General features: G+C 50.8%; 106 protein-coding genes and 1 pseudogene (1 of these 107 running past the window's edge). 72 read left to right on the top strand and 35 right to left on the bottom strand.

Annotation, left to right across the window (positions count from 1 at the left end; genetic code table 11):
* The 5 genes from C0K55_RS11685 to gntU form a co-directional block, all read left to right on the top strand.
* Window positions 1-277: the 3' portion of an oxidoreductase gene (locus C0K55_RS11685; protein WP_105266725.1), read on the top strand. 761 nt of this gene lie to the left of the window's left edge; the window shows 277 of its 1,038 coding nt (coding positions 762-1,038); the start codon falls outside the window, past its left edge; the stop codon is at window positions 275-277.
* Window positions 278-398: 121 nt separating this feature from the next.
* Complete coding sequence (yhhW, locus tag C0K55_RS11680; protein WP_016249303.1) at window positions 399-1,094, top strand: quercetin 2,3-dioxygenase; 696 nt, start codon at window positions 399-401, stop codon at window positions 1,092-1,094.
* Between the two features lie 93 nt (window positions 1,095-1,187).
* Window positions 1,188-2,183 carry a gluconate operon transcriptional repressor GntR gene (gene gntR / locus C0K55_RS11675; RefSeq protein WP_000730265.1) on the top strand — a complete coding sequence of 332 codons (996 nt, stop codon included), beginning with the start codon at window positions 1,188-1,190 and terminating at the stop codon, window positions 2,181-2,183.
* A 138-nt stretch (window positions 2,184-2,321) separates the two neighbouring features.
* Window positions 2,322-2,849 (top strand): gluconokinase, encoded by a 528-nt coding sequence (gene gntK, locus C0K55_RS11670; RefSeq protein ID WP_000108330.1) that lies wholly within the window; start codon window positions 2,322-2,324, stop codon window positions 2,847-2,849.
* A gap of 3 nt (window positions 2,850-2,852) precedes the next feature.
* Entirely contained in the window at window positions 2,853-4,193 is a 1,341-nt protein-coding gene (gntU, locus tag C0K55_RS11665) for a gluconate transporter (RefSeq protein WP_000210103.1), read from the top strand.
* A gap of 285 nt (window positions 4,194-4,478) precedes the next feature.
* Here gntU and yhgN read toward each other — a convergent pair whose 3' ends face one another.
* Window positions 4,479-5,072, bottom strand: coding sequence for an NAAT family transporter YhgN (yhgN, locus tag C0K55_RS11660; RefSeq protein WP_001002535.1), 594 nt, complete (start codon window positions 5,070-5,072; stop codon window positions 4,479-4,481).
* 192 nt (window positions 5,073-5,264) lie between these two features.
* Here yhgN and asd point away from each other — a divergent pair, with 192 nt between their 5' ends.
* The 16 genes and pseudogenes from asd to C0K55_RS11580 all read left to right on the top strand — a co-directional run bounded on the left by asd (window position 5,265) and on the right by C0K55_RS11580 (window position 26,181).
* Complete coding sequence (gene asd, locus C0K55_RS11655; RefSeq protein WP_001517255.1) at window positions 5,265-6,368, top strand: aspartate-semialdehyde dehydrogenase; 1,104 nt, start codon at window positions 5,265-5,267, stop codon at window positions 6,366-6,368.
* 271 nt (window positions 6,369-6,639) lie between these two features.
* Entirely contained in the window at window positions 6,640-8,826 is a 2,187-nt protein-coding gene (gene glgB, locus C0K55_RS11650; protein WP_000116221.1) for a 1,4-alpha-glucan branching enzyme, read from the top strand.
* Window positions 8,823-10,796, top strand: a complete 1,974-nt coding sequence (gene glgX, locus C0K55_RS11645; RefSeq protein ID WP_000192558.1) for a glycogen debranching protein GlgX — start codon at window positions 8,823-8,825, stop codon at window positions 10,794-10,796. The genes glgB and glgX overlap by 4 nt, the downstream gene beginning before the upstream one ends.
* A gap of 17 nt (window positions 10,797-10,813) precedes the next feature.
* Window positions 10,814-12,109: a glucose-1-phosphate adenylyltransferase gene (gene glgC, locus C0K55_RS11640; RefSeq protein ID WP_000624233.1), complete on the top strand. Its 1,296-nt coding sequence runs from the start codon at window positions 10,814-10,816 to the stop codon at window positions 12,107-12,109.
* Window positions 12,109-13,542 carry a glycogen synthase GlgA gene (gene glgA, locus C0K55_RS11635; protein WP_001197632.1) on the top strand — a complete coding sequence of 478 codons (1,434 nt, stop codon included), beginning with the start codon at window positions 12,109-12,111 and terminating at the stop codon, window positions 13,540-13,542. The genes glgC and glgA overlap by 1 nt, the downstream gene beginning before the upstream one ends.
* A gap of 18 nt (window positions 13,543-13,560) precedes the next feature.
* Window positions 13,561-16,008 (top strand): glycogen phosphorylase, encoded by a 2,448-nt coding sequence (glgP, locus tag C0K55_RS11630; RefSeq protein ID WP_000993434.1) that lies wholly within the window; start codon window positions 13,561-13,563, stop codon window positions 16,006-16,008.
* Window positions 16,009-16,491: 483 nt separating this feature from the next.
* Complete coding sequence (locus C0K55_RS11625) at window positions 16,492-17,196, top strand: fimbrial protein (protein ID WP_000671320.1); 705 nt, start codon at window positions 16,492-16,494, stop codon at window positions 17,194-17,196.
* Window positions 17,197-17,317: 121 nt separating this feature from the next.
* Window positions 17,318-18,070 (top strand): fimbria/pilus periplasmic chaperone, encoded by a 753-nt coding sequence (locus tag C0K55_RS11620; protein WP_105266389.1) that lies wholly within the window; start codon window positions 17,318-17,320, stop codon window positions 18,068-18,070.
* Window positions 18,071-18,111: 41 nt separating this feature from the next.
* Window positions 18,112-20,703 (top strand): fimbrial biogenesis usher protein, encoded by a 2,592-nt coding sequence (locus tag C0K55_RS11615; protein ID WP_105224499.1) that lies wholly within the window; start codon window positions 18,112-18,114, stop codon window positions 20,701-20,703.
* Between the two features lie 47 nt (window positions 20,704-20,750).
* Entirely contained in the window at window positions 20,751-21,266 is a 516-nt protein-coding gene (locus tag C0K55_RS11610) for a fimbrial protein (RefSeq protein WP_072274845.1), read from the top strand.
* Between the two features lie 7 nt (window positions 21,267-21,273).
* On the top strand, window positions 21,274-21,798 hold the full coding sequence (locus C0K55_RS11605; RefSeq protein ID WP_000199134.1) for a fimbrial protein: 525 nt from the start codon (window positions 21,274-21,276) through the stop codon (window positions 21,796-21,798).
* A pseudogene (locus tag C0K55_RS11600) lies at window positions 21,764-22,547 on the top strand (fimbrial biogenesis chaperone). Before C0K55_RS11605 ends, C0K55_RS11600 begins: the two are co-directional and overlap by 35 nt.
* A 13-nt stretch (window positions 22,548-22,560) precedes the next feature.
* Complete coding sequence (locus tag C0K55_RS11595) at window positions 22,561-23,691, top strand: fimbrial protein (RefSeq protein ID WP_123058146.1); 1,131 nt, start codon at window positions 22,561-22,563, stop codon at window positions 23,689-23,691.
* 81 nt (window positions 23,692-23,772) lie between these two features.
* A complete protein-coding gene (locus C0K55_RS11590) occupies window positions 23,773-25,287 on the top strand; it encodes a PstS family phosphate ABC transporter substrate-binding protein (RefSeq protein ID WP_123058145.1) in 1,515 nt (504 codons plus the stop codon).
* A 21-nt stretch (window positions 25,288-25,308) separates the two neighbouring features.
* Window positions 25,309-25,713, top strand: coding sequence for a hypothetical protein (locus C0K55_RS11585; RefSeq protein ID WP_105266386.1), 405 nt, complete (start codon window positions 25,309-25,311; stop codon window positions 25,711-25,713).
* A 3-nt stretch (window positions 25,714-25,716) separates the two neighbouring features.
* Window positions 25,717-26,181, top strand: a complete 465-nt coding sequence (locus C0K55_RS11580) for a hypothetical protein (RefSeq protein WP_105266385.1) — start codon at window positions 25,717-25,719, stop codon at window positions 26,179-26,181.
* Between the two features lie 337 nt (window positions 26,182-26,518).
* Here the strand turns inward: C0K55_RS11580 and glpD are convergent, their stop codons facing one another.
* A complete protein-coding gene (gene glpD, locus C0K55_RS11575) occupies window positions 26,519-28,024 on the bottom strand; it encodes a glycerol-3-phosphate dehydrogenase (RefSeq protein ID WP_085449348.1) in 1,506 nt (501 codons plus the stop codon).
* A 191-nt stretch (window positions 28,025-28,215) separates the two neighbouring features.
* Between glpD and glpE the strand changes: the two genes are divergently transcribed.
* The 3 genes from glpE to C0K55_RS11560 are packed head-to-tail and all read left to right on the top strand — an operon-like array spanning window position 28,216 to window position 30,192.
* Window positions 28,216-28,542: a thiosulfate sulfurtransferase GlpE gene (glpE, locus tag C0K55_RS11570; RefSeq protein WP_001517242.1), complete on the top strand. Its 327-nt coding sequence runs from the start codon at window positions 28,216-28,218 to the stop codon at window positions 28,540-28,542.
* Window positions 28,543-28,586: 44 nt separating this feature from the next.
* Window positions 28,587-29,417, top strand: coding sequence for a rhomboid family intramembrane serine protease GlpG (glpG, locus tag C0K55_RS11565; RefSeq protein WP_001517241.1), 831 nt, complete (start codon window positions 28,587-28,589; stop codon window positions 29,415-29,417).
* A 16-nt stretch (window positions 29,418-29,433) separates the two neighbouring features.
* Complete coding sequence (locus tag C0K55_RS11560) at window positions 29,434-30,192, top strand: DeoR/GlpR family transcriptional regulator (RefSeq protein WP_000815101.1); 759 nt, start codon at window positions 29,434-29,436, stop codon at window positions 30,190-30,192.
* Here the strand turns inward: C0K55_RS11560 and rtcR are convergent.
* On the bottom strand, window positions 30,174-31,772 hold the full coding sequence (gene rtcR, locus C0K55_RS11555; protein WP_105266384.1) for a DNA-binding transcriptional regulator RtcR: 1,599 nt from the start codon (window positions 31,770-31,772) through the stop codon (window positions 30,174-30,176). The genes C0K55_RS11560 and rtcR overlap by 19 nt on opposite strands.
* Before the next feature lie 188 nt (window positions 31,773-31,960).
* Here rtcR and rtcB point away from each other — a divergent pair, with 188 nt between their 5' ends.
* Together rtcB and rtcA are read left to right on the top strand one after the other, a co-directional pair.
* Window positions 31,961-33,187: an RNA-splicing ligase RtcB gene (gene rtcB / locus C0K55_RS11550; protein ID WP_105266383.1), complete on the top strand. Its 1,227-nt coding sequence runs from the start codon at window positions 31,961-31,963 to the stop codon at window positions 33,185-33,187.
* A gap of 3 nt (window positions 33,188-33,190) precedes the next feature.
* On the top strand, window positions 33,191-34,207 hold the full coding sequence (rtcA, locus tag C0K55_RS11545; protein ID WP_001517239.1) for an RNA 3'-terminal phosphate cyclase: 1,017 nt from the start codon (window positions 33,191-33,193) through the stop codon (window positions 34,205-34,207).
* A gap of 42 nt (window positions 34,208-34,249) precedes the next feature.
* Here the strand turns inward: rtcA and malT are convergent, their stop codons facing one another.
* The gene (gene malT, locus C0K55_RS11540) at window positions 34,250-36,955 is read right to left on the bottom strand and encodes an HTH-type transcriptional regulator MalT (RefSeq protein WP_000907051.1); all 2,706 of its coding nucleotides are present in this window, start codon (window positions 36,953-36,955) and stop codon (window positions 34,250-34,252) included.
* 623 nt (window positions 36,956-37,578) lie between these two features.
* On the opposite strand from malT, the gene malP reads away from it, so the two are divergent.
* Together malP and malQ are read left to right on the top strand one after the other, a co-directional pair.
* Window positions 37,579-39,972 (top strand): maltodextrin phosphorylase, encoded by a 2,394-nt coding sequence (gene malP / locus C0K55_RS11535; protein ID WP_105266382.1) that lies wholly within the window; start codon window positions 37,579-37,581, stop codon window positions 39,970-39,972.
* 9 nt (window positions 39,973-39,981) lie between these two features.
* Window positions 39,982-42,066, top strand: coding sequence for a 4-alpha-glucanotransferase (gene malQ, locus C0K55_RS11530; protein ID WP_000444296.1), 2,085 nt, complete (start codon window positions 39,982-39,984; stop codon window positions 42,064-42,066).
* A gap of 101 nt (window positions 42,067-42,167) precedes the next feature.
* Here the strand turns inward: malQ and gntT are convergent, their stop codons facing one another.
* The 3 genes from gntT to gntX all read right to left on the bottom strand — a co-directional run bounded on the left by gntT (window position 42,168) and on the right by gntX (window position 45,163).
* Window positions 42,168-43,484, bottom strand: a complete 1,317-nt coding sequence (gene gntT / locus C0K55_RS11525) for a gluconate transporter (protein ID WP_001131743.1) — start codon at window positions 43,482-43,484, stop codon at window positions 42,168-42,170.
* 361 nt (window positions 43,485-43,845) lie between these two features.
* Window positions 43,846-44,421 carry a Fe-S biogenesis protein NfuA gene (nfuA, locus tag C0K55_RS11520; protein ID WP_000619389.1) on the bottom strand — a complete coding sequence of 192 codons (576 nt, stop codon included), beginning with the start codon at window positions 44,419-44,421 and terminating at the stop codon, window positions 43,846-43,848.
* Window positions 44,422-44,479: 58 nt separating this feature from the next.
* Complete coding sequence (gene gntX / locus C0K55_RS11515) at window positions 44,480-45,163, bottom strand: DNA utilization protein GntX (protein ID WP_001517237.1); 684 nt, start codon at window positions 45,161-45,163, stop codon at window positions 44,480-44,482.
* A gap of 37 nt (window positions 45,164-45,200) precedes the next feature.
* Here gntX and bioH point away from each other — a divergent pair, with 37 nt between their 5' ends.
* The gene (gene bioH / locus C0K55_RS11510; protein WP_001060066.1) at window positions 45,201-45,971 is read left to right on the top strand and encodes a pimeloyl-ACP methyl ester esterase BioH; all 771 of its coding nucleotides are present in this window, start codon (window positions 45,201-45,203) and stop codon (window positions 45,969-45,971) included.
* An 18-nt stretch (window positions 45,972-45,989) separates the two neighbouring features.
* Here the strand turns inward: bioH and C0K55_RS11505 are convergent, their stop codons facing one another.
* From C0K55_RS11505 to greB, 8 genes are all read right to left on the bottom strand, one after another.
* Entirely contained in the window at window positions 45,990-46,355 is a 366-nt protein-coding gene (locus C0K55_RS11505; RefSeq protein WP_105224506.1) for a type II toxin-antitoxin system PemK/MazF family toxin, read from the bottom strand.
* Window positions 46,349-46,621 carry an AbrB/MazE/SpoVT family DNA-binding domain-containing protein gene (locus C0K55_RS11500; protein ID WP_105266381.1) on the bottom strand — a complete coding sequence of 91 codons (273 nt, stop codon included), beginning with the start codon at window positions 46,619-46,621 and terminating at the stop codon, window positions 46,349-46,351. The genes C0K55_RS11505 and C0K55_RS11500 overlap by 7 nt, the downstream gene beginning before the upstream one ends.
* A gap of 19 nt (window positions 46,622-46,640) precedes the next feature.
* Complete coding sequence (gene rpnA, locus C0K55_RS11495; RefSeq protein ID WP_105266380.1) at window positions 46,641-47,555, bottom strand: recombination-promoting nuclease RpnA; 915 nt, start codon at window positions 47,553-47,555, stop codon at window positions 46,641-46,643.
* A gap of 215 nt (window positions 47,556-47,770) precedes the next feature.
* Window positions 47,771-48,007 (bottom strand): [Fe-S]-dependent transcriptional repressor FeoC, encoded by a 237-nt coding sequence (feoC, locus tag C0K55_RS11485; RefSeq protein WP_000157586.1) that lies wholly within the window; start codon window positions 48,005-48,007, stop codon window positions 47,771-47,773.
* Between the two features lie 10 nt (window positions 48,008-48,017).
* Window positions 48,018-50,339 carry a Fe(2+) transporter permease subunit FeoB gene (gene feoB / locus C0K55_RS11480; RefSeq protein ID WP_105266379.1) on the bottom strand — a complete coding sequence of 774 codons (2,322 nt, stop codon included), beginning with the start codon at window positions 50,337-50,339 and terminating at the stop codon, window positions 48,018-48,020.
* A 16-nt stretch (window positions 50,340-50,355) separates the two neighbouring features.
* Window positions 50,356-50,583 (bottom strand): ferrous iron transporter A, encoded by a 228-nt coding sequence (gene feoA, locus C0K55_RS11475; protein ID WP_001200455.1) that lies wholly within the window; start codon window positions 50,581-50,583, stop codon window positions 50,356-50,358.
* Window positions 50,584-51,281: 698 nt separating this feature from the next.
* Window positions 51,282-53,603, bottom strand: a complete 2,322-nt coding sequence (locus C0K55_RS11465) for a Tex family protein (RefSeq protein WP_000980770.1) — start codon at window positions 53,601-53,603, stop codon at window positions 51,282-51,284.
* Window positions 53,604-53,699: 96 nt separating this feature from the next.
* Window positions 53,700-54,176, bottom strand: coding sequence for a transcription elongation factor GreB (gene greB / locus C0K55_RS11460; protein ID WP_001517234.1), 477 nt, complete (start codon window positions 54,174-54,176; stop codon window positions 53,700-53,702).
* 227 nt (window positions 54,177-54,403) lie between these two features.
* On the opposite strand from greB, the gene ompR reads away from it, so the two are divergent.
* Together ompR and envZ are read left to right on the top strand one after the other, a co-directional pair.
* Window positions 54,404-55,123, top strand: a complete 720-nt coding sequence (gene ompR, locus C0K55_RS11450; RefSeq protein WP_001157751.1) for an osmolarity response regulator transcription factor OmpR — start codon at window positions 54,404-54,406, stop codon at window positions 55,121-55,123.
* On the top strand, window positions 55,120-56,472 hold the full coding sequence (envZ, locus tag C0K55_RS11445; protein WP_001253702.1) for a two-component system sensor histidine kinase EnvZ: 1,353 nt from the start codon (window positions 55,120-55,122) through the stop codon (window positions 56,470-56,472). Before ompR ends, envZ begins: the two co-directional genes overlap by 4 nt.
* Before the next feature lie 90 nt (window positions 56,473-56,562).
* Here the strand turns inward: envZ and C0K55_RS11440 are convergent, their stop codons facing one another.
* Complete coding sequence (locus C0K55_RS11440; RefSeq protein ID WP_016249283.1) at window positions 56,563-56,955, bottom strand: hypothetical protein; 393 nt, start codon at window positions 56,953-56,955, stop codon at window positions 56,563-56,565.
* A gap of 74 nt (window positions 56,956-57,029) precedes the next feature.
* A complete protein-coding gene (gene pckA, locus C0K55_RS11435; RefSeq protein WP_001517232.1) occupies window positions 57,030-58,652 on the bottom strand; it encodes a phosphoenolpyruvate carboxykinase (ATP) in 1,623 nt (540 codons plus the stop codon).
* Window positions 58,653-59,029: 377 nt separating this feature from the next.
* On the opposite strand from pckA, the gene C0K55_RS11430 reads away from it, so the two are divergent.
* Window positions 59,030-60,754 carry a DUF4153 domain-containing protein gene (locus C0K55_RS11430; RefSeq protein WP_105266378.1) on the top strand — a complete coding sequence of 575 codons (1,725 nt, stop codon included), beginning with the start codon at window positions 59,030-59,032 and terminating at the stop codon, window positions 60,752-60,754.
* 149 nt (window positions 60,755-60,903) lie between these two features.
* On the opposite strand, the gene hslO is transcribed toward C0K55_RS11430, so the two are convergent.
* The 4 genes from hslO to igaA form a co-directional block, all read right to left on the bottom strand.
* Window positions 60,904-61,782, bottom strand: a complete 879-nt coding sequence (gene hslO / locus C0K55_RS11425) for an Hsp33 family molecular chaperone HslO (protein WP_001517230.1) — start codon at window positions 61,780-61,782, stop codon at window positions 60,904-60,906.
* Between the two features lie 24 nt (window positions 61,783-61,806).
* On the bottom strand, window positions 61,807-62,208 hold the full coding sequence (gene hslR / locus C0K55_RS11420; RefSeq protein WP_000660493.1) for a ribosome-associated heat shock protein Hsp15: 402 nt from the start codon (window positions 62,206-62,208) through the stop codon (window positions 61,807-61,809).
* 10 nt (window positions 62,209-62,218) lie between these two features.
* A complete protein-coding gene (gene yrfG, locus C0K55_RS11415; protein WP_000547898.1) occupies window positions 62,219-62,887 on the bottom strand; it encodes a GMP/IMP nucleotidase in 669 nt (222 codons plus the stop codon).
* A 63-nt stretch (window positions 62,888-62,950) separates the two neighbouring features.
* Window positions 62,951-65,086 carry an intracellular growth attenuator protein IgaA gene (gene igaA, locus C0K55_RS11410; protein WP_038355348.1) on the bottom strand — a complete coding sequence of 712 codons (2,136 nt, stop codon included), beginning with the start codon at window positions 65,084-65,086 and terminating at the stop codon, window positions 62,951-62,953.
* Between the two features lie 321 nt (window positions 65,087-65,407).
* On the opposite strand from igaA, the gene nudE reads away from it, so the two are divergent.
* On the top strand, window positions 65,408-65,968 hold the full coding sequence (nudE, locus tag C0K55_RS11405) for an ADP compounds hydrolase NudE (protein ID WP_000045743.1): 561 nt from the start codon (window positions 65,408-65,410) through the stop codon (window positions 65,966-65,968).
* Window positions 65,969-66,119: 151 nt separating this feature from the next.
* On the opposite strand, the gene mrcA is transcribed toward nudE, so the two are convergent.
* Complete coding sequence (gene mrcA, locus C0K55_RS11400) at window positions 66,120-68,672, bottom strand: peptidoglycan glycosyltransferase/peptidoglycan DD-transpeptidase MrcA (protein ID WP_016262610.1); 2,553 nt, start codon at window positions 68,670-68,672, stop codon at window positions 66,120-66,122.
* A gap of 119 nt (window positions 68,673-68,791) precedes the next feature.
* On the opposite strand from mrcA, the gene hofM reads away from it, so the two are divergent.
* The 20 genes from hofM (at window position 68,792) to C0K55_RS11295 (ending at window position 86,617) form a co-directional block, all read left to right on the top strand.
* Entirely contained in the window at window positions 68,792-69,571 is a 780-nt protein-coding gene (hofM, locus tag C0K55_RS11395; protein ID WP_105266377.1) for a DNA utilization protein HofM, read from the top strand.
* Complete coding sequence (locus C0K55_RS11390) at window positions 69,571-70,110, top strand: PilN domain-containing protein (protein WP_105224511.1); 540 nt, start codon at window positions 69,571-69,573, stop codon at window positions 70,108-70,110. The genes hofM and C0K55_RS11390 overlap by 1 nt, the downstream gene beginning before the upstream one ends.
* Window positions 70,094-70,534 (top strand): HofO family protein, encoded by a 441-nt coding sequence (locus tag C0K55_RS11385; RefSeq protein WP_001517223.1) that lies wholly within the window; start codon window positions 70,094-70,096, stop codon window positions 70,532-70,534. The genes C0K55_RS11390 and C0K55_RS11385 overlap by 17 nt, the downstream gene beginning before the upstream one ends.
* On the top strand, window positions 70,524-70,931 hold the full coding sequence (locus tag C0K55_RS11380; protein WP_001517222.1) for a DUF2531 family protein: 408 nt from the start codon (window positions 70,524-70,526) through the stop codon (window positions 70,929-70,931). Before C0K55_RS11385 ends, C0K55_RS11380 begins: the two co-directional genes overlap by 11 nt.
* Window positions 70,840-72,081, top strand: a complete 1,242-nt coding sequence (gene hofQ, locus C0K55_RS11375; RefSeq protein ID WP_000815959.1) for a DNA uptake porin HofQ — start codon at window positions 70,840-70,842, stop codon at window positions 72,079-72,081. Before C0K55_RS11380 ends, hofQ begins: the two co-directional genes overlap by 92 nt.
* Window positions 72,082-72,481: 400 nt before the next feature.
* Window positions 72,482-73,003: a shikimate kinase AroK gene (gene aroK, locus C0K55_RS11370; RefSeq protein ID WP_000818619.1), complete on the top strand. Its 522-nt coding sequence runs from the start codon at window positions 72,482-72,484 to the stop codon at window positions 73,001-73,003.
* A gap of 56 nt (window positions 73,004-73,059) precedes the next feature.
* Window positions 73,060-74,148, top strand: a complete 1,089-nt coding sequence (gene aroB / locus C0K55_RS11365; RefSeq protein WP_105266376.1) for a 3-dehydroquinate synthase — start codon at window positions 73,060-73,062, stop codon at window positions 74,146-74,148.
* Window positions 74,149-74,239: 91 nt separating this feature from the next.
* Window positions 74,240-75,538, top strand: coding sequence for a cell division protein DamX (gene damX, locus C0K55_RS11360; RefSeq protein ID WP_105266375.1), 1,299 nt, complete (start codon window positions 74,240-74,242; stop codon window positions 75,536-75,538).
* Between the two features lie 106 nt (window positions 75,539-75,644).
* Window positions 75,645-76,481, top strand: coding sequence for an adenine-specific DNA-methyltransferase (gene dam, locus C0K55_RS11355; RefSeq protein WP_000742158.1), 837 nt, complete (start codon window positions 75,645-75,647; stop codon window positions 76,479-76,481).
* A gap of 17 nt (window positions 76,482-76,498) precedes the next feature.
* Window positions 76,499-77,176, top strand: a complete 678-nt coding sequence (gene rpe, locus C0K55_RS11350; protein ID WP_000816280.1) for a ribulose-phosphate 3-epimerase — start codon at window positions 76,499-76,501, stop codon at window positions 77,174-77,176.
* Window positions 77,169-77,927 carry a phosphoglycolate phosphatase gene (gene gph / locus C0K55_RS11345; protein WP_001517219.1) on the top strand — a complete coding sequence of 253 codons (759 nt, stop codon included), beginning with the start codon at window positions 77,169-77,171 and terminating at the stop codon, window positions 77,925-77,927. Before rpe ends, gph begins: the two co-directional genes overlap by 8 nt.
* Window positions 77,920-78,924 (top strand): tryptophan--tRNA ligase, encoded by a 1,005-nt coding sequence (gene trpS, locus C0K55_RS11340; RefSeq protein ID WP_000165548.1) that lies wholly within the window; start codon window positions 77,920-77,922, stop codon window positions 78,922-78,924. The genes gph and trpS overlap by 8 nt, the downstream gene beginning before the upstream one ends.
* A 282-nt stretch (window positions 78,925-79,206) precedes the next feature.
* Complete coding sequence (gene yhfZ, locus C0K55_RS11330; RefSeq protein WP_105266374.1) at window positions 79,207-80,112, top strand: GntR family transcriptional regulator YhfZ; 906 nt, start codon at window positions 79,207-79,209, stop codon at window positions 80,110-80,112.
* A gap of 16 nt (window positions 80,113-80,128) precedes the next feature.
* Window positions 80,129-80,491 carry a hypothetical protein gene (locus tag C0K55_RS11325; protein WP_000450044.1) on the top strand — a complete coding sequence of 121 codons (363 nt, stop codon included), beginning with the start codon at window positions 80,129-80,131 and terminating at the stop codon, window positions 80,489-80,491.
* 83 nt (window positions 80,492-80,574) lie between these two features.
* Window positions 80,575-81,738, top strand: coding sequence for a YhfX family PLP-dependent enzyme (locus C0K55_RS11320; RefSeq protein ID WP_016249276.1), 1,164 nt, complete (start codon window positions 80,575-80,577; stop codon window positions 81,736-81,738).
* Window positions 81,739-82,965 carry a phosphopentomutase gene (locus C0K55_RS11315; RefSeq protein WP_105266373.1) on the top strand — a complete coding sequence of 409 codons (1,227 nt, stop codon included), beginning with the start codon at window positions 81,739-81,741 and terminating at the stop codon, window positions 82,963-82,965.
* Window positions 82,962-83,840, top strand: coding sequence for a phosphotriesterase-related protein (locus C0K55_RS11310; protein ID WP_105266372.1), 879 nt, complete (start codon window positions 82,962-82,964; stop codon window positions 83,838-83,840). The genes C0K55_RS11315 and C0K55_RS11310 overlap by 4 nt, the downstream gene beginning before the upstream one ends.
* A gap of 10 nt (window positions 83,841-83,850) precedes the next feature.
* Window positions 83,851-84,204: a DUF2620 domain-containing protein gene (locus C0K55_RS11305; protein ID WP_001517214.1), complete on the top strand. Its 354-nt coding sequence runs from the start codon at window positions 83,851-83,853 to the stop codon at window positions 84,202-84,204.
* Window positions 84,205-84,215: 11 nt separating this feature from the next.
* Entirely contained in the window at window positions 84,216-85,520 is a 1,305-nt protein-coding gene (locus C0K55_RS11300; protein WP_000366842.1) for a YhfT family protein, read from the top strand.
* A gap of 11 nt (window positions 85,521-85,531) precedes the next feature.
* Window positions 85,532-86,617, top strand: a complete 1,086-nt coding sequence (locus tag C0K55_RS11295) for an aminotransferase class I/II-fold pyridoxal phosphate-dependent enzyme (protein ID WP_105266371.1) — start codon at window positions 85,532-85,534, stop codon at window positions 86,615-86,617.
* Window positions 86,618-86,725: 108 nt separating this feature from the next.
* On the opposite strand, the gene C0K55_RS11290 is transcribed toward C0K55_RS11295, so the two are convergent.
* From C0K55_RS11290 to tsgA, 6 genes are all read right to left on the bottom strand, one after another.
* A complete protein-coding gene (locus C0K55_RS11290) occupies window positions 86,726-86,893 on the bottom strand; it encodes a YhfL family protein (protein WP_001031834.1) in 168 nt (55 codons plus the stop codon).
* A 276-nt stretch (window positions 86,894-87,169) separates the two neighbouring features.
* Window positions 87,170-88,543, bottom strand: a complete 1,374-nt coding sequence (cysG, locus tag C0K55_RS11285) for a siroheme synthase CysG (protein WP_000349875.1) — start codon at window positions 88,541-88,543, stop codon at window positions 87,170-87,172.
* 17 nt (window positions 88,544-88,560) lie between these two features.
* Complete coding sequence (gene nirC / locus C0K55_RS11280; RefSeq protein WP_000493561.1) at window positions 88,561-89,367, bottom strand: nitrite transporter NirC; 807 nt, start codon at window positions 89,365-89,367, stop codon at window positions 88,561-88,563.
* A gap of 124 nt (window positions 89,368-89,491) precedes the next feature.
* Entirely contained in the window at window positions 89,492-89,818 is a 327-nt protein-coding gene (nirD, locus tag C0K55_RS11275) for a nitrite reductase small subunit NirD (protein ID WP_000084764.1), read from the bottom strand.
* Window positions 89,815-92,358, bottom strand: a complete 2,544-nt coding sequence (nirB, locus tag C0K55_RS11270) for an NADPH-nitrite reductase large subunit (protein WP_000049234.1) — start codon at window positions 92,356-92,358, stop codon at window positions 89,815-89,817. Before nirB ends, nirD begins: the two co-directional genes overlap by 4 nt.
* A gap of 260 nt (window positions 92,359-92,618) precedes the next feature.
* A complete protein-coding gene (gene tsgA, locus C0K55_RS11260) occupies window positions 92,619-93,800 on the bottom strand; it encodes an MFS transporter TsgA (protein WP_000185221.1) in 1,182 nt (393 codons plus the stop codon).
* A gap of 264 nt (window positions 93,801-94,064) precedes the next feature.
* Here tsgA and ppiA point away from each other — a divergent pair, with 264 nt between their 5' ends.
* From ppiA to argD, 5 genes are all read left to right on the top strand, one after another.
* The gene (ppiA, locus tag C0K55_RS11255) at window positions 94,065-94,637 is read left to right on the top strand and encodes a peptidylprolyl isomerase A (protein ID WP_000477213.1); all 573 of its coding nucleotides are present in this window, start codon (window positions 94,065-94,067) and stop codon (window positions 94,635-94,637) included.
* Between the two features lie 104 nt (window positions 94,638-94,741).
* Window positions 94,742-94,909, top strand: a complete 168-nt coding sequence (locus C0K55_RS11250; RefSeq protein ID WP_000736867.1) for a YhfG family protein — start codon at window positions 94,742-94,744, stop codon at window positions 94,907-94,909.
* Window positions 94,899-95,501 carry a putative adenosine monophosphate-protein transferase Fic gene (locus tag C0K55_RS11245; protein ID WP_016249274.1) on the top strand — a complete coding sequence of 201 codons (603 nt, stop codon included), beginning with the start codon at window positions 94,899-94,901 and terminating at the stop codon, window positions 95,499-95,501. Before C0K55_RS11250 ends, C0K55_RS11245 begins: the two co-directional genes overlap by 11 nt.
* Before the next feature lie 31 nt (window positions 95,502-95,532).
* Window positions 95,533-96,096 carry an aminodeoxychorismate synthase component 2 gene (pabA, locus tag C0K55_RS11240; RefSeq protein ID WP_000601889.1) on the top strand — a complete coding sequence of 188 codons (564 nt, stop codon included), beginning with the start codon at window positions 95,533-95,535 and terminating at the stop codon, window positions 96,094-96,096.
* 85 nt (window positions 96,097-96,181) lie between these two features.
* Complete coding sequence (gene argD, locus C0K55_RS11235) at window positions 96,182-97,402, top strand: bifunctional acetylornithine/succinyldiaminopimelate transaminase (RefSeq protein ID WP_000190011.1); 1,221 nt, start codon at window positions 96,182-96,184, stop codon at window positions 97,400-97,402.
* A 109-nt stretch (window positions 97,403-97,511) separates the two neighbouring features.
* Here the strand turns inward: argD and C0K55_RS11230 are convergent, their stop codons facing one another.
* Window positions 97,512-99,602: a YccS/YhfK family putative transporter gene (locus C0K55_RS11230; RefSeq protein ID WP_001517208.1), complete on the bottom strand. Its 2,091-nt coding sequence runs from the start codon at window positions 99,600-99,602 to the stop codon at window positions 97,512-97,514.
* Window positions 99,603-99,652: 50 nt separating this feature from the next.
* A complete protein-coding gene (gene crp, locus C0K55_RS11225; protein ID WP_000242755.1) occupies window positions 99,653-100,285 on the bottom strand; it encodes a cAMP-activated global transcriptional regulator CRP in 633 nt (210 codons plus the stop codon).
* Window positions 100,286-100,586: 301 nt separating this feature from the next.
* Between crp and C0K55_RS11215 the strand changes: the two genes are divergently transcribed.
* Window positions 100,587-100,991: an OsmC family protein gene (locus C0K55_RS11215; protein ID WP_105266762.1), complete on the top strand. Its 405-nt coding sequence runs from the start codon at window positions 100,587-100,589 to the stop codon at window positions 100,989-100,991.
* 54 nt (window positions 100,992-101,045) lie between these two features.
* Here C0K55_RS11215 and C0K55_RS11210 read toward each other — a convergent pair whose 3' ends face one another.
* The 4 genes from C0K55_RS11210 to C0K55_RS11195 are packed head-to-tail and all read right to left on the bottom strand — an operon-like array spanning window position 101,046 to window position 105,116.
* The gene (locus C0K55_RS11210) at window positions 101,046-101,915 is read right to left on the bottom strand and encodes a phosphoribulokinase (protein ID WP_001274686.1); all 870 of its coding nucleotides are present in this window, start codon (window positions 101,913-101,915) and stop codon (window positions 101,046-101,048) included.
* Between the two features lie 53 nt (window positions 101,916-101,968).
* Entirely contained in the window at window positions 101,969-102,187 is a 219-nt protein-coding gene (locus tag C0K55_RS11205; RefSeq protein ID WP_000907082.1) for a YheU family protein, read from the bottom strand.
* Window positions 102,181-103,203, bottom strand: coding sequence for a hydrolase (locus tag C0K55_RS11200; RefSeq protein WP_000079999.1), 1,023 nt, complete (start codon window positions 103,201-103,203; stop codon window positions 102,181-102,183). Before C0K55_RS11200 ends, C0K55_RS11205 begins: the two co-directional genes overlap by 7 nt.
* Window positions 103,203-105,116, bottom strand: a complete 1,914-nt coding sequence (locus tag C0K55_RS11195; protein WP_000634831.1) for an ABC transporter ATP-binding protein — start codon at window positions 105,114-105,116, stop codon at window positions 103,203-103,205. Before C0K55_RS11195 ends, C0K55_RS11200 begins: the two co-directional genes overlap by 1 nt.
* Window positions 105,117-105,245: 129 nt before the next feature.
* Between C0K55_RS11195 and kefG the strand changes: the two genes are divergently transcribed.
* The 4 genes from kefG to slyD all read left to right on the top strand — a co-directional run bounded on the left by kefG (window position 105,246) and on the right by slyD (window position 108,497).
* Window positions 105,246-105,797, top strand: coding sequence for a glutathione-regulated potassium-efflux system ancillary protein KefG (gene kefG / locus C0K55_RS11185; RefSeq protein ID WP_123058157.1), 552 nt, complete (start codon window positions 105,246-105,248; stop codon window positions 105,795-105,797).
* Entirely contained in the window at window positions 105,797-107,602 is a 1,806-nt protein-coding gene (gene kefB, locus C0K55_RS11180) for a glutathione-regulated potassium-efflux system protein KefB (RefSeq protein ID WP_105266760.1), read from the top strand. The genes kefG and kefB overlap by 1 nt, the downstream gene beginning before the upstream one ends.
* Before the next feature lie 9 nt (window positions 107,603-107,611).
* Window positions 107,612-107,812 carry a YheV family putative zinc ribbon protein gene (locus C0K55_RS11175; RefSeq protein ID WP_001007731.1) on the top strand — a complete coding sequence of 67 codons (201 nt, stop codon included), beginning with the start codon at window positions 107,612-107,614 and terminating at the stop codon, window positions 107,810-107,812.
* A gap of 94 nt (window positions 107,813-107,906) precedes the next feature.
* Window positions 107,907-108,497 (top strand): peptidylprolyl isomerase, encoded by a 591-nt coding sequence (slyD, locus tag C0K55_RS11170; protein ID WP_000861334.1) that lies wholly within the window; start codon window positions 107,907-107,909, stop codon window positions 108,495-108,497.
* A 48-nt stretch (window positions 108,498-108,545) separates the two neighbouring features.
* Here the strand turns inward: slyD and C0K55_RS11165 are convergent, their stop codons facing one another.
* Window positions 108,546-108,764: a protein SlyX gene (locus C0K55_RS11165; RefSeq protein WP_001153620.1), complete on the bottom strand. Its 219-nt coding sequence runs from the start codon at window positions 108,762-108,764 to the stop codon at window positions 108,546-108,548.
* A 219-nt stretch (window positions 108,765-108,983) separates the two neighbouring features.
* Here C0K55_RS11165 and fkpA point away from each other — a divergent pair, with 219 nt between their 5' ends.
* The 9 genes from fkpA to C0K55_RS11120 form a co-directional block, all read left to right on the top strand.
* On the top strand, window positions 108,984-109,796 hold the full coding sequence (fkpA, locus tag C0K55_RS11160; protein WP_000838277.1) for an FKBP-type peptidyl-prolyl cis-trans isomerase: 813 nt from the start codon (window positions 108,984-108,986) through the stop codon (window positions 109,794-109,796).
* Between the two features lie 166 nt (window positions 109,797-109,962).
* Window positions 109,963-110,685, top strand: a complete 723-nt coding sequence (locus C0K55_RS11155) for a helix-turn-helix transcriptional regulator (protein WP_000091466.1) — start codon at window positions 109,963-109,965, stop codon at window positions 110,683-110,685.
* Window positions 110,685-111,071, top strand: coding sequence for a sulfurtransferase complex subunit TusD (tusD, locus tag C0K55_RS11150; protein WP_001209699.1), 387 nt, complete (start codon window positions 110,685-110,687; stop codon window positions 111,069-111,071). Before C0K55_RS11155 ends, tusD begins: the two co-directional genes overlap by 1 nt.
* On the top strand, window positions 111,071-111,430 hold the full coding sequence (gene tusC, locus C0K55_RS11145) for a sulfurtransferase complex subunit TusC (protein WP_001517204.1): 360 nt from the start codon (window positions 111,071-111,073) through the stop codon (window positions 111,428-111,430). Before tusD ends, tusC begins: the two co-directional genes overlap by 1 nt.
* A gap of 7 nt (window positions 111,431-111,437) precedes the next feature.
* Window positions 111,438-111,725, top strand: a complete 288-nt coding sequence (gene tusB / locus C0K55_RS11140; protein ID WP_000903393.1) for a sulfurtransferase complex subunit TusB — start codon at window positions 111,438-111,440, stop codon at window positions 111,723-111,725.
* Window positions 111,726-111,850: 125 nt separating this feature from the next.
* Complete coding sequence (gene rpsL / locus C0K55_RS11135) at window positions 111,851-112,225, top strand: 30S ribosomal protein S12 (protein ID WP_000246815.1); 375 nt, start codon at window positions 111,851-111,853, stop codon at window positions 112,223-112,225.
* Window positions 112,226-112,320: 95 nt separating this feature from the next.
* Window positions 112,321-112,791 carry a 30S ribosomal protein S7 gene (rpsG, locus tag C0K55_RS11130; protein WP_001138043.1) on the top strand — a complete coding sequence of 157 codons (471 nt, stop codon included), beginning with the start codon at window positions 112,321-112,323 and terminating at the stop codon, window positions 112,789-112,791.
* A gap of 96 nt (window positions 112,792-112,887) precedes the next feature.
* The gene (gene fusA / locus C0K55_RS11125; protein WP_000124700.1) at window positions 112,888-115,002 is read left to right on the top strand and encodes an elongation factor G; all 2,115 of its coding nucleotides are present in this window, start codon (window positions 112,888-112,890) and stop codon (window positions 115,000-115,002) included.
* Between the two features lie 70 nt (window positions 115,003-115,072).
* Window positions 115,073-115,343, top strand: a 271-nt coding sequence (locus C0K55_RS11120) for a GTP-binding protein (protein ID WP_000031677.1), incomplete at its 3' end; no start/stop codon positions are given.

The raw sequence follows: 115,343 nt of genomic DNA, 5'->3' as shown, positions 1-115,343 counted from the left end.
AACCAGCCTGAAGGCTAATATTATGCCGGGCGAAGCGGGATTCGCGGCGGATGATTCGGTCGGTGTGCTGGAGTATGTCAATGACGAGGGCGTTACGGTAAGAGAGGAAATGAAGCCGGAAGTGGGAGATTACGGACGCGTCTACGATGCGCTGTATCAAACCATTACTACCGGTGCGCCAAATTACGTCAAGGAATCTGAAGTTCTTACTAATCTGGAAATCCTTGAGCGCGGTTTTGAGCAAGCTTCACCCTCCACGGTAACTCTCGCGAAGTAAGTTTTATGCCCCCTCAAATAGTTCAATTTTTTTGAACAGAGGGGTCAATTTTCACCCTCTATCATCCCGGACGGATCGGGTCCACACTAAGCCCATCAAATCATTCAGGGGGCGAATACAAATGATCTACTTACGCAAAGCAAATGAACGTGGCCATGCGAATCATGGCTGGCTGGACTCCTGGCACACTTTCTCTTTTGCCAACTATTACGATCCGAACTTTATGGGCTTCTCCGCGCTGCGTGTGATTAACGACGACGTGATTGAAGCAGGGCAGGGCTTCGGCACTCACCCACATAAAGATATGGAAATTTTGACCTATGTGCTGGAAGGTGCGGTTGAGCATCAGGACAGCATGGGGAACAAAGAACAGGTTCCGGCGGGCGAGTTTCAGATTATGAGTGCGGGTACGGGTATTCGTCACTCAGAGTACAACCCAAGTAGCACCGAGCGTCTGCATCTGTATCAGATCTGGATCATGCCGGAAGAAAACGGCATTACGCCGCGTTATGAACAGCGTCGCTTCGATGCCGTACAGGGCAAACAACTGGTGCTCTCGCCGGATGCGCGTGACGGTTCGTTGAAAGTGCATCAGGATATGGAGCTGTACCGCTGGGCGCTGGTGAAAGATGAACAGTCAATACATCAGATTGCCGCTGAACGCCGCGTCTGGATCCAGGTGGTGAAAGGCAACGTCACCATTAACGGCGTAAAAGCCTCGACCAGCGATGGCCTGGCAATTTGGGATGAGCAGGCGATATCCATCCACGCCGATAGCGACAGTGAAATTCTGCTGTTCGATTTACCGCCAGTCTAAATTTATCTCACAAACCTTCTCGAGGAATCGGGAAGGTTCTGATGCGTCCGTGGTAAACTAAAGGAATCTATCCCTTTTGTACCTTTCAGGACGATGAAAAAGAAAAGACCCGTACTTCAGGATGTGGCTGATCGTGTAGGCGTGACCAAAATGACGGTCAGTCGTTTTTTACGCAACCCGGAGCAAGTCTCCGTCGCCCTGCGCGGCAAGATCGCTGCCGCTCTTGATGAACTGGGTTATATTCCCAATCGCGCACCCGATATCCTCTCAAACGCCACCAGTCGGGCGATTGGCGTCCTGCTACCTTCTCTGACTAACCAGGTTTTTGCCGAAGTGTTACGCGGAATTGAAAGCGTTACCGACGCACACGGTTATCAAACCATGTTGGCTCACTACGGTTATAAACCGGAAATGGAGCAAGAACGCCTCGAATCGATGCTCTCGTGGAATATCGACGGTCTGATCCTCACCGAACGTACCCACACGCCGCGCACATTAAAGATGATTGAAGTGGCTGGTATTCCGGTGGTGGAACTGATGGACAGCCAGTCGCCGTGTCTCGATATCGCCGTCGGATTTAATAACTTTGAAGCGGCACGGCAGATGACCGCCGCTATCATTGCCCGTGGGCATCGTCATGTGGCTTATCTTGGTGCGCGCCTCGATGAACGTACTATCATCAAACAGAAGGGATATGAGCAGGCGATGCTGGATGCCGGCCTGGTGCCGTATAGCGTGATGGTCGAGCAATCCTCTTCTTACTCTTCTGGTATTGAACTGATTCGCCAGGCGCGGCGGGAATATCCGCAGTTAGATGGCGTGTTCTGTACCAACGATGACCTGGCCGTTGGCGCGGCATTTGAATGTCAGCGCCTGGGGCTGAAAATCCCTGATGATATGGCGATCGCCGGTTTCCACGGTCACGATATTGGTCAGGTGATGGAGCCACGGTTGGCGAGCGTGCTGACGCCGCGTGAGCGGATGGGCAGCATTGGCGCTGAGCGCCTGCTGGCGCGTATTCGTGGCGAAGCGGTGACACCGAAAATGTTAGATTTAGGTTTCACCTTGTCACCGGGCGGATCTATTTAAGCTCACAAATTTGAAGTAGCTCACACTTATACACTTAAGGCACGGATGGATATTGCTTCTGTTTTTGTCCGGCCGGACAATGTTACCGATAACAGTTACCCGTAACATTTTTAATTCTTGTACTGTGGGGGCACCACTTTGAGCACGACTAACCATGATCACCACATTTACGTTCTGATGGGCGTATCGGGCAGCGGCAAATCTGCGGTCGCCAGTGAAGTGGCGCATCAACTTCATGCCGCGTTTCTTGATGGCGATTTCCTCCATCCGCGTCGCAATATCGAAAAAATGGCGTCCGGTGAACCGTTGAATGATGATGATCGTAAACCGTGGTTACAGGCGCTGAACGACGCCGCGTTTGCCATGCAGCGTACCAATAAAGTGTCGCTGATCGTCTGTTCCGCACTGAAAAAGCACTATCGCGACCTGCTGCGTGAAGGTAATCCAAATCTCTCTTTCATCTACCTGAAAGGCGATTTTGATGTGATTGAAAGCCGCCTGAAAGCGCGCAAAGGCCATTTCTTTAAAACCCAAATGCTGGTGACGCAGTTTGAAACGCTGCAGGAACCGGGTGCGGACGAAACCGATGTACTGGTGGTAGATATCGATCAGCCGCTGGAAGGTGTTGTGGCAAGCACCATTGAGGTTATTAAAAAAGGCAAATAAGTAGTGACTACATTAACGCTTGTTTTAACAGCAGTAGGGTCTGTTTTACTGCTGCTGTTTTTAGTCATGAAGGCGCGTATGCATGCTTTCCTGGCTTTGATGGTGGTGTCTATGGGGGCAGGCCTTTTTTCCGGTATGCCGCTCGATAAAATCGCAGCGACGATGGAAAAAGGGATGGGAGGCACTCTTGGTTTCCTGGCGGTGGTTGTCGCCCTGGGAGCCATGTTTGGCAAGATCTTACATGAAACCGGCGCAGTCGATCAGATTGCCGTCAAAATGCTCAAATCCTTCGGTCACAGCCGCGCGCATTATGCCATTGGCCTTGCGGGTCTGGTCTGTGCGTTACCATTGTTCTTTGAAGTGGCGATTGTTCTGCTGATTAGCGTTGCATTCTCAATGGCGCGCCACACGGGCACAAACCTGGTAAAGCTGGTTATCCCGCTGTTTGCAGGCGTAGCAGCGGCAGCGGCGTTCTTGCTGCCGGGGCCAGCGCCAATGCTGCTGGCATCGCAGATGAATGCCGACTTTGGCTGGATGATCCTGATTGGCCTGTGTGCGGCAATTCCGGGGATGATTATTGCCGGCCCGCTGTGGGGTAATTTCATCAGCCGTTACGTTGAGCTGCATATTCCTGACGACATCAGTGAACCGCATCTTGGCGAAGGCAAAATGCCGTCCTTCGGATTCAGTTTGTCGCTGATCCTGCTGCCGTTAGTACTGGTTGGGCTGAAAACCATTGCTGCACGTTTTGTGCCAGAAGGGTCAACGGCTTATGAATGGTTTGAGTTTGTTGGCCATCCATTTACCGCGATTCTGGTTGCTTGTCTGGTGGCGATTTATGGTCTGGCGATGCGTCAGGGTATGCCGAAAGACAAAGTGATGGAGATTTGCGGTCACGCGCTGCAACCTGCGGGGATTATTCTGCTGGTGATTGGTGCGGGCGGTGTGTTCAAACAGGTGCTGGTTGACTCTGGCGTAGGTCCGGCGCTGGGCGAAGCGTTAACCGGGATGGGCCTGCCGATTGCGATCACCTGCTTCGTGCTGGCAGCGGCGGTGCGCATCATTCAGGGATCTGCAACCGTTGCCTGTTTAACGGCGGTGGGGCTGGTGATGCCGGTTATTGAACAACTGAATTACTCCGGTGCGCAAATGGCGGCGCTGTCGATTTGTATCGCTGGTGGTTCGATTGTAGTCAGCCATGTTAACGACGCCGGTTTCTGGTTGTTCGGTAAATTTACCGGCGCGACCGAAGCCGAAACGCTGAAAACCTGGACCATGATGGAAACCATTCTTGGTACTGTCGGTGCCATCGTCGGGATGATTGCGTTTCAGTTGTTGAGTTAATTACCTCGACAAATTACTGCGAGCTTGCTCGCAGTAATTCATTTCTCTTTTCCCCTCTCTTCATCTTTTTGATCTCTCTCGCAAAAACACTGGCTCATTATCCATTCTAATCACTGCGTTAACGGACGCAGGAGAAGATGATGGAGAAACACGGAGCTGAATTGCTGTTACAACGGATGTTAAGTAACGCCACCGCTACCTTCAGGGAAGGGCAATGGGAAGCTATAGATGCTGTGGTTAATCAGCGGCGAAAAATGCTGGTTGTGCGCAGCACCTGTTTGAACATTACCCCTTCATCCACATCCGAATACCGTCGAGGAACATCTGGGTTGCCATCATTACCAGAATCAACCCCATCAGGCGTTCCAGTGCGTTTACCCCTTTCTCGCCCAGCAGGCGCAAAAAGAGCGATGACTGTAGCAGGATGACAAATGTGCCGCCCCAGGCCAGCAACAGGGCAATCACCAGATGACCCATCTGATTCGGGTACTGGTGTGACAGCAGCATCAGCGTGGCGAGGATAGTCGGCCCCGCCACCAGTGGAATTGCCAGCGGCACGATAAACGGCTCTTCACCTGCCGGAAGTCCACTACTGTTACCCGAGGCGCTGGGGAAAATCATCTTAATGGCAATCAGAAAAAGAATGATGCCGCCAGAAATAGAGACGGTTTCTGCCCGCAGGTTAAGAAATGCCAGAATTTTCTCGCCCGCAAACAGGAACACTAACATCAGCAATAGCGCGATGAGCAATTCTCGCACCATGATTGCCCGGCGTCTTTTCGGTTCAGTATGTTTTAGTACGGACATAAAAATAGGTAGGTTTCCGAGCGGATCCATAATCAGGATCAATAAAACTGCTGCAGAAATGATTTCATTCATAACTCAAGTTCCCTGATAATTGCGGTGGACTTTCTGCGTGCTGTTAAAGCAGGATAAGTCGCATTACTGATGGCTTCGCTATCATTGATTAATTTCACTTGCGACTTTGGCTGCTTTTTGTATGGTGAAAGATGTGCCATGAGGACACAGGCACATTTATACAGCACACATCTTTGCAGGAAAAAAACGCTTATGAAAAATGTTGGTTTTATCGGCTGGCGCGGTATGGTCGGCTCCGTTCTCATGCAACGCATGGTTGAAGAGCGCGATTTCGACGCCATTCGCCCTGTCTTCTTTTCGACTTCCCAGTCTGGCCAGGCTGCGCCGTCCTTTGGCGGCACCTCCGGCACACTTCAGGATGCTTTTGATCTGGAAGCGCTGAAGGCTCTCGATATCATCGTGACCTGTCAGGGCGGCGATTATACCAACGAAATCTATCCAAAGCTTCGTGAAAGCGGATGGCAAGGTTACTGGATTGACGCAGCATCGTCTCTGCGCATGAAAGATGACGCCATCATCATCCTTGACCCTGTTAATCAGGGCGTCATTACCGACGGATTAAATAAAGGCATCAGGACTTTTGTTGGCGGTAACTGTACTGTCAGCCTGATGTTGATGTCGTTGGGCGGTTTATTCGCTAATAATCTTGTTGATTGGGTTTCCGTTGCGACCTACCAGGCGGCTTCCGGCGGTGGTGCGCGACATATGCGTGAGTTATTAACCCAGATGGGTCAGTTGTATGGCCATGTGGCGGATGAACTTGCGACCCCCTCCTCTGCTATTCTCGAGATCGAACGCAAAGTTACGACGCTAACCCGCAGCGGCGAACTGCCAGTTGATAACTTTGGCGTGCCGCTGGCTGGTAGCCTGATTCCGTGGATCGACAAACAGCTCGATAATGGTCAGAGCCGCGAAGAGTGGAAAGGGCAGGCGGAAACTAACAAGATCCTCAACACATCTTCCGTGATCCCGGTAGATGGCTTATGTGTGCGTGTCGGGGCACTACGCTGCCACAGCCAGGCATTCACCATTAAATTGAAAAAGGATGTATCCATTCCGACCGTGGAAGAACTGCTGGCTGCGCACAATCCGTGGGCGAAAGTAGTACCAAACGATCGTGAAATCACGATGCGTGAGCTAACCCCAGCAGCCGTTACCGGCACGCTGACCACGCCTGTAGGCCGCCTGCGTAAACTGAATATGGGACCAGAATTCCTGTCAGCCTTTACCGTGGGTGATCAGTTGCTGTGGGGGGCCGCGGAGCCGCTGCGTCGGATGCTTCGTCAACTGGCGTAATCTTTATTCATTAAATTTGGGGCGCGATGCCGCCCCTTTTAGTGCGTAATACAGGAGTAAGCGCAGATGTTTCATGATTTACCGGGAGTTAGATAAAGCATTGGCTATTCTTTAAGGGTGGCAGAATACCTGGGTATTCACTGCCTTACCTGAAGGGAGGACGACGCAGAGAGGATGCACAGAGTGCTGCGTCGTTCAGGTCAAAAAAATGTCACAACCAGATGTCAAAAATCAGTTGGATGGGGTGACACAATAAAACAGGAAGACAAGCATGTCCGTTCGTATCGATAGAGACGTGATAAACGCGCTAATTGCAGGCCATTTTGCAGACCCATTTTCCGTACTGGGAATGCATAAAACTACAGCGGGACTGGAAGTCCGTGCCCTTTTACCTGATGCCACCGATGTGTGGGTGATTGAACCAAAAACCGGACGCAAAGTCGCTAAACTGGAGTGTCTCGACTCTCGTGGATTCTTTAGCGGCGTCATACCGCGGCGTAAGAATTTTTTCCGTTATCAGTTGGCTGTTGTCTGGCATGGTCAGCAGAACCTGATTGATGATCCTTACCGTTTTGGTCCTTTAATCCAGGAAATGGATGCCTGGCTGTTATCTGAAGGTACTCACCTGCGCCCATATGAAACCTTAGGCGCGCACGCTGATACTATGGATGGCGTTACCGGCACGCGTTTTTCTGTCTGGGCACCAAATGCCCGACGAGTCTCGGTCGTTGGGCAATTCAACTACTGGGATGGCCGCCGTCACCCAATGCGTCTGCGTAAAGAAAGCGGTATCTGGGAACTGTTTATCCCTGGCGCGCATAACGGTCAGCTCTATAAATACGAGATGATTGATGCTAACGGTAATCTCCGTCTGAAGTCTGATCCCTATGCTTTCGAAGCGCAGATGCGCCCGGAAACCGCTTCCCTTATTTGCGGACTGCCTGAAAAAGTCGTACAGACTGAAGAGCGCAAAAAAGCGAATCAGTTTGATGCGCCAATCTCTATCTATGAAGTTCACCTGGGCTCCTGGCGTCGTCACGCCGACAACAACTTCTGGCTAAGCTATCGCGAACTGGCTGATCAACTGGTGCCTTACGCCAAGTGGATGGGCTTTACCCACCTCGAACTGTTGCCGATTAATGAACATCCGTTCGATGGCAGTTGGGGCTATCAGCCGACGGGTCTGTATGCGCCAACTCGTCGTTTTGGTACTCGTGATGACTTCCGTTATTTCATTGATGCCGCACACGCAGCCGGTTTGAACGTTATTCTCGACTGGGTGCCGGGGCACTTCCCGACTGATGACTTTGCGCTTGCCGAATTTGACGGTACGAACCTGTATGAGCACAGCGATCCGCGTGAAGGCTACCACCAGGACTGGAATACCCTGATCTACAACTATGGACGTCGTGAAGTCAGCAATTTCCTCGTCGGTAACGCGCTGTACTGGGTTGAACGTTTTGGTATTGATGCGCTGCGTGTCGATGCAGTAGCGTCGATGATTTATCGTGATTACAGCCGTAAAGAGGGTGAGTGGATCCCCAACGAGTTTGGTGGACGCGAGAATCTGGAAGCGATTGAGTTCCTGCGCAATACCAACCGTATTATCGGTGAGCAAGTTCCTGGCGCGGTAACGATGGCGGAGGAGTCTACCGACTTCCCGAACGTTTCTCGTCCTCAGGATATTGGCGGCCTGGGCTTCTGGTACAAATGGAACCTGGGCTGGATGCACGACACCCTGGATTACATGAAGCTCGACCCGATTTATCGTCAATACCATCACGATAAACTCACCTTCGGGATGCTCTACAACTACACTGAAAACTTCGTCCTGCCGTTGTCGCACGACGAAGTGGTGCACGGCAAAAAATCGATTCTCGACAGAATGCCGGGTGATGCATGGCAGAAGTTTGCCAATTTGCGCGCCTACTATGCCTGGATGTGGGCGTTTCCGGGCAAAAAACTGCTATTCATGGGTAATGAATTTGCCCAAGGGCGAGAGTGGAACCACGATGCCAGCCTCGACTGGCATCTGCTGGAAGGCGGTGACAACTGGCATCACGGTGTCCAGCGTCTGGTACGCGATCTGAACCACACTTATCGTCATCATAAAGCACTGCATGAGCTGGATTTCGACGCGTATGGCTTTGAATGGCTGGTGGTGGATGACCATGAACGCTCGGTGCTGATTTTTGTTCGCCGCGATAAAGAGGGGAATGAAATTATCGTTGCCAGTAACTTTACGCCGGTGCCGCGCTATGACTATCGCTTTGGCATTAATCAGCCGGGTAAATGGCGTGAAATCCTCAACACTGATTCCATGCACTACCACGGTAGTAATGCCGGCAATGGCGGCGCGGTACACAGCGATGAGATTGCCAGCCACGGTCGTCAGCATTCATTAAGCCTTACACTACCGCCGCTGGCCACTATCTGGCTGGTTCGGGAGGGAGAATGACACAACTTGCCATTGGCAAACCCGCTCCCCTTGGCGCGCATTACGACGGCCAGGGCGTCAACTTTACGCTCTTCTCCGCTCATGCCGAGCGGGTAGAGCTGTGTGTGTTTGACGCCCAGGACGTAGAACATCGGTATGACTTGCCAGGACGAAGTGGCGATATCTGGCACGGTTATCTGCCGGATGCGCGCCCGGGTTTGCGTTATGGTTATCGCGTTCATGGCCCATGGCAACCCGCCATGGGGCATCGCTTTAACCCGGCGAAGTTGTTGATTGATCCTTGCGCGCGGCAGATTGTCGGGGAATTTAAAGATAACCCGCTGCTGCACGCTGGCCATAGTGAACCTGACTATCGCGACAATGCTGCCATTGCGCCGAAATGTGTCGTGGTAGTGGACCACTATGATTGGGAAGATGATGCCCCGCCGTGCACGTCGTGGGGCAGCACTATCATTTATGAAGCCCATGTCAAAGGATTAACCTACTTGCACCCGGAGATCCCGGTAGAGATCCGCGGCACTTATAAAGCCCTGGGGCATCCGGTGATGATCAACTATTTAAAACAGTTGGGCATTACCGCACTGGAGCTGCTGCCGGTGGCGCAATTTGCCAGTGAGCCGCGTTTGCAACGCATGGGGCTAAGCAACTACTGGGGTTACAACCCGGTGGCGCTGTTTGCGCTGCATCCGGCGTATGCCTGCTCGCCAGAAACGGCGCTGGATGAGTTTCGTGATGCAGTCAAAGCCCTGCATAAAGCGGGCATTGAGGTCATTCTCGACATCGTGCTCAACCACAGTGCGGAACTGGATCTCGACGGTCCGGTATTCTCACTGCGCGGGATCGATAACCGTAGCTATTATTGGATAAGAGAAGACGGCGATTATCACAACTGGACCGGCTGTGGCAACACGCTCAACTTGAGCCATCCGGCAGTGGTGGAATACGCCAGCGCCTGTCTACGCTATTGGGTGGAAACCTGTCACGTTGATGGCTTCCGTTTCGATCTCGCAACAGTCATGGGGCGAACGCCGGAGTTTCGTCAGGATGCGCCGCTGTTTATCGCTATCCAGAATTGCCCGGTGCTTTCTCAAGTGAAGCTGATTGCTGAACCGTGGGATATCGCACCCGGCGGCTATCAGGTGGGGAATTTCCCTCCGCTGTTTGCCGAGTGGAACGATCATTTCCGCGATGCCGCCCGCCGTTTCTGGCTGCATTATGATTTACCTCTGGGAGAGTTTGCCGGACGCTTTGCCGCATCCAGTGATGTTTTTAAACGTAATGGCCGTCTGCCGAGTGCTGCGATTAATCTGGTCACAGCACATGACGGTTTTACGCTTCGCGACTGCGTTTGTTTCAACCATAAACACAATGAAGCAAATGGAGAAGAAAATCGCGACGGAACCAACAACAATTACAGTAACAATCATGGTAAAGAAGGATTAGGCGGTACTCTTGATCTGGTTGAACGGCGGCGCGACAGCATTCACGCCCTGTTAACAACGTTGTTGCTCTCCCAGGGTACGCCGATGTTACTGGCCGGTGACGAACATGGTCACAGCCAGCATGGCAATAACAATGCTTACTGTCAGGATAACCAACTAACGTGGTTGGACTGGTCGCAAGCAAGCAGTGGTTTAATCGCGTTTACCGCCGCGTTAATCCATCTGCGCAAGCGCATTCCTGCTTTGGTAGAGGATCGCTGGTGGGAAGAAGGCGACGGCAATGTCCGTTGGCTAAATCGATATGCTCAATCTTTAAGCTCGGATGAGTGGCAGAACGGGCCGAAGCAACTGCAAATTTTGCTTTCGGATCGTTTCTTGATCGCAATAAACGCCACGCTTGAGGTAACAGAGATTGTTTTACCTGCAGGGGAGTGGCATGCCATTCCCCCATTCGCTGGAGAGGATAACCCAGTGATTACGGCTGTCTGGCCGGGACCTGCACACGGATTGTGTGTGTTCCAGAGATGATAAAAAAGGAGTTAGTCATGATTAGTTTAGAGAAGAACGATCACTTAATGTTGGCACGCCAGCTGCCATTGAAGTCTGTTGCCTTGATTCTGGCGGGGGGACGCGGTACTCGCCTGAAGGATTTAACCAATAAGAGAGCAAAGCCTGCCGTACACTTCGGCGGCAAGTTCCGCATTATCGACTTTGCTCTGTCCAACTGCATCAACTCCGGTATCCGCCGTATGGGCGTGATCACCCAGTACCAGTCTCACACCCTGGTGCAGCACATTCAGCGCGGCTGGTCGTTCTTCAATGAAGAAATGAACGAGTTTGTCGATCTGCTGCCAGCGCAGCAGAGAATGAAAGGGGAAAACTGGTATCGCGGTACGGCAGATGCAGTTACCCAAAACCTCGACATTATTCGCCGTTATAAAGCGGAGTATGTAGTAATCCTGGCGGGTGACCATATCTACAAGCAGGACTATTCGCGAATGCTTATCGACCACGTCGAAAAAGGTGCGCGTTGTACCGTTGCTTGTATGCCAGTCCCAATTGAAGAAGCCTCTGCATTTGGTGTTATGGCAGTCGATGAAAACGATAAAATTATCGAATTTGTTGAGAAACCGGCTAACCCGCCGTCAATGCCAAACGATCCGAGCAAATCTTTGGCGAGTATGGGGATCTACGTCTTTGACGCAGACTACCTGTATGAACTGCTGGAAGAAGACGATCGCGATGAAAACTCCAGCCACGACTTTGGTAAAGATTTGATTCCAAAAATTACCGAAGAAGGCCTCGCCTATGCGCATCCATTCCCGCTCTCTTGTGTACAGTCCGACCCGGACGCCGAGCCGTACTGGCGCGATGTGGGGACGCTGGAAGCTTATTGGAAAGCGAACCTCGATCTGGCCTCTGTCGTGCCGGAACTGGATATGTACGATCGCAACTGGCCGATTCGTACCTACAATGAATCATTGCCGCCAGCGAAATTCGTTCAGGATCGCTCCGGTAGCCACGGGATGACCCTTAACTCCCTGGTTTCTGGCGGTTGTGTGATCTCTGGTTCGGTGGTGGTGCAGTCCGTTCTGTTCTCACGCGTTCGCGTGAATTCATTCTGCAACATTGATTCCGCCGTATTGCTACCAGAAGTATGGGTAGGTCGCTCGTGCCGTCTGCGTCGCTGTGTCATTGACCGCGCTTGTGTTATTCCGGAAGGCATGGTGATTGGTGAGGATGCAGAAGAGGATGCACGTCGTTTCTATCGTTCAGAAGAAGGCATCGTGCTGGTTACGCGCGAAATGCTACGGAAGTTAGGGTATAAACAGGAGCGATAATGCAGGTTTTACATGTATGTTCAGAGATGTTCCCGCTGCTTAAAACCGGCGGTCTGGCTGATGTTATTGGGGCATTACCCGCAGCACAAATCGCAGACGGCGTTGACGCTCGCGTACTGTTGCCTGCATTTCCCGATATTCGCCGCGGCGTGACCGATGCAAAGGTGGTATCTCGTCGTGATACCTTTGCCGGGCATTTCACGCTGCTGTTCGGGCATTACAACGGGGTTGGCATTTACCTGATTGATGCGCCACATCTCTACGATCGTCCCGGAAGCCCGTATCACGATACCAACTTATTTGCCTACACCGACAACGTATTGCGTTTTGCACTGCTGGGGTGGGTTGGGGCAGAGATGGCAAGTGGGCTTGACCCATTCTGGCGTCCCGATGTGGTGCATGCGCACGACTGGCATGCAGGCCTTGCGCCTGCGTATCTGGCGGCAAGTGGGCGTCCGGCGAAGTCGGTGTTTACTGTGCACAATCTGGCCTATCAAGGCATGTTTTATGCACATCACATGAATGACATCCAATTGCCATGGTCATTCTTTAATGTTCACGGACTGGAGTTCAACGGGCAAATCTCTTTCCTGAAAGCCGGATTGTATTACGCTGACCACATTACCGCGGTTAGTCCGACCTACGCTCGTGAGATTACTGAACCTCAGTTTGCCTACGGTATGGAAGGTCTGCTCCAGCAACGTCATCGTGAAGGGCGGCTTTCCGGCATACTGAACGGCGTGGACGAGAAAATATGGAGTCCAGAGACGGACTTACTTTTAGCCTCGCGTTACACCCGCGATTCATTGGAGGATAAAGCGGAGAATAAGCGCCAGTTGCAAATCGCAATGGGGCTTAAGGTTGACGATAAAGTGCCGCTTTTTGCAGTGGTGAGCCGTCTGACCAGCCAGAAAGGTCTTGACCTGGTGCTGGAGGCCTTACCGGGCCTTCTGGAACAGGGTGGACAACTGGCGTTACTCGGCGCGGGCGATCCGGTGTTGCAGGAAGGTTTTCTTGCCGCAGCGGCGGAACATCCCGGGCAGGTTGGTGTACAGATTGGTTATCACGAAGCATTTTCGCATCGCATTATGGGCGGCGCGGACGTCATTCTGGTGCCCAGTCGTTTTGAACCGTGCGGCTTAACGCAACTTTATGGATTGAAGTACGGCACGCTGCCGTTAGTGCGGCGTACCGGTGGGCTTGCTGATACGGTTTCTGACTGTTCTCTTGAGAACCTTGCAGATGGCGTCGCCAGTGGGTTTGTCTTTGAAGATAGTAATGCCTGGTCGTTGTTACGGGCTATTCGGCGCGCTTTTGTTCTGTGGTCCCGCCCTTCGCTGTGGCGGTTTGTGCAACGTCAGGCTATGGCAATGGATTTTAGCTGGCAGGTCGCGGCGAAGTCGTACCGTGAGCTTTACTATCGCTTGAAATAGTTTTCAGGAAACGCCTATATGAATGCTCCGTTTACATATTCATCGCCCACGCTTAGCGTAGAAGCTCTTAAGCACTCTATCGCTTATAAGCTGATGTTTACGATTGGAAAGGATCCGGTCGTAGCCAATAAACATGAATGGCTGAACGCAACGTTATTTGCTGTGCGCGATCGTCTCGTGGAGCGCTGGTTACGCTCGAATCGTGCCCAGCTATCGCAAGAAACTCGACAGGTTTACTACCTGTCGATGGAGTTTTTGATTGGCCGAACTCTCTCCAATGCCATGCTGTCGTTAGGTATTTATGACGATGTCCAGGGTGCGCTGGAGTCGATGGGATTAAATCTCGAAGAGTTGATTGATGAGGAAAATGACCCGGGCCTCGGTAACGGCGGCCTGGGGCGTCTGGCGGCCTGCTTCCTGGATTCACTGGCGACTTTAGGGTTGCCGGGACGCGGTTACGGAATCCGTTATGACTACGGTATGTTCAAACAGAACATCGTTAACGGCAGTCAGAAAGAGTCTCCGGACTACTGGCTGGAGTACGGCAATCCGTGGGAATTTAAACGCCACAATACGCGCTACAAAGTGCGTTTTGGCGGTCGTATTCAGCAAGAAGGCAAGAAAACGCGCTGGATTGAAACCGAAGAAATTTTGGCCGTGGCTTACGACCAAATCATCCCAGGTTATGATACTGACGCGACAAACACCTTGCGTCTGTGGAGCGCACAAGCCAGTAGCGAAATTAATCTCGGTAAATTTAATCAGGGCGATTACTTCGCGGCGGTGGAGGACAAAAACCACTCCGAGAACGTTTCCCGCGTGCTTTACCCGGATGATTCCACCTATTCCGGGCGTGAACTGCGTTTGCGTCAGGAGTATTTCCTGGTCTCCTCAACCATTCAGGACATTTTAAGTCGCCATTATCAGTTGCATAAAACCTACGATAATCTGGCGGATAAAATCGCGATTCATCTCAACGACACCCATCCGGTGCTGTCGATTCCTGAGCTGATGCGCCTGCTGATTGATGAGCACAAATTTAGCTGGGACGACGCTTTTGAAGTGTGCTGTGAGGTCTTCTCATACACCAACCACACGCTGATGAGCGAGGCGCTGGAAACCTGGCCGGTCGATATGCTGGGTAAAATTCTGCCGCGTCATTTGCAGATTATCTTTGAGATCAACGACTATTTCCTGAAAACCTTGCAGGAGCAGTATCCGAACGATACCGACTTGTTGGGACGGGCGTCGATCATTGATGAATCTAATGGGCGTCGTGTGCGGATGGCCTGGCTGGCTGTTGTGGTCAGTCACAAAGTTAACGGTGTGTCGGAGTTGCACTCTAATCTGATGGTGCAATCGCTGTTTGCCGACTTTGCGAAAATCTTCCCAGGACGTTTCACCAACGTCACCAACGGTGTGACGCCGCGTCGCTGGCTGGCGGTGGCGAACCCGTCGCTTTCAGCCGTACTGGACGAACACCTGGGGCGTAACTGGCGTACCGACCTGAGCCAATTAAACGAGCTACAACAGCACTGTGATTTCCCGATGGTCAATCATGCTGTTCATCAGGCGAAGCTGGATAACAAAAAGCGTCTGGCGGAGTACATCGCACAACAACTGAATGTGGTGGTGAATCCGAAAGCGCTGTTTGATGTGCAAATCAAACGTATTCACGAATACAAACGTCAATTGATGAATGTGTTACACGTTATCACCCGCTATAACCGTATCAAGGCCGATCCTGATGCGAAATGGGTTCCGCGTGTGAATATTTTTGCCGGTAAGGCAGCATCGGCCTATTACATGGCGAAGCACATTATCCATTTGATCAACGATGTAGCGACGGTGATCAACAACGATCCGCAGATTGGCGACAAGTTGAAAGTGGTGTTTATCCCGAACTACAGCGTCAGCCTGGCGCAGTTGATCATCCCGGCGGCCGATCTTTCCGAACAGATCTCACTGGCAGGGACAGAAGCTTCTGGCACCAGCAACATGAAGTTTGCACTTAACGGTGCGCTGACTATCGGTACGCTGGACGGCGCGAATGTTGAGATGCTGGATCATGTCGGTGCGGACAATATCTTTATCTTTGGTAACACAGCGGAAGAAGTGGAAGAACTGCGTCGTCAGGGCTACAAACCGCGTGAATACTACGAGAAAGATGAAGAACTGCATCAGGTGCTGACGCAAATCGGCAGCGGCGTGTTCAGTCCGGAAGATCCGGGCCGCTACCGCGATCTGGTTGATTCGCTGATCAACTTTGGCGATCACTACCAGGTACTGGCGGATTATCGCAGCTATGTCGATTGCCAGGATAAGGTTGACGAACTTTACGAGCGTCCGGAAGAGTGGACAGCCAAAGCGATGCTGAACATCGCCAATATGGGCTACTTCTCTTCTGATCGAACCATCAAAGAGTACGCCGATCTTATCTGGCATATTGATCCAGTGAGATTGTAATTTCGCAAAGTGATAACTGCCGTGTGTTCCATTTAAAACTATCGTTAATGGACATACGGCATTTTTATATCAGATAAATAATATGTCATGACGATTTACACACAGCATCTATTAATAATAAATTATTAATAAAAAATTTCATCTGAGTACGCATTATATAATAAACACCATAAATAAATAACCAATAAATCATTCGTTATATTTATATATTTCACCACTCCTCAGCTATTCTGTTTAAAATAAAACCCTTTATTTTCAATCTACTGTATGTTTATATAAAGTCACTCATTGCGAGTATGGGATTTTTTAGTTACATTGCTAAACAGCACATATAATATTTTTAAGTCAATCTATCCCTTAATAAAATCCCCCTGGGATTCACCAACGCCAGCTTTGCTCATTTTAATAATGTGACTTGTTAAAGCTGAATGTAATAATAATCGCCAATATTGCTTGGATTCTTTAACAAAAGGAAAGGTATAAATGAAATTCAATCTATCTAATTTATCCGTAGCTTTACTCGCATCAGGTATGCTGATGTCAACTGCGGTAACTGCTGCGCCAGGCGATGCATCACAATTTGGTGGTGCCGATACAGACTGGAGCACCGTTGATTATCCGAAACTTACCGATATGGATGACAACACCGATGCGATGGGCGGAAACATTCGTTTTACTGGTCGCGTGGTTAAAGCAACGTGTAAGATTGCAACAGAATCGAAACAGATTGAAGTGGTACTGCCAGTCGTACCTTCTAACGCTTTCACGGGCATCGATACTGAAGCAACGGGTGCCAGTAACCAGACTAACTTCAACATTAAACTAACCGATTGTAGCAATACGACCAGTCAAAATATTGAATTCCGTTTTACTGGTGCAGCGGACGGTGCCAACCAGACGCTTGCCAATGAAGTGGAAGGGGCTGCTGATGCTGATGGTACTGGCGAAGCGGGAGCAACTGGAGTAGGGATTCGTATTTATTCTAAAAACACGACAACTGATGGCCTGGTTAAACTGAATACACAATCTCCTCAGGGGAGTAGTTCTTCGGCGGCTTACGTGATTCCTGGCGATGCAACAGCCCATGATTTTATCGCTGCATTTACCGCGGGATATGCTCAGAACGGTAGTACCGTTGCACCAGGTCTGGTGAAATCTACGGCAAGTTTCGTCGTGCTGTACGAATAATTACAACAATATAATTTCAGGTTACAGTTATTTGTAGCCTGAAATTAATACTACGTGTTTATTTATAATAAATATACACGAGTTAATAATTGCAGTTAATTTTCATCTACAAGGATGCAGTATGAGATGGATTTCAAAAAATAAATGTTTTGCAAATAGAAACATCAAACCTTCGCTGAAGAGTCAATATGCCATAAGGGTCGGTGCTCTATTTTTACTGTCCGCCATATCTATCAACGCTATTGCAGCGGGTGGTTTCGGTCTTGGTTCTACGCGTCTGGTTTATCCATCTGACAGTCAGCAAATTACGTTAAGTGTGCAGAATGGTGGGTCCAATACCAGCTATTTAATTCAGTCATGGGTGGATGACAATCAAAGCGGTAAGAAAAGTCCAAACTTTGTGGTTACGCCTCCATTATTTATGTTGCCAACCCGAAAAGAAGCATCACTGCGGATAATGTTTATTGGTAAAACACAGTTACCGACTGACCGTGAAACACTATTCTGGATGAACGTGAAAGCGATTCCGCCGACGGATGAGAAGAATACCCAGAAAAACACATTACAACTGGCGTTACAAAACAGGATTAAATTATTTTACCGTCCGACTAACTTACCCGTTCAGGCTGGTAAAGCACGGGATATGCTGCGATTTAAATACGAAGGTAAACAACTGAAAATCATTAACCCTTCTCCCTATTACCTGACGGTGACAGGAATCAGGGTGCAAGGGGCAAAATTACCCAATACGTTTGTTCCCCCAAAAAGCGACATCACAGTATCTTCTCCGGTGACGTTAGCGGGCGAAATTACTTATCAAACTATCAATGATTATGGTGCCACAACGGCCAGGCAAAAGGGAACGATGCAATAAACCTGGAAGATTAAAACGTTAAAGCAACTCAGGTCAGGGACATGAACCTAAAGCTCAAAAAACTCGAACACTGGATGGCAAGGAACAAGCAGATGGGGCAGTGTATACCGCTTCTACTGACACTTTTGCCTGCGTATTCAGTGGCGGGTATGCGCTTTAACCCTGCCTTTCTGTCGGGTGATACTGAAGCTGTTGCTGATTTATCTCGTTTTGAGAAAGGGATGACTTATCTACCTGGTAGTTATGAGGTTGAAATATGGGTCAATGATTCGCCTTTGACATCACGTAAGGTCACTTTCAAAGCTGATGAGCAGAATCAGTTGATTCCCTGTTTTTCGCTCGATGAATTAGTCATTTTAGGAATCAACAAAAGTGCATTGCCGGAGCAGGCGCAAGATGAGGGGAATCATTGTCTCGATTTGCGTATATGGTTTGCAGAAGTTCAATATACACCTGAACTTGATGCGCAACGACTCAAACTGACTTTCCCGCAGGCAATATTAAAGCATGAGGCACGTGGTTATATTCCACCTGAAGAATGGGATAATGGTATCCCGGCAGTTCTTATTAATTATGATTTTTCTGGCAATAGTGATCGTGGCGACTACGTGTCTGATAGCTATTATTTAAATCTGCGTTCAGGTTTAAATTTAGGGGCGTGGCGTTTTCGTGATTACTCTACATGGAGTCGTTCAGGTAATTCACCGGGGAAAATTGCACATGTGAGTAGTACATTACAACGGGTAATTATTCCTTTCAAAAGTGAATTAACACTGGGTGATACCTGGTCTTCATCAGATGTTTTCGACAGCGTGAGTATTCGTGGTGCTAAACTTGAGTCCGACGAAAACATGCTGCCCGATAGCCAAAGTGGTTTTGCCCCTACTGTGCGCGGCATTGCTAAAAGCAATGCTCAGGTAACGATTAAACAAAATGGCTATGTTATTTATCAGACTTATATTCCTCCCGGACCTTTTGAAATCAACGATCTGAACCCTACGTCTTCCGCAGGGGATTTGGAAGTTACGATCAAAGAGTCTGATAATTCCGAAACTATCTATACCATTCCTTACGCCGCTGTTCCCATCCTTCAACGCGAAGGCCATATAAAATATTCCGCGACGGCAGGTAAATATCGTACTAATAGCTACAATCAAAATAATCCATATATCTTTCAGGGCGATTTGATTTGGGGATTACCCTGGGATATTACTGCATATGGAGGAATACAATATTCTGATAATTATCGGGCAATAGCTCTCGGGCTGGGGTTCAACCTTGGTATGTTTGGAGCGACGTCATTCGATTTGACGCAAGCCAATAGCACGCTTGCCGATGGCAGTAAACATCAAGGGAAATCGTACCGTTTTCTATACTCAAAATCATTAGTGCAAACAGGTACGGCTTTTCAGATTATTGGTTATCGTTACTCGACGGAAGGATTTTATTCGTTGAGTGATACCACATATAAACAAATGTCGGGGACAGTTATCGATCCAGATACTCTTAATGAAAAAGACTATGTTTATAACTGGAATGATTTTTACAATTTGCGTTATAACAAAAGAGGAAAGTTTCAGGCAAATATATCGCAACCATTAGGTAAATATGGTTCTATGTATTTGGCGGCAAGTCAGCAAAGTTACTGGAATACGAATAATAAAGATACCTTATATCAGGTCGGCTATAATACGAGCGTGCATGGGGTTTATTTAAATGTTGCTTATAATTATAGCAAATCACCGGGTTCTGATGCTGACAGAATCTTATCCGTCAATGTCTCATTGCCGATCAGCAATTGGCTATCACCAGCCGTTGATGGGCGTAATGCATCAAATTCTATGACTGCGACTTATGGTTACAGTCAGGATAATAGCGGCCATGTGAATCAGTATGCTGGAGTATCAGGCTCACTGCTGGAGCAACATAATCTTAACTATAACATTCAACAAAATTTCGCCAATCAGAATAATGGTGGGAATGGATCGGTAGGTTTAAACTACCGTGGTGCTTATGGTTCACTAAATTCAGGATACAGCTACGATAATAATGGTAACCAGCAATTTAACTATGGTTTAAGTGGTGCCCTGGTTGTTCATGAAAATGGTCTCACGCTAAGCCAGCCGTTAGGTGAAACAAATATACTGATAAAAGCACCTGGGGCAAACAATGTAAATGTGGAACGTGGAACGGGAGTGAAGACAGACTGGCGTGGCTATGCTGTCGTACCTTATGCCACGGAATACCGGCGTAATAATATCTCTTTAGACCCTATGTCTATGAGTATGCATACAGAATTAGATGCTACCAGCATGGAAGTGATACCCAGTAAAGGCGCTTTAGTTCGCGCTGAGTTTAATGCCCATGTCGGTATTCGTGGTTTATTTAATGTTCGCTATCGTAATAAACCTGTTCCATTTGGTGCGACAGCCAGTGTACCCACTGAGGGGACGACTCAGATTACAGGAATAGTTGGCGACAGTGGTCAGGTTTATCTCTCCGGTTTGCCTTTACAAGGCATAATAAATATACAGTGGGGAGACGGTTCTTATCAGCAATGTCAGGCAAGCTATCAATTACCGAAAAGCGAGATAGATAATGCTATTAGCTATGCAAATCTGGAGTGCCGCTAATGAATATATTACAGAAATTTATTTTATTAATTTTTACTTCATTATTCATGGTGGTGGTTTCATGTAATGCACTTGCTAACGATACCGTCGTGGTCACATTTACAGGTCAGTTATTAGCAAAAACATGTGATATTACAACTGGAAGTAAAGACCAGCCAGTAAGCATGGGAACTTATGACGCCAATGATTTTTTAAATGTGGGAGATGTTTCTGGCAGTCATACATTTACGATAAATCTGGAAGGATGTCCAACGGCAACCAGTACTATTTATAGTTCAGGAGTCAGTGCTAATGTGCGGTTTAGCGGGGATACAGACACCATCAATACCACCTTATTACGCCTTACCTCCAGTGCAGATAGTGCAACTGGAGTGGGCGTCGAAATTTTAGATAACGATGATAAAGTTATTGCAATTAATGATGAGTCAGGTTTCAAAGAATTAGTTTTAGATAATAATGGCGATGCCAGTTTAGACTTTAAACTCCGCTATAAGTCAACTCAGCAAAACGTACATGCGGGGCAGGCAAATGCACTGTTGTACTTTGATATAGACTATCAGTGAGGATAATATGACGCGCTATTGTAATTTAATTGCTTTGTTATTCTCTGTGATATCAATATCATCCATTGCTGATGATACAACGCATACAGGTGTTGTACGTATAGAAGGAATAATAACGGCAAAGACTTGCATTGTTGCCGATGAGTCTAAAAATTTCACGGTCAACATGCCAGATGTGCCCAGTTATAGGGTTAGAAATTCAGGAGATGTCACTGAAAAAATTGACTTCTCTATAAAATTAACCCGCTGTGGCAGTGATGTCAGTAATGCCAATATCAAATTTGATGGAACATCAGTAAGTGAAGATACCACCCTGTATAAACTGGATGAGGGATCTGTTGAGGGGTTAGCGCTGGCTATTTTTGATAACAACAGACAAAGTATTAGTAATGGTATAATAAGCACCAGTTATGCTCTTACGCCATTGGTAGATAACACATTGCATTTCTTTGCGGCTTATAAAGCCATAAAAAATGATGTACAACCAGGAGATGCGAATGCATCAGTTTCCTTTATCGTCACTTATGATTAATGTGCTGATATTCTTTTTAATATGTTGCACAAATGCGCAAGCAGGGGTTGTCGTTGGCAGTACCCGTTTTGTTTACCCAGAAAAGCAGTCATCAATATCGGTCGAGCTTAAAAATACTGCCAGTAAAGATATGTTGGTTAAAATTTCCGTGACACCTGATGATGGACGTCAGTTAAAAGGGACAGTGGAATCCCAGCCTTTACTTCCAGATAAGATATTTATTGCGACGCCACCATTATTAGTACTTAAACAAGATAAACATACCAAAATAAGAATTAATCACGTGGGTGGCCAGTTACCTGCAGATCGTGAGAGTTTATTTATACTGAATATTGCAGCGTTACCTGCTCAGGAACCAAACTCACAGATTAAAGATTAAGAACGAAAATCAACTCCAGGTAGCCGTACGCAATAGGATGAAAATATTTTATCGCCCGGAGACATTATCAGGTAATCCACTTGACGCTTATAAACAGTTACGTTGGTCGCGAAACAATGAAACTGTCACCATTTTTAACCCTACCCCCTGGTATGTGACACTCTATAATTTATCTATTGATGGTAAAAGCATAAATGGTGGCATGGTCGCACCATTTAGCCATCGTCAACAGAATTGGTGTTTGCGGCAAGGATATTGTGAGGTTAACTGGCAAACGTTGGATCTTTATAATAATGCCTTACCTGTATGTAACGTGAAATTAAATGTTTTGCAAAATAATGTTATGGGTGCAGTAGCGATACATGGATAACTGGAGAAGCAGAATGTTAACTTATTCCTGGGGAAATATAAAAGTAATTTGTATATTGTTTTTTCTTTTAATCAGTAGTTGCTATAACATCGTGTATGCAGAAGATATGGGACGGGATCGCGCTTTTTGTTATCCTGGAAAGCCTGGTAATAATACTACTCCTGCGACATTTTCTTATAATTTTGGTACTGTTACTGTCTCAGATGTTAATAATAATTCTCCCGGGAAAATATTACCAGTGCAGAACTGGAAAATAGGGACTTATAAAGCGTATTGCAATTCCCTGGATGATTACGAGGTTTATTTTACAGCCACATCTGGCATAGATCCATCAGGTGCGTCTGGTGATCATCAGGGAAGCGATATATTTATCCCCTTGACTCATGAGATATCGGTTTCAACACATATAAAACTCTATAAGAGAAATGAAACAATGACAGATAAGACAGTTCCTTTTGAAAACTATAGCACCAATTATCCAGCAGACAGAAGTAAACCATCGAGTTGGTCATCCGGAACAGAAGGCTATATAAAAATCAGACTTGATAAAAAAATAATATCCGACATCTCAATAAATAACGTGCTGCTGGTTTCTTTGTATGTCAGCCAGTTCCCAACGGAGCACGGACCAGTTCCTGTATTTAATGCTTATATTGGTAACTTAAATATTGAGGTTCCACAAGGTTGCACAATTAATGAGGGCACCAGTTTTACCGTTAATATGCCGGATGTCTGGGCCAGTGAGCTAAGTCGGGCTGGTGCTGGAGTGAAGCCAACGGGCGTTTCCCCGGTTGCAACCACTATTCCGATAAACTGTACAAATAAAGATATTGATGCCGTAATGACGCTGGTTTTTGATGGCAATATTTCATCAACGAGAGATGTTAATGGTCGGCAAAGCATTATTCAGGCGGAGGATAACCCAGACGTTGGCATTATGATTATGGATAGCCAACAGGAGTCCGTAGACTTGAATGAGCTGGCTGCGCATGTTGGCGTGCCATTTAAGTTAGTTGAAAACCGGGCTGCGTCAGCTCAGACGGCAGACGTGACTTTTCTGTCTCTCCCCGTCAGTACCACAGGGCGGCTACCTGCTGCGGGTCGTTATAACGCCCTGGCTATTTTGCGGGTGGAATATCAGTAATGTGTGTGAGTACAGAATCGGATTAGCCCGCTTTTAGCCATCGGTGCAAAATAAAGCGCAGTAACAGCAAGGATGAATAATATGCAAAACGGAAAATGGATTTTGACCTCGCTGGTAATGACTTTTTTCGGCATCCCCATACTGACGCAATTTTTGGCAGCGGTTGTTGCCATGCTGGGGGTCGGACTTACCGCCATTCTTGAGGTTTGCAATTTACTCTTCACGCCAACAATTTACCTTCTGCTTAACATTTTTATGTTGGCGCTGGGCGCGATAATGCTATTTTTCTCGGGGCGAGTATGGGCGGGCGATAGCGCTCCAGAAAAAAGAGAAATAGCCGCCTGGCGACAATGCTTTTTTCTGTTACCGGCACTATTAATCCTGGTTGGCTGGATAATCACGCTACATCTGGCAGATTATCAATTTCGCCAGATGGGAGCAGATTGGTTGGCAAACCTTATGCTTCCCTGGCTGGGCGTTTTGTTAGTCTCATTAGTTGGTGGTGAGTTCTGGTGGATAGTCATAATTCCCGTTGGGGCGCATATCAGTTTTTCGCTGGGATACGCCTGGCCAACCAGACATTCTTTAACCGGCACATCCGGGCTACGTTGCCGTAATTCTCTCCTGTTTATCCTTCTCATGCTTGGTTTTGTCGCTGGTTATCAGGCTTATTTATATAAACAGCTCAATCCCGGCGTTGGTGTACGCGAAAATATTGATACCTGGGCCTGGCAACTCGATAAACTCAATAATCAATTGACGCCACTGCGTGGTAAACCACAAATCCAGTTTACGCAAAACTGGCCGCGACTCGATGGCGCTACGGCAGCGTACCCAATTTATGCCTCTGCATTTTATGCGTTAAGCGTAATACCGGAAGATTTACACACCCGGGAATATTTGGCGAACTCTCGCACGCCGGAGGCGTATAACAAAATCGTTAAGGGAGACGCTGATATTATTTTTGTGGCTCAACCTTCCGGTGGGCAGAAAAAACGTGCAGAGGAATCAGGTGTTACTTTGATGTACACACCTTTTGCTCGCGAAGCATTTGTTTTCATCGTCAATGCGGATAACCCGGTTAATTCCCTGACTGAACAACAAGTGCGTGACATCTTCAGTGGCGCAATTACCAACTGGCGCACGGTTGGCGGTAATGATCAGGAGATCCAGACCTGGCAACGCCCGGAAGACTCGGGTAGTCAGACGGTGATGCAATCACAGGTCATGAAAAATATCCGCATGATCTCTCCGCAGGAAACAGAAGTAGCAAGTGTGATGGAAGGAATGATTAAAGTCGTTGCCGAATACCGTAATACAAACAACGCAATTGGTTACACCTTCCGCTATTACGCCACGCAAATGAATGCTGATAAGAATATAAAATTATTAGCGATTAACGGCATTGCGCCGACTGCGGAAAACATTCGCAACGGCAAATATCCGTACATCGTCGATGCGTTCATGGTGACGCGGGAAAATACAACGTCAGAAACACAAAAACTGGTGGAGTGGTTTTTAACGCCACAAGGGCAGAGCCTGGTAGATGATGTTGGTTATGTGCCGCTGTATAAAACGTTATCAGATATTAAATAATAAAGTAAACAGGGGGCAGATATGGATATGAAGATTTTATTACCTATCAGCAGTTGCTTACTCTTTCTTCCTGAGAGTAATGCTGCCCACCAGAGTATTTCACCGCCTTTCCTGCATTACACATTAGCTTGTGAAAGAGAGCAAATTAACCCCGGAATTAATTTGTCTGAGTATTATTCAGAAAATGAATTTGACTTGTACCAATATTATGCTTTTCGTTGCCCGGATATAGAGAATCAAGTCAGAGGACCATCAGTTTCTGTTTTATTGAGAGTGAGCGTGAAAAGTCCGTTTGAGGACAGGTTAAATATTTCAACATCATATGCAGTTTACCCTGATTATAATATCGATAAATCAATTGACTGGAGTGATGATGGCAACAGGGAGAAATCAACGCTAAACGACTCTGTTAATGTTACTCAATAAAATATGAAACAAAAAATAGAAAAAGCTTTAACGGTTTTGCTTATGATTTACGCCGGATCCGCAGTTGCCGAAGGCAAAGTGAACGATTTATGCCACATAGGTAATCGTGTAGATAAACTAGAGATTACAAATTATCCTCATGATTACGAGTCGCCAGTTTCAATTAATGAGAAGCGGCTGAATGAAATTTATAAATACAAGGTTGAAATCACTCATCTTGACGATAAAGAAAGTAAAAAAATTGCTGAGCTATTACAAATGGATTATGCTGAGCAAGAAGAAAATGTCACTGATGTGAGATGGCGAGTGAATATCACCTCATATCAAAATAAAAAATGTGATATCTATTTTGATGGTTTTGGATTATGTGGAAAAATCAACGGTGAGAATGTCTGCTTCAGGCACAACGAAATGATACGATGGATAGAGTCCCATATTTCTGTGTTTCTACATAGCGTTAATGAATGAACGTTATGAAATAATGAATTTATCAACAAACTCCTGACATTCTCAATAGCCTTGCACAGTTTTTTATTGCACGGATTTTGAATAGATATCATCTAGAGGATAGGTTTATCCTGACAGTTTAAACTGTCCGTTAATAATAAAGGACAACCAAATGGAATTAGTGCGCTTTGTTCATGTCGGATGCGGCGTGAACACCTTATCTGGCCTACAAAACCATGCAAATTCAATATATTGCATAAACCACGTAGGCCTGATAAGCGTAGCGCATCAGGCCGCTTTTGCGTTTGTCATCAGTCTCAGGTCAGATTGAAATCTGACCTGGCCTGCTTACGTTAAATCATGACGCTAGCGATAACCTCTGCTGCGTATACTCCACCAACCACTGACTCATGCGAGATTGTTGTTCTGCATTCAGCCACATGCCTTGTTTCGTGCGACGCCACAGAGCGTCATCGGCGCGGCGGACCCATTCGTGGTCAACCAGATATTTAAGCTCCGCTTCGTAAAACTCATGACCGAAATCTTCCCCGAGATCGTTTATCGCCTCCGCATTGCCGAGCAGCAGTTCGCTGTTGCTGCCGTAAGTACGTGCGTAATGACGTGCCAGCGATTCAGTCAGGAACGGATAGCGGCGGCGCAGGCGGGCTGCGTAGTCGTCGCGGTCGCCTTCGATGGCTCCACCAGGTAATACGCTCTCTTTCGTCCACGCCGGGCCAATACCCTGATAATACGGCGTCAGTTTTTCCAGCGCGTGTTCCGCCAGTTTACGATAGGTCGTCAGCTTGCCGCCAAATACCGACAGCAGCGGTGCTTTGCCGTTTTCATCATGGATATCGAGCGTGTAATCACGAGTGATTGCCTGCGGTGAGTCGGATTCATCATCACACAGCGGACGCACGCCGGAGTAAGTCCAGACGATATCGTCACGGCTTAACTGTTTTTTAAAGTGCGCGTTATACACTTTCAGCAGGTAATTTATTTCGCTCTCTTCAATCTTCACTGCTTTCGGATCGCCTTTGTATTCCACATCGGTGGTACCGATGATGGAAAACTCATCCATCCACGGGATCACGAACACAATACGTTTATCTTCGTTTTGCAGAATGTACGCTTGTTTCTGGGTATGCACACGCGGCACCACAATATGGCTGCCTTTGATCAGGCGAATGCCATAAGGTGAAGGCAGATGCATTCCTTCGTCGAAGAACTGTTTCACCCACGGACCGGTGGCGTTAACCAGGCCGCGAGCCTGCCATGTATATTTTTTGCCGGTATCGATATCTTCCGCTTCCACAATCCACAAACCGTTTTCGCGGCGGGCAGACGTGGCACGAGTACGGGTAAGCACTTCACCGCCTTTACGCACGACCATCTGGGCGTTGGCTAATACCAGACGGGCGTCGTCGACCCAACAGTCGGAATATTCGAATCCGCGCGTAATTTCCGGTTTTAATACTGAATTTGCGCCAAAACGCAAACCGGTTGATCCCGGCAGGCTGGTTCGTTTACCCAAATGATCGTACATAAACAGACCAATGCGGATCATCCACGCGGGACGCAGATGCGGGCGATGCGGCAGGCGAAAACGCATTGGGAAAGCGATATGCGGGGCCATTTTCAGCAACACTTCACGTTCTGCCAGCGCCTCGCTGACCAGACGGAATTCATAGTGTTCAAGGTAACGCAGGCCACCGTGAATGAGTTTTGAACTGGCGGAAGATGTCGCACAAGCGAGATCCTGCGCTTCCAGCATTAGCACGGATAAACCGCGTCCAGCGGCGTCTGCCGCGATACCAGCACCATTGATGCCGCCACCTATCACAATCAGATCTTTGGTTTCCATGCTGCCCTCATTCACTTTCGTTAAAGCTCATAAATGTTCGTTATCGAACATAATAGCAAACAAACGCGCTTTGAGTAACATTGAAAAAACATTTTAGAGTGATATGCATAACATTATGGCGTTTATCTGCCGCTCCGACGTAAACTGTGCGATAAATTTTTGCCCACTTGTTTGTAAAGAAAGAGAGACGCATGGATCAGTTCGAATGTATTAACGTTGCCGACGCGCACCAGAAGTTGCAGGAAAAAGAGGCGGTGCTGGTCGATATTCGCGATCCACAAAGTTTCGCAATGGGGCATGCGGCGCAGGCTTTCCATCTAACCAATGACACGCTGGGTGCGTTCATGCGTGAAAATGACTTCGATACCCCGGTAATGGTGATGTGTTACCACGGTAATAGCAGCAAAGGCGCGGCGCAGTATCTGCTGCAACAGGGTTATGATGTGGTTTACAGTATCGATGGTGGCTTTGAAGCCTGGCAGCGTCAGTTTCCCGCAGAGGTGGCTTACGGCGCGTAACGCTTTATACTGTCCCCTTTTGTGTGGAATAAGCGACAGCAACGATGTTGATGATTACCTCTTTTGCTAACCCCCGCGTGGCGCAGGCATTTGTTGATTACATGGCGACACAGGGCGTTATCCTCACGATTCAACAACATAACCAAAGCGATGTCTGGCTGGCGGATGAATCCCAGGCCGAACGCGTGCGGGCAGAGCTGGCGCGTTTTCTCGAAAACCCGGCAGATCCGCGTTATCTCGCCGCCAGTTGGCAGTCAGGTCATACCGGTAGTGGCCTGCACTATCGCCGTTTTCCTTTCTTTGCCACTTTGCGTGAACGTGCAGGCCCGGTCACCTGGGTAGTGATGATTGCCTGCGTGCTGGTGTTTATCGCCATGCAAATTCTTGGCGATCAGGAAGTGATGTTATGGCTGGCCTGGCCATTCGATCCGACGCTGAAATTTGAGTTCTGGCGCTACTTCACGCATGCGTTAATGCACTTCTCGCTGATGCATATCCTCTTTAACCTGCTCTGGTGGTGGTATCTCGGTGGCGCAGTGGAAAAACGCCTCGGTAGCGGTAAGCTGATAGTCATTACTCTCATCAGCGCCCTGCTAAGCGGCTATGTGCAGCAAAAGTTCAGTGGGCCGTGGTTTGGCGGGCTTTCCGGCGTGGTTTATGCACTGATGGGCTACGTCTGGCTACGCGGCGAGCGCGATCCGCAAAGCGGTATTTACCTGCAACGTGGGTTAATCATCTTTGCGCTGATCTGGATTGTTGCCGGATGGTTTGATTTGTTTGGGATGTCGATGGCGAATGGAGCACACATCGCCGGGTTAGCCGTGGGTTTAGCGATGGCTTTTGTTGATTCGCTCAATGCGCGAAAACGAAAATAATTCCAGGGATTTATAAATGAAACAAACACAACGACACAACGGTATTATCGAACTGGTTAAGCAGCAGGGCTATGTCAGCACCGAAGAGCTGGTAGAGCATTTTTCCGTCAGCCCGCAGACTATTCGCCGTGACCTCAATGAACTGGCGGAACAGAACCTGATCCTGCGCCATCATGGCGGCGCGGCGCTGCCTTCCAGTTCGGTTAACACGCCGTGGCACGATCGCAAAGCTACCCAGACCGAAGAAAAAGAGCGTATCGCCCGTAAAGTGGCCGAGCAGATCCCCAACGGTTCGACGCTGTTTATTGATATCGGCACCACGCCGGAAGCGGTGGCGCACGCGCTGCTCAATCACAGCAATTTGCGCATTGTCACCAACAATCTCAATGTCGCTAATACGCTGATGGTGAAAGAAGATTTCCGCATTATTCTCGCCGGTGGTGAATTGCGTAGCCGCGATGGCGGGATCATTGGCGAAGCGACGCTGGATTTTATCTCTCAGTTCCGCCTCGATTTCGGCATTCTTGGGATCAGCGGCATTGACAGCGACGGCTCGTTACTGGAGTTCGATTACCATGAAGTTCGCACCAAACGCGCCATTATTGAGAACTCGCGCCACGTTATGCTGGTTGTCGATCACTCAAAATTTGGCCGTAATGCGATGGTAAACATGGGCAGCATCAGCATGGTCGATGCCGTTTACACCGACACCATGCCGCCTGCGGGGGTGATGCAGGTGCTGACGGACCATCATATTCAACTGGAACTGTGCTGAGTCAGTACCGATTCCCACGTCAGACCAAAACGCGCCAGGTATTTGCGTAGCCGATCCGCGTCATTAACGCTGGCTCTGCCCTGGCGCGAAACGTCAAAAAGTTCACGTCCAGCGGCGGAAAGCGATTTTGCCTGGCGACAAATGGCAATCACGTTTTCCAGTTGCATTCGGTCGAAGAGATCGATGTTCTCCACCTCTGCGCCCAGCAACGTCGTAAGTGCCGAAGGGCGACTCTCCTGCCAGTTATAGCGCAGACGGCGAATCTCATCTTCCACAGCTTCCAGAGTGATGCGTCCGCTATTGGCAAACGTCGCCATACGCGTAACACTGGCAGAAAGTTCGCGAAAATTACCGCGCCATGTTGCCTGGGGGGATGTCGCAAAAGCCAGCCATGCGCGCCGCGCTTCGGTGTTAAAACGCACGCTATCGCCGGTGAGTGAGGCGTGGCGCTCCACTTCATAATCCAGGTTAGGCTCAATATCCTCCTGACGCTGGCGTAGTCCTGGCAGAGTGAAGGTCCAGAGATTTATCCGCGCATACAGGTCTTCACGAAATCTCCCTTCAGCGACCAACTGGCGCAAATCGCGCACCGTTCCGGCGATAAGCTGAAAATCGCTACTCACCTGGCGATCGCTGCCAAACGGATAAAAAGTTTTCTCTTCAATGGCTTTCAGCAACATGGCTTGTTCATCTGCGCCCAGTTCGCCAATTTCATCAAGAAACAACATGCCGCCGTTGGCGCTGCGTAATAACCCTTCCCGCGCGTCTCTCGCGCCGGTGAACGCACCTTTCACATGACCAAACAGCGCCGACATGGCGGTATCACCGCGCAGCGTGGCGCAGTTCACTTCAACAAACGCGCCGCTAAACTGATGCCGTGCCTGTTTTAATTCGAAGATGCGTCGTGCCAGAAACGACTTGCCCGCGCCGGTCGGGCCATTAAGCAGGATTGGCGCGCGGGATTTAATCGCTACTTTTTCGATCTGTTCAATCATGCGGTTGAAGTGTGGGTTACGCGTGGCGATGCCCGACTTAAGAAAATCGAGCGTTTGCTGGCGTTCTTCGGCAAAGCGGCTGGCGATAGCGTTATAACGGCTTAAATCGAGATCGATAATCGTCACTGCGCCTGCGCTATCCGGCTGTTCTTTCTTACGCGGCGGGGAAGTTTGCGCCAGTCGGGCGGGCAGGTAACGCGCTTCTGCCAGCAAAAACCAGCAAATTTGCGCTACGTGGGTGCCAGTGGTGATGTGAATTAAATAGTCTTCTTTATCAGGTTGAAAAGCGTAACCACGGGCGAAATCATGCAGGCAGGCGTAGACCTCTTCGAAATCCCACGGATTATGGAGTTCCACTTCTACACCTACAACCTGCGTTTCTGGTGAAATGCTGGCGATATCGCGTTTAAGCGTTTCAAACAGCGAGCGTGAGCGGGTGTCGTGTAATAATTCCAGTCGATCAATCACCAATGATTCTTGCTGGCATAAACAGAGTGTCGGCCGCCATTTCGACCAGCGTTGGCTACCGCGCCCGGCATAATCCAGTACGGTTCCGACAAAACCAAAAGCCACTGTTTTACGCATCTTAGATATCCTTATAAAAGACGATATTTCATTATCGGTTAAGTGGCTTTATAGAAAATCTCCGTATACGGACTTTGTACTTTTAATTAAATAAAAACAATTAATTATAGATTTAATCTGCTGATTTAATTTTCTGGCACGACGGTTGCAATTATCAGGACAGCAAACAACGAAACGAGAAAAAGAAAATGAATTACGAATTACTGACCACTGAAAATGCCCCGGTAAAAATGTGGACCAAAGGCGTGCCGGTAGAAGACGATGCGCGCCAGCAACTGATAAATACGGCGAAGATGCCGTTTATTTTCAAGCATATTGCGGTGATGCCCGATGTGCACCTGGGGAAAGGTTCCACCATTGGTAGCGTGATCCCGACCAAAGGGGCGATTATTCCGGCGGCGGTGGGCGTGGATATCGGCTGTGGAATGAACGCACTGCGTACCGCGTTAACGGCGGCAGACTTGCCTGAAAACCTGGCGGAGCTGCGTCAGGCAATTGAAACTGCCGTGCCACACGGGCGTACTACCGGGCGTTGTAAACGTGATAAAGGTGCATGGGAAAATCCGCCTGTCAACGTCGATGTTAAATGGGCCGAGTTGGAAGCCGGTTATCAGTGGTTAACGCAAAAATACTCGCGTTTCCTGAATACCAATAACTATAAACACCTGGGAACGCTGGGAACGGGTAACCACTTTATTGAAATCTGCCTTGATGAGGCGGATCGGGTGTGGATTATGCTGCACTCCGGTTCACGCGGAATTGGTAACGCCATCGGAACTTACTTTATCGACCTGGCGCAAAAAGAGATGCAGGAACAGCTTGAAACGTTGCCGTCACGTGATCTCGCGTACTTCCTTGAAGGAACGGAATATTTTGACGATTACCTGAAAGCAGTGGCCTGGGCGCAGCTTTTTGCCAGCCTCAACCGTGATGCGATGATGGAAAACGTGGTATCGGCGTTGCAGAGCATTACGCATAAAACGGTGAGACAGCCGCAAACGCTGGCAATGGAAGAGATCAACTGCCACCACAACTATGTGCAAAAAGAGCTGCACTTTGGCGAAGAGATCTATGTGACGCGGAAAGGCGCGGTGTCTGCGCGTGCCGGGCAGTACGGAATTATTCCTGGGTCGATGGGGGCGAAAAGCTTTATCGTGCGTGGGCTGGGAAATGAAGAGTCTTTCTGCTCATGCAGCCACGGTGCAGGTCGCGTGATGAGCCGTACCAAAGCGAAAAAACTGTTTAGTGTGGAAGATCAGATCCGTGCTACAGCGCATGTGGAATGCCGTAAAGATGCCGAGGTGATCGACGAAATCCCGATGGCGTATAAGGACATTGATGCAGTAATGGCAGCACAAAGCGATCTGGTGGAAGTCGTCTACACCCTGCGTCAGGTGGTGTGCGTAAAAGGATAAATGATGAAAAGGATGATTGCGCTGGATGGTGCACAGGGCGAAGGCGGCGGGCAGATCCTGCGCTCGGCGTTAAGTCTGTCGATGATAACCGGTAAGCCGTTTACCATCACAGGCATTCGTGCCGGACGGGCGAAACCGGGGCTGTTGCGCCAGCATCTGACCGCGGTAAAGGCGGCGACGGAAATTTGCGGAGCTATAGTAGACGGCGCGGAACTGGGTTCGCAGCGCCTGGTCTTCCGGCCCGGTAATGTGCGTGGCGGCGATTATCGCTTTGCTATCGGTAGTGCCGGAAGCTGCATGTTGGTGCTGCAAACGGTGTTGCCTGCGCTGTGGTTTGCCGATGGACCTTCTCGCGTAGAAGTCAGCGGTGGCACCGAAAACCCGTCGGCGCCGCCCGCGGGTTTTATCTGCCGCGTGCTGGAACCTCTGCTGGCACAAATGGGGATTCATCAGCAAACCACGCTGTTACGCCACGGTTTTTACCCTGCCGGAGGCGGTGTGGTGGTAGCGGAAGTCACGCCCGTGGCATCACTAAACGCGTTACAACTGGGCGAGCGGGGCACCGTTATGCGATTACGCGGCGAAGTATTATTAGCTGGTGTGCCGCGGCATGTCGGAGAACGTGAACTCGTTGCGCTGGCAGCCAGTTTTTCGCTGTATGAGCAGAATATCCATCTCTTGCCGCGTGAGCAGGGACCGGGAAATACCGTCTCGCTAGAAGTGGAAAGCGAAAATATTACCGAACGCTTTTTTGCCGTCGGTGAAAAGCGCGTCAGTGCCGAAGTGGTAGCAGCGCAGTTGGTTAAAGAAGTAAAACGTTACCTGGCAAGTCCGGCGGCAGTAGGTGAATATCTCGCAGATCAACTGGTGTTGCCCATGGCGTTGGCGGGTGCGGGGGCGTTTACGGTCGCGCATCCCTCATGCCATCTGCTGACCAATATCGCGGTGGTGGAACGGTTCTTACCTGTGCGGTTTACTCTGACTGAAACAGACGATGTAACGCGAGTTAGCGTTGAATAATGCAGGGATGTAAGTCGGAGCAGGAATGTTATCCGACCAAACTTACACCCCATATCCCATCATCTTCAGCAGTTTCTGTGCGTGCTGTACCGCAGCCTGACGGTGGGCAACGCCGAGTTTCTGATACAGATTGCGGATATGCGTTTTGATGGTGGTCGCTGCCACTTCCAGTTCGCCCGCAATTTGTTCATTGCTGTAACCGGAGTAAATCAGCCCCAGCACCTGCCATTCGCGTTGGGTCAGCGGACTGGTACGGATAAGTTCCGGCACTTCCGGGTGATTTAGCAGACGTTCGACAAAGGTCTCGTCAAAGTGAGCGAACTTATGCCGGTGATGTTGGTTTATTTCCCGCAAAATACGCTGCGCGCGGTGCTGTTCCAGTTCCGGCAGCGTATTGAGCTGAATCAGTTGGCGTAACTGCTGCGCCATGGCTTCGCCTTCGATGACAAAGTGACTGATAAATCCTGTGCGATTCGCCAGTTTTAATGCGTCCAGCAATACGCGCTGGGCGTCACTTTTCCGCCCTGCCTGCCAGTACAACTGATTGAGTAAAAGCAGGTTGCGGTTCAGGTCGCTCATCAACCGCAGACTGCGGGCGTTTTCGTTGAGTTCCTCGAGGACAATTTCCGCAGGTTCAAACTCGCCCAGCAAGATTTGTGCACGGGCAATGTTGCGCCATTGACCTTGCAGGAAGTGGTTATTGGCAAACTCCGGCTTCGCAGTATGGCGCAACCAGTTTGCTGCGGCGGCTTTATCGCCGGTCATCTGCCAGTAAATAACGCGAACTTTGTTGGCGTTAGAGATCCAGTCGCTGTGATATTTGCCATTCCCCAGCAGGTTTTCCAGGCGGTTAAGTTGGCTACGGGCGTTATCCAGATCGCCACGAGCCAGCGAACATTGAATTAACATTGCCAGACACTGGAGCTGTTGCTGTGGCTGATAAGACGATAAGACTTCAATCCCACTACGCGCCGAGGCTTCGGCTTCATCCAGCCGTGCCCATGCCCATAACAGTTGCGCGCGGATACGTACTAAAAATTCATGCATCGGCAACTGTTCCAGATGCTGTTCGTTAATCAACTGGAACGCTTTTTCCTGCGTTTCCCACGCAGTTTGCAGGAATCCTTGAGCAAACAGAATTTCGCTTTGCTGAATCAGACTCCACAAGGCGTAGTGCCAGACATCGTGCTGACGCGCCATCTGCTCAGTTTGTTGCATTAATGCCAGCGAGCGGGTCAGCTCACCTTTACAGTGCAACACTTCGCCAAGCACAGAGGTCGCAACAATGCGGCTATAGAACCAACCCGGAGGCAGATCTTCCAGAGCCAGTTTTGCCAGTCGTTCGGCTTCTTCCGGATTACCGTCGTTAATGGCCACCTGGGCGCGCAGGGCGTTGAACTCTGCATGCATGGTGCCTTCTCTGATGTCCTGGAGCTCGTGTTCGGCTCGCGCCAGCAGGGTGTTCACTTCGCCGTAGCGATGTTGGCTTTGCATCAACCAGGCCTGCAATAACACCAACTGTGGATTTTCCAGCAGACTATCCCACGGCAGGGCTTTGAGTGACTCTTCCAGCAGCGACAGTTCACTATGGTTGAACAGGCTCCAGGCGTGATTAAGCAAAATATCGCGCAACATCAAAGCATCGCCTGCCGCCAGCGCATGATGAATAGCTTCGCTGGGAAAGCCTTGTGCCATCCAGCTTTCTGCGGCGGCACGGTGGATTTCTGGCAGCTCCGCCGCCAGCTCCCACTGGCAGCGTTGGCGCAGGAAGTTACCAAACAGCGGGTGATAGCAGAACCATTCGCCAGTATCATCCATCCGTTGCAAAAACAGCCCTTGGCGCTCAATTTCTTCAAGACGCATTTGCCCGTTTTCTTCGCCGGTCACGCGGGTGATTAGCGCATCATTCATTGAGCGCAAAATGGCGCTTTTTAGCAGGAAATGGCGTGTCGCCAGATCAACGTTATCTAGCACTTCATCGACCAGATAATCAGAAAGATGGCTGGCATTGATGCCCGCCAGACGGCGCGCTGATTTATGGGCCGAGTGGGTATTTTGCCGCGCAGAGAGCGCGATTAGCTGCAACGCCGTCGCCCAACCGGACACATCATCGCAAATCCGACCGCTTTCGGTCGCTTCAATCGGTGATGACAGACGACAATCAAAAAACTGCTTGGCTTCCTGATGGGTAAACGCCAGTTGCTGGCTGCCAATTTCTAATAGTTGTTCACGTACGCGCAGATTGGCAATGCCCAATTGCGGAAGATTGCGTGACAGCACCACCAGGGTGAGATTTTCTGGTTGATGGCGAATGAAGAAGCGCATGGATTCGTGGATAACCGGATTGGTGATCAGATGGTAATCGTCAATCACCAGGAAAAGTGGGCTATGCCATTCCGCCAGCTCAATGAAAAGCTGGGCAAACAGTGACGTCAGGCTGGCATACTGCCGTTTTTGCGTCATTGTTTCACTGATGACGCAGTGCCCGCTGGTTGCCTGTTGCACAGCGGCAATCAGATAGCTGGCGAAACGTTCTTGCTGGTTATCGCCGTCATCAAGCGAGTACCAGCCCAAATCGTTTTTTCCTGCCGCCCATTGGGATATGAGTGTTGTCTTTCCGTAACCCGCAGGACTTGTGATCAGCACCAGCCTGAAGTTGTTCGCGCCGGAAAGTTTAGCCAGCAGGCGCTCACGAACCACAGTATGGTCGAGTCGAACCGGACGACTTAATTTTGACGGAATCAGCATAGTTAATCACTTCACTGTGGAAATTGAGGAAATATTATTTTTTTTGCGCTTCGTAATTAATAGTTATAAGTTCGGCCAGAAACCTGTGCAATGCAAGCGATGACAATTTTTTATGTGTCTGAATTTGCACTCTGTCACAATTCCAAACGTTTATTAATGCCTCATCTTAAAACAACGCAAATGCAGTGTGGATATTGGATCCTAGGGTGTTTTCCCTTAATCCAAAAGGTTCATTAAAGCAATGAAACCTCCTTAATTCCTGATGAAAGGTCTCTCTGGAAAGATGATCTTAATAAATCTATTAAGAATGAGATGCCCTTTGATGGATATTTCATTGTTGAAACTATTTCGCCGCTTTACTTAATTTATAGAGTTACTTTCCGCTTTTTGATAATACGCAACGGCCATTTCTGACTGTTAATAACCGGTTTTCTGCGCTCTCTGGCACTGAGCTGATACTTTTGCAGTTGATTGCACTACCTTTAAGTGGGCGCGATCACATTTTCTTGCTCATCCCCGTCACTCCTCCCCGCCTAATCCCCCGTAGGATGAGGAAGGTCAACATGGAGCCTGGCAAACTAACGATAACGTTGTGTTTAATATCTAAGAAAACTGGAACTCCTATGTCACAACCCATTTTTAATGAAAAGCAATTTCAGGAAGCCCTGTCACGCCAGTGGCAGCGTTATGGTTTAACTTCAGCGGCTGAGATGACCCCTCACCAATGGTGGCTGGCTGTGAGTGAAGCGTTGGCGGAAATGCTGCGGGCCCAGCCTTTTGCCAAACCGGCGGCGAATCAGCGTCATGTTAACTACATCTCAATGGAGTTTTTGATTGGTCGTCTGACAGGCAACAATCTGTTAAACCTCGGCTGGTATCAGGCTGTTCAGGATTCATTGAAGTCTTATGACATCAACCTGACAGACCTGCTGGAAGAAGAGATCGACCCGGCGTTGGGGAACGGTGGCCTGGGGCGTTTGGCTGCGTGTTTCCTCGACTCAATGGCAACCGTTGGGCAGTCAGCTACTGGCTATGGTCTTAACTACCAGTATGGCCTGTTCCGTCAGTCCTTTGTCGGTGGCAAACAGTCTGAAGCGCCAGACGACTGGCATCGTGGCAACTATCCGTGGTTTAGCCATAACGAAGCGCTGGATGTGCAGGTGGGCATTGGCGGCAAAGTGACGAAAGATGGACGCTGGGAACCGGAATTTACCATTACCGGGCAAGCGTGGGATCTTCCGGTGTTGGGCTACCGTAACGGCGTAGCACAGCCGCTACGTTTGTGGCAGGCGACTCATGCTCATCCGTTCAATCTTACCAAATTTAATGACGGTGATTTCCTGCGTGCTGAACAACAGGGCATCAACGCGGAAAAACTGACTAAAGTTCTCTATCCAAACGACAACCATACCGCCGGTAAAAAATTGCGCCTGATGCAGCAATACTTCCAGTGCGCCTGTTCGATTGCTGACATTCTTCGTCGCCATCATCTGGCGGGGCGTAAACTGCACGAGCTGGCGGATTACGAAGTCATTCAACTTAACGACACACACCCGACTATTGCCATTCCTGAACTGCTGCGTGTGCTGATAGATGAGCACCAAATGAGCTGGGATGACGCCTGGGCAATCACCAGTAAAACCTTCGCTTATACCAACCATACCCTGATGCCAGAAGCACTGGAGTGCTGGGATGAGAAGCTGATTAAAGCGCTGTTGCCACGCCATATGCAGGTAATCAACGAAATCAATAACCGCTTTAAGAAGCTGGTGGAACAAACCTGGCCGGGCGACAAGGCGGTATGGGCGAAACTGGCGGTGGTACATGACAAACAAGTTCGTATGGCCAATATGTGTGTGGTTAGCGGCTTTGCGGTGAATGGCGTGGCGGTGCTGCACTCGGATCTGGTGGTGAAAGATTTGTTCCCGGAATACCACCAGTTGTGGCCGAACAAATTCCATAACGTCACTAATGGTATTACTCCGCGTCGCTGGATCAAACAGTGCAACCCGGCACTGGCGGCGCTGCTGGATAAATCGCTGAAAAAAGAGTGGGCTAACGATCTCGATCAGTTGATTAATCTGGAAAAATTCGCTGATGACGCGAAATTCCGCCAGCAATATCGCGAAATCAAACAGGCGAATAAAGTTCGTCTGGCAGAGTTTGTAAAAGCGCGTACTGGTATTGAAATCAACCCGCAGGCAATTTTCGACGTCCAAATTAAACGTCTGCACGAGTACAAACGGCAACACCTGAATCTGCTGCATATTCTGGCGTTGTACAAAGAGATTCGCGAAAACCCGCAAGCTGACCGCGTACCGCGTGTGTTCCTGTTCGGGGCGAAAGCCGCGCCGGGCTACTATCTGGCGAAGAACATTATTTTTGCGATCAATAAAGTGGCTGAAGTGATCAACAACGATCCAAAAGTGGGTGACAAGCTGAAAGTGGTGTTCCTGCCGGATTACTGTGTCTCGGCGGCGGAAATGCTGATCCCGGCGGCGGATATCTCTGAGCAGATCTCGACTGCTGGGAAAGAGGCTTCTGGCACGGGCAATATGAAACTGGCTCTTAATGGTGCGCTCACTGTCGGTACGCTGGATGGCGCAAATGTCGAAATTGCTGAAAAAGTCGGTGAAGAAAATATCTTTATCTTCGGTCATACCGTGGAGCAGGTTAAGGCATTGAAAGCGAAGGGCTACGATCCGCTCAAATGGCGTAAGAAAGACAAGCAGCTCGATGCAGTATTGAAAGAGCTGGAAAGCGGTAAATACAGCGACGGCGATAAACATGCGTTTGACCAGATGCTGCACAGTATCGGTAAGCAGGGCGGCGATCCATATCTGGTGATGGCGGATTTCGCAGCCTATGTAGAGGCACAAAAGCAGGTAGATGTGCTGTACCGCGACCAGGAAGCCTGGACACGCGCGGCGATCCTCAATACCGCCCGCTGCGGTATGTTTAGCTCGGATCGCTCTATTCGCGATTATCAGGCTCGTATCTGGCAGGCAAAACGCTAAGGAAGCTCGATGGAAAGCAAACGTCTGGATAATGCCGCGCTGGCGGCGGGGATCAGTCCCAATTACATCAATGCCCACGGTAAACCGCAGTCGATTGGCGCCGAAACCAAACGGCGTTTGCTTGACGCGATGCATCGGAGTACCGCCACGAAAGTGGCGGTAACGCCAGTACCCAACGTCATGGTGTATACCTTCGGTAAAAAAATGCCAATGGCGGTGGAGGGCAGCGGCGAATTTAGCTGGCTGCTGACTACCGAAGAAGGAACACAGTACAAAGGCCACGTGAGTGGTGGCAAAGCCTTCAATCTTCCGGCGAAGCTGCCGGAAGGTTATCACACGCTGACGCTTACCCAGGACGAACAGCGCGCCCATTGTCGGGTGATTGTCGCACCGAAACGCTGCTACGAACCGCAGGCATTGTTGAATAAACAAAAACTGTGGGGCGCTTGCGTTCAGCTTTATACCCTGCGATCGGAAAAAAACTGGGGCATCGGTGATTTTGGCGATCTCAAAGCCATGTTGGTGGATGTGGCGAAACGCGGCGGGTCGTTCATTGGCCTGAACCCGATTCATGCGCTCTATCCGGCAAACCCGGAAAGTGCCAGCCCGTATAGCCCGTCTTCTCGCCGCTGGCTGAACGTGATTTATATTGATGTTAACGCCGTTGAAGATTTCCATCTTAGCGAGGAGGCGCAGGCCTGGTGGCACATGCCGACTACGCAACAGGCGCTGCAACAGGCGCGGGATACTGACTGGGTCGATTACTCTACCGTCACCGCACTGAAAATGACCGCACTGCGGATGGCGTGGAAAGTCTTCGCACAACGTGATGATGGACAAATGGTAGCGTTTCGCCAGTTTGTTGCTGAACAGGGCGACAGCCTGTTCTGGCAGGCGGCGTTTGATGCGCTACATGCACAACAAGTAAAAGAAGACGAAATGCGCTGGGGCTGGCCAGCATGGCCCGAGATGTATCAGAACGTAGACTCGCCAGAAGTGCGTCAGTTCTGTGAAGAACATCGTGATGACGTCGATTTTTATCTCTGGCTGCAGTGGCTGGCCTACAGCCAGTTTGCCGCCTGCTGGGAGATAAGCCAGGGCTATGAAATGCCGATTGGCTTGTATCGTGACCTGGCGGTTGGCGTAGCGGAAGGTGGGGCAGAAACCTGGTGTGACCGTGAGTTGTATTGCCTGAAAGCATCGGTTGGCGCACCGCCAGATATCCTTGGCCCGTTAGGGCAAAACTGGGGTTTGCCGCCGATGGACCCGCATATCATCACCGCGCGCGCCTATGAACCGTTTATCGAACTGCTGCGCGCGAACATGCAAAACTGCGGCGCATTGCGAATTGACCATGTGATGTCGATGCTGCGTTTGTGGTGGATACCGTATGGTGAAACGGCGGATCAGGGAGCGTATGTTCACTATCCGGTGGATGATCTGCTCGCTATTCTGGCGCTGGAAAGCAAACGCCATCGCTGCATGGTGATTGGCGAAGATCTCGGCACTGTACCGGTAGAGATTGTCGGTAAGCTGCGCAGTAGCGGGGTTTACTCCTACAAAGTGCTCTATTTCGAAAGTGACCATGAGAAGACGTTCCGCGCACCGAAAGCGTATCCGGAACAGTCGATGGCAGTAGCAGCAACGCACGACCTGCCAACGCTGCGTGGTTACTGGGAGAGCGGGGATTTAACGCTGGGCAAAACGCTGGGGCTGTACCCGGATGAAGTAGTGCTGCGCGGTTTGTATCAGGATCGCGAGCTGGCGAAGCAAGGGCTACTGGATGCGCTGCATAAATATGGTTGTCTGCCAAAACGTGCTGGACATAAGGCATCGCTGATGTCGATGACGCCGATGCTTAATCGTGGTTTGCAGCGGTACATTGCCGACAGTAACAGCGCTCTGTTAGGGCTACAGCCGGAAGACTGGCTGGATATGGCGGAACCGGTGAATATTCCTGGCACCAGTTACCAGTACAAAAACTGGCGGCGCAAGCTGTCTACAACCCTTGAGACGATGTTTTCCGATGATGGCGTGAACAAGTTACTGAAGGATTTGGACAGACGGCGCAGGGCGGCAGGGAAGAAGACGTAGAGTGCGGTTAATGCCGGATGCGACGCTTGATGCGTCTTATCCGGCCTACTCATTAGAGCAGCCGGATAAGACATTCACGCCATATCCGGCAGTCAGTGTTATCAAATCACCATATTCAGCAGCAGGCAGCCTACCAGACCGCACACCGAGATAATGGTTTCCAGCATCGACCAGGACTTGATGGTCTCACCGATAGTCAGGTTAAAGTACTCTTTGAACAGCCAGAAGCCCGGATCGTTCACGTGAGAGAAAATCACACTACCGGAACCAACCGCGATAACCATCAACTCTGGGCTGACGCCAGTTGTTGCAATCAGCGGCGCAGCGATACCGCCCGCAGTAATTGCCGCAACGGTTGCGGAACCCAGCGCGATACGCAGTACGGCGGCAATAGACCAGGCCATCAGCAGCGGGGAAATATTGGTTTCGTGCATCATGGAGGCGATATATTTGTCCACGCCACTGTCTACCAACACCTGCTTGAACGCACCGCCACCACCGATGATTAGCAGCATCATGGCGATGATTTTGATCGAAGAAACCAGCGTGTCGTTAATTTGATCCATTGAGCGACCACGGTTCAGACCAAAGGTGAACATCGCGATTAGTACGGCAATCAGCGTTGCCATTACCGGGTCACCTAAGAACTCTGCTACCGGCAGGAAAGCGTGACCTTTCGGCAGGATCATTTCAGCGATGGCACGCATTGCCATCAGTACAACCGGAACCAGAGAAGTCCAGACGCTGACGCCAAAGCTCGGCATCTCTTCTTCACTAAAGGTTTTCGCGCTGTACAGGCCTTCCGGGATCGGCTTATCAATGCCTTTCAGCACGCGAGCGTAAACCGGACCCGCGAGAATAACGGTCGGGATTGCCAGAATAGTACCGTACAGCAGGGTTTTACCCATATCGGCATTGAAAATGGTTGCAATCGCAGTCGGGCCAGGATGCGGTGGCAGGAAGCCGTGGGTTACGGAAAGCGCAGCGGCCATCGGTACACCAACATACAGCAGCGGGATATTTGCAGCAGCGGCGATGGTAAACACCAGCGGCAGCATCAGTACGAAGCCCACTTCATAGAACAGGGCAAAACCGACGGTAAAACCGGTCAGTACCACTGCCCACTGAATGTGCTTTTTACCAAATTTGGCGATCAGCGTGGTGGCGATACGTTGTGCGCCGCCGCAGTCTGCCAGCATTTTGCCCAGCATTGCGCCAAAACCCATGATCAGGGCAAGGCTACCGAGCGTTCCGCCGACACCGGCTTTGATAGAGCCAATAACTTTATCCAGCGGCATCCCTTGCATTAATCCAACAGCAAGCGCCACCAGGACGAGAGCGATGAAGCCGTTCATTTTGAAGCGGATCATCAGGAGTAATAACAAGATTACACCGATAGCAACAATGACTAATGGCATGATTTACCTGGCCTTTAATTTGTTATGGGTAACGTCAGGTTTCTGACGACAAATCCTGGTTGTCCCAACTGGGAACAGAGATATAACGGCACCACGGCTGATGACTCCTAAAACGAATTAGTGTCGTCAAATGTTATGAGTGTGTTCGGTGCCCATGAGAATGATACGGGTAACATTATGCGCTTGAGAATCACCAGAGCGGGGTAAATTTAAATTATGAGAGGTTGGTCATATTATCGTGGGGAAATGAAGGGATTAGATTTACTGAGGTAATGCCGTGCCAACGCCTGGCACATGTTCAACGTAGCCCGATAAGACGCTTTAGCGTCGCATCGGGCAATCTACAAAAGAGGGGGATAACTTAGTAGTAAGAGTGTTCGCCGCGCTGGTGTTCGGTGAGGTCACGTACACCTTTCAGTTCCGGGAATTCGTTCAGCAACTGCTTTTCGATCCCTTCTTTCAGCGTCACGTCGACCATGGAACAACCGTTACAGCCGCCGCCAAATTGCAGAATGGCATAACCGTCTTCGGTGATTTCCATCAGCGAGACACGACCACCGTGACCGGCAAGCTGCGGGTTAATCTGCGATTGCAGCATATACTCCACGCGCTCCATCAGCGGCGCATCGTCAGCCACTTTACGCATTTTGGCGTTCGGGGCTTTCAGCGTTAGCTGAGAACCCAGTTGGTCGGTAACAAAATCAATCTCTGCATCTTCCAGGTAAGGTGCGCTTAGTTCATCAACATACGCGGTCAGCAGGTCAAATTTCAGGGCGGTATCGGTGGCTTCTACGGCGTCTGGCGGACAATAAGATACACCACATTCAGCGTTAGGCGTGCCAGGGTTAATCACAAATACGCGGATTTGTGTCCCTTCTTCCTGGTTTGCCAGCAGTTTGGCAAAGTGCGCTTGTGCAGCATCGGAAATACGGATCATAGTAATGGCCTAATAGTTGACTATTTTAGTTGGTTATAATACGCCCATCATCGAGGCTCTACAAGGTTCGACAAAGGCACCAGACCTGGACTGTCGCCGCACCATTGCGTAAAAGCAACTGCGCAATCTCTGCGACGGTACTTCCGGTGGTAACGACATCATCCACAATCACCATATGGCGACCTTGCACGGGCAATTCAAGGCGAAAGGCATTTTTCAGGTTGCGCTTGCGCAGCCGGGCACTGAGGAAATGCTGGGTCGCAGTGGCTCTTATACGCGTGACGGCGTCGCTATCCCATTGGCAGTGCAGCCAGCGCGATAAAGGCTGGCACAGCAAATCGCTTTGATTGAATCCCCGACGCCAGTGGCGGCGCTGCCATAACGGAACACTGACGATACGATCCGGCAGTTGTAATCCGGTAGTCCGATGGGCGTGTAAGACTTCTAATAGTAACAGACGTGACAGGCCGCTGGCGATTTCACTACGTCGCAAAAACTTAAGCTGGTGAATGAGCGGGCTTAATGGAGGTGCATAGTTGGCAACAGTGATCAGTCTTTGCCACGGTGGCGGTTTTTTCAGGCAGCGACCGCAGGGAAGATGTGAGTGTGAAGCCGGTAATCCACACTGCGGGCATAACGTTTTATGTGTACGTGCGGCGCGGGAGCAGACAGAACAGATTCCCCAATGACCTAACGCCAGCGGCATTCGGCATAGCCAGCATAATCCCGGTACTGTTAGCATATATTCATCCTTGTGAGTCAAAAGAGAACAATAGCGGATGAATAACATCTGGTGGCAGACCAAAGGTCAGGGGAATGTTCATCTTGTGCTGTTGCACGGATGGGGACTGAATGCCGAAGTGTGGCGTTGCATCGATGAGGAACTCAGCTCGCATTTTACGCTGCATCTTGTTGATCTGCCTGGCTTCGGGCGCAGCCAGGGATATGGCGCGATGTCGCTTTCTGACATGGCGGAATGCGTGCTGCAACGGGCACCGAATAAAGCCATCTGGTTGGGCTGGAGTCTGGGCGGGCTGGTGGCAAGTCAGATTGCGTTAACCCATCCCGAGCGTGTTCAGGCGCTGGTTACCGTAGCTTCGTCACCGTGTTTCAGTGCTCGTGATGAGTGGCCGGGGATAAAACCGGACGTGCTGGCGGGTTTTCAGCAGCAGCTAAGTGAAGATTTTCAGCGTACAGTGGAACGGTTCCTTGCACTACAAACGATGGGCACGGAAACGGCGCGTCAGGATGCGCGAGCGCTGAAGAAAACCGTTCTGGCGTTACCGATGCCGGAGGTTGACGTGCTTAATGGTGGGCTGGAAATTCTGAAAACGGTCGATCTCCGTCAGCCGTTGCAAAGCGTACAAATGCCGTTTTTGCGCTTATATGGCTATCTTGACGGTCTGGTGCCGCGCAAAGTAGTGCCAATGCTGGATGAACTATGGCCTCACAGCAAATCATATATCTTCGCCAAAGCGGCTCATGCGCCGTTTATTTCGCATCCGGATGAGTTTTGTCACCTGCTGGTGGCGTTGAAGCAGAGGGTGTAGGTGGTAAGTAAGGGCAAATTATTGTGGGTCGATTAAATTTACCAGTTTACCGAGTACCTTACTAATCAATGTTTCATCGGCAACGGTATGAAATTTAGCGCCACGGGCAATAAGATCGACAGCTTTTAGCTGGTGACAAAGCACAACGCCATGCAGGTTACCGGTTTGCGTATCATGGGGGAGGACGTTCACCGTCACCCCTGTGGAACGTGCTGCATTTGCCTCTGTTGAAATCGGACAGCACATAGCAACTTTTAAGACATTGTTGAGTTCTTTGTCTGTTACCACAATGCAATAATGTGGACCCCGAAGTTCATGCCCGGCAACCGGAGCAGGGTTAAAATACCAGATCTCACCACGATGTGGCGTCCGTGCCTTTACCATGCTTCATTACCTTTTTTCCCTTCTGCCCATCCTTCTGTCGACTGATTTAGCTCCGTAATTTCGCTTTCATCGATCTGGCTCAACAATTGCGCGACGGTAAGACGCCCACGCGGCTTGTGCTCTGTGGCGCGCAAATTAACGCTATCGCCTTTTTTCTCCACGGTAATCTCTGTGCCCGGTGGCCAGCCAGGATCGGTGGCAAGATCTCGTGGGATAGTAACGATCATGGCTCCTCCTTGTTGCCGTAATCTTTCTGCAATAGTCATTAAACTCTCCTTTGTTTTATCAATGGATAATTTCTTTAAGCTCCTCCATCGTCAGGCTGGTAAATAAGATTATGTCTTCGTGGGGGATACCCGCTTTCAGCATCGTTTGGGCAATATCCAGGGCTTCCAGGCGTCGTCCTTGCTGTACACCTTGTTGTACCCCTTGACGATGTCCCTCCTGCCGCAATCTTTCCGCAATAGTCATTAAACTCTCCTTGTGTTTCGGTGAACGTTTGGCCACATCATCGATAAAATCGTTAAAACGTACCGCATCGCCTGTTTGTAGTATGTAATTAAACAGCCCTTTGATTTGTCTGTCATTAGCGTATCCACTACTTAATAAGCTGGCCATTTGCTCTACCAGTCCCATCAGGTCGCGTTGACGAATATGTTTTTGAATTAACTCCAGCAGCGCCATGCGTCGGTGTTGCATGATTTCATCATCAGGCATGACGGTGACATCAATCAGCGGAAATGCAGAGGCATAAAGCTGCCTTGCCAGGTTGGGATCGGCGAAACAATCCAGCCAACACAGCGAATAGGGATAGGGGCTTTCAATACCATGGTAAAACAACAACGGCACCACCATCGGCAACGTTTTGTATCCGGCATCCAGGTGATTTTGCATTGCGGCAATGGCGTAACGCATCATGCGAAATGCGATCAGTTTGTTTGAGGTGCTTTGATGTTCAATCAGGCAATAGATGTATCCTGGTCCTTGCTCGGTTTTCACCGACCACAGCACGTCAGAGTAGCTTTCACGCAGATCGTCATCAATAAAACAGCTCGACTCCAGCTTGAGGGTTTTCATATCACAGAGCGCGTGAATGGGGGCCGGTAAATGGAACGCAAGAAAATCGCGCGCCGTGTCCGGTTGGCGTAAAAAGAGTTTGAACAGTGCATCGTGTGGGGTGGAACTCTGCTTTTTGCTCATGGCGTTCCTTCACCTGTTGTTTGAATGCCGCGACTCTACGCGCCACTCCACACCTGTGCATTAGCCAGTTTTCATCCCTGCGAGACTCTTTCAGAGGAATTTACGTCGTGCTGCAAGAGTTGCATTTTTATGGAAAGTGGCACGCAAAAAAGCCCGGTAGCAAACGCATACCGGGCTTTTCAAAACAGGTGGTGGAACAATGTTGTGGAACAATGTTAACGCAACGCCCACCACTCACGCAGACAGGCTTTTCCTTCCGGGCAGCTTTTGCAACTGCCGGAGAGGCAGCCGTCAGGTTCTTCCTGAATTCGCACGGCTTTGCCCATACTTTCCAGTTGTTGCAGCATTGCGTTAATCATCGGTTGTGGAGTGTTCAGCGTCTGGCTGATTTGGGCCGCTTCCATACGGCCCCGTAACGCCAGCAAATCACGCACCTGGATGAGCGAAGCCATTGCCGTATCCTTAGTGGCAATCGCCAGAGGTGCTGGCTGCGCAGCAACTGCTTACCGATTTGCGCGTTGCCAGCAGTTCGATATCAACCCGGCTACGCGCGCGACGCAGCAGGCCAATGACCATGATGTTAAACAGGATCACCGCCAGAATGCACACCAGACTGTAGGTTGGGTGCTGGCTGTAGCTGGCAACCTGATAGAACAAGGTGGCGAGCGAGTAAGCGATATTCAGCCCCCACAGGATGGAGAAGCCCATCCAGCCACGGCTTGATTCACGAGCGATGGCGCCCATTACCGAGATGCACGGTACATACAGCAGGACAAAAATCAGATAGCTGTAAGCTGCTGCCGCGCTACCGAATTTTTGATCCATCACGCCCATCGCCCCGGTGCCCATTTCACCGTCGCCTTTGCTGGCTTCAATTGGGTTCATCAGTACGCTAAGGCTAAAGGTGTCTTTCAGACTCTGCCAGGTTTCATCTACCGCGCTGAACAGCTCTTCACCAAGGTTGAATTCCGCCGGATTGAACTCTTCGTCCTGAATATTTTCTGCGGTGTAGAGGGTGTTGAGCGTACCCACCACCACTTCTTTCGCCATGGCACCCGTGAACAGGCCAACCGTTGCCTGCCAGTTATCTTCATGTACACCAATCGGCTTGAAGACCGGGGTTATCACACGGCTGACAGAAGCCAGCGCTGAGTCGTTGATGTTGTCGACGATTTTCCCGCTTAGCGAGAAGCTGTTGAAGGCACTCAGGAAAATACTGACGATGATAATCACTTTACCGGCGCGCAGAACGAAACCTTTCAGACGCTGCCAGGTCTGGATAATCAGGCTCTTAACGTGTGGTACGTGGTATACCGGCAACTCCATGACAAACGGCGTCGCTTCACCGCGCATGATGGTGTATTTGAGCATCAGGCCAGTCAGCACAGCCATCACGATACCCAGCATATACAGTGAGAACACAGCCAGCGCGCCGTTCTGCCCAAAGAACGCAGCCGCAAATACCGCGAAGATTGCCAGACGTGCGCCGCAGGACATAAATGGAGCCATCATGATGGTCATCAGGCGTTCACGCGGTGCATCAAGGGTTCGCGCGCCCATCACCGACGGCACGTTACAACCGAAGCCAACAATCAATGGCACAAAAGATTTACCCGGTAATCCCAACGCCTGCATCAGACGGTCCATCACAAACGCCGCACGCGCCATATATCCGGAGTCTTCCAGGAAGGAGAGGAACAGGTACATCATGCCAATTTGCGGCACCAGTGGCAGAACGGTGTTAATGCCACCACCCAGGCCCTGGGCGAGGAAGATAGTCAGCCAGTCCGGGAAGTGGAGTGTGTAACCAATCCACTGAATACCATGTACAAACAGCGCCACGGAACCGACGTCAAACAGCGGTTGTAGCGCCCCGCCGATATTGATAGCCAGCAGGAACATCAGGTACATCACAAAGAGGAAAATCGGCAGACCAAGGAATCGGTTAAGCACGATTTTATCTACGGCAGTGGTGAAACGGCTGGGTTCTGCCGTCAGGGTGTTGCTCACCACATCACAGATGGCGGCAATACACTGGTAACGCGCATCGGCAATGTGTAGCGCCGGATCGTCCATCTCATTACGCAGACGGGCGAGAGCAGCATCCAGATGCTGCGATGCTTCACCAGCGTAGGCGCGGCTGTAAATATCGCCTTCCAACATTTGCAGACCCAGCCAGCGGCGATGTTTCAGCGGGATGTCGGACGGCATCACTTTCGCCAGTGCGTCGGCTTCATTGATTAGCGGTTGGGCGTAATGCACCAGTTCTACATTCTCGTTGGCTTTGTAGCGGTCAATTGCCAGTTTCAGCGCTTCAATACCACGACCACGAGTGGAGACCAGTGGAACCACCGGGCAGCCAAGACGCGCCGCCAGGGCATCAATTTCAATGCGAATATTTTGCTTCTCGGCAATGTCGAGCATGTTCAGCGCCACGATGCACGGAATACCCAGCTCCAGTAGTTGCAGCGTCAGGTAAAGGTTACGTTCAAGGTTAGACGCATCCACCACGTTAATCAGCAGATCGGCATCGCCGCTTAAAATGTAGTGACAGGCGATTTGCTCATCCAGCGAAGTCTGCGAAGAGATGGTGGTCAGAGAATAAGTGCCGGGCAGATCCACCAGGGTGACCTGATGATCGGTTGTGGTGAACTGACCCTCTTTACGTTCGACGGTAACACCAGCCCAGTTTCCTACACGCTGACGAGCCCCGGTGAGCTGGTTAAATAAAGTTGTCTTGCCAGAATTTGGATTACCAATTAAGCCAATGGTTAATTTTTTCATTGTTATTCTCACCGTATTAACAGGAAACCGCTTCCACTTCTAATAAGGCCAGATCTTTTTTCCGTAATACCAGGCTTACACGACGGGTTTCGATATGAATAGGATCACCGAGTGGAGCGACGCGCACCACATTAAAAGAGGAGCCAGGTAACATGCCAAGAGAAAGCAGCTTCTGACGATATGCCGGGCTAATTTCACGGGAAAAGCCAGTGATTTTCCACGCAGTATCTGGGGTGTATTGCATAGGTGCCTACTTGTTTCTCGCTATACTCGTCATAATTCAAATTGCATGTGCTGCGGCTTCGGTCGCTCACCCCAGTTACTTACTGGGGTAAGTAACTGGGGACTCTCTCACTTGCCGCCTTCCTGCAACTCGAATTATTTAGAGTAAAACTGGTTAACTACCTCATGGGGCGTTTGACAGCGACATGAGACCAGATGATTCGCCAACGAAGGAGAGATTAAATAATCAACAGTACAATGATAATGAGAATGGTTTCTATCAGCAATACTTAAAATGTGTGCGAATGTTGGTTTAGATAATAATTTGCGCCAATGTTGATGTGGCTCAAGGTTATATCTTGGTCAAAATAAAATTCGAGTGACGAATTATTAGGGCAGCTTGATGTTTAATTAAGGTTTCAGTTGTTAATGATGTGATAAATATTAGCGGAATATATTGTGGTTTTGGCTGTGGAATAAAAATACCGGAGCCAGGCAAGTGCACGGACGGTCCCCTCGCCCCATCGGGGAGAGGGCTAGGGAGAGGGGGGAAAGTTGTGCCTGTTTTGACCCGTAAGCGAGTTTGTCAGCAATCTCAAATGCCGGAGATGTTCTCCGGCACTTTTATGTCAGTTAAGGCGTTTATTGCCAGATGCGGCGTGAACGCCTTATCTGGCCTACGAACCCGTGCAAAGCTGAACCGTAGGCCAGTCATAGTGTTTAACGCTTTTTACCCATTGCTGCTGCCAGCGCATCCATCATCGCACTGTTACCGGCAGGCTGCGTTTCACGGCCACGCGGTTTTGCTGCCGGGCGGTTGTTTTGCGGACGATCGTTACCGCCGCCACGACGGACATTGGTTTCACCAGGCTGTTCGTCCAGGCGCATGGTCAGGGCGATACGTTTACGCTGGAGATCCACTTCCAGCACTTTCACCTTCACAATGTCACCCGCTTTCACCACGGTGTGCGGATCTTCCACAAACTTATTCGACAGGGAAGAGATGTGAACCAGACCGTCCTGATGTACGCCGATATCGACAAACGCGCCAAAGTTGGTGACGTTGGTGACTGCACCTTCGAGGATCATACCCGGTTGCAGGTCGTTCATTGTCTCGACGCCATCGGCAAACTGAGCGGTTTTAAATTCCGGACGCGGGTCGCGACCCGGTTTTTCCAGCTCTTTGATAATGTCGGTTACCGTCGGCACACCGAATTTCTCATCGGTAAAGTCAGAGGCTTTCAGGTTACGCAGTTCGCTGCTGTTACCCATCAGATCTTTCAGTGCCTGTTGCGTTGCCGCCAGAATGCGTTCGACCACCGGATAGGCTTCCGGGTGAACGGTAGACGCGTCCAGCGGGTTATCGCCGTGGTTAATACGCAGGAAGCCCGCACACTGCTCGAAGGCTTTAGGCCCTAAACGGCTAACTTTTAACAATTGCTGACGGTTTTTGAATTGCCCATTCTCATCGCGCCAGGCAACGATGTTTTGTGCCATCATGCGCGTCAGACCCGCCACGCGAGTTAACAGCGGAACAGAAGCGGTGTTGAGATCGACGCCAACGGCGTTTACGCAGTCTTCCACCACTGCATCCAGTTTGCGAGCCAGTTGTGTCTGGCTGACGTCATGCTGATACTGACCCACGCCGATGGATTTCGGATCGATTTTCACCAGCTCCGCCAGCGGATCTTGCAAACGACGGGCGATAGATACCGCGCCACGCAGAGAAACATCGAGATCCGGGAACTCCTGTGCTGCCAGTTCGGAAGCAGAGTAAACCGATGCGCCTGCTTCGCTGACGATCACTTTTTGCGCCGTCACTTTCGGGAACTGCTTCTGAACGTCGAGATAGAAACGCTCGGTTTCGCGGGAAGCCGTACCGTTACCAATCGCCACCAGTTCAACGTTATGTTTTTCACACAGAGCAGCAACGGTCATCGCTGCTTTTGCGGCCTGCCCGGTGTGCGGATAAATGGTGTCGGTTGCCACCAGTTTACCGGTCGCATCGACTACCGCTACTTTTACCCCGGTACGCAGACCCGGATCGAGGCCCATCGTCGCACGCAGCCCGGCAGGAGCCGCCATCAGCAGATCATGCAGGTTACGGGCAAAAACGTTGATTGCTTCATCTTCTGCGCGTTCGCGCACGGTGCCCATCAGTTCGGTTTCCAGATGCATCAGCACCTTGATGCGCCAGGTCCAGCTCACCACGCCCTTGCGCCAGCTATCCGCCGGAGCATTGTTCAGGCGCAGGCCGAGGTGATCCATAATGATTTGTTCGCAATAGCTCTCTTTCGGTGGCTCGTCGAACTGCGGATCGGCATTCAGCGAAAGCTGGAGTACGCCTTCATTACGCCCACGGAACATCGCCAGCGCGCGGTGAGAGGGCACCGTTGACAGCGGTTCGTGATGATCGAAATAGTCGCGAAATTTTGCCCCTTCCTCTTCTTTACCGCTCACTACGGTTGAGACCAGATGTGCGTTCTTCCACAGATAATCACGCACTTTCGCCAACAGGGCGGCATCTTCGGCAAAACGTTCCATCAGTATATAGCGCGCGCCGTCCAGCGCGGCTTTGGTATCCGCTACGCCTTTATCAGCATCAACAAATTGCGCAGCGGCAATTTCCGGCGTTTGCGATGGATCGTTCCACAACAGGTCAGCTAACGGCTCAAGACCTGCTTCAATGGCGATTTGCCCACGGGTGCGGCGTTTAGGTTTGTAGGGCAGATAGAGGTCTTCGAGTTCGGTTTTGCTCAAAGTGGCGTTGATGGCATTCGCCAGCTCATCGGTGAGTTTACCTTGCTCAGAAATGGACTTGAGGATCGCCTGACGTCTCTCTTCCAGCTCGCGCAAATATCCCAGACGCGTTTCCAGATTACGCAACTGCGTGTCATCCAGACCGCCGGTGATTTCCTTACGATAACGTGCGATAAACGGCACGGTATTCCCTTCGTCAAGCAGGCGAACGGCGGCTTCAACCTGTTCCGGGCGCGCCTGAATTTCACCCGCAATAATGCGGCAGAACGAATCATTCATCATGGTTTGAGTTCATCTTTTCGGATCAAAAATCAGGGGATAGTTATACGGACTGGCTGGCAAAAATGCCAGCCATCGGCAGGAGGTTAAGACTCTTCCTTACGGTTTCACGTACTCGATGGCATTAACATACCAGCTCGCTTCTCCGGCAGGGGTATTCACCACCGCCAGATCGCCAACCTCTTTTTTCAGCAATGCGCGGGCCATTGGGGAATCAATAGAGATGTAATCTTTACGGCCAAAAATTTCATCGTAGCCGACGATACGAAAACGGTGGGTAACACCATCGTCGTTTTCAATCTCCACCCACGCGCCAAAGAACACTTTGCCTTCCTGCTGCGGGGAATAATCGACGATTTTGAGATTTTCCATGCATTTAGTGAGGTAGCGCACGCGGCGGTCGATTTCACGCAGGCGCTTTTTATTATACTGATAGTCAGCATTTTCGCTGCGGTCGCCCAGACTTGCAGCCCAGGTCACCTTTTTTGTGACCTCGGGGCGTTCTTCACGCCAGAGATAATTGAGCTCTTGTTTGAGTTTTTCATACCCTTCCCGGGTAATCAGGGGCGTTTTCATCTCGTTGATTCCCTTTGTCTGTTTGATAATGCGCACATTGGGTATAACGTGATCATATCAACAGAATCAATAATGTTCCGCCGAATAAATTGTATACTTAAACTGCTGTTTAATATGCTTTGTAACAATTTAGGCTGAAATTTATACCAGATTTAGCTGGTGACGAACGTAAGCTTTTTTAAGAATACACGCTTACAAATTGTTGCGAACCTTTGGGAGTATAAACAATGCAAGAGAACTACAAGATTCTGGTGGTCGATGACGACATGCGCCTGCGCGCGCTGCTGGAGCGTTATCTCACCGAACAAGGCTTCCAGGTTCGAAGCGTCGCTAATGCAGAACAGATGGATCGCCTGCTCACCCGTGAATCTTTCCATCTTATGGTACTGGATTTGATGTTACCTGGTGAAGATGGCTTGTCGATTTGCCGACGTCTTCGTAGCCAGAGTAACCCGATGCCGATCATTATGGTGACGGCGAAAGGGGAAGAAGTTGACCGTATCGTTGGCCTGGAGATTGGCGCTGACGATTACATTCCGAAACCGTTTAACCCACGTGAACTGCTGGCTCGTATTCGTGCGGTACTGCGTCGTCAGGCGAACGAGTTGCCGGGCGCGCCGTCGCAGGAAGAAGCGGTAATTGCTTTCGGTAAGTTCAAACTTAACCTCGGTACGCGCGAAATGTTCCGTGAAGATGAGCCGATGCCGCTCACCAGCGGTGAATTTGCGGTACTGAAGGCGCTGGTCAGTCATCCGCGTGAGCCGCTCTCCCGCGATAAATTGATGAACCTTGCCCGTGGACGTGAATATTCCGCAATGGAACGCTCCATCGACGTGCAGATCTCGCGTCTGCGCCGCATGGTGGAAGAAGATCCGGCGCACCCACGTTACATTCAGACCGTCTGGGGTCTGGGCTACGTCTTCGTGCCGGACGGTTCTAAAGCATGAGGCGATTGCGCTTCTCGCCACGAAGTTCATTTGCCCGCACGTTATTGCTCATCGTCACCTTGCTGTTCGTCAGCCTGGTGACGACTTACCTGGTGGTACTGAACTTCGCGATTTTGCCGAGCCTTCAGCAGTTTAATAAAGTCCTCGCATACGAAGTACGTATGTTGATGACCGACAAACTGCAACTGGAGGACGGCACGCAGTTGGTTGTGCCTCCCGCTTTTCGTCGGGAGATCTACCGTGAGCTGGGGATCTCTCTCTATTCCAACGAAGCTGCCGAAGAGGCCGGGCTGCGTTGGGCGCAACACTATGAATTCTTAAGCCATCAGATGGCGCAGCAACTGGGCGGTCCGACGGAAGTTCGCGTCGAGGTCAACAAAAGCTCGCCTGTCGTCTGGCTGAAAACCTGGCTGTCGCCCAATATCTGGGTGCGTGTGCCGCTGACCGAAATTCATCAGGGTGATTTCTCCCCGCTGTTCCGCTATACGCTGGCGATAATGCTGTTGGCGATAGGCGGCGCGTGGCTGTTTATTCGTATTCAGAACCGACCGTTAGTCGATCTCGAACATGCGGCTTTGCAGGTGGGTAAGGGGATTATTCCTCCGCCGCTGCGTGAATATGGTGCTTCGGAGGTGCGTTCGGTTACCCGTGCCTTCAACCATATGGCGGCTGGCGTCAAGCAACTGGCGGATGACCGCACGTTGTTGATGGCAGGGGTGAGTCATGACCTGCGCACGCCGCTGACGCGTATTCGCCTGGCAACGGAGATGATGAGTGAGCAGGATGGCTACCTGGCGGAATCGATCAACAAGGATATCGAAGAGTGCAATGCCATCATTGAGCAATTTATCGACTATCTACGCACCGGGCAGGAGATGCCGATGGAGTTGGCCGATCTTAATGCCGTGCTTGGTGAGGTGATTGCTGCGGAAAGTGGCTATGAGCGGGAAATTGAAACCGCGCTTGAGCCGGGCAGCATTGAAGTAAAAATGCATCCGCTCTCCATCAAACGCGCAGTGGCAAATATGGTGGTGAACGCCGCCCGTTACGGCAATGGCTGGATTAAAGTCAGTAGCGGTACGGAGCCGAATCGCGCCTGGTTCCAGGTGGAAGATGATGGTCCTGGTATTGAACCAGAGCAGCGTAAGCACTTATTCCAGCCGTTTGTCCGCGGCGACAGCGCGCGCACCATTAGCGGAACGGGGTTAGGGCTGGCAATTGTGCAGCGTATCATCGATAACCATAACGGGATGCTGGAGCTCGGCACCAGCGAGCGAGGCGGGCTTTCCATTCGCGCCTGGTTGCCTGTACCGGTCACGCGAGCGCAGGGCACGACAAAAGAAGGGTAAAAAAATGGGAGGCGATGAGCCTCCCGTTTTTTTCGCTTCTAATACATTATGCTCACAACACGAGAATATAGACTCATCGTGTTGATAAGATTATTCAACTTCCATATTGCTACTTACATTGCAAAAACCAACTTGATGAAGGTGAGCTATTTCACGAACTTTTTTCAATGCGTCATCTGCTACAGACCAGCTAAATGCCATATAGATAATATTTTTTCCAATTGAATAGTCGGTCAAATAAACATCTAATCCTGACTCATCCAGCTTATCGAACTGTTCGTCATCGGGGGCATCCGGCCCATTTAAATTAGGGAAGGTTTGAATCAGAGTTGAGTAAAAATTTCTAAGGGCGGGGCTGCTTATTTCTGAATTATTGTAGTCGTGTTGTTCACTCCACGAAGTTTGCTTCTCATACCATTCCATAAAAACAGCCGGATCTTGTGGGGCTGCACTACGTTCAAACACCATTAAATCGTAGCTCATTGATGCTTCCTTTCTACTATAAAAAATCCCCCGTATCTTGCGAAACGGGGGCTTTTGTCTCTTAACTTAACTGATTACAGCTTCGGGCCAGCAGCGACCAGCGCGGCACCCGCAGGGGTGTCGGTGTATTTATCGAAGTTGTCGATAAACAGTTTCGCCAGCGTTTCAGCTTTTTCCTGCCACTGTTCCGGAGAGGCGTAGGTGTTACGCGGATCGAGGATCTTCGTGTCTACGCCCGGCAGCTCGGTTGGGATCGCCAGGTTAAACATCGGCAGGGTGAAGGTTTCTGCGTTATCCAGCGAACCGTTCAGGATGGCATCGATAATGGCGCGGGTATCTTTAATGGAGATACGTTTGCCAGTGCCGTTCCAGCCGGTGTTAACGAGATATGCCTGCGCACCCGCCGCCTGCATACGTTTCACCAGCACTTCTGCGTACTGAGTCGGGTGCAGCGACAGGAATGCCGCGCCGAAACAGGCAGAGAAGGTTGGCGTCGGTTCGGTGATGCCACGCTCAGTACCGGCCAGTTTGGCGGTGAAGCCTGAGAGGAAGTGGTACTGGGTTTGATCGGCAGTCAGGCGAGAAACCGGCGGCAGTACGCCAAAAGCATCTGCGGTCAGGAAGATCACTTTAGTCGCGTGGCCCGCTTTGGAGACTGGCTTAACGATGTTTTCGATATGATAGATCGGATAAGAAACGCGGGTATTCTCGGTTTTTGAACCATCATCAAAGTCGATAGTGCCATCTTCACGCACGGTGACGTTTTCCAGCAGCGCATCGCGACGGATGGCGTTGTAGATTTCGGGTTCTGCTTCTTTCGACAGCTTGATGGTTTTCGCGTAGCAGCCGCCTTCGAAGTTAAATACGCCGTCATCATCCCAGCCGTGCTCGTCATCGCCAATCAGGCGACGTTTCGGGTCGGTGGAAAGGGTGGTTTTACCGGTGCCGGAAAGGCCGAAGAACACCGCAACATCGCCTTTCTCGCCAACGTTGGCGGAGCAGTGCATGGAGGCAATGCCTTTCAGCGGCAGCAGGTAGTTCATCATTGAGAACATCCCTTTCTTCATTTCGCCGCCGTACCAGGTGCCACCAATCAACTGCATGCGCTCAGTCAGGTTAAACGCAACGAAGTTTTCAGAGTTCAGACCCTGTTCTTTCCACTGCGGGTTGGTGCACTTCGCGCCGTTCATGACGATAAAGTCTGGTTTGAAATCTTCCAGCTCTTCATCACTCGGGCGAATAAACATGTTCTTGACGAAATGCGCCTGCCAGGCCACTTCGGTGATGAAACGCACGGAAAGGCGAGTGTCCGGGTTAGCGCCACAGAAAGCGTCAACGACAAACAGGCGTTTGCCGGAAAGCTGTTTGGTCACCAGGCCTTTCAGATGCTGCCAGGTTTCCGGAGAGAGAGGTTTGTTGTCGTTCTTACCTTTGCCTTTGTCGGCCCACCAGAAGGTATCGCGGGTAGTATCGTCACGGACGATATACTTATCTTTTGGTGAGCGGCCGGTGAAGATCCCGGTATCGACGGCAACAGCACCCAGGTTAGTTAACACCCCGCGCTCATAACCGGTCAGGTTTGGATCAAGCTCTTCCTGATACAACAGATCATAGCTTGGGTTGTAAACGATATCATGTACGTCACTGATACCATAAGCCTCGAGTTCTTGCGGGGTCAAACCATTGTTAACGCGCATTTCACTGCTCCTTAGCCAATATGTATTGCCTGAATAGTAAAGTCTTTTTGGGGGTGTTAACCGCGACAAGGCTCATAGATTTACGTATCTGGAGAAATTCATATTTGACAAAAAACTCCGTGATTCCTGTCACGAAACGGTTGCTATTATCGCAGAAATAGCATTCCCGGTGTGGAAAATGTTCTTAAAAGGTTAAAAATTGGTTTATATGGCAGGGATATTGTGAGCGTAATCGCATTCATTTATGAAACTGATGAAAATTCAATAGATAAAGTATCGATTCACCACGCTAACTTTTTTTGATTATTTTCTGAAAAAAGCAAATTAGTCCTGCCTGGATGCGATAATTAACTCTCCTTTCGAATCTGGATACCAACATGGACAACGTTGAACTTTCACCCGTAACACGCTGGGGAATGGTTGCTACCGGATTACTCCAGGGGCTGGTTTGCTACTTGCTGATAACCTGGCTTGCCGGAAAAAATAACAGTTGGATTGTCTATGGCGTGCCTGCGACCCTGGCGCTTTCATCTGTTTTACTCTTCACCGTGGTGTCCTTCAAACAGAAGCGACTTTGGGGATGGTTGGCGATAGTGTTGATTGCCACTCTCGGGATGAGCGGCTGGCTGAAGTGGCAAATTGATGGCATGAGTCCCTGGAGAGCGGAAAAGGCGCTTTGGGATTTTGGTTGTTATCTGCTGTTGATGGGAGTGATGTTGCTGCCGTGGATACAACAGAGCCTGCGTGTGCACAATGACATTACCCGCTATAGCTATTTTTACCAGTCGGTATGGCATAACGTACTTGTATTATTAGTGATTTTTATCACCAATGGCCTGACGTGGCTGGTGCTTTTACTGTGGAGTGAGTTATTTAAACTTGTTGGCATCACGTTTTTCAAAACGCTCTTTTTTTCAACCGACTGGTTTATTTATCTTACGCTGGGGCTGGTTACTGCGCTGGCGGTGATCCTGGCGCGGACACAGTCACGTTTAATTGACTCAATTCAAAAGTTGTTCACGTTAATTGCCACGGGTTTACTGCCGTTGGTGTCATTGCTGACGCTGCTGTTTATTATCACCCTGCCGTTTGCGGGCCTGAATGCGATTTCTCGCCATATCTCTGCCGCTGGGTTGCTTTTGACGCTGGCCTTTTTGCAACTGCTTTTAATGGCCGTTGTCCGCGATCCGCAAAAAGCATCAATTCCCTGGGCTGGCCCGTTGCGTTACCTGATTAAAACCGCTCTGCTGGTTACGCCGCTGTATGTGCTGATTGCCGCCTGGGCGTTATGGTTGCGGGTTGCTCAGTACGGCTGGACTGCCGAACGCTTGCATGGTGCGCTGGCTGTGGTGGTGTTACTGGTTTGGTCGCTGGGATATTTTGTCAGTATTGTCTGGCGTAAAGGGCAAAATCCCCTTGTTCTTCAGGGTAAAGTGAATCTTGCGGTTTCGTTGCTGGTGCTGGTAATACTGGTATTGCTTAATTCTCCAGTGCTGGACAGTATGCGCATTAGCGTGAACAGTCATATGGCGCGTTATCAGAGCGGCAAAAACACGCCAGACCAGGTGAGTATCTACATGCTCGAACAGAGCGGTCGCTATGGACGTGCGGCGCTCGAGTCGCTGAAAAGCGATGTCGAGTATATGAAAGAGCCGAAACGCAGACGGAGTCTGCTTATGGCGTTTGATGGAGTCCAGCGTCTTCAGCAGCGGATATCGGAAAAAGCATTAGCCGATAATGTATTAATTGCCCCAGGTTCTGGCAAACCGGATGCGACATTCTGGTCGGCAGTGATGAAAAATCTCTATAACGCGATGATATGTATTGAAAAAGACGCCTGTGTACTGGTTGAGCAAGATCTGAATAGTGATGGCAGGGCAGAGGGGATTCTTTTCGCTTTTAATAGTGAAAGATATATTGTTTATGGCTTTGATCCTGACAAGAAAGAATGGCAAGAGCTTACGATGAGTTTACTTCCGCGCGAAATAACGAAAGAAAAATTACTCACTGCTGCGAAGGAGGGAAAACTGGGGACGAAGCCTAAAGCGTGGCGCGATCTTACGGTGGATGGTGAAACGCTGGATTTGAATCTGAATGAGTGACAACGCGCATCTGATTTTTGCCGGATTCGGTGCGAACGCCTTATCTGACCTACAATAACTTGCGATTTATACCGTAGGCCTGATAAGCGCAGCGCATCAGGCTATTAAGACAAAAAATCCGGCAGAGTTGTCTCTGCCGGATTTACTAATTAATGAACCTGCGGGTCTGCCGGAGATGCGTTGTTGCGGATCCCGGCAATATCCATCGCATTGAACACATAGTGGTTACCACAGTAATCACAATGCATGTCAATTTCGCCTTCTTCCGCCAGGATGCTATCTACTTCTTCATCCGGCAGCGTTTTCAGCGCGTCGGCGCAACGTTCACGCGAGCAGGTGCATTTGAACTCAACATCCTGCGGATCGTAAACCGTCACTTCTTCTTCGTGATACAAACGCCACAAAACCTCGTTTGCCGGTAAGGTCAGCAGTTCTTCGGTTTTGATGGTTTCGGTCAGTGTCGCCAGGTGATTGAAGTCATCCTGCTGGGCATTTTGCGCAGGCATCACCTGCAACAGCATGCCGCCAGCGGCAGGCTTACCATCTACTTCGCCGGTGCGAATAAACAGGCGCGTCGGCAACTGTTCAGAACGCATAAAGTAATCTTCCAGGCAAGCTGCCAGGGTATCACCTTCCAGACCAACGACGCCCTGATAGCGTTCGCCTTCGCTCGGCGTAATGGTAATTACCACATAACCGTTACCGACCAGCGTTTTCAGATCGGCATTTTCTGGAATTTCGCCCTGCACGCGTGCGACGCCGCGCATCTGTTGTTTGTTGTTTCCGTTGATGACCGCCAGATTCATCGGGCCGTCGCCTTGTAGTTGCACGGTGATATCACCATCAAACTTCAGTGTAGCGGTCAGCAGGCTGGTTGCGACCAGCAGTTCTGCCAGCACGTTTTTCACCGGCTGCGGATAATCGTGATTCTCAAGGATCTGTTGCAGGGTTTCCGAAACGGTTACCAGTTCGCCGCGCACGGCAAAGTTTTCAAACAGATAGCGATGTAATTGGTCATGTTGCGGCATAATCATCTCTCTTGCAGGTGACAGTTATTCACTGTCGCCGTGTTTAAATCGTAACAGGTCGCGGCGCTCTTTTTTGTCCGGGCGTCGGTCCGGGTGCGGCATGGTTAAGGCATTAAGTTTACGTGCCAGCGCCATTTTTTCGCGTTTCTCTACACTTTCCGCAGTCTCTTCATACAGCAAGACCGCCTCGCTGGCGGGGCGACGCTGCTCAGTAATCGCCTTCACAATTACTGTTCGCTCGTCATTTCCCTGGCGCAGTGTGAGCGTGGCATTCAGTTCGACGACTTTACTCGGCTTGCTGCGCTGCCCGTTGTAATGCACCTTACCGCCTTCAATCATTTCGCGGGCCAGCGCGCGGGTTTTATAAAAACGGGCGGCCCATAGCCATTTATCCAGTCGAACCTCAACAGCAGGTTTTTCTTTCATGGCGTCTCCTTCACATTAGCGAGGGGATCAGGCGGCGGTAGTCATTCAGTGACGGATGGCGCTCATACTGTTTTTCAGCAATCCCTGAGTCGGGATTAGTAACGCCGAGGCAGTAACGAATACCAAATTGCGCGGCAGCGTCGAGAATCGCTTCGCTGTCATCAATAAACAGCGTTCTTTCAGCTTTCAGACCCGTAGCTTCGGCCACCGCATGCCATAACCGCTGATCCTCTTTCGGATAACCAAATGTGTGGGTGGAAAGTAATAAATCAAGGTGTGCGTCCAGACCGGTATGCTCGAGTTTTACCGCCAGATTGTGCGGATGGGCGTTAGTGAGCAAAATTCGCCGCTTGCCGCTGGCTTTCAGAGCTTCAAGAAACGGAATGGTATCTTCACGCAGCACGGCGCGTGGCCCCATTTCGGTGGTCATCGCGCAAATATCCAGGCCCAGTTGCTCACTCCAGTAATCAAGACAGTACCAGTTTAGCGTATGCTGCACGTCGTGATATTGCTGGCGCATATATTCCATCGCTTCTTGTGGCGTGACACCGTTCTGCGCGCCCCAGGTTTCGGGCACCAGCTTTTGCCAGAAATAGTTATCGAAAGCGAGGTCGAGCAGTGTGCCGTCCATATCCAGCAGAACGGTGTCTACGTCCTGCCAGGCAATGTTGATATGCATGGGGGAATCTCCAGAGTGAAGCAATTTGCGCGACAGGGTAGCATAACCTGCCGCGCAAACGTGTTATTCGATGAGGCTTTCTGAAGATGTCAGCAGTTTCGAATTCAGGCAGTTTTCGTAGTATTCCTGAATTTTTAGCATACGGGTACGGTGACGCTGGCATCGCCGCCAGGCCTGCACGCCATTATAGATGGCGCTGCCCAGCATCGTTAGCAACAGCAATGTCGTGCCCAGATAGCGCCACAGTCCGGAGCGATCCGGGATGGGGTGCAGGCCGATATGCTGCGTGCCGTTGGCGTCGGTGAAAATTTTGGTGACGATCCCCTCGGCGTTAAAAGGCGTATGCATCAACATTTGTGCCAGCTTCTGGAAGGCGTTCCACTGCTCTTGTGGCGGATAATCATAAAGCGAAACCGCAGGCCACGGTTGATCGACTAAATCACTGCCTTCGTCGCTGACAATCAGGAATCCTCCCGGTGCCGGGCTATTCAGTGATTGCGCCGCTCGCGCCGTTTCATGAGTGATGAATGGTGCTGTAGAGGTTTCCACCAGGTTATCGAGTGATTCTGCACTCACCGGGCGGAGTAACACATTGACACCGTCGAGTTTTCCGGCGTTGGCGCGTTTTACCAGTGCGTCCCAGTCCTTACTGTTGCCGAGATTTACCAGCGCATTTTTCAACCGTACACAATCATCTTTGGCAGCACAGAGATCAGCCGTCTTCAGCACAATGTCGCCAAAGTCATCAAGCAGTACCATGCCGGATTTCTGAATTGCTGAACGCAATGAGGCGCTGACGCGAGATTCATCATCCGGTTTCGGGTGCAACTGGCGGTTTACTGCCTCGGTCAGTGCCGTGGCCTTGTTGACCAGTTCAGACTCTGGTAATGGCAATGAACGGGCGTCATTCCAGATGATCTGCGAGCAGTCAAATGGCAAAAACGGTGAATTAGTTTTCGCGCTCCAGGTGCCGGAAGTGCGGATATTACACATCCCTGTACCGCTAAGACGTAAGGTATCGCCTACACGTACTCCGGCATCTGCCAGTTGTTTAACGCTGGTGGCCTCAATGGTCTGCGCGCCTTTCATCCAGGAGAGGGTGAATTTCAGCGGCATATCCAGCGGGATCCAGAACAGCAGCATAAACAGCACCAGCAGCGATCCGGCAGCGATAACCGTACTGCGTAGCCAGTGTTGCAGCGGGAAGTTTTTCACTTCGTCATGCAGCGAAAGATAGCGTCCCTGGCGTACCACATGCCGATCAAGGTAGATATCGATATCCGTTTGCTGCCCCAGATCCTGGGCAATATAAGGCTGCCAGTGCGCGGGATAGACCAGGTCGATAATACCGAGCGAGATATTGTTGATTTGTTCCTGATCGTTTTCGCCAAATAATCCCCAACGACGCGGCGTACCACGCAGACAGTGGATCTCCCGCAGGGATGATTTTGCCGGCGGTGCAAATAGTCCCCACAGGCCTGCTCCCAGCAGCAGTAATGCGCCACCAGCCAGCCACGGAACAAAGACATCCGGGGTAATCAGGCAGAAAAAGAACATCAGGAAGGAGGCGACAATCAGTAACGCTTCACGCAGCCCACGCGGGCGACTAAGCGCATACTCTTCGTGCGTTTCTTTGCGAATATTGAGTAATTCAATTTGTTCGCTTTCTTCTCCGCGAATCGACGCCTGCGTTGACGGGACTGGCTGTAACGCATAGCCGCGAGTTTCCTGCATGTATTCTTGCAGCGTATGACCGTTGAGTGAAATAACCAGCGGCAGCGAATCGGTATGGATCAGTTCAACGGTATTTTCATCGTTGATGTACTGCTCCCAGAACGGGGGCAGGTGGACTTCCACCGAATCGAGATAGTAACGCCATTTGTTTGGATCGTCGGTAGAAATGCCATAACGCGTGATGGCGTGCGTCAACATCATGACGTTGTTGCTTTCGGCGTTCAGGGTCAGAGAAACAGGAGCCGTGCTGGCACCCGTTGGGCCGGGAACCTGCAAAACCTGCGTCAGACTGTCGAGATAATTTTCAACGGCGCTACGTTCTTCAGAAGTGAGTTTGCGCGTTTGCGCATCAGCGAAGGCGTTAGCCCAGGACAGTGGACGTCGCCTGGAGCGTACTTTTATCAGCCATCCTGCAAGTAGTGAGCAGGCCAGCAAAGCAGCTAAAAAAATCACAATGGTGCTCATGCTTTCCCCATCTTACTTAATTTGTCAGGTGTGGTTAGTCGCATCCTGGACACAATATAGGATTCTGCGGTTGGCTATCGGCAAGCGTGGAGTTGAACTTGAGCATCATTAAGCGCATCCCAGTAACCGCTGATCATAGCAAACCCTCTGAGGGCGGAATATCAGCAAATTCCTGGACTTATTTCAACCTATTGACTTTTTATTTGATTTGAGAATGATTATTTATTAGGTTACGTAAATGTAAATAACATGCAATTCACATTGCCGAAAGCGTGTCCGATATCGCACAATAACTGCTGATTTCACAGCATAGATTCCACGATGAGCAAATCATTACAAAAACCCACCATTCTGAATGTTGAAACTGTAGCCCGTTCCCGATTGTTTACCGTCGAAAGCGTGGATCTGGAGTTCAGCAACGGCGTGCGGCGTGTTTATGAACGAATGCGTCCAACCAACCGGGAAGCCGTGATGATTGTGCCGATTGTGGACGATCACCTGATTTTGATCCGCGAATACGCAGTGGGAACTGAATCCTACGAGTTAGGATTTTCGAAAGGGTTAATTGACCCCGGTGAAAGTGTCTATGAAGCCGCTAACCGCGAGCTAAAAGAAGAAGTGGGATTTGGTGCGAACGATCTGACTTTCTTGAAGAAGCTCAGCATGGCACCGTCTTACTTTTCCAGCAAAATGAATATCGTGGTGGCGCAGGATCTCTACCCTGAATCGCTGGAAGGCGATGAGCCAGAGCCGCTGCCGCAAGTGCGCTGGCCGCTGGCGCATATGATGGATTTGCTCGAAGACCCTGATTTCAACGAAGCGCGCAATGTCAGTGCGCTGTTCCTGGTACGTGAGTGGTTGAAGGGGCAGGGGCGGTTGTAAATACGTGAGGCTTGCCTGATGCGCTACGTTTATCAGGCCTACGCGGTTCCTGCAATATATTGAGTGTTCACGATTTTGTAGACCAGATAAGGCACTTGTGCCGCATCCGGCAAAAAAAGCCCGACAACATTAACGTTGCCGGGCGTCGTTTTTAGAACAATTCCTGCGCCTCACCATTATCGATAATGGTCGTTCCCACCTCGCGCACCGCCTGCTGTGTAGGCTGCGTACCTTCGATGAAATACTCTTCGCGGCTGTTGCCACCATTAGCCAGTTGCCCGGTGCTGCGATCGATATTCACCGTCACAATGCCTGGTGGCGGTGTCAACGGTTGTTCCGGCACGCCTTCCAGCACGGCTTTCATATAAGCATCCCATGCTGGCTGCGCGCTCTTCGCTCCACCTTCATAACCCGAGATCTGATCTTTAATCGCGCCGGAAGCCGTGGTGTGGCCGAGATTGCGGCGGTGATCGTCAAAGCCAATCCATACCGAGGTCACAACGCCTGGACCGTAACCCGAAAACCACGCATCTTTCGAGCTGTTGGTTGTCCCGGTTTTCCCGCCAATATCATGACGTTGTAAATCACGGCCTGCGCGCCAGCCGGTGCCCTGCCAACCTGGTTCACCAAAGATATTGGTGTTCAGGGCGCTCTTAATCAGGAATGCCAGCGGTGTGCTGATGACGTGCGGTGCGTACTCTGGTGCGCCAGTCTTCGCCACTAATGTCTGATTAGCCTGCTCCAGTTGCGGCATTGGAACGGAAACATTCTGCTGCGAGCGAGAGGTAGCAACATCTTCAACGTCGCTATTTTCCAGCACGTTCGATTTTTGCGTATCACCGTAAATCACCGGAATATCACATTCCGGGCAGGCTACTTTCGGTTTAGCTTCGAAAATCACGCCACCCTGGTCGTTTTCAATTTTGCTGATAAACCAGGGGTCAACTAGGAAGCCACCATTAGCCATCACTGCGTACCCACGCGCCACCTGTAGCGGCGTGAAGGAAGCAGAACCCAGCGCCAGCGATTCAGTGTGGACAATGTTTTGTGCCGGGAAGCCGAAGCGTTGCAAATACTCTGCGGCATAGTCCACGCCCATCGCACGCATCGCTCGTACCATTACCACGTTTTTCGACTGACCCAGCCCCTGGCGTAAACGGATTGGACCGGCATACTGCGGTGGTGAGTTTTTCGGCTGCCAGTCTGAACCCGCGCCTGCATCCCAGCGGGAAATCGGCACATCGTTCAACATACTTGCCAGCGTCAGACCTTTATCCATCGCTGCGGTGTAGAGGAAAGGCTTGATATTCGAACCAACCTGACGCAGCGCCTGGGTGGCGCGGTTAAATTTGCTCTGGTTGAAGTCAAAGCCACCAACCAGCGCCATAACCGCGCCGTTTTGTGGATTGATAGATACCAGCGCTGAGTTCACTTCCGGCACCTGTGCCAGCCACCAGGCATCGCCCATCTGGCGAACCCAGATTTGCTGACCTGTTTGCACAACATCGCTCACTTTACGCGGCGTCGGTCCCTGCTGAGTATCTGAACGATAAGGCCGCGCCCAGCGCACTCCTTCCATTCGCAGCGTTACAGATGTTCCGTCCGCCAGCATTGCTGTCGCTTCCTGCGGGTTGGCGCGGGTGACCGCGGCAGGCAGCAGCGGACCATAGGTCGGCAGCGCCTTCAGCGTATCGGTAATCTTTTTGTCATCCCACGCTGACTCACCTGCTTTCCACAGCACATTGGCTGGGCCGCGATAGCCATGACGCATGTCGTAGTCCAGAACGTTATTACGTACTGCTTGCTGTGCGGCCTGCTGCACTTTGCGGGTAATGGTAGTGTAAATGCGATAACCGTCTTCATAAGCGCTTTCGCCGTAACGGTTATACATCTCCTGGCGTACCATTTCGGTGAGATACGGCGCTGAGAAGGCGATCTCCGGTGCGTGATAGTTGGCGTTAACCGGCTCAGTGCGTGTCTGAGCGTACTGCTGTTGAGTGATATACCCTTCGTCCAACATTCGCGACAGCACGACGTTCCGTCGCGCAACGGCACGATCCATAGAGTAGAGCGGGTTGAAGGTGGAGGGGGCTTTCGGTAGCCCGGCAATCACCGCCATTTCGTTCAGCGTCAATTGATCGACCGTTTTACCGAAATAGACTTGTGCCGCAGCACCGACACCATAGGCGCGGTAACCGAGGTAAATCTTGTTCAGATAAAGCTCGAGGATTTCGTCTTTCGTCAGCAACTGTTCAATACGAATCGCAAGGAAGACTTCCTTAATTTTACGCATCAGCGTGCGTTCTGGACTCAGGAAGAAGTTTCTCGCCAGTTGTTGGGTGATGGTGCTCGCCCCTTGTGATGCGTGGCCGGAGAACAGCGCCACGCTTGCCGCACGGAAGATCCCCACCGGGTCAACACCGTGATGCTCGTAGAAGCGGCTGTCTTCCGTCGCAATAAAGGCTTTCACCATTTCCGGCGGGATTTGATCCAACGTAACCGGAATACGACGTTTTTCACCGTATTGAGCAATTAGCTCGCCATCGGCACTGTAAATCTGCATCGGAATTTGCAGGCGTACATCTTTTAATGTCGCCACATCCGGCAGTTGTGGCTCGATGTAGCGGTAGAGGCCATAAATCGAGCCTGCTCCCAGCAGAATGCAACAGACTGCAAGGATCAATAAATACTTTACGAACTTCACTGGAAATTTCCCATTTAGTTTCATTTGGGCAGTTTATAAACAAACGCGCGGTAGTATAAAGGCAAGCCAGACGCATTGATATACCCGTCAGAGTGACGGGGGATAAGGAGATCATCACAATGGCATTTAAGATCTGGCAAATTGGTTTGCATTTACAACAGCAAGAAGCGGTGGCGGTTGCTATCGTGCGTGACGCTAAAGAATGCTTTTTACAACGCTGGTGGCGCTTGCCGCTGGCAACAGACATTATCAAAGATGGGCGCATTATTGACGCGGAACGGCTGGCCAAAACGTTGTTACCGTGGAGTCGTGAACTGCCGCGCCGTCATCACATTATGTTGGCATTTCCTGCCAGCCGCACGTTACAGAGGGCAATACCGCGTCCGGCGATGTCCCTCGGTGAACGGGAGCAAACGGCCTGGCTGACAGGTACGATGGCCCGCGAGCTGGATATGGAACCGGACTCCCTGCGCTTTGATTACAGCGAAGATTCGCTAAGCCCTGCTTATAACGTGACCGCTGCGCAAAGCAAAGAGCTGGCGACGCTGCTTACCCTGGCAGAAAGATTGCGTGTTCACGTTAGTGCGATTACCCCAGACGCCTGCGCTTTGCAGCGATTCCTGCCTTTTTTACCCTCTCATCAGCGGTGCCTGGCCTGGCGTGATAACGAACAGTGGCTATGGGCGACGCGTTATAGCTGGGGGCGCAAACTGGCGGTAGGGATGACAAGCGCGAATGAGCTGGCGGCGGCGTTAGCTGTTGACCCCGAAAGTGTCGCGATATGTGGTGAAGGTGGGTTTGACCCCTGGGACGCGGTTTCTGTTCGTCAGCCGCCGCTACCGCCGCCTGGTGGAGACTTCGCTATTGCGCTGGGTCTGGCGCTTGGGGAGACGCGCTGATGAATCCGCCAATCAATTTTTTGCCCTGGCGACAGCAACGCCGGACAACCTTTTTTCGCTTCTGGTTGCTGATGTTCGTTGCTCCTTTGCTGTTGGCTGTTGTGATAACGCAAATGCTGCGTCTGACAAGCAACGCCGAAGCTCGCGTAGATGCTGTTTTACTTCAGGCAGAACAGCAAATTGCCCGTGGCTTACAGGTTACTAAGCCGCGTTTGCTGGAGCGCCAACAATTTCGCGAACAGCGTTTGCAACGTCAGCGCCAGCGACAATTTACCCGCGACTGGCAATCTGCACTGGAGTCACTGGCGACGCTTTTACCGGAGCACGCCTGGCTGACCACGATAAGCTGGCAGCAGGGAACGCTGGAGGTAAAGGGACTTACGGCGAACATTACCGCGTTAAATGCGCTGGAAACGTCACTTCGTCAGGATGCTACTTTTCAGCTCAACCAGCGTGGGGCCACGCAGCAGGATGCACAAGGACGCTGGCAATTTGAGTATCGGTTAACAAGGAAAGTTAGCGATGAACACGTTCTTTGACTGGTGGTATGCCACATCACCCCGTATCCGCCTGTTTGGGTGGACGCTCTGGTTGCTGGTGTTATTCACGCTCCTCTTTCTTTCATTGGCACGCCAGGAAGAGAGCGATGCATTAACCCGACTGCGAGCAACGAATCACCAGCAATCCGTCGCACTGTATCGCCTGGTAGATACCACTCTCATCAGCGAAGAAAAGACATTGCCATTTTCGCCGCTGGATTTTCAGTTGCCCGGCGCGCAACTGGTTTACTGGCACCCGTCCGCCCAGGGAGGCGAGTTGGCGTTGAAAACGCTTTGGGAAGCGGTGCCGTCTGCATTTACACGCCTGGCAGAACGCAATGTCAGCGTGAGCCGTTTTTCGTTAAGCGTGGAAGGTGATGAACTTTTGTTCACGCTACAACTGGAGACGCCACATGAGGGGTAAACGCTGGTTGTTGGCGGGTGTTGCATTATGCCTTTTAACGGGGATGCGTGACCCTTTTAAACCGCCGGAGGATATATGCCGGATTAGCGAACTCAGCCAGTGGCGTTATCAGGGAATAATAGGGCGAGGCGACCGCGTTATTGGCGTAATAAAAGATGGCCAAAAGAAATGGCGACGGGTACAGCAAAACGATGTGCTGGAGAATGGCTGGACGATTTTTCAACTGACGCCAGAAACATTAACGCTGAGAACCGGAAAAAACTGCGAACCGCCACAGTGGTTGTGGCAACGGCAAGGAGATAAAAATGAAGCAATGGATAGCCGCGCTACTGCTGATAATCATGATACCCATCGTACAGGCGGCAAAGCCGCAAAAAGTCACGCTGATGGTGGATGATGTTCCGGTAGCTCAGGTTTTACAGGCACTGGCTGAACAGGAAAAGTTAAACCTGGTGGTCTCGCCTGACGTCAACGGTACGGTGTCATTACATCTCACTGACGTTCCCTGGAAGCAGGCACTACAAACCGTAGTGAAAAGCGCCGGGCTGATAACGCGCCAGGAAGGCAACATTCTCTCGGTGCATTCTGTTGCCTGGCAGAATGACAATATCGCCCGTCAGGAGGCTGAACAGGCGCGGGCGCAGGCGAATCTTCCGCTGGAAAATCGCAATATTACTCTGCAATACGCAGATGCCGGAGAGCTGGCGAAAGCAGGGGAGAAGTTGCTTAGCGCCAAAGGCAGTATGACCGTCGATAAACGCACCAATCGCCTTTTGCTACGTGATAACAAAGCTGCGTTAACTGCGCTGGAACAGTGGGTTGCGCAAATGGATTTGCCGGTCGGGCAAGTTGAACTGTCGGCGCACATTGTCACTATTAATAAAAAAAGTTTGCGGGAATTGGGGGTGAAATGGACGCTGGCAGATGCGCAACAAGCTGGTGGCGTTGGGCAAGTGACCGCACTTGGAAGCGATCTTTCCGTGGCGACGGCGACGACGCATATCGGGTTTAACATTGGGCGCATCAACGGGCGTTTACTGGATTTGGAGCTTTCCGCACTCGAACAAAAACAACAACTGGATATTATCGCCAGCCCGCGTCTGCTGGCCTCGCATCTCCAGCCTGCCAGCATTAAACAAGGAAGCGAGATCCCGTATCAGGTTTCCAGCGGTGAAAGCGGCGCGACGTCGGTGGAATTTAAAGAGGCCGTACTGGGAATGGAGGTCACGCCTACAGTGTTACAAAAAGGCCGCATCCGGTTGAAATTACACATCAGCCAGAACGTGCCGGGGCAAGTACTACAACAGGCCGATGGCGAAGTGCTGGCGATTGATAAACAGGAGATCGAAACGCAGGTTGAAGTCAAAAGCGGAGAAACGCTGGCACTGGGCGGCATCTTTACCCGTAAAAATAAATCGGGACAGGATAGCGTACCGCTGCTGGGCGATATCCCCTGGTTCGGGCAATTATTTCGTCATGACGGAAAAGAAGATGAACGACGTGAGTTAGTGGTGTTTATCACGCCACGGTTGGTTTCCAGTGAGTAAATCACCGCAAAAACGGCGATGTTTTTATGCTGAACATGTTTCATCTATTTGACGTGCGCAGGTATTTAGCATACAAGGAGTACCGATTTGAGAGTCGGTGTTCCTTGCTGCCTGCGTTATATGATGGTGATTTATCTTTCACGCGGCATTTTGCTGTCTTTTTTACGCTAATCTTACCCGGTGATTTATCGCCAGAGCGGTGATAGCAAGGCAGTGCACCTGCAACGACCAGATATGCAGAGGGAGGGGCGATTTATTCAGTTGCCAAACCCGCTGGAGTATTGAGATAATTTTCAGTCTGACTCTCGCAATATCTTATGAGGTTTCAGTTCATGTCCTGCGGCGCTCTCTGAGCGAAGCGGGTTTATCATTAACGAATAGTCTTAGTAGTACCGAAAAAATGGCAGAGAAACGCAATATCTTTCTGGTTGGGCCTATGGGTGCCGGAAAAAGCACTATTGGGCGCCAGTTAGCTCAACAACTCAATATGGAATTTTACGATTCCGATCAAGAGATTGAGAAACGAACCGGAGCTGATGTGGGCTGGGTTTTCGATTTAGAAGGCGAAGAAGGCTTCCGCGAACGCGAAGAAAAGGTCATCAATGAGTTGACCGAGAAGCAGGGTATTGTGCTGGCTACTGGCGGCGGCTCTGTGAAATCCCGCGAAACGCGTAACCGTCTTTCCGCACGTGGTGTTGTCGTTTATCTTGAAACGACCATCGAAAAGCAACTTGCGCGCACGCAGCGTGATAAAAAACGCCCGTTGCTGCACGTTGAAACGCCGCCGCGTGAAGTTCTGGAAGCGTTGGCTAATGAACGCAATCCGCTGTATGAAGAGATTGCCGACGTGACCATTCGTACTGATGATCAAAGCGCCAAAGTGGTCGCAAACCAGATTATTCACATGCTGGAAAGCAACTAATTCTGGCTTTATATACACTCGTCTGCGGGTACAGTAATTAAGGTGGATGTCGCGTTATGGAGAGGATAGTCGTTACTCTCGGGGAACGTAGTTACCCAATTACCATCGCATCTGGTTTGTTTAACGAACCAGCTTCATTCTTACCGCTGAAATCGGGCGAGCAGGTGATGTTGGTCACCAACGAAACCCTGGCTCCCTTGTATCTCGATAAGGTTCGCGGCGTACTTGAACAGGCGGGTGTTAACGTTGATAGCGTTATCCTTCCTGACGGCGAGCAGTATAAAAGCCTGGCAGTGCTCGACACCGTTTTTACGGCGTTGTTGCAAAAGCTGCACGGTCGCGATACGACGCTGGTAGCGCTTGGCGGCGGTGTAGTGGGCGATCTTACCGGTTTTGCAGCGGCGAGCTATCAGCGCGGTGTTCGCTTCATTCAAGTCCCGACGACACTGCTGTCGCAGGTGGACTCTTCCGTCGGCGGCAAAACCGCAGTCAACCATCCCCTCGGTAAAAATATGATTGGCGCTTTTTATCAGCCAGCATCCGTGGTGGTGGATCTCGACTGTCTGAAAACGCTCCCCCCGCGAGAGTTAGCTTCGGGGCTGGCGGAAGTCATCAAATACGGCATTATTCTTGACGGTGAGTTTTTCAACTGGCTGGAAGATAATCTGGATGCATTGCTCGGTCTGGATGGTTCGGCAATGGCGTACTGTATTCGTCGTTGTTGCGAGCTGAAAGCAGAAGTTGTTGCTGCCGACGAGCGCGAATCCGGCTTACGTGCTTTACTGAATCTGGGACATACCTTTGGTCATGCCATTGAAGCTGAAATGGGCTATGGCAATTGGTTACACGGCGAAGCGGTTGCTGCAGGTATGGTGATGGCGGCGCGGACGTCGGAACGTCTTGGGCAGTTCAGTTCTGCCGAAACGCAGCGTATTATTACTCTGCTCACGCGGGCTGGGTTACCGGTTAATGGGCCGCGCGAAATGTCCGCGCAGGCATATTTACCGCATATGCTGCGTGACAAGAAAGTCCTTGCGGGAGAAATGCGCTTAATTCTTCCGTTGGCAATTGGTAAAAGCGAAGTTCGCGGCGGCGTATCGCACGAGCTTGTTCTTAATGCTATTGCCGATTGTCAATCAGCGTAACAACAAGAAAGGTCAGGCCGCTTATTAAGTGGTCTATTAGCTTCAGGTTAATTGCAACGTGGTAAGCATTAACCTTTTAGTGGGGTGTTAAATGGATGAATTCAAACCAGAAGACGAGCTGAAACCCGATCCCAGCGATCGTCGTACTGGTCGTTCTCGTCAATCTTCTGAGCGTTCAGAACGTACTGAACGTGGCGAACCGCAGATCAATTTTGATGATATTGAACTTGATGACACTGACGATCGCCGTCCGACTCGTGCGCAAAAAGAGCGCAATGATGAACCGGAAATCGAAGAAGAAATTGATGATTCCGAAGATGAAGCTGTGGATGAAGAGCGCGTAGAGCGTCGTCCGCGTAAGCGTAAAAAAGCAGCCAGCAAACCGGCTTCTCGTCAGTATATGATGATGGGCGTCGGCATTCTGGTTCTGTTGTTGTTGATCATCGGTATCGGTTCTGCGCTAAAAGCCCCCTCGACCTCTTCCAGCGATCAAACTGCGTCTGGTGAGAAGAGTATTGATCTTTCTGGTAATGCGGTCGATCAGGCGAATGGTGTGCAGCCAGCGCCGGGAACCACGTCTGCGCAAAATACCCAGCAGGATGTTTCTCTGCCACCGATCTCTTCTACGCCGACCCAGGGGCAATCCCCGGCGGCAATGGATGGGCAGCAACGTGTTGAAGTGCAGGGCGATCTGAATAACGCGCTGACACAACCACAAAATCAGCAGCAGTTGAACAATGTGGCGGTCAACTCCACGCTGCCGACCGAACCTGCGACTGTAGCCCCAGTTCGCAATGGCAATGCATCGCGTGATACGGCGAAAACGCAAACTGCTGAACGTCCGACCACCACGCGTCCGGCACGTCAGCAGACGGTGATTGAACCGAAGAAACCGCAAGCAACCGTGAAAACGGAACCGAAGCCAGTAGCACAACAGCCGAAGCATACTGAACCGGCTGCGCCAGTGGTGAGCACCAGGGCACCTGCTGCGACTTCTACGCCAGTAGCAACGCCTGCGCCAAAAGCGACCGCCAGCACGGAGCCTGCACAAACGGCATCTCCGGCGCAAACCACGGCAACACCAGCCGCTGGGGCGAAGACCACAGGCAATGTCGGCTCGTTGAAATCGGCACCGTCCAGCCATTACACTCTGCAGCTAAGCAGTTCTTCTAACTACGACAACCTGAACGGTTGGGCGAAGAAAGAGAATCTGAAAAACTACGTTGTCTATGAAACGACGCGTAACAGTCAGCCGTGGTATGTCCTGGTTTCTGGCGTGTACGCTTCGAAAGAAGAAGCGAAAAAAGCGGTATCTACATTGCCAGCCGATGTTCAGGCCAAAAACCCGTGGGCGAAACCGCTGCGTCAGGTACAGGCCGATTTGAAGTAATCAAGGCTATTTCCCGCAATGGTTTACCGTTGCGGGAACTGCCTGAAGCGCTGGATGCTGTCGGAGCTTTCTCCACAGCCGGAGAAGGTGTAATTAGTTAGTCAGCATGAAGAAAAATCGCGCTTTTTTGAAGTGGGCAGGGGGCAAATATCCCCTGCTTGATGATATTAAACGACATTTGCCTAAGGGCGAATGTTTGGTTGAGCCTTTTGTGGGTGCCGGGTCGGTGTTTCTCAACACCGACTTTTCTCGTTATGTCCTTGCTGATATCAATAGCGACCTGATCAGTCTCTACAACATTGTGAAGACGCGTACCGATGAGTACGTACAGGCTGCTCACGAGCTGTTTGTTCCTGAGACAAATTGCGCTGAGGTCTACTATCAGTTCCGCGAAGAGTTCAACAAAAGTCAGGATCCCTTCCGCCGGGCGGTACTGTTTTTATATCTGAATCGCTACGGGTACAACGGTCTGTGCCGTTACAATCTGCGCGGTGAATTTAATGTGCCATTCGGCCGTTACAAAAAACCCTATTTCCCGGAAGCAGAGTTGTATCACTTTGCCGAAAAAGCGCAGAATGCCTTTTTCTATTGTGAGTCTTACGCCGACAGCATGGCGCGCGCGGATGATGCATCCGTCGTTTATTGCGATCCGCCTTATGCACCACTTTCTGCAACCGCCAACTTTACGGCGTATCACACAAATAGTTTTACTCTTGAACAACAAGCGCATCTGGCGGAGATTGCTGAAGGTCTGGTTGATCGCCAGATCCCGGTACTGATTTCCAATCATGATACTGCGCTAACGCGCGAGTGGTATCAGCGCGCAAAATTGCATGTCGTCAAAGTTCGACGCAGTATAAGCAGCAACGGCGGCACACGTAAAAAGGTGGACGAACTGCTGGCTTTGTACAAACCAGGAGTCGTTTCACCCGCGAAAAAATAATTCTCAAGGAGAAGCGGATGAAACAGTATTTGATTGCCCCCTCAATTCTGTCGGCTGATTTTGCCCGCCTGGGTGAAGATACCGCAAAAGCCCTGGCAGCCGGCGCTGATGTCGTGCATTTTGATGTCATGGATAACCACTACGTTCCCAACCTGACGATTGGACCTATGGTGCTGAAATCCTTGCGTAACTACGGCATTACCGCCCCTATTGATGTACATTTGATGGTGAAACCGGTTGATCGCATTGTGCCGGATTTCGCTGCCGCAGGTGCCAGCATCATTACCTTTCATCCTGAAGCCTCAGAGCACGTTGATCGCACGCTGCAACTGATTAAAGAAAATGGCTGTAAAGCGGGTCTGGTGTTCAACCCGGCCACGCCGTTGAGTTATCTGGACTATGTGATGGATAAGCTGGATGTGATCCTGCTGATGTCAGTTAACCCCGGTTTTGGCGGCCAGTCTTTCATTCCGCAAACGTTAGATAAACTACGCGAAGTGCGTCGCCGCATCGACGAGTCTGGTTTCGATATCCGCCTGGAAGTGGATGGCGGAGTGAAGGTTAATAACATTGGCGAAATCGCTGCGGCGGGTGCGGATATGTTCGTCGCTGGTTCGGCCATTTTCGACCAGCCAGACTACAAAAAAGTCATTGATGAAATGCGCAGTGAACTGGCAAAGGTAAGTCATGAATAAGTTTGAAGATATTCGGGGCGTTGCCTTCGATCTCGATGGCACGCTGGTTGACAGTGCTCCCGGTCTTGCTGCCGCGGTAGATATGGCGCTGTACGCGCTGGAGTTACCTGTCGCAGGCGAAGAAAGAGTTATTACCTGGATTGGTAACGGCGCAGATGTTCTGATGGAACGAGCACTGACCTGGGCGCGTCAGGAACGTGCGACCCTGCGTAAAACGATGGGTAAGCCGCCTGTTGATGACGACATCCCATTGCAAGAACAGGTGCGTATTATGCGTAAGCTGTTTGACCGCTACTATGGCGAGGTTGCTGAAGAAGGGACGTTTTTGTTTCCACACGTTGCCGATACGCTCGGTGCGTTGCAGGCCAAAGGCTTGCCGTTAGGTCTGGTCACGAACAAACCGACGCCGTTTGTTGCGCCATTGCTTGAAGCTTTAGATATCGCCAAATACTTTAGCGTGGTCATCGGTGGCGATGACGTACAAAACAAAAAGCCGCATCCGGATCCGCTGTTACTGGTGGCTGAACGTATGGGCATTGCTCCACAACAAATGCTGTTTGTTGGCGACTCTCGCAATGATATTCAGGCGGCAAAAGCGGCCGGTTGTCCTTCTGTTGGCTTAACCTATGGATATAACTACGGCGAGGCTATCGAACTTAGCCAGCCTGATGTAATTTATCAGTCTCTCAATGACCTTCTGCCCGCATTAGGGCTTCCGCAAAGCGAAAATCAGGAATCGAAAAATGACTAAGCCCATCGTTTTTAGTGGCGCACAGCCTTCAGGTGAATTGACCATTGGTAACTACATGGGTGCGCTGCGTCAGTGGGTAAACATGCAGGATGACTACCATTGCATTTACTGTATCGTTGACCAACACGCTATTACCGTGCGCCAGGATGCACAGAAGCTGCGTAAAGCGACGCTGGATACGTTGGCACTGTATCTGGCTTGTGGCATCGATCCTGAGAAAAGCACCATCTTTGTTCAGTCCCACGTACCGGAACACGCACAGTTAGGTTGGGCGCTGAACTGCTATACCTATTTCGGTGAGCTGAGCCGGATGACTCAGTTCAAAGATAAATCTGCACGTTACGCTGAGAATATCAACGCTGGTCTGTTTGACTATCCGGTGCTGATGGCAGCAGATATCCTGCTGTATCAAACCAACCTGGTGCCGGTCGGTGAGGATCAGAAACAGCACCTGGAACTGAGCCGTGATATCGCCCAGCGTTTCAACGCGCTGTATGGCGATATCTTTAAAGTGCCAGAGCCGTATATTCCGAAATCTGGCGCGCGCGTAATGTCTTTGCTGGAGCCGACCAAAAAGATGTCCAAGTCTGACGATAACCGCAATAACGTTATCGGCCTGCTGGAAGATCCGAAATCGGTAGTGAAGAAAATCAAGCGTGCGGTCACTGATTCCGACGAGCCGCCAGTAGTTCGCTACGACGTGCAGAACAAAGCGGGGGTTTCTAACCTGCTGGATATCCTTTCTGCAGTGACTGGCCAGAGCATCCCGGAGCTGGAAAAACAGTTCGAAGGCAAAATGTATGGTCATCTGAAAGGCGAAGTGGCAGAAGCGGTTTCCGGAATGTTGACTGAATTGCAGGAGCGTTATCACCGTTTCCGCAATGACGAAGCCTTCCTGCAACAGGTGATGAAAGACGGCGCAGAAAAAGCCAGCGCACACGCTTCCCGCACGCTGAAAGCGGTTTACGAAGCAATTGGTTTTGTAGCGAAGCCGTAATTCAACATTGTTGGCAAAGTGCGCTTTGTTTATGCCAGATGCGACGTGAACGCCTTATCTGGCCTATAAAATGTTGTAAATTCAACATGTTGAAGGAAAGCGTAGCGCATCATGCAGTTTTGCTTTTATCATCACTCTGAAACCGGGGAAACCCGGTTTTTTTGTCCCTTTTTCGCAGTAATCCGGAAAAATGTGAAGCATCTCGCCGTTTCCATCTCTCGTGGTTGCCACTTATCTTCATTTTAATGAATATATAAATATTCACTTTATTGAAAATTTACTATGCGCCGAACGTTTATCAAAAAAGAAGGTGTCGTCATCACGACGCTGGCCCGTTATTTGTTGGGTGAAAAATGCGGTAATCGCCTGAAAACGATTGATGAGCTGGCAACTGAATGCCGCTCGTCCGTTGGCCTGACGCAGGCCGCGCTAAAAACGCTGGAATCAAGCGGCGCGATACGCATTGAACGTCGCGGGCGTAATGGCAGTTTCCTGGCGGAGATGGATAACAAAGCGCTGTTGAGCCATGTCGATATCAACAATGTAGTCTGTGCGATGCCTCTGCCTTATACCCGTCTGTACGAAGGGTTGGCGAGCGGGTTAAAAGCCCAGTTTGATGGCATTCCTTTTTACTATGCGCATATGCGCGGCGCGGATATTCGCGTGGAGTGTTTGCTTAACGGTGTGTATGACATGGCAGTGGTTTCCCGGCTGGCGGCAGAAAGTTATCTCACACAAAAAGGTTTATGCCTCGCACTGGAGTTGGGGCCGCACACCTACGTTGGCGAGCACCAGTTGATTTGTCGCAAAGGTGAATCCGGTAATGTGCAGCGTGTTGGGCTGGATAGTCGCTCGGCGGATCAGAAAATCATGACCGATGTCTTTTTTGGTGATCGCAGTGTGGAGCGCGTCGATCTCTCCTATCACGAGAGTTTGCAGCGCATTGTCAAAGGTGATGTCGATGCGGTGATCTGGAATGTGGTGGCAGAAAGCGAACTGGCCATGCTTGGATTAGAAGCGACGCCGCTCACAGACGATCCGCGATTTTTGCAGGCCACCGAAGCCGTGATCCTGACGCGAGCTGATGATTGCCCAATGCAACAATTACTGCGTGCGGTTGTTGATAAACACGCCCTGCTTGCCCATCAACAGCGGGTGGTCAGCGGGGAACAGGAACCCAGTTATTAAATAAAAGGCATCTAAAATGGAAACCAGACTCAACCTGCTTTGTGATGCAGGGGTCATAGATAAGGACATCTGTAAAGGCATGATGCAGGTTGTCAAGATTCTGGAAACAGAATGTCATCTGCCCATACGTAGCGAGCAGGGAACGATGGCGATGACGCATATGGCGAGTGCGCTGATGCGCAGCCGTCGCGGTGAACAGATACTGCCGCTGGATGACGAATTACTGACGGAACTGGCGCAATCCAGCCACTGGCCAGCGATCATGCAGTTGCATCGGGTGTTATTGCAGGGATTCGCGTTGGAAGTTAACCCGTGTGAAGAAGGATATCTGCTGGCCAACCTTTATGGATTATGGATGGCCGCTAACGAAGACCTTTGAAGCACATGGCAAATCCACGTCGTACATCTTAAATATTCAAAAAAATGAATATTTGAATTAAGGAACAGAAACGAGGCAACAAGATGTTTTTAGAAGCATTGAAACGCCAGAACCCGGCGCTGATTTCTGCCGCATTAAGCCTGTGGCAGCAGGGCAAGATCGCCCCGGACTGTTGGGTGATCGACGTGGATCAGGTACTGGAAAACGGTAAGCGACTCATTGAGACAGCACGGCTTTACGGTATTGAACTGTATCTGATGACTAAGCAGTTCGGTCGTAACCCGTGGCTGGCGGAAAAGCTGCTGGCGCTGGGCTACAGCGGCATTGTGGCGGTGGACTACAAAGAGGCACGAGTGATGCGTCGCGCCGGTTTGCCGGTGGCGCATCAGGGGCATCTGGTACAAATCCCTTGTCACCAGGTATCTGACACCGTTGAACAGGGAACCGGTGTTATCACTGTGTTTACCCTCGATAAAGCACGGGAAATTTCTGCGGCAGCGGTGAAGGCTGGATGCGTACAGTCTGTGCTGCTCAAAGTTTATAGCGACGATGATTTCCTTTATCCAGGGCAGGAGAGCGGTTTTACCCAAAATACGCTGCATGACATTGTCGCTGAAATCCAAAAACTACCAGGACTACATTTAGCGGGACTTACCCATTTCCCTTGCCTGCTTTGGGATGAAACAAGCGGGAAAGTTTTACCCACGCCGAATCTTCACACGCTGGTACAGGCGCGGGATCAACTGGCTAAATCTGGCACTGCCCTTGAGCAACTAAACGCGCCTTCAGCGACCAGTTGCACTTCGTTGCCGGTGTTAGCGCAATATGGTGTTACCCATGCCGAACCTGGTCATGCGCTGACCGGCACTATTCCGGCAAACCAGCAGGGCGATCAACCCGAACGTATCGCCATGCTTTGGTTAAGTGAAATTTCCCACCACTTCCGTGGCGACAGTTATTGCTATGGCGGTGGTTACTATCGCCGTGGTCATGCACATCACGCTCTTATTTTTACTCCAGAAAATCAAAGCATCACAGAAACACTTCTCAAAACAGTGGATGACAACAGTATCGACTATTACCTGCCGTTGGCTGGTGAGTTTCCGGTAAGTAGCGCGGTGGTGCTCTGTTTTCGTACGCAGATTTTTGTCACCCGTAGCGATGTGGTGTTGGTGTCCGGTATTCAGCGCGGCGCGGCGGAAATTGTTGGTCGCTATGACAGCCTCGGCAACCTTCTGGAGGCGTAAATGGCGCGATTTGTGGTGTTAGTGATCGATAGTTTTGGCGTAGGCGCAATGAAAGATGTTGCGCGGGTACGCCCACAGGATGCCGGGGCGAATACCTGTGGTCACATTCTTAGCCAGTTGCCGCATTTACAGTTGCCGACTCTTGAGAAGCTGGGGCTAATCAATGCATTGGGTTATGCGCCGGGTGATATGCAGCCATCGGATTGCGCAGTCTGGGGCGTAGCAGAACTGCAACATGAAGGTGGCGATACCTTTATGGGGCATCAGGAAATTTTAGGTACGCGCCCCTTGCCGCCGCTGCGGATGCCCTTTCGCGACGTTATTGATCGTGTTGAACGAGCCTTAATGGCTGCGGGCTGGCAGGTCGAACGCCGTGGCGATGCGTTGCAATTTCTGTGGGTAAACCAGGCCGTGGCAGTTGGCGACAATCTCGAAGCGGATTTAGGCCAGGTCTATAACGTTACCGCCAATCTCTCTGCGATACCGTTCGATGAAGTTGTCAAGATTGGTCGTGTGGTGCGTGAGCAGGTACAGGTTGGCAGGGTTATTACTTTTGGCGGCCTGTTGCAGGACAGCCAGCGCATTCTTGATGCCGCAGAAAGCAAGGAAGGGCGTTTTATTGGCATAAATGCACCGCGTTCCGGCGCTTATGACAGCGGTTTCCAGGTTGTACATATGGGCTACGGTGTCGATGAAAAAGTGCAGGTGCCGCAACAACTGCATCAGGTAGGCGTACCTACGGTGCTGGTGGGTAAGGTGGCGGATATCGTCAGCAATCCTCATGGAATGAGCTGGCAAAATTTGGTGGATAGCCAACGGATTATGGATATCACTCTCGACGAATTTAACGCCCATCCGACAGCCTTTATTTGCACCAATATTCAGGAAACCGACCTCGCCGGCCACGCAGAAGACGTCGCACGTTATGCCGAACGTTTGCAGGTCGTTGACCGTAATCTTGCCCTGCTTGTTGAGGCGATGCAGCCGGATGATTGCCTGATCGTCATGGCTGATCACGGTAACGACCCGACTATCGGCCACAGCCACCATACCCGCGAAGTAGTGCCTGTGCTGGTTTATCAGCGTGGATTGGCTGCCACTCGTCTGGGTGTGTATCCCACGCTCTCTGATGTTGGAGCCACGGTATGTGAATTTTTCCGTGCTTCGCCGCCACAAAACGGCAGCTCTTTTTTATCTTCCCTTCGCTTTCAGGGTGACTCTTTATGACCATCGATTCGACCGGCTACACCCTTGCTCATGAGCATCTGCATATTGATCTCTCCGGCTTTAAAAACAACGTGGATTGCCGCCTTGATCAATATGCGTTCATTTGCCAGGAGATGAACGACCTGATGGCGCAGGGCGTTCGTAATGTGATTGAGATGACCAATCGTTACATGGGCCGCAATGCGCAATTTATGCTCGATGTGATGCGTGAGACGGGAATCAACGTGGTGCCTTGTACTGGTTATTACCAGGATGCCTTTTTCCCGGAGCATGTGGCGACCCGCAGCGTGCAGGAGCTGGCGCAAGAGATGGTCGATGAAATTGAACAGGGTATCGATGGCACAGAACTGAAAGCCGGGGGCATCGCGGAGATTGGCTCCAGTGAGGGCAAAATCACGCCGCTGGAAGAGAAAGTTTTCATTGCCGCCGCGTTGGCGCATAACCAGACCGGACGGCCCATTTCCACTCATACATCTTTTAGCACTATGGGGTTGGAACAACTGGCTCTACTGCAATCCCACGGTGTCGATCTTTCGCGGGTCACCCTCGGGCACTGCGATCTTAAAGACAACCTCGACAACATTTTAAAGATGATCGATCTCGGCGCGTATGTGCAGTTCGACACCATTGGCAAGAACAGTTACTACCCGGATGAGAAGCGTATTGCGATGCTTCACGCGCTCCGCGACCGTGGATTGCTTAACCGCGTCATGCTGTCGATGGATATTACTCGTCGTTCCCATTTAAAAGCCAACGGTGGTTATGGCTATGACTTTTTATTTACCACCTTTATTCCGCAGTTGCGCCAGTCAGGATTCAGTCAGGCCGATGTGGATGTGATGTTACGTGAAACTCCCTCTCAATTTTTCCAATAAGGACAGACTCATGAAAAAGATTGGCGTTGCAGGCTTACAGCGTGAGCAGATTAAAAAAACCATTGAAACGACGGCTCCTGGCTGTTTTGAAGTTTTCATTTATAACGACATGGAAGCGGCAATGAAAGTGAAATCCGGGCAACTGGATTACTACATCGGCGCGTGTAATACCGGCGCAGGTGCGGCATTGTCGATTGCTATCGCGGTGATTGGTTATAACAAAAGTTGCACCATTGCCAGGCCTGGTATTAAAGCGAAAGACGAGCATATCGCCAAAATGATCGCTGAAGGAAAGGTGGCGTTTGGGCTTTCCGTTGAGCACGTTGAACACGCGATTCCGATGCTGATTAACCATCTGAAATAAAAGGCACGACTATGGATCTGTATATTCAGATTATCGTGGTGGCGTGCCTGACCGGTATGACATCACTTCTGGCACATCGCTCGGCGGCCGTATTTCATGATGGTATTCGCCCGATCCTGCCACAATTGATTGAAGGCTATATGAACCGTCGCGAGGCGGGGAGTATCGCTTTCGGTTTGAGTATTGGTTTTGTGGCATCGGTGGGGATCTCCTTTACCCTGAAAACCGGCCTGCTCAACGCATGGTTACTTTTTCTTCCTACCGATATCCTCGGCGTACTGGCGATAAACAGCCTGATGGCGTTTGGCCTTGGCGCAATCTGGGGGATACTGATCCTCACCTGCCTGCTGCCGGTAAACCAGTTGCTGACTGCGCTGCCGGTTGATGTTTTAGGTAGTCTGGGGGAATTAAGCTCTCCGGTAGTTTCTGCTTTTGCACTCTTCCCGCTGGTGGCGATTTTCTACCAGTTTGGCTGGAAGCAAAGCCTGATCGCTGCCGCCGTCGTGTTGATGACTCGCGTCGTGGTGGTGCGTTATTTCCCGCATCTTAATCCGGAATCCATCGAAATCTTTATTGGCATGGTAATGCTGCTGGGGATCGCGATAACTCACGACCTGCGTCATCGTGATGAAAATGATATCGATGCCAGCGGATTTTCGGTCTTTGAAGAGCGCACGTCGCGGATTATCAAAAATCTTCCGTATATCGCCATTGTCGGAGCGCTGATCGCTGCTGTTGCCAGTATGAAAATTTTTGCTGGTAGCGAAGTGTCGATCTTCACCCTTGAGAAAGCGTACTCCGCAGGCGTCACGCCGGAGCAATCGCAAACGCTGATCAATCAGGCGGCGCTGGCAGAATTTATGCGCGGGCTGGGTTTTGTGCCGTTGATTGCCACCACTGCGTTAGCCACGGGGGTGTATGCGGTTGCTGGCTTTACCTTTGTCTATGCGGTGGGCTATCTCTCGCCTAATCCGATGGTTGCGGCGGTATTGGGCGCAGTGGTTATTTCGGCGGAAGTTTTGTTGTTACGGTCGATAGGTAAATGGCTGGGGCGCTACCCGTCAGTGCGTAATGCGTCGGATAACATTCGTAACGCCATGAATATGCTGATGGAAGTGGCTCTGTTGGTCGGTTCGATTTTCGCGGCAATCAAAATGGCGGGTTATACCGGATTCTCTATTGCGGTCGCCATTTACTTCCTCAACGAATCTCTGGGGCGTCCGGTACAGAAAATGGCGGCACCTGTGGTGGCAGTGATGATCACCGGCATTCTGCTGAATGTTCTTTACTGGCTTGGCTTGTTTGTTCCGGCTTAAGGAATGCACTTATGAAGACGTTTCCCTTGCAAAGCCTGACTCTTGCTGAAGCACAGCAAAAGCAGTTTGCGCTGGTGGACACGATTTGCCGCTATTTCCCTGGCGGTGAGTTCCTTACCTGTGGTGATTTGGGATTAACGCCGGGGTTGAATCAACCGCGCATTACTCAACGTGTGGAACAGGTACTGGCGGGTGTGTTTCATGCGCAAGCGGCGGCGCTGGTGCAAGGCGCTGGCACTGGGGCGATCCGTGCCGGGCTGGCAGCTTTGCTCAAGCCCGGGCAGCGTCTTCTGGTACATGATGCGCCTGTTTATCCGACTACGCGGGTCATTATTGAGCAGATGGGGCTGACGCTTATTACCGCTGATTTCAATGACCTGTCGGCACTTAAGCAAATCGTCGAAGAGCAACAACCAGATGCAGCACTGGTGCAACATACACGCCAGCAGCCGCAGGATTGCTACATTCTGGCAGATGTGCTGGCAACGTTGCGCCTGGCGGGTGTTCCAGCGTTAACTGATGACAACTATGCGGTGATGAAGGTGGCGCGGATTGGCTGCGAATGCGGGGCGAATGTCTCAACTTTTTCCTGCTTCAAGCTGTTTGGGCCGGAGGGTGTTGGTGCGGTGGTAGGCGATGCTGATGCCATCAACCGTATTCGTGCCACGCTTTACTCCGGAGGCAGCCAGATTCAGGGCGCTCAGGCGCTGGAAGTCTTGCGCGGACTGGTTTTTGCGCCAGTGATGCATGCAGTACAGGCGAGAGTATCTGAAAGGTTGCTGACCTTGCTCAACGGTGGCGCAGTGCCACAAGTTAAAAGCGCCGTCATTGCCAATGCGCAGTCGAAGGTGTTGATTGTGGAGTTCCATCAGCCGATTGCTGCAAGGGTGCTGGAAGAAGCGCAGAAACGCGGTGCATTGCCATATCCAGTTGGTGCGGAGTCGAAATATGAAATTCCGCCGCTCTTTTATCGTCTTTCCGGGACATTTCGTCAGGCGAATCCACAATTAGAACATTGTGCGATTCGTATTAATCCTAATCGTAGTGGTGAGGAGACAGTGCTGCGTATTTTGCGCGAGAGTATTGCCTGTATTTAACTGCTGTGAACGATATTTTTAAAGGCAAGGTAAAAACAAATACACCCTCTGGTAAAAATAGAGGGCGTCAGGTAATTAAAACAGCATTAACCGATCTCTGTTAAGAGATTACTGTGCAGTCGGACCGCAGCCGCCAATGATTTTAGAAATAGAAATTGCCGGATGCAGAAGGTAATCATAAGAGCAGTTTTTGTCACGGTTTTCAATATGACCAGTACATGCAGTTAACGTTGCCAGTACCGCACCTACCAATGCTACTTTAATAAACTTGTTCATTCTCATTCCCTATGTAAAATATATCGAGTAATATTCATTAATTATGTGAATATAAGCAAACAGCTCGTTAGAGACAATACAGGAATATCTATGACACGTCAGTGAGTGGACTATTAATAATTCAATTATATTTGTAAGCCACTGTAACTGTGGGGAGTTGTTAAAAAACAAATTAGTTAAAAAGTTGTTTTATGTCTGCTGAAAATAAAAATTAATATGGTGATTATTGTAAATAAAAAGGCCAGAAATATCCGGCCTTAGATAATTTTTTTTAAATTAATGGTTAGAGAACCAGTTTAATTTATCGCGCAGGCCAACGACCCGACCAATAATAATCAAAGACGGGCTGTTCATTTGCTGCGCAAGTTCACCGAGTTGCGCGAGCGTACCGTCAATCACGCGTTGCGTAACCGCCGTACCGTTTTCGACAATCGCCACCGGCATTTCACCTGGCATTCCGTATTCAATCAGCTTTTGCTGAATGGTCGCGGCCTGATTCAGCCCCATATAGAACACCAGCGTCTGTTTTTCTGCCGCCAGATTCTCCCAGTCCAGCTCGCCACCCGTTTTTAAGTGCCCGGTGATTAAGCGCACGCTCTGGGCGTAATCGCGATGTGTTAGCGGAATACCCGAATAGGCAGAGCAACCAGAAGCTGCGGTAATGCCCGGAACCACCGAGAACGGAATGCCTGCATTGCACAGCGTTTCCAGCTCTTCGCCGCCACGCCCGAAAATAAACGGATCGCCGCCTTTCAGACGCACCACGCGTTTGCCTTTTTGCGCTTCCCGCAACAGGATCTGGTTAATCTCTTCCTGCGGTACGCAGTGGTATCCCGCACGTTTACCGACGAAAACGCGGTCAGCATCGCGGCGTACCAGATTCATAATATCGTCAGAAACCAGACGGTCGTAGACCACCACATCAGCCTGCTGAATTTGTTGCAGGCCTTTCAGCGTCAGTAGCCCGGCATCGCCTGGACCTGCGCCAACCAGCACCACTTCACCACGATGATCGAGCGGCTCATTGATTAACTGTTCGGTCGTTTCAGTAATGGCTTTCTGATCGTTGTTCGCCAGCGACTGCGCCAGACGGTCATTGACGAACAGTTTTTCCCAGAAACGGCGACGCTCACCCATTGTGGCGAACTGCTGTTTCACCCGACCGCGTAACTGTCCGGCATATTTTGCCACCTGACCCAGATGGAGAGGCAGTAGTGATTCGAGTTTTTCGCGCAGCAGGCGCGCCAGGACTGGAGATGTGCCGCCGGAGGAGACCGCTACCATTAGCGGTGAGCGGTCGATAATGGACGGCATAATGAAACTGGCGGCTTTCGGTGCATCTACCACATTACAGAAGATACGACGAGATTCAGCGGCTTCGCTGACGCGCTGGTTAAGCGCATCATCATCAGTAGCCGCAATCGCCAGCCAACAGGTATCGAGAAGGCTTTCATCAAATGGCCCCTCGACGAGGGTTAACATGCCAGCATCTGCCCATGCGGTAAACTGCGGAATAAACGCTAATGCATTCACCGTTAAGCGAGCGCCTGCGTCCAACAGCAACCTGGCTTTGCGTTCCGCGACATCACCGCCGCCGACAATCAGACAGTCGCGATCGCGTAATTGGCAAAATATAGGCAAATGATCCACGTAAAACCCCTTACTGATTAACCTGCAGCCGTTTCAGTTTGATTAAATTTGTCCGCAATCGGACGATTAGCTTTCGGCGTAGCATACCAATAACCCAATCCCATGAATACGGCGCCAGATAAAGTATTACCCAGCGTCACCCACAGCAGGTTATGACCAATGCCCGCCAGAGTGTAGGCTTCGCTATGGTTGCCGAACCAGGAGAGGGCGAACAGCGTCATGTTGGCAACGGAGTGCTCATAGCCGGAGGCGATAAACGCCAGCAGACACCACCAGATAGCGATAAATTTCGCCGCGCCTTCGGTGCGCAGCGCCATCCAGATTGCCAGGCAAACCAGCCAGTTACACAATGCGCCTTTGAAGAACAGTACCATCGCCGGTGCGGTGGTTTTGGCCAGCGCGACAGAATGGACGATGCTGGTATCCACCGGTAGCAGGCTACCGCCGCCCCAGCTATAGAGCATCGCTACGAAGATGGAACCGACCAGATTACCCAGCCAGGTTTGCGGCAGAATTGCCCACATTTGCCCGTGGCTGATGGTGCCTGCTTTCACCCCAAAGGTGAGGAACATGGTGTGTCCGGTGAACAGTTCAGAACCGGCGATAATCACCAGCGTTAAGGCGATACCAAAAGTTGCCCCCATCACCAGCGGACGCACGGACGGATCGAGCAAATTGCCGAGCGTGAAAATCAGGATGATCCCAAGACCCACATAAGCTCCCGCCATTGCGGAGCTGACCCAAAAGCCAAGCGGGTTATTTGCCGACAGGCGTGCGATGCGCGCAGCGTTCGCCGCACACTTATTGATAGTGTCTGTAAACATTTGATTATCCTTAAAAAATAAAAACAAAAAATAAAACAAAGAGTTTAAAAAATGTCCTGCAATATACCGAAGGTTATTACAGGACAATGCAAAAAGGGGAGGCATTGCGCCTCCCGTTAAAACATTAACCGCGCAGTTGTACTACGCCGTCTTTCACTCGTGCTTCGTAATGCTTGACGGAGAACTGTTCGTCCTCCATGCACAAGCCGTCGCTTAAGCGAAAACGCTGTTTTTTCAGCGGGCTGGCTACCCACAGCTCACCCTGATGTTCCGCAATCAGCCCGCGTGACAGTACGCTGGATTCGAAGAACGGATCGATATTGCTGATAGCAAACACCTGGTCGCTGTGATACGGACGGAAAATCGCCACCTGCTCGTCACCTAACAGCGCGCAGACGCCGGTTTCAGGCAGGATGTCATCGATTTTGCAGATGTCTTTCCACTGGCTCATGCGTTGTCCTCCACCAGAGTTACCGGAATACGTTCATACGGCGTTGCCGGACGGTGCTGTTCGCGCTCAGGCACCATCTGCACATTCGGGTCACGCTTGTCGCTGTTGATGAAGTGCTTGAAGCGAGTCTGTGCAGACGGCGTATTGACCGTTTCAGTCCACTCACACACTACAGCTTCACGCAGGCGCGCCATCTCTTCTTCCAGATGTGCGTTCAGACCCAGTTTGTCATCAATGATCACCGCTTTCAGGTAATCGATGCCGCCTTCGAGGTTTTCTAACCACGGTGCGGTACGGGTCAGTTTGTCGGCAGTACGGATGTAGAACATCATGAAGCGGTCGAGATATTTGAGCAGCGTTTCGCGATCGATATCCGCTGCCAGCAGATCCGCATGACGCGGTTTCATGCCGCCGTTACCGCAAACGTACAGGTTCCAGCCTTTTTCAGTGGCGATGATACCTACGTCTTTGCCCTGCGCTTCTGAACATTCACGGGTACAACCAGAGACACCGAACTTGATTTTGTGCGGTGCGCGGATGCCTTTGTAGCGGTTTTCCAGTTCTACGCCGAGGCCGACGCTGTCGCCAACACCGTAGCGGCACCAGGTGCTACCCACGCAGGTTTTCGCCATACGCAGCGCTTTCGCATAGGCATGACCGGTTTCGAATCCCGCTTCAATCAGTTGACGCCAGATCTCCGGCAGATCGTCTTTCTGTGCACCAAACATCGCAATACGTTGGGAGCCGGTGATTTTGGTGTAGAGATTAAATTCACGTGCGATACGACCTACAGCCATCAAACCTTCCGGGGTAATTTCACCGCCCGGAGAACGCGGGATCACCGAATAGGTGCCGTCTTTCTGGATATTAGCGAGGAAGTTATCGTTAGAATCCTGCAACGGAGTATGCTGCGGTTTCAGAATGTATTCGTTCCAGCAGGACGCCAGCAGCGAACCGATGGTGGGTTTACACACTTCACAACCGTAGCCTTTGCCGTGTTTTGCCAGCAGTTCTTCGAAGGTTTTAATGCCTTCAACGCGAATCAAATGGAACAGTTCCTGGCGCGAATATGGGAAGTGTTCGCACAGGTTGTTGTTGACTTCGATGCCCTGTTTCGCCAGTTCGGCGTTCAGCACCTGAGTAACCAACGGAATGCAACCACCGCAGCCTGTACCCGCTTTGGTTTCGGCTTTCAGCGCTGCAACGGTGTGGCAGCCTTTGTTGATGGCAGCAATCAGATCGCCTTTGGTGACGTCGAAGCAGGAGCAGATTTGCGCGCTGTCCGGCAGTTTATCAACACCGATAGACGGTTTACCGCTGCCAGAGTGGGCAGGCAGGATCAGCGAGTCCGGGTTTTCCGGCAGTTCAATGGCGTTCAGTACCAGTTGCAGCAGGTTGCCATAGTCGCTGGTATCGCCCACCAGTACCGCACCGAGCAACGTTTTGTTGTCTTCGCTGACAACCAGACGTTTGTAAATCTCTTTGCTTTCGTCGAGGTAAACATAGCTACGCGCGCCTGGTGTACGACCATGCGCATCGCCAATACCGCCCACGTCTACGCCCAGCAGTTTCAGCTTGGCGCTAAGATCTGCACCTTCAAATGCGTTTTCGCTACCAAGAATGTGGTCAACAGCCACCTGAGCCATTTTGTAGCCCGGTGCTACCAGACCAAACACACGGTTGTTCCAGCTTGCGCATTCACCGATGGCGTAGATATCCGGATCGGAAGTCTGGCAGGAATCGTTAATAACGATACCCCCACGCGGAGCCACGTCCAGGCCACACTGAGTCGCCAGCTTATCGCGCGGACGGATACCGGTAGAGAAGACAATAAAGTCAACTTCCAGCTCGCTACCGTCGGCAAAACGCATGGTTTTACGTGCTTCGACACCTTCCTGCACAATTTCGAGGGTGTTTTTGCTGGTGTGAACGCGCACGCCCATGCTTTCGATTTTGCGACGAAGCTGTTCGCCGCCCATCTGATCAAGCTGTTCCGCCATCAGCATAGGGGCAAATTCGATAACGTGGGTTTCAATGCCTAAGTTTTTCAGCGCGCCAGCGGCTTCCAGGCCTAACAGGCCGCCACCAACAACGGCACCGCGCTTGCTGCGACGGGCGCAGGATTCAATGGCGTTGAGGTCTTCAATGGTGCGATAGACAAAACAGTCCTGGGTATCAGAACCTTTGATCGGCGGGATCCACGGGTAGGAACCGGTCGCCATGATCAGCTTGTCATAATAAACGGTACGTCCGGCGCTGGAGTGGATCACCTTCTCCTGACGGTTGATGGTAATCGCGCGCTCACCGACCAGAACTTTAATGCCGTGTTTCTCATAAAAGCCTTCGCGCACCAGCGACAGCTCTTCGGCAGTGTGGTGAGAGAAGTAAGACGAGAGGTGTACGCGGTCATAAGCGATGCGCGGTTCTTCACAGAAAACGGTAATATCAAAGTTGGCCGCATCAGATTTATCAAGAAGATCTTCGATAAAGCGATGGCCGACCATACCGTTACCGATAATTGCGAGTCTGACTTTGCTCATTTTTGCCTCGATTTCTTTTCTATTACCGCCTACCTTAACGATTCAGCAACCCCACTTATTGATGCAAATCAAATTCACCTTTATATACCTCTTAAGGAGTATATTACTGATTTGTATAAATATTCTTAAGTTACGGAATTGTCTGACATTTCGTGTGTGTGCAAAAAATAGGCAAAATAAGAGAGTTTAAAGATATGAGGATAGGTTGAGGGGAAGAGAGGAAAAAACCGGACGACGAAAGCGCCGCCCGATATTGGCAATTAATGAGAGGTCAGGGTGTTATGCTGACGGTGACGGCTGACAAAACCCAGCAGGAAGCACATCACGAATACCACAGCGTACAGACCATTTGCAGTGAGCAGCGCCGCCTGTGGACCGCTATGCTCTACAATCGGGCCAGTAACCACAAAGGTCAGCATGGTGCCGATGGTTCCGCAGGTGAGGACGAAGTTAACCAGTTTTGGGGACGGCACTTTGGTTTGCTGTGAACCCAGGGTGATGATGGTGGTATAGATCGCGCTGGAGAAGAAGCCCAGAGCGAGAATAGACCACGCCATATGTGCCGGTGTTCCAGTGTTAAAGACATACATCAGAATCGCGGCCAGTCCTGCCAGCACGGTCAGAATACGTTGCAGGTCAAAGAAACGCAGAATAAAGCTGAAGGCCCACATGCCGACCATGTACGACATCCAGAAGTTGCTTACCAGCGTTCCTGCGTCGTTCAGGCTCATGCCCAGACCTTTGGCGTACTCCGGCACCCAGGAGATAAAACCTAACTGACCGAGGATGTAGCACAGCGCCGCAATGGAGAGAAACAGCACGCCAATCCCCCATTTTTCTTTCACTACCGGAACGTCATTTTTTGGCGCATGTTTGCCCAGTGCCGGGAACTCACAGCCGAAGGTCAGAATAAAAATAGCGACGTACACCAGCCCGATGCAGGCATAAACCCAGTACCACTCAATGCTACGTGCCAGCAAAAATGCCGCGATCATCGGGAAAATCATCCCGGCCATACTGAAGAAGGAGTCGGTAAACAGCAAGCGAGAACCGCGCTGACGCCCTTCATACATTTGTGTAACCAGGAACGTACCAATCGACATGGTGATACCACTGACCACCCCGAGGATGAACATCGCCGCTGAGAACAACGCCAGACTGTGGCTGAACATCAAACCAGCAACCGCCAGCACCATCAGGAGAAAGCCAAAACGTAACTGCGTTTTCAGCGGGACGATTTCCATCAGCCAGGCGTTGAGGAAGATAGAGATTAAAATTCCGGCATTGAGGAAGGTGAAGGTGTTACTCATACTGGAAACGGGCAGATGGAAATAATCTGCAATATTCCCCATCACCATCCCGGTGACAATAACCAACGCACCGGTGAGTGCGTAGGAAAGAAAGCTAATCCATGTGAGCTTAATGCGATTGCTGTTAGTCATGATTGGCCTGCGTTGAAAGAGAAAATGGCATAGTGGGTATGCCGCGAGCGGGCGATTTTAGGTGATTTTGTGATCTGATTAAATATCTAATTGCAAACGGTTGCTAATTTGCAATATTTAAAGTGATTCTGATCACGGAATATAAGTGATCATCAGGTTACATATATTTCAAGTACGTAAAATTAGGTAAAGGAATGGCCTTGTCATTGAAGGCTATTTAGAATCTCTTCACTTGCTTTTTTTCTGCTCTGTTAAGGAAATCTCATGTTCAAATCGACCCTGGCAGCTTTTGTAGCTGTTTTCGCTCTTTCTGCTCTCTCACCTGTAGCAATGGCAGCGAAAGGGGACCCGCACGTATTGTTAACAACCTCTGCTGGTAATATCGAACTGGAGCTGGATAGCCAGAAAGCACCGGTATCAGTGCAAAACTTTGTCGATTATGTGAACAGCGGTTTTTATAACAACACCACTTTTCACCGGGTGATCCCGGGCTTTATGATTCAGGGCGGCGGTTTCACCGAGCAGATGCAGCAGAAAAAACCGAATCCGCCGATCAAAAATGAAGCTGATAACGGTCTGCGCAACACGCGCGGCACGATTGCTATGGCGCGTACTGCTGATAAAGACAGCGCAACCAGCCAGTTTTTTATTAACGTTGCCGATAACGCCTTCCTCGACCACGGCCAGCGTGATTTCGGCTACGCCGTCTTTGGTAAAGTGGTAAAAGGGATGGATGTCGCAGACAAGATTTCCCAGGTGCCGACTCATGATGTTGGTCCATACCAGAATGTGCCGTCAAAGCCGGTCGTTATCCTTTCCGCTAAAGTCCTGCCGTAACGATTTCTCGCGCGGGCAATATTGTCCGCGCATCTGCTCTCCCGGCGTAACCTGCATTTGCCGCTTATACTTGTGGCAAACGGACACGTTCAGGGAGGCATCAAGTGAAGAAACTCACCGATAAGCAAAAGTCCCGTCTTTGGGAACTTCAGCGTAATCGTAATTTCCAGGCCAGCCGCCGTCTCGAAGGTGTCGAGAGCCCCTTGGTGACGCTTACTGCCGCTGAGGCTTTGGTGCGCCTTGAAGAGCTAAGGAGGCACTATGAGCGATAAGTTCGGAGAAGGGCGCGACCCGTATCTTTATCCTGGCCTCGACATCATGCGTAACCGACTGGATATCCGCCAACAGCAGCGACTGGAGCAGGCCGCTTACGAAATGACGGCGCTGCGCGCCGCGACCATTGAGCTTGGTCCGCTGATGCGCGGTTTACCCCATTTGCGTGCTATTCATCGCCAGCTTTATCAGGATATTTTCGACTGGGCGGGCCAATTACGCGAAGTTGATATTTATCAAGGAGATACACCATTCTGCCACTTTGCCTATATCGAAAAAGAGGGCAATGCCCTGATGCAGGATCTGGAGGAAGAAGGTTATCTGGTCGGCCTTGAGAAAGAGAAGTTCGTTGAGCGGCTGGCACACTACTATTGTGAAATCAACGTCCTGCACCCATTCCGCGCGGGAAGTGGCCTTGCGCAGCGTATCTTCTTCGAACAACTGGCGATTCATGCTGGCTATCAATTGAGCTGGCAGGGCATCGAAAAAGAGGTGTGGAATCAGGCTAATCAGAGCGGGGCAATGGGCGATCTCTCTGCGCTGAAGACGATATTTAGCAAAGTGGTAAGCGAAGCCGGGGAATCTGAGTAAAATAGCGCGGTTCTTTCGTACCGGAGCCGCCATGATCCTGCTTATTGATAACTACGATTCTTTCACCTGGAACCTCTACCAGTATTTTTGTGAACTGGGGACGGATGTGCTGGTTAAGCGCAACGATGCGTTGACGCTGACGGATATTGACGCCCTTAAACCGCAGAAAATTGTCATATCGCCTGGACCCTGTACGCCAGATGAAGCCGGGATTTCCCTTGAGGTTATTCGTCACTATGCCGGACGGTTGCCGATTCTTGGCGTTTGCCTGGGGCATCAGGCGATGGCGCAGGTTTTCGGCGCTAAAGTGGTACGCGCCGCAAAGGTAATGCACGGCAAAACCTCACCCATTACGCATAACGGCGAAGGCGTATTTCAGGGGCTGGCAAATCCATTAACCGTGACGCGCTACCATTCACTGGTGGTGGACCCCGACTCGCTGCCGGAGTGTTTTGAAGTGACCGCCTGGAGCGAGACCCACGAGATTATGGGGATTCGCCATCGCCAGTGGGATCTCGAAGGGGTGCAATTTCATCCGGAAAGTATTCTTAGCGAACAGGGGCATCAGTTGCTGGCTAATTTCCTGCATCGTTGATTTCTGGTTGCCATTTAATGATTTTTTATGCATATTTTGTGATTATAATTTCATAATGATTTATGCGTAACAGGGTGATCATGAGATGGCAACTGAACAAACAGCAATTACACGCGCGACTTTCGATGAAGTGATTCTGCCGATTTATGCACCGGCAGAGTTTATTCCGGTAAAAGGCCAGGGTAGCCGAATCTGGGATCAACAGGGTAAGGAGTATGTCGATTTCGCGGGGGGGATTGCGGTTACGGCGTTAGGTCATTGCCATCCGGCGCTGGTGGAAGCGTTAAAAACCCAGGGCGAAACCTTGTGGCATATCAGCAACGTTTTCACCAATGAACCAGCATTACGTCTTGGGCGTAAACTGATTGAGGCGACCTTTGCCGAACGAGTGGTGTTTATGAACTCCGGGACGGAAGCCAACGAAACTGCCTTTAAACTGGCACGTCATTACGCTTGTGTGCGCCATAGCCCGTTCAAAACCAAAATTATTGCCTTCCATAACGCCTTTCATGGCCGATCATTGTTTACCGTCTCGGTGGGCGGCCAGCCGAAATATTCTGACGGCTTTGGGCCAAAACCGGCAGACATTATTCATGTTCCCTTTAACGATCTCCACGCGGTGAAAGCAGTGATGGATGATCATACCTGCGCAGTGGTTGTTGAGCCGATTCAGGGCGAGGGCGGCGTGACGGCTGCGACGCCGGAGTTTCTGCAGGGCTTGCGTGAACTGTGCGATCAACATCAGGCATTGCTGGTATTTGATGAAGTGCAGTGTGGGATGGGGCGGACAGGCGATTTATTTGCCTATATGCATTACGGCGTGACGCCGGATATTCTGACCTCCGCCAAAGCGTTAGGCGGTGGTTTCCCGATTAGCACCATGCTGACCACGGCGGAGATTGCGTCTGCGTTTCATCCTGGCTCGCACGGTTCCACCTACGGTGGTAATCCACTAGCCTGTGCGGTCGCTGGGGCGGCGTTTGATATCATCAATACGCCGGTCGTGCTGGAAGGCATTCAGGCGAAACGTCAGCGTTTTGTTGAGCATTTGCAGAAGATAGATCAGCAGTACGATGTGTTTAGCGATATTCGCGGCATGGGGCTGTTGATTGGTGCGGAGTTGAAACCACAATACAAAGGTAAGGCGCGTGATTTCCTTTATGCGGGTGCGGATGCAGGTGTAATGGTGCTGAACGCCGGACCAGATGTGGTGCGTTTTGCGCCGTCGCTGGTGGTGGAAGATGCGGATATCGACGAAGGGATGCAGCGTTTTGCCCGCGCAGTGGCGAAGGTGATTGCGGCGTAAAACGGGAGTAAGCCTGATAAGACGCGGTAAGCGTCGCACCAGGCAAAGGGCGTCGGATACGGCGTATGTGCCTTATCTGACCCTCGATTTTGTTCTGGCGATGAATAAATTACGCCTTCGAATCCCGCAACTTGCGACTCAACCAAATCCCGTGGTGTGGTCGCTGCCGCCAGGCCATTGCTGAAATGGTGTGCATCGTATTCAGATGGCCAATAACGCGTTGTAAATGCTGCTCCAGCGTGCCGGACGCACCTTCGTGTGGCAGCATCTCTGGCGAGTCGATGATATTGGCGTCACCAGAACTACCCGGTTCATCATATTCCAGTCGTTGCTGACAACGCTGAATGGCGATTTCACAAGACTGCAAGTACTCCTGCGCCAGTTCCGGCGGCAATGACCGGTGTTCCCGCGCCAGTGTGGTCATGGCATTGATATGTTCAACAATAAACTGACTATGTGTTACCCACAGTTTCATGTCTGCCAGATAATGGCTGTTAAACGCCGGTTCCTGCATCGCCTGATTCAGCGAGTTATACAGGGTGTTATGCGCCTGATTCACCCGCATTCGCTGCCAGGCAAGTGGCGTGGGTTGCGGATCTTTACTGAGGATCAGACGAATAGCCTCCTGGTAAGTTTCTAAGGCGTCATGGGCGTTCTTGCGCAGTAAACCACTCTGCCACTGCGGCCACAGCCATACCGTGCCACCGAAGGCAATCAGACAGCCGATGATGGTATCAATGAGGCGTGGGATGATGTATTGCTCACCATTCAGCCACAGCAGTTGCAGGGTATACACAGCGGTAATGGTAAAACCGACCGTCGCCCAGCCGTAGTTCTTACGCAATATCAGATAGCTGGCGAGCGTGGTAATCAGCATCAACGTCAGGGTGTAACCTTCGGGAATTTTAAAGTGCAGCGCAACACCCGCAATGATTAACCCGACCACGGTTCCCACAGAACGATTCACAATCCGCAGGCGAGTAGCGCCATAACCATTTTGCGTCACCAACAATACCGTCATTAATATCCAATAGGATTTCGGCAAATGCAGCGCGGTGCCCATCAGGCTGGCAACACTTAGCATCACACTCAATCGTCCGGCATTACGCAGCGCTGGCGATTTCAGGGAAAGATAGCTTTTCAGCGCCGGGAGTAACGGCATTCGCCGCTGTTTATCTGCCAGCAGATCGCGGGCATAAAGTGGTTTTTGCGTTCGTAGCACGCGGGCGATGCGACTAAAGTGCCAGTAGCAAAATTGTCCCACGGGGTTATCCGGATGCTGGCGGGCGATTTTTTCCAGCGCGCCAATTTGCTTATCCATCGTAAAACGTGTCGGCAGGCGATGATAAAGAATGTCATCAGCCAGCACGCGCAGGCGGGCGGCGACAGTTTGTGCATTCCAGCGGATAACTTCCTCCGCATGGCTCCGCTCGACCAGCTTTTGCACCTCTTCCGGCTGATGCAAACTGACCGAGATATGTTCCTGTAAGTCCAGCGCCTCCTGGAAAATACGCAGCATCCGCTTGTAGTCCGTATTATTTTGCGCGGAAAGCATATGCATTTGCTGATAGCACTGGGTAATTAAATCGACCGCTTTTTGCTGACGCACCAACAATGGTGGCAGAGCATTTTCGGGATCGGTGTGCTGAGTAAGCAGGCTGTATTTGGCTTCACAGTAATCCGCCAGTTCACGGTACAGCAGGCTAAGCGACTCGCGTAACGGTTGCTCACGCCAGAGCCAGAACCAGAACCAGTTAAACAGTCCATACCAGAGCGTGCCTAACGCGTAGATAAGCAACGGTTCCCAGACCGGCATATATCCCGCCAGACTGAGGGTAAAAATGGCGGCGAGTAGCGATGCGGGAAGTAATTTTGCATGCAATGGCCCTAACTCAGCAGTGACGCCAAGTATCAACGTTAACCCCGTCAGCAGAAAGGGTAGGGGGATATCTTTTTCCAGCAGCAGTTGCGTTAGCAAGCTACAAGTGGCAAACAGCGACGCACCAATGATTAAGCGTTTGAAAAAACGCTTATGAGGAGTATCAAGCCCCGCAATATTGCAACAGGCGGGGACGAGAGAAAAGAGCAGCCCGAGTCTTAATTCGCCAAGCAATAGACCAACGGCCACGGGCAAACATAGCACCAGTGTTTGTCGTAGTGCGTAGTTGATGTCGGGATGATAAATCAGTCTGCGCCACATCGGCTTAAACAAAACGGCGCGCTACCAGGTAACGCGCCACTCCGATGGGATCAACGGGTGCCGTAAACGACGATGGTTTTTCCGTGTGCAGAGATCAGGTTCTGATCTTCCAGCATCTTCAGAATACGTCCCACGGTTTCACGAGAACAGCCAACAATCTGACCGATTTCCTGACGGGTAATTTTGATTTGCATACCGTCCGGGTGAGTCATGGCATCGGGTTGTTTCGCCAGATTCAGCAGTGTCTGTGCAATACGACCTGTAACGTCGAGGAATGCCAGGTTGCCCACTTTCTCTGAAGTGACTTGCAGACGACGCGCCATCTGTGCGGAGAGACGCATCAGAATATCCGGGTTCACCTGAATTAATTGACGGAATTTTTTGTAGGAAATCTCAGCTACTTCACAGGCGGTTTTCGCACGTACCCATGCGCTACGTTCCTGGCCTTCTTCAAACAGGCCCAATTCGCCAATAAAATCACCCTGATTCAGATAGGAGAGGATCATTTCTTTACCCTCCTCGTCTTTAATCAGCACTGCCACAGAGCCTTTAACGATGTAATACAGCGTTTCCGCTTTTTCACCCTGGTGAATAAGCGTGCTCTTGGATGGGTACTTATGAATGTGGCAATGAGACAAGAACCATTCGAGAGTCGGGTCTGTTTGCGGTTTGCCAAGCACCATGCGCGGTTATCCTCTGTTATAAGCTTTCTCCAGAGCCAGAAAACGCCGCTGTCTCTGGATTGCCGAAATGTGCTTCCCGCTACCTGGGAAGGGGCTATCAACTGAACTGCACGGTAATGTGACGTCCTTTACATACATGCAGTACATCAATGTATTACTGTAGCATCCTGACTGTTTTAGCATAGCTTTCGCGTTGTGTCTCCTGGTGTCTCGCTTCAGCATGACCCAGGTCGCCTTCCGTTGCGCGATTTGGTCAGTACGCGTACTCTGTCAGGAAAATTGACGCAATGGAGTTCCGATTATGCAAGCGCGTGTGAAGTGGGTCGAAGGGTTAACTTTTTTGGGCGAGTCAGCCTCGGGTCACCAGATTTTAATGGACGGTAATTCTGGCGATAAAGCGCCAAGTCCGATGGAAATGGTGTTGATGGCGGCAGGCGGTTGCAGCGCCATTGATGTGGTTTCTATCCTGCAAAAAGGGCGTCAGGATGTGGTCGATTGTGAAGTAAAATTAACCTCTGAACGCCGCGAAGAGGCACCGCGCCTGTTTACGCACATCAATTTGCATTTTATCGTCACAGGTCACGACCTGAAGGACGCGGCGGTTTCGCGAGCGGTGGGTCTCTCTGCCGAGAAGTATTGTTCGGTAGCGCTGATGCTAGAGAAAGCCGTGAATATTACCCACTCCTATGAAGTGATAGCCGCGTGATTTAATGATTAAAATATGATGCCGGATATTATTTTATCCGGCATATAAGAACATTTACTCGATTTTCTTCCCTTCCATCAGTCGTTGTACCAGCGGCAGCATAATTAACTCCATTGCCAGACCCATTTTACCTCCCGGCACCACTAACGTATTGATGTGGGAAATGAATGAGCCTTGTAACATCGCCAGCAGCCAGGGGAAATCGATCCCTTCCAGATTACGAAAATGAATCACCACAAAACTTTCATCCAACGACGGGATGCCTTTTGCAGCGAAAGGGTTAGACGTGTCAACAGTGGGGACGCGCTGGAAGTTGATATGAGTGCGGGAAAACTGCGGCGTGATGTAGTTGATATAGTCTTCCATTGAGCGCACTACCGAGTCCATCACTGCTTCTCGTGAGTGTCCGCGCTCGCCAGTATCGCGGATGAGTTTTTGAATCCACTCCAGGTTAACGATAGGCACGACCCCAACCAATAAATCTACATGCTGCGCGACGTTATGTTGTGGCGTAACCACGCCGCCGTGCAATCCTTCATAAAACAGCACATCGGTCGGTTCTGGCAGCGCCTGCCACGGGGTAAACGTACCGGGCACCTGGTTCCACGGCACGGCTTCATCGTAGGTGTGCAGATATTTGCGCGACTGGCCTTTGCCGCTCAGCCCGTATTCAGTGAAGGTTTGTTCCAGCAGGCCGAAGTCGTTGGCCTCGGGACCGAAGTAGCTGATATGCCGCCCGGCATCGCGCGCTTTGCGGATCGCCATGTCCATTTCCGGGCGGGTGTAACGGTGAAAACTGTCGCCTTCCACCTCGGCTGCATGCAGATTTAACTGCGCGAATATTTTACGAAACGCGAGGCTGGTGGTGGTGGTCCCCGCGCCGCTGGATCCTGTTACTGCAATGACCGGATGTTTGGCAGACATAGTAACTCCATGACCTGGCTATCATTATTATCTTGTCCGCCGACGGTTGCAGGTTATTCGCGAAACTGACTACGCGGCATGATATTGACCGTTTCGTGCAGCTCCGACCATACCAGCACCGCTTCTCCGCATTGTAGCTGGCGTTTGACGTCGGCGGTTTTCTGTTCAAGTGTACGCTCATGTTCACCATAATCTGTGCCTTCGCGTAACACAAAACTTTCAATTAAATTTTCCAGCGTTTCGGGGGAGAGGTCTTGCCAGGGAATCAACATGATTTCGCCTCCAGATACATTGATAACCAGTCAGGAATGCGTGACTCAAGCCACATTTGCGGGTGGAGTAACGTACCGCTAATGAAGCCAACGTGACCGCCATGTTCGGTCAGTTGATACTCCACCTGCGTGGGTAAATTTTCCGGTTTAGGGATCACCTGATGATCCATAAACGGATCGTCTTTGGCATGAATAATTAGTGTCGGTTTGGCGATCCGATTGAGCAGCGGCATGGCGCTACACTGACGATAATAGTCGATGGCGTCAGCATAGCCGTGAATTTTGGCGGTGATCAGATCGTCAAATTCGCGGATGCGGCGCACCGATTTCAACTGCGAGAGATCTATCGGCAGTGTTCCGGGGTACGCCTTCAGTTTACGCGCTGCATTGGCTTTTAACAGATTCACCAGGTAACGCTGATAAACGCGGGAGAAGCCTTTATCCATGTGATAGCTACAGGCTTCCAGCATAAACGGCGCGGAGACAATTACCGCCGCCTCAATCGGGACGTCATTGCCTTCTTTAGCCAGCAGACAAGCCAGCATATTACCGCCAAGCGAATAGCCCACGGCAGCCGTTGGCGCATGACCAAATTCGCGTTGTAGCCAGCGTAAAAACCAACTGGCATCTTCCGTCTCACCAGAGTGATAAATGCGGTGCATCCGGTTTGGTTCACCGCTACAACCGCGAAAATGCATCACTACGCCAAGCCAACCACGCTTTTGCGCTGCCTCGACCAGACCATGTGCGTAAGGGCTATTCAGACTGCCTTCGAGACCATGAAAAACCACCAGACGCGGTTTATGTTGCGCTTGTGTGGGATCTTCACTCCACGCGAGATCGACAAAATCACCGTCAGGCAATTCCAGCCGCTGCCAGTGTGGGGTGAATTTCACCTGACGACGAAACAGACGCGGCAGCATGGTTTGCAGATGGCAATTACTGAAGCCACGCATGGGGGTGAATTCAGCACTACTGCTGGCGTCGTTAAGATCGGTCGTCGTTACTTGCGCCATTAGTTGCTTTGGCCTTCCAGCAGCATTTGTTCCAGTTGCTCCTGGGCTTCCAGCCATGCCATTTCGCACTCTTCCAGCCCGGATTTGGCGCTGGCTTGCTGTTGCAGACAAGCGGTCAGTTCTGCTTTACGGCTCTGGTCGTATAGCTCGCTGTCGCCCAATTTTTCTTCTGCCTGTGCCAGTTGTGCATTCAGCTTTTCCATCTCTTTTTCCAGACGGGCGATTTCTTTACGTAGCGGCTGGGTTTGCGCACGCAGCTCTGCTTCCCGACGCTTCTGATCTTTACGTGCCTGGGCGCTGTTAGCGTTTTCTTTCGGCGCTTCGTCAGATTGGTTTTCCTGCTTCTGAACGTCGCTCAACCACTGTTGATAATCCTCCAGATCGCCATCGAACGGTTCGACTTTACGATCGTGAACCAGATAGAGATCGTCAGTGGTGGAACGCAGTAAGTGACGGTCGTGCGAAACGACAACCAGCGCGCCTTCAAACTCGATCAACGCTTCGGTTAGTGCCTGGCGCATGTCGAGGTCAAGGTGGTTGGTCGGTTCGTCGAGCAGCAGCAGATTCGGACGCTGCCAGACGATCAGCGCCAGCACCAGCCGTGCTTTTTCCCCACCGGAGAAACGGCGGGTTTCTTCCGTTACTTTATCGCCCTGGAAACCAAAGCCGCCGAGGTAGTCTCGCAGTTTTTGTTCCAGCTCTTGCGGTGCTAAACGCGCCAGATGTTGAATGGGCGATTCATCTGCGCGCAGGTATTCCAGTTGATGCTGGGCGAAGTAACCGAGTTTAATCCCTTTCGCCAGGCCAATTTCACCGCTAATCGGCGCAAGTTCACCGGCTAACAATTTGATTAATGTTGATTTACCTGCGCCGTTGCGGCCTAACAGACCAATGCGCGAACCGGGGACCAGATTCAGTTTGATCGAGTCGAGAATAATGCGATCGCCATAACCCGCGCTGACCTTTTCCATCTTCAGCAATGGATTAGGCAGGCTTTCCGGCGCGCGGAAGCTAAAACGGAAAGGGTTATCGACGTGCGCGGGGGCAATCAGCTCCATGCGCTCGAGCATCTTAATGCGGCTCTGGGCTTGCTTCGCTTTGGTGGCTTTGGCGCGGAAACGGTCGATATAACTTTGCAGATGCGCCACGCGCTCCTGCTGGCTTTCGTACATCGCCTGTTGCTGCGCCAGACGGGTGGCGCGCTGCACTTCAAACGAACTGTAGTTGCCGGTGTACTCGAACATGCTTTGCTGTTCGATATGAATGATTTTATCGACGATCGGATCGAGGAAGTCGCGGTCGTGAGAGATAAGGATCAGCGTGCCCTGATAGCTCTTCAGCCATTTTTCCAGCCAGATAACTGCATCGAGATCGAGGTGGTTAGTCGGTTCGTCGAGCAGCAGCAAGTCTGAACGGCAAATCAGTGCCTGGGCGAGGTTAAGGCGCATTCGCCAGCCACCAGAGAAATCGCTCACCGGATACTCCAGTTGCTCATTGCTGAAACCGAGGCCATGCAGCAGGCTGGCGGCGCGGGAGCGAATACTCCACGCGTCGATAGCATCCAGCTTGCCGTGAATGGTCGCAATGGCATGTCCGTCGTTACGTTCGTTAGCATCCTGAAGTTGCGCTTCCAGTTGGCGATATTCGCGGTCGCCATCAATGACATATTCCAGTGCCGCTTGCGGTAGCGCTGGAGTTTCCTGATTCACCCACGCCAGTTGCCAGCTACCAGGAAAGGTGTAGCTGCCGCCGTCGGCGCTGATTTCATTTTTCAGCAATGCCAGTAGGGTAGATTTACCGCAGCCGTTTTTACCCACCAGGCCGACTTTCTGGCCAGGGTTAATAGTGGCGGTGGCATTATCCAGCAGGACGCGCACGCCGCGACGAATTTGTAACGAGGAGAAAACAATCATAAGGCGCCGTATGTTCAGACTATGTTAAATTATCATTATGATAATGTAGTGTATGGGCGAGCTGCCGCTCCGGGCGCAATGGTAGCCCAAAACAGCGACTATACACAAAACCATACCGGGAGGGGGATGATGTCTCAGCCAGCGAAAGTTTTGCTGCTGTATGCCCATCCGGAATCTCAGGACTCGGTGGCAAACCGGGTACTGCTTAAACCGGCCACGCAGCTCAGCAATGTTACCGTGCACGACCTTTACGCGCACTATCCCGATTTTTTTATTGATATTCCCCGTGAGCAGGCATTACTGCGTGAGCACGAGGTGATTGTTTTTCAGCATCCGCTTTATACCTACAGTTGCCCGGCGTTACTGAAAGAGTGGCTTGACCGGGTGTTAAGCCGTGGGTTTGCCAGCGGGCCGGGAGGAAACCAACTGGCGGGAAAGTACTGGCGTAGCGTGATCACCACCGGCGAACCAGAAAGTGCCTACCGTTATGACGCGCTGAATCGTTATCCGATGAGCGATGTTCTGCGCCCCTTTGAACTGGCGGCGGGCATGTGCCGGATGCATTGGTTAAGCCCCACCATTATTTACTGGGCGAGACGGCAAAGCGCACAGGAGCTGGCGAGTCACGCCAGAGCCTACAGCGACTGGCTGGCAAATCCGCTGCCCGTGGGAGGTCGCTGATGGAAGGTTTCGATTTTTTACTTGCAGGAGTGCTGTTTCTCTTCGCGGCGGTGGCTGCGGTGCCACTGGCATCGCGGCTGGGCATTGGTGCGGTGTTGGGATATTTGCTGGCTGGAATTGCGATTGGTCCGTGGGGACTGGGGTTTATTAGCGACGTCGATGAGATCCTCCACTTTTCGGAACTTGGCGTGGTGTTCCTGATGTTTATCATCGGGCTCGAGTTGAATCCTTCCAAGCTCTGGCAATTGCGGCGCTCCATTTTTGGCGTCGGCGCAGCGCAGGTGCTGTTAAGCGCGGCGTTGCTGGCAGGATTATTGATGCTGACGGATTTCGCCTGGCAGGCGGCAGTTGTGGGGGGAATTGGTCTGGCGATGTCTTCAACCGCAATGGCGTTGCAGCTAATGCGCGAGAAAGGGATGAATCGCAGCGAATCCGGTCAGTTAGGCTTCTCGGTGTTGCTGTTTCAGGATCTGGCGGTGATCCCGGCGCTGGCGTTAGTGCCGTTATTGGCGGGATCGGCAGACGAACATTTCGACTGGATGAAGGTCGGCATGAAGGTGCTGGCGTTTGTCGGCATGTTGATCGGCGGGCGCTATTTGCTGCGCCCGGTATTTCGCTTTATTGCGGCTTCAGGTGTGCGGGAAGTATTCACCGCCGCGACGTTACTGCTGGTGCTGGGGTCTGCGTTATTTATGGATGCGCTGGGGCTGTCGATGGCGCTCGGTACGTTTATTGCGGGCGTGTTGCTGGCGGAGAGCGAATATCGCCATGAACTGGAAACGGCTATCGATCCGTTTAAAGGCTTGCTGCTTGGACTGTTTTTTATCTCCGTCGGGATGTCGCTCAACCTTGGGGTGCTTTATACCCATCTTCTGTGGGTGGTGATAAGTGTGGTTGTGCTGGTAGCGGTGAAAATTCTCGTGCTGTATCTGCTGGCGAGGCTGTATGGCGTGCGCAGCTCCGAGCGGATGCAGTTTGCTGGTGTGCTGAGTCAGGGCGGTGAGTTTGCCTTTGTGCTCTTTTCTACAGCCTCTTCACAACGATTGTTTCAGGGCGATCAGATGGCGCTGTTGTTGGTGACAGTTACGCTTTCCATGATGACCACACCGCTGTTGATGAAGCTTGTGGATAAGTGGCTATCCCGCCAGTTCAACGCCCCGGAAGAAGAGGATGAAAAACCGTGGGTAAACGATGATAAACCGCAAGTGATTGTGGTGGGCTTCGGACGTTTTGGTCAGGTGATTGGTCGTTTGCTGATGGCGAATAAAATGCGCATTACCGTGCTGGAGCGGGATATCAGCGCGGTTAACCTGATGCGCAAATATGGCTACAAAGTATATTACGGCGACGCTACGCAAGTTGACCTGTTGCGCTCTGCGGGTGCAGAAGCCGCAGAATCCATCGTCATTACCTGCAATGAACCGGAAGACACCATGAAACTGGTGGAAATATGCCAGCAACACTTCCCGCATTTGCATATTCTTGCGCGAGCGCGCGGACGTGTGGAAGCGCATGAGTTATTACAGGCAGGGGTGACGCAGTTTTCCCGTGAAACATTCTCCAGTGCGTTAGAGCTGGGGCGCAAAACGCTGGTTACGCTTGGGATGCACCCGCATCAGGCACAGCGGGCACAGCTCCATTTTCGTCGCCTGGATATGCGTATGTTGCGGGAGTTAATCCCGATGCATGCCGATACCGTACAAATTTCTCGCGCCAGGGAAGCCCGACGCGAACTGGAAGAGATTTTTCAGCGTGAGATGCAACAAGAACGACGTCAGCTCGACGGCTGGGATGAATTTGAGTAGAGGGTGAATATGGCAATACGAAAACGCTTTATTGCTGGTGCAAAATGTCCAGCCTGTCAGGCGCAGGATTCAATGGCGATGTGGCGCGAAAATAATATTGATATTGTTGAATGCGTTAAGTGCGGACACCAAATGCGGGAAGCGGATAAAGAAGCCCGCGATCACGTTCGCAAAGATGAGCAAGTTATCGGGATTTTTTATCCGGACTAGCGATATGCGCTGAGTTTTTTTAAGCTAGTGAGTACACGGCTGCAGAATTCCGCTACAATCTGCGCCACAATTCTTCCCATGCTCAGGAGATATCATGAAAGTAGCAAAAGACCTGGTGGTCAGCCTGGCCTATCAGGTACGTACAGAAGACGGTGTGTTGGTTGATGAGTCTCCGGTGAGTGCGCCGCTGGACTACCTGCATGGTCACGGTTCCCTGATCTCTGGCCTGGAAACGGCGCTGGAAGGTCATGAAGTTGGCGACAAATTTGATGTCGCTGTTGGCGCGAACGACGCTTACGGTCAGTACGACGAAAACCTGGTTCAGCGCGTTCCTAAAGACGTATTTATGGGCGTTGACGAACTGCAGGTGGGTATGCGCTTCCTGGCTGAAACCGACCAGGGTCCAGTACCGGTTGAAATCACTGCCGTTGAAGACGATCACGTTGTGGTTGACGGTAACCACATGCTGGCTGGTCAGAATCTGAAATTCAACGTTGAAGTTGTGGCGATTCGTGAAGCGACCGAAGAGGAACTGGCTCACGGTCACGTTCATGGTGCGCACGATCATCACCACGATCACGACCACGACGGTTGCTGCGGCGGTCATGGCCACGATCACGGTCATGAACACGGTGGCGAAGGTTGCTGTGGCGGTAAAGGTAACGGCGGTTGCGGTTGCCACTAAGGCAGAACAGGTGACAAAAAAGCGGGGAATTCCCCGCTTTTTTTCGCCTCAATAGTGCGGAGGTGGCGTTTCTTCAGCCTGTGACGCGATGTTCGACGGCTGACTGGCTTTTAACTTCTCGGTCAGCAGACGCAGATGATCGCGCAGTTTTGCCATCTCCATTTCATGAGCGGTCACCGTGACGTTCAGTTCTTCAATGGTGATTTCCTGAAAAGCCAGTCGACTCTCCAGCTCTGCCAGGCGTGCTTCCATTGATAAATCCTGCATGATTCACCTCTTTTGTCGAATGGTCGCTGCGGATTCTACTTAACTTTGTTGCCAGAGACAGCACTCATTTTGTGGCATCGAAACTAATTTAAACAAAAAGAGTCTGAAAATAGATGATAATAGGGCGTGTCTGTATGTAGATTTATCCGACAACGCTTTATAGTACCCTTCTGATAATAGTTAACCCTGGGGTGAGATGCCCCGATCCTGGAGATATGGATGAAATCACTGTTTAAAGTAACGCTGCTGGCGACCACAATGGCTGTTGCCCTGCATACACCAATCACTTTTGCTGCCGAAGCGGCGAAACCTGCTACAACTGCTGACAGCAAAGCAGCGTTCAAAAATGACGATCAGAAATCAGCTTACGCACTGGGCGCTTCGCTGGGTCGTTACATGGAAAATTCTCTGAAAGAACAAGAAAAGTTGGGCATTAAACTGGATAAAGATCAGCTGATCGCTGGCGTTCAGGATGCATTTGCTGATAAGAGCAAACTTTCCGATCAAGAGATCGAACAGACTCTGCAAGCGTTTGAAGCACGCGTGAAATCCTCCGCTCAGGCGAAGATGGAAAAAGATGCGGCTGATAACGAAGCGAAAGGTAAAGAGTACCGCGAGAAATTTGCCAAAGAGAAAGGTGTGAAAACCTCTTCTACTGGCCTGGTGTATCAAGTCCTGGATGCCGGTAAAGGTGAAGCACCGAAAGACAGCGACACTGTTGTGGTGAACTACAAAGGTACGCTGATCGACGGTAAAGAGTTCGATAACTCTTACACCCGTGGTGAACCGCTCTCCTTCCGTCTGGATGGTGTAATCCCGGGCTGGACTGAAGGTCTGAAGAACATTAAGAAAGGCGGCAAGATTAAGCTGGTTATTCCACCAGAACTGGCTTACGGCAAAGCGGGTGTTCCTGGGATCCCACCGAATTCTACCCTGGTGTTTGACGTAGAGCTGCTGGATGTGAAACCAGCGCCGAAGGCTGATACGAAGCCAGAAGCAGATGCTAAAGCAGCAGATTCTGCTAAAAAATAAGCATTAAAAACCGCCGCCTGACCAGGCGGCGGTTTTTTTATTGCAGGCCGGATATAATTAGTGCTGGAAAGCGGAACCTCCGCTGTATTAATTTAATTACCCGCATCATTAATGAGCCTGCCCTGAAAAGTTAACGACAGGCTCCTGAAAAGGAGTGTTTTTTTTCATGTCCAGGTCGCTTTTAACCAACGAAACCAGTGAGTTGGATTTACTGGATCAACGTCCTTTCGACCAGACCGATTTTGATATTCTGAAATCCTACGAAGCGGTGGTGGACGGGTTAGCGATGCTCATTGGCTCCCACTGTGAAATCGTTTTGCACTCTTTGCAGGATTTAAAATGTTCAGCCATTCGTATTGCCAACGGTGAACATACAGGCCGGAAGATTGGTTCGCCAATTACCGATCTGGCGCTGCGTATGCTGCACGATATGACGGGGGCGGATAGCAGCGTTTCTAAATGCTACTTTACTCGCGCCAAAAGCGGAGTATTAATGAAGTCCCTGACAATCGCCATTCGTAACCGCGAACAGCGAGTGATTGGTCTGCTATGTATCAATATGAATCTTGATGTTCCTTTCTCGCAGATTATGAGCACTTTTGTGCCGCCAGAAACCCCGGATGTCGGTTCAAGCGTCAACTTTGCCTCTTCTGTTGAAGATCTGGTTACCCAAACGCTGGAGTTCACCATTGAAGAAGTGAACGCCGATCGCAATGTTTCTAATAACGCCAAAAATCGCCAGATCGTGCTGAATCTTTACGAGAAAGGCATCTTCGACATCAAAGACGCGATCAACCAGGTGGCTGACCGTCTGAATATCTCCAAACATACTGTCTATCTCTATATCCGTCAGTTCAAGAGCGGTGATTTCCAGGGGCAAGATAAGTAATGCGTTTTGCCATCGTGGTAACCGGGCCAGCATACGGTACGCAACAGGCGAGTAGTGCTTTTCAGTTTGCGCAGGCGCTGATAGCCGAAGGTCATGAGCTGAGTAGCGTCTTTTTCTACCGGGAAGGTGTCTACAACGCCAACCAGTTGACCTCTCCCGCGAGTGATGAATTTGACCTTGTGCGCGGCTGGCAGCAATTGAATACACAACACGGCGTGATGCTGAATATCTGTGTGGCGGCAGCATTACGTCGCGGTATTGTCGATGAAACCGAGGCTGGAAGATTAGGTCTGGCATCAGCTAATCTCCAGCCGGGCTTTACCTTAAGTGGCCTTGGCGCTCTGGCGGAAGCCTCGCTGACCTGCGACAGGGTGGTACAGTTCTGATGAAACGAATTGCGTTTGTCTTTTCTACTGCACCCCACGGCACAGCGGCTGGCCGTGAAGGATTAGATGCATTACTCGCAACCTCCGCATTAACTGACGATATTGCAGTTTTCTTTATTGCCGATGGTGTTTTTCAAATTCTGCCAGGCCAAAAGCCCGATGTAGTGCTGGCGCGTGATTACATCGCTACCTTTAAACTGCTGGGGCTTTACGACATTGAACAGTGTTGGGTTTGTGCGGCTTCACTACGTGAACGCGGGTTAAATCCGGAGACACCATTGGTCGTGGAAGCCACGCCGCTCGAAGCTGAAACATTACGTCGTGAGCTTGGCAATTATGATGTTATTTTAAGATTTTGAGGCGTCCATGCTGCACACATTACATCGCTCCCCCTGGTTGACGGATTTTTCTGCACTGCTGCGTCTGCTCGGCGAGGGCGACGAACTGCTGTTATTGCAGGATGGCGTAACTGCCGCAGTTGACGGTAACCGCTACCTTGAAAGTCTACGTAATGCCCCCATTAAGGTCTATGCCCTGAACGAAGACCTCATTGCTCGCGGTTTGAGTGGTCAAATTTCGAACGATATCATCCGAATTGACTATACTGATTTCGTCAGACTTACGGTTAAGCACACCAGTCAGATGGCCTGGTGACGGCGGGATCGTTGTATATTTCTTGACACCTTTTCGACACCGCCCTAAAATTCGGCGTCCTCATATTGTGTGAGGACGTTTTATTACGTGTTTACGAAGCAAAAGCTAAAACCAGGAGCTATTTAATGGCAACAGTTAACCAGCTGGTACGCAAACCACGTGCTCGCAAAGTTGCGAAAAGCAACGTGCCTGCGCTGGAAGCATGCCCGCAAAAACGTGGCGTATGTACTCGTGTATATACTACCACTCCTAAAAAACCGAACTCCGCACTGCGTAAAGTATGCCGTGTTCGTCTGACTAACGGTTTCGAAGTGACTTCCTACATCGGTGGTGAAGGTCACAACTTGCAGGAACACTCCGTGATCCTGATCCGTGGCGGTCGTGTTAAAGACCTCCCGGGTGTTCGTTACCACACCGTACGTGGTGCGCTTGACTGCTCCGGCGTTAAAGACCGTAAGCAGGCTCGTTCCAAGTATGGCGTGAAGCGTCCTAAGGCTTAATGGTTCTCCGTTAAGTAAGGCCAAACGTTTTAAATTAATGTCAAACTAAACTCGTAGAGTTTTGGACAATCCTGAATTAACAACGGAGTATTTCCATGCCACGTCGTCGCGTCATTGGTCAGCGTAAAATTCTGCCAGATCCGAAGTTCGGATCAGAACTGCTGGCTAAATTTGTAAATATCCTGATGGTAGATGGTAAAAAATCTACTGCTGAATCTATCGTATACAGCGCGCTGGAGACCCTGGCTCAGCGTTCTGGTAAATCTGAACTGGAAGCATTCGAAGTAGCTCTCGAAAACGTGCGCCCGACTGTCGAAGTTAAGTCTCGCCGCGTTGGTGGTTCTACTTATCAGGTCCCAGTTGAAGTCCGTCCGGTTCGTCGTAATGCTCTGGCAATGCGTTGGATCGTTGAAGCTGCTCGTAAACGCGGTGATAAATCCATGGCTCTGCGCCTGGCGAACGAACTTTCCGATGCTGCAGAAAACAAAGGCACTGCAGTTAAGAAACGTGAAGACGTTCACCGTATGGCTGAAGCCAACAAGGCGTTCGCACACTACCGTTGGTAATCCCTTCGGAGTTTTAGTCACCAGGCGGGCGCTTCCAGTAAGCAGCCCGCTTTGGGCTACTTAAATTGAACGCCTAAAAGATAAACGAGGAAACAAATGGCTCGTACAACACCCATCGCACGCTACCGTAACATCGGTATCAGTGCGCACATCGACGCCGGTAAAACCACTACTACCGAACGTATTCTGTTCTACACCGGTGTAAACCATAAAATCGGTGAAGTTCATGACGGCGCTGCAACCATGGACTGGATGGAGCAGGAGCAGGAACGTGGTATTACCATCACTTCCGCTGCGACTACAGCATTCTGGTCTGGTATGGCTAAGCAGTATGAGCCGCATCGCATCAACATCATCGACACCCCGGGGCACGTTGACTTCACAATCGAAGTAGAACGTTCCATGCGTGTTCTCGATGGTGCGGTAATGGTTTACTGCGCAGTTGGTGGTGTTCAGCCGCAGTCTGAAACCGTATGGCGTCAGGCAAACAAATATAAAGTTCCGCGCATTGCGTTCGTTAACAAAATGGACCGCATGGGTGCGAACTTCCTGAAAGTTGTTAACCAGATCAAAACCCGTCTGGGCGCGAACCCGGTTCCGCTGCAGTTGGCGATTGGTGCTGAAGAACATTTCACCGGTGTTGTTGACCTGGTGAAAATGAAAGCTATCAACTGGAACGATGCTGACCAGGGCGTAACCTTCGAATACGAAGATATCCCGGCAGACATGGTTGAACTGGCTAACGAATGGCACCAGAACCTGATCGAATCCGCGGCTGAAGCTTCTGAAGAGCTGATGGAAAAATACCTGGGTGGTGAAGAACTGACTGAAGCAGAAATCAAAGGTGCTCTGCGTCAGCGCGTTCTGAACAACGAAATCATCCTGGTAACCTGTGGTTCTGCGTTCAAGAACAAAGGTGTTCAGGCGATGCTGGATGCGGTAATTGATTACCTGCCATCCCCGGTTGACGTACCTGCGATCAACGGTATCCTGGACGACGGTAAAGACACTCCGGCTGAACGTCACGCAAGTGATGACGAGCCGTTCTCTGCACTGGCGTTCAAAATTGCTACCGACCCGTTTGTTGGTAACCTGACCTTCTTCCGTGTGTACTCCGGTGTGGTTAACTCTGGTGATACCGTACTGAACTCCGTGAAAGCTGCACGTGAGCGTTTCGGCCGTATCGTTCAGATGCATGCTAACAAACGTGAAGAGATCAAAGAAGTTCGCGCGGGCGACATCGCTGCTGCAATCGGTCTGAAAGACGTAACCACTGGTGACACCCTGTGTGACCCGGATGCGCCGATCATTCTGGAACGTATGGAATTCCCTGAGCCGGTAATCTCCATCGCAGTAGAACCGAAAACCAAAGCTGACCAGGAAAAAATGGGTCTGGCTCTGGGCCGTCTGGCTAAAGAAGACCCGTCTTTCCGCGTATGGACTGACGAAGAATCTAACCAGACCATCATCGCGGGTATGGGTGAGCTGCACCTCGACATCATCGTTGACCGTATGAAGCGTGAATTCAACGTTGAAGCGAACGTAGGTAAACCGCAGGTTGCTTACCGTGAAACTATCCGCCAGAAAGTTACCGATGTTGAAGGTAAACACGCGAAACAGTCTGGTGGTCGTGGTCAGTATGGTCATGTTGTTATCGACATGTACCCGCTGGAGCCGGGTTCAAACCCGAAAGGCTACGAGTTCATCAACGACATTAAAGGTGGTGTAATCCCTGGCGAATACATCCCGGCCGTTGATAAAGGTATCCAGGAACAACTGAAAGCTGGCCCGCTGGCAGGCTACCCGGTAGTAGACATGGGTATTCGTCTGCACTTCGGTTCTTACCATGACGTTGACTCCTCTGAACTGGCGTTTAAACTGGCTGCTTCTATCGCCTTTAAAGAAGGCTTTAAGAAAGCGAAACCAGTTCTGCTTGAGCCGATCATGAAGGTTGAAGTAGAAACTCCTGAAGAGAACACCGGTGACGTTATCGGTGACTTGAGCCGTCGTCGTGGTATGCTCAAAGGTCAGGAATCTGAAGTTACTGGCGTTAAGATCCACGCTGAAGTACCGCTGTCTGAAATGTTCGGATATGCAACTCAGCTGCGCTCTCTGACCAAAGGTCGCGCATCATACACTATGGAATTCCTGAAGTATGATGAAGCGCCGAGTAACGTTGCTCAGGCCGTAATTGAAGCCCGTGGTAAATAAGCCTCAGGGTTAATACCAAAGTCCCGTGCTCTCTCCTGAAGGGGAGAGCACTATAGTAAGGAATATAGCCGTGTCTAAAGAAAAATTTGAACGTACAAAACCGCACGTTAACGTTGGTACTATCGGCCACGTTGACCACGGTAAAACTACTCTGACCGCTGCAATCACCACCGTACTGGCTAAAACCTACGGCGGTGCTGCTCGTGCATTCGACCAGATCGATAACGCGCCGGAAGAAAAAGCTCGTGGTATCACCATCAACACTTCTCACGTTGAATACGACACCCCGACCCGTCACTACGCACACGTAGACTGCCCGGGGCACGCCGACTATGTTAAAA

It is taken from the genome of Escherichia sp. MOD1-EC6098 (genome assembly GCF_002965865.1).
In the GTDB taxonomy this organism is placed as follows: domain Bacteria; phylum Pseudomonadota; class Gammaproteobacteria; order Enterobacterales; family Enterobacteriaceae; genus Escherichia; species Escherichia marmotae.
Note: the sequence above shows the minus strand (reverse complement) of the source record. Positions and strands in the feature narration are given on the sequence as shown.

Excerpts from the sequence above, each read along its gene's own strand:
- C0K55_RS11625 (WP_000671320.1), top strand. The coding sequence starts at position 16,492 with ATGAAATTCAATCTATCTAATTTATCCGTAGCTTTACTCGCATCAGGT.
- tusD (WP_001209699.1), top strand. The coding sequence starts at position 110,685 with ATGCGTTTTGCCATCGTGGTAACCGGGCCAGCATACGGTACGCAACAG.
- gntR (WP_000730265.1), top strand. The coding sequence starts at position 1,188 with ATGAAAAAGAAAAGACCCGTACTTCAGGATGTGGCTGATCGTGTAGGC.
- C0K55_RS11620 (WP_105266389.1), top strand. The coding sequence starts at position 17,318 with ATGAGATGGATTTCAAAAAATAAATGTTTTGCAAATAGAAACATCAAA.
- C0K55_RS11440 (WP_016249283.1), bottom strand. The coding sequence starts at position 56,955 with ATGAGCTACGATTTAATGGTGTTTGAACGTAGTGCAGCCCCACAAGAT.
- slyD (WP_000861334.1), top strand. The coding sequence starts at position 107,907 with ATGAAAGTAGCAAAAGACCTGGTGGTCAGCCTGGCCTATCAGGTACGT.
- C0K55_RS11325 (WP_000450044.1), top strand. The coding sequence starts at position 80,129 with ATGGAAACCAGACTCAACCTGCTTTGTGATGCAGGGGTCATAGATAAG.
- greB (WP_001517234.1), bottom strand. The coding sequence starts at position 54,176 with ATGAAAACGCCCCTGATTACCCGGGAAGGGTATGAAAAACTCAAACAA.
- feoB (WP_105266379.1), bottom strand. The coding sequence starts at position 50,339 with ATGAAAAAATTAACCATTGGCTTAATTGGTAATCCAAATTCTGGCAAG.
- malQ (WP_000444296.1), top strand. The coding sequence starts at position 39,982 with ATGGAAAGCAAACGTCTGGATAATGCCGCGCTGGCGGCGGGGATCAGT.
- C0K55_RS11300 (WP_000366842.1), top strand. The coding sequence starts at position 84,216 with ATGGATCTGTATATTCAGATTATCGTGGTGGCGTGCCTGACCGGTATG.
- C0K55_RS11230 (WP_001517208.1), bottom strand. The coding sequence starts at position 99,602 with ATGTGGCGCAGACTGATTTATCATCCCGACATCAACTACGCACTACGA.
- C0K55_RS11585 (WP_105266386.1), top strand. The coding sequence starts at position 25,309 with ATGGATATGAAGATTTTATTACCTATCAGCAGTTGCTTACTCTTTCTT.
- glgC (WP_000624233.1), top strand. The coding sequence starts at position 10,814 with ATGATTAGTTTAGAGAAGAACGATCACTTAATGTTGGCACGCCAGCTG.
- nirB (WP_000049234.1), bottom strand. The coding sequence starts at position 92,358 with ATGAGCAAAGTCAGACTCGCAATTATCGGTAACGGTATGGTCGGCCAT.
- rtcR (WP_105266384.1), bottom strand. The coding sequence starts at position 31,772 with ATGCGTAAAACAGTGGCTTTTGGTTTTGTCGGAACCGTACTGGATTAT.
- glgP (WP_000993434.1), top strand. The coding sequence starts at position 13,561 with ATGAATGCTCCGTTTACATATTCATCGCCCACGCTTAGCGTAGAAGCT.
- argD (WP_000190011.1), top strand. The coding sequence starts at position 96,182 with ATGGCAACTGAACAAACAGCAATTACACGCGCGACTTTCGATGAAGTG.
- C0K55_RS11205 (WP_000907082.1), bottom strand. The coding sequence starts at position 102,187 with ATGTTGATTCCCTGGCAAGACCTCTCCCCCGAAACGCTGGAAAATTTA.
- hslR (WP_000660493.1), bottom strand. The coding sequence starts at position 62,208 with ATGAAAGAAAAACCTGCTGTTGAGGTTCGACTGGATAAATGGCTATGG.
- C0K55_RS11465 (WP_000980770.1), bottom strand. The coding sequence starts at position 53,603 with ATGATGAATGATTCGTTCTGCCGCATTATTGCGGGTGAAATTCAGGCG.
- pabA (WP_000601889.1), top strand. The coding sequence starts at position 95,533 with ATGATCCTGCTTATTGATAACTACGATTCTTTCACCTGGAACCTCTAC.
- nfuA (WP_000619389.1), bottom strand. The coding sequence starts at position 44,421 with ATGATCCGTATTTCCGATGCTGCACAAGCGCACTTTGCCAAACTGCTG.
- glpD (WP_085449348.1), bottom strand. The coding sequence starts at position 28,024 with ATGGAAACCAAAGATCTGATTGTGATAGGTGGCGGCATCAATGGTGCT.
- asd (WP_001517255.1), top strand. The coding sequence starts at position 5,265 with ATGAAAAATGTTGGTTTTATCGGCTGGCGCGGTATGGTCGGCTCCGTT.
- aroK (WP_000818619.1), top strand. The coding sequence starts at position 72,482 with ATGGCAGAGAAACGCAATATCTTTCTGGTTGGGCCTATGGGTGCCGGA.
- crp (WP_000242755.1), bottom strand. The coding sequence starts at position 100,285 with ATGGTGCTTGGCAAACCGCAAACAGACCCGACTCTCGAATGGTTCTTG.
- malP (WP_105266382.1), top strand. The coding sequence starts at position 37,579 with ATGTCACAACCCATTTTTAATGAAAAGCAATTTCAGGAAGCCCTGTCA.
- C0K55_RS11165 (WP_001153620.1), bottom strand. The coding sequence starts at position 108,764 with ATGCAGGATTTATCAATGGAAGCACGCCTGGCAGAGCTGGAGAGTCGA.
- C0K55_RS11215 (WP_105266762.1), top strand. The coding sequence starts at position 100,587 with ATGCAAGCGCGTGTGAAGTGGGTCGAAGGGTTAACTTTTTTGGGCGAG.
- glpE (WP_001517242.1), top strand. The coding sequence starts at position 28,216 with ATGGATCAGTTCGAATGTATTAACGTTGCCGACGCGCACCAGAAGTTG.
- aroB (WP_105266376.1), top strand. The coding sequence starts at position 73,060 with ATGGAGAGGATAGTCGTTACTCTCGGGGAACGTAGTTACCCAATTACC.
- C0K55_RS11610 (WP_072274845.1), top strand. The coding sequence starts at position 20,751 with ATGGTGGTGGTTTCATGTAATGCACTTGCTAACGATACCGTCGTGGTC.
- ompR (WP_001157751.1), top strand. The coding sequence starts at position 54,404 with ATGCAAGAGAACTACAAGATTCTGGTGGTCGATGACGACATGCGCCTG.
- C0K55_RS11295 (WP_105266371.1), top strand. The coding sequence starts at position 85,532 with ATGAAGACGTTTCCCTTGCAAAGCCTGACTCTTGCTGAAGCACAGCAA.
- C0K55_RS11590 (WP_123058145.1), top strand. The coding sequence starts at position 23,773 with ATGCAAAACGGAAAATGGATTTTGACCTCGCTGGTAATGACTTTTTTC.
- fkpA (WP_000838277.1), top strand. The coding sequence starts at position 108,984 with ATGAAATCACTGTTTAAAGTAACGCTGCTGGCGACCACAATGGCTGTT.
- C0K55_RS11200 (WP_000079999.1), bottom strand. The coding sequence starts at position 103,203 with ATGGCGCAAGTAACGACGACCGATCTTAACGACGCCAGCAGTAGTGCT.
- glgX (WP_000192558.1), top strand. The coding sequence starts at position 8,823 with ATGACACAACTTGCCATTGGCAAACCCGCTCCCCTTGGCGCGCATTAC.
- kefB (WP_105266760.1), top strand. The coding sequence starts at position 105,797 with ATGGAAGGTTTCGATTTTTTACTTGCAGGAGTGCTGTTTCTCTTCGCG.
- nirC (WP_000493561.1), bottom strand. The coding sequence starts at position 89,367 with ATGTTTACAGACACTATCAATAAGTGTGCGGCGAACGCTGCGCGCATC.
- glgA (WP_001197632.1), top strand. The coding sequence starts at position 12,109 with ATGCAGGTTTTACATGTATGTTCAGAGATGTTCCCGCTGCTTAAAACC.
- tusC (WP_001517204.1), top strand. The coding sequence starts at position 111,071 with ATGAAACGAATTGCGTTTGTCTTTTCTACTGCACCCCACGGCACAGCG.
- C0K55_RS11390 (WP_105224511.1), top strand. The coding sequence starts at position 69,571 with ATGAATCCGCCAATCAATTTTTTGCCCTGGCGACAGCAACGCCGGACA.
- pckA (WP_001517232.1), bottom strand. The coding sequence starts at position 58,652 with ATGCGCGTTAACAATGGTTTGACCCCGCAAGAACTCGAGGCTTATGGT.
- yrfG (WP_000547898.1), bottom strand. The coding sequence starts at position 62,887 with ATGCATATCAACATTGCCTGGCAGGACGTAGACACCGTTCTGCTGGAT.
- rpe (WP_000816280.1), top strand. The coding sequence starts at position 76,499 with ATGAAACAGTATTTGATTGCCCCCTCAATTCTGTCGGCTGATTTTGCC.
- trpS (WP_000165548.1), top strand. The coding sequence starts at position 77,920 with ATGACTAAGCCCATCGTTTTTAGTGGCGCACAGCCTTCAGGTGAATTG.
- C0K55_RS11605 (WP_000199134.1), top strand. The coding sequence starts at position 21,274 with ATGACGCGCTATTGTAATTTAATTGCTTTGTTATTCTCTGTGATATCA.
- C0K55_RS11290 (WP_001031834.1), bottom strand. The coding sequence starts at position 86,893 with ATGAACAAGTTTATTAAAGTAGCATTGGTAGGTGCGGTACTGGCAACG.
- C0K55_RS11505 (WP_105224506.1), bottom strand. The coding sequence starts at position 46,355 with ATGGTAAAGGCACGGACGCCACATCGTGGTGAGATCTGGTATTTTAAC.
- rpsL (WP_000246815.1), top strand. The coding sequence starts at position 111,851 with ATGGCAACAGTTAACCAGCTGGTACGCAAACCACGTGCTCGCAAAGTT.
- feoC (WP_000157586.1), bottom strand. The coding sequence starts at position 48,007 with ATGGCTTCGCTCATCCAGGTGCGTGATTTGCTGGCGTTACGGGGCCGT.
- C0K55_RS11615 (WP_105224499.1), top strand. The coding sequence starts at position 18,112 with ATGAACCTAAAGCTCAAAAAACTCGAACACTGGATGGCAAGGAACAAG.
- C0K55_RS11210 (WP_001274686.1), bottom strand. The coding sequence starts at position 101,915 with ATGTCTGCCAAACATCCGGTCATTGCAGTAACAGGATCCAGCGGCGCG.
- tsgA (WP_000185221.1), bottom strand. The coding sequence starts at position 93,800 with ATGACTAACAGCAATCGCATTAAGCTCACATGGATTAGCTTTCTTTCC.
- fusA (WP_000124700.1), top strand. The coding sequence starts at position 112,888 with ATGGCTCGTACAACACCCATCGCACGCTACCGTAACATCGGTATCAGT.
- C0K55_RS11560 (WP_000815101.1), top strand. The coding sequence starts at position 29,434 with ATGAAACAAACACAACGACACAACGGTATTATCGAACTGGTTAAGCAG.
- ppiA (WP_000477213.1), top strand. The coding sequence starts at position 94,065 with ATGTTCAAATCGACCCTGGCAGCTTTTGTAGCTGTTTTCGCTCTTTCT.
- C0K55_RS11245 (WP_016249274.1), top strand. The coding sequence starts at position 94,899 with ATGAGCGATAAGTTCGGAGAAGGGCGCGACCCGTATCTTTATCCTGGC.
- hofQ (WP_000815959.1), top strand. The coding sequence starts at position 70,840 with ATGAAGCAATGGATAGCCGCGCTACTGCTGATAATCATGATACCCATC.
- rpsG (WP_001138043.1), top strand. The coding sequence starts at position 112,321 with ATGCCACGTCGTCGCGTCATTGGTCAGCGTAAAATTCTGCCAGATCCG.
- C0K55_RS11175 (WP_001007731.1), top strand. The coding sequence starts at position 107,612 with ATGGCAATACGAAAACGCTTTATTGCTGGTGCAAAATGTCCAGCCTGT.
- hofM (WP_105266377.1), top strand. The coding sequence starts at position 68,792 with ATGGCATTTAAGATCTGGCAAATTGGTTTGCATTTACAACAGCAAGAA.
- C0K55_RS11500 (WP_105266381.1), bottom strand. The coding sequence starts at position 46,621 with ATGACTATTGCAGAAAGATTACGGCAACAAGGAGGAGCCATGATCGTT.
- bioH (WP_001060066.1), top strand. The coding sequence starts at position 45,201 with ATGAATAACATCTGGTGGCAGACCAAAGGTCAGGGGAATGTTCATCTT.
- malT (WP_000907051.1), bottom strand. The coding sequence starts at position 36,955 with ATGCTGATTCCGTCAAAATTAAGTCGTCCGGTTCGACTCGACCATACT.
- gntT (WP_001131743.1), bottom strand. The coding sequence starts at position 43,484 with ATGCCATTAGTCATTGTTGCTATCGGTGTAATCTTGTTATTACTCCTG.
- C0K55_RS11380 (WP_001517222.1), top strand. The coding sequence starts at position 70,524 with ATGAGGGGTAAACGCTGGTTGTTGGCGGGTGTTGCATTATGCCTTTTA.
- C0K55_RS11310 (WP_105266372.1), top strand. The coding sequence starts at position 82,962 with ATGACCATCGATTCGACCGGCTACACCCTTGCTCATGAGCATCTGCAT.
- tusB (WP_000903393.1), top strand. The coding sequence starts at position 111,438 with ATGCTGCACACATTACATCGCTCCCCCTGGTTGACGGATTTTTCTGCA.
- feoA (WP_001200455.1), bottom strand. The coding sequence starts at position 50,583 with ATGCAATACACCCCAGATACTGCGTGGAAAATCACTGGCTTTTCCCGT.
- rtcA (WP_001517239.1), top strand. The coding sequence starts at position 33,191 with ATGAAAAGGATGATTGCGCTGGATGGTGCACAGGGCGAAGGCGGCGGG.
- envZ (WP_001253702.1), top strand. The coding sequence starts at position 55,120 with ATGAGGCGATTGCGCTTCTCGCCACGAAGTTCATTTGCCCGCACGTTA.
- C0K55_RS11580 (WP_105266385.1), top strand. The coding sequence starts at position 25,717 with ATGAAACAAAAAATAGAAAAAGCTTTAACGGTTTTGCTTATGATTTAC.
- C0K55_RS11315 (WP_105266373.1), top strand. The coding sequence starts at position 81,739 with ATGGCGCGATTTGTGGTGTTAGTGATCGATAGTTTTGGCGTAGGCGCA.
- dam (WP_000742158.1), top strand. The coding sequence starts at position 75,645 with ATGAAGAAAAATCGCGCTTTTTTGAAGTGGGCAGGGGGCAAATATCCC.
- yhgN (WP_001002535.1), bottom strand. The coding sequence starts at position 5,072 with ATGAATGAAATCATTTCTGCAGCAGTTTTATTGATCCTGATTATGGAT.
- C0K55_RS11430 (WP_105266378.1), top strand. The coding sequence starts at position 59,030 with ATGGACAACGTTGAACTTTCACCCGTAACACGCTGGGGAATGGTTGCT.
- C0K55_RS11195 (WP_000634831.1), bottom strand. The coding sequence starts at position 105,116 with ATGATTGTTTTCTCCTCGTTACAAATTCGTCGCGGCGTGCGCGTCCTG.
- igaA (WP_038355348.1), bottom strand. The coding sequence starts at position 65,086 with ATGAGCACCATTGTGATTTTTTTAGCTGCTTTGCTGGCCTGCTCACTA.
- hslO (WP_001517230.1), bottom strand. The coding sequence starts at position 61,782 with ATGCCGCAACATGACCAATTACATCGCTATCTGTTTGAAAACTTTGCC.
- yhfZ (WP_105266374.1), top strand. The coding sequence starts at position 79,207 with ATGCGCCGAACGTTTATCAAAAAAGAAGGTGTCGTCATCACGACGCTG.
- C0K55_RS11305 (WP_001517214.1), top strand. The coding sequence starts at position 83,851 with ATGAAAAAGATTGGCGTTGCAGGCTTACAGCGTGAGCAGATTAAAAAA.
- C0K55_RS11595 (WP_123058146.1), top strand. The coding sequence starts at position 22,561 with ATGTTAACTTATTCCTGGGGAAATATAAAAGTAATTTGTATATTGTTT.
- nirD (WP_000084764.1), bottom strand. The coding sequence starts at position 89,818 with ATGAGCCAGTGGAAAGACATCTGCAAAATCGATGACATCCTGCCTGAA.
- rpnA (WP_105266380.1), bottom strand. The coding sequence starts at position 47,555 with ATGAGCAAAAAGCAGAGTTCCACCCCACACGATGCACTGTTCAAACTC.
- damX (WP_105266375.1), top strand. The coding sequence starts at position 74,240 with ATGGATGAATTCAAACCAGAAGACGAGCTGAAACCCGATCCCAGCGAT.
- rtcB (WP_105266383.1), top strand. The coding sequence starts at position 31,961 with ATGAATTACGAATTACTGACCACTGAAAATGCCCCGGTAAAAATGTGG.
- kefG (WP_123058157.1), top strand. The coding sequence starts at position 105,246 with ATGTCTCAGCCAGCGAAAGTTTTGCTGCTGTATGCCCATCCGGAATCT.
- C0K55_RS11155 (WP_000091466.1), top strand. The coding sequence starts at position 109,963 with ATGTCCAGGTCGCTTTTAACCAACGAAACCAGTGAGTTGGATTTACTG.
- glpG (WP_001517241.1), top strand. The coding sequence starts at position 28,587 with ATGTTGATGATTACCTCTTTTGCTAACCCCCGCGTGGCGCAGGCATTT.
- C0K55_RS11320 (WP_016249276.1), top strand. The coding sequence starts at position 80,575 with ATGTTTTTAGAAGCATTGAAACGCCAGAACCCGGCGCTGATTTCTGCC.
- gph (WP_001517219.1), top strand. The coding sequence starts at position 77,169 with ATGAATAAGTTTGAAGATATTCGGGGCGTTGCCTTCGATCTCGATGGC.
- yhhW (WP_016249303.1), top strand. The coding sequence starts at position 399 with ATGATCTACTTACGCAAAGCAAATGAACGTGGCCATGCGAATCATGGC.
- nudE (WP_000045743.1), top strand. The coding sequence starts at position 65,408 with ATGAGCAAATCATTACAAAAACCCACCATTCTGAATGTTGAAACTGTA.
- glgB (WP_000116221.1), top strand. The coding sequence starts at position 6,640 with ATGTCCGTTCGTATCGATAGAGACGTGATAAACGCGCTAATTGCAGGC.
- C0K55_RS11385 (WP_001517223.1), top strand. The coding sequence starts at position 70,094 with ATGAACACGTTCTTTGACTGGTGGTATGCCACATCACCCCGTATCCGC.
- gntX (WP_001517237.1), bottom strand. The coding sequence starts at position 45,163 with ATGCTAACAGTACCGGGATTATGCTGGCTATGCCGAATGCCGCTGGCG.